Source organism: Flavicella sediminum (assembly GCF_006381105.1).
GTDB lineage: Bacteria > Bacteroidota > Bacteroidia > Flavobacteriales > Flavobacteriaceae > Flavicella > Flavicella sediminum.
Map to the genome: position 1 here is coordinate 1 of NZ_VDET01000016.1, position 115,343 is coordinate 115,343.

Genomic DNA, 115,343 nt, shown 5'->3' on the forward strand with positions numbered 1-115,343 from the left:
AATCTGGAACTCCTGCTCAATTGATGGAAAAATACGGATTAAACGATAAAGCAATTGTTGCTGCTGTTCAAAAAGTAATTGCAAGAAAATAATTTTTATATTTACCGAAACTAAAATTAATTTATTATGAAAAAAATAATTTTTTCGATTGCACTAGCTGTTGCAGCAATCCAATTTACCAACGCACAAATTAGCTTTGGTGTTAAAGGAGGTATGAATATTGATTTAAACAGTGAAGCTTCTAAATATGTTGAAGTTCCTTCTGGTTTTTCTTTAAATACAGAAAAAAGTAGCGGTTACAATTTTGGAGCATGGTTACGCGTAAAAGTGCCTGTGGTTGGTTTGTATGTACGCCCTGAAATAAACTATACAAGTTTATCTACAGATTACAGCATTGGATACCCAGAATTCACCTACCAAGGAAATACAATTCCTGAAGGAGTTGCGAACTCTTCGTATGAAATCAATAAAATTGATGTGCCAGTTTTATTAGGACTTAAATTTTTAAAATTCGGAAATATATTTCTTGGACCTAACTTCCAATATTTATTAAAGTCGAAAGCAACAAATTCTATTGCTGCTATTAGCTACAGTGAAACTGACGATACAATCGATCAAGAAATTTCTGTAGGTGCCGTTATCGGTGTTGGTGTTGAAGTATGGAAATTAGGACTTGATGTTCGTTTTGAAACAGGCTTTAACTATCCGAAAGAAAACTTAAGTGGTTTGTCTGACGAAGAAGCTATCCTTGCTATTGGTGAAGCTTTGGGAAGTCAAAAACCAAATCAAATTATTATTGGACTTTCTTATAAGTTCTAAGAATAAATAATCTCAAAAAAAAGCTATCAATTTAAATTGATAGCTTTTTTTTTGCTTTTAACTAAGCTTAAAATCGCCAATAAGTATACAGTGAAACTCCTTGTTGAAAATGAACTTCCTTCTCTATCAAATTCTGTTTTAAAGGAAGCTGAGAATTGATACCTATAATCATTTTTTCAGTTTGAAATTGCAAACCGATAGTTGCATTGCTCATAAATCCTGAGGTACGCTCATCTTTTATATTGTATTGTTCTGTAGCCGCAAAAGAATCATAATTAATGCCTGCCAAAGGCGCCAAAATAAAGCGGTCATTCAAAGAAAAGGCATAAGAAACTCCCAAATTTAATTGGGTTTGATTTCCGAATTTAAAAGTTGCTTCATTTTTATTCTTTACAAAATAAACAGCACCAAAATTCAAAGAAAAATCTTTGATAGTATATTCATATTGTACCGGAAATATAACATCCCAACTTCCTGTTCCCAATTGTGTAGCCGAAGTATTATTAGCCGAAGTGCTATTTTCATTAAACCTACCTGTAGGCATTTTTAAGCCTGCTCCTATTCTTAATTTATGTGCACTTTCATTTGCTAAAACACTGTACAAGCCATATACACTCATATCTCCCAAACCACTATTGTCAATCGCTTCATGACTAGAATTTCTTCTATAATTAAATCGATACGGCACCATGGCATTTATCCGTATGCGTTCTGAAATTTGGTATTGTCCGGTTATAGCGATTGAATTGATATAATCATTCCCTTCAGGACTATTGGTACTAATTCCTTCCTTAAACACAAAATGCATATAATTGTAAGATAGTCCGAGAAAACTACCACTAATTCCATTGGCAAAACTACTACTGCTTGAAGAGCCACAACTGCATACATCGCAGGCAAATATTTGGTTACTTGTAAATAACACAAGTAAAAGTAGTGCGCACTTATTCTGAAAAACGGCTGTCGTTGATAAACGTTTCATCTGTTAATGATTTTAAAAAATATTTTAATTCTGTTTTATCTGTTTCCGACAATGGTATTCCTAAGACTTCGCCATTTTTTAAAGTAGGGTCCAAGGTTGCCATTTCTACAACTCCCGAATTGTAGTGCTCAAAAACCGCATCTAAATCAGCCAATCTACCATCATGCATATAAGGATAAGTAATCCATACATTTCGCAAACTAGGCACTTTAAACTTGTAATAATCGCTGCTGTTTACACCATTATCTTCATCATTCACTCTACCTCTTCCCAATTCATCGGGAAACTTAGAATTGACCCCCAAACCATTATTCCTAAAACTTTGATCGGTAAACAATTCTCCGGCATGACAACTGGCACATTTTTCGTTAAACACTGCCAATCCTTTTTTTTCTTCTTCGGAATAGGGAACTTCCATTGCTTCTCCTCGTACATATTGATCGTAACGAGAATTTGAAGAAACCAGCGCATTCATAAATTGTGACAAAGCTTGCGTTAAGGTTCTTAAGTTTACAATATGACTTTCCGAATCTGTTTTTACAAAACTTTTCTTGAAATCAGAAACATAACTGGCATCTGCTTGTAATTTTCCCAAAACATTGCTCACTGTTTCTTTCATTTCCAAAGGAGACTCTATAGGAACTAAAGGCTGTAAGTCTAAATGACGAATTGCACCATCCCAGGTAAAATCATTCATAAAAGCCAAATTCTGAATAGGCTGTGTATTCCTTGTTCCTTCGGTACCACCAACACCCGCACTTAAATCGTGACCGTGATGTGTAAATGCTTGTGCTTGGTTGTGACAAAAACCGCAAGAAATGCTATTATCCGCAGATAGTCGTCCTTCATAAAATAATCGTTTGCCTAATTCAAATTTTTCTTGGGTAAATTCATTCACAGAAAAATCGTAGGTAGGTTCAGGAAAATTTATGGGTTTTTCAAATTTAATATAGGAGCCTTCTATACCTTCATTCACACAGGAAGAAACTATAGAAAGGCCTATACTAAGCATTATAAGTTGCTTGAACATAATTTAATGATCGTGTTCTGTAGTTTCCTCATTCGGATTTGCTGAACCGCATCCCTCATTTTCAGGTATATCAAAAACTGCTGTAGTACCGTGTATATGATCTACAGAAAACATCGTAGCTACATTCGTTGCTACTTTTGGAGATTTATGTGCATCTATAATGATATTACCTTCCGAAATATCAATCAGGTTTGTACTGTTAAAAATATTGGCAACGTCTATCTTTAAATGTACTTTCGGAGACGTATTGTCACTTACCAAAATGTCAGCATCGTTGCTAAAAGCCAAAGTTATTAATTTGCTATTGTCTATTCTGCTTGGTGCATCCGTAACCGATTTATTCGCCGTTCCATGGCCTGTAGAACTACTCCCATGACTTCCATTATGCACTTTAAAAGTATTGGCTGCATTACCAGCATAAGAGCCTTCATACTTTAAAAATTGATAGCCAGATGTCCAACCCCAATTCATTCCAAATTCATTGGCTGCAACCAACATATCTCCTTGTGCTTCTGTCCCTAATTCAAAAACTTCTTCGCTAACTCCGTATCTAAACGAAATTTTGTTGTACGTTCCATCAGGTATTCCTGTTAAATATTTATAGTCTGTCGCTTCACAAGAGGCATCTATTATATGAAAACTTTCCTGAGTTGGCACTGTATAGTCAGCAGTTCCATTACTTCCGTAAAAAGTAATATCTGTAATCATGTATTTTAAAGCGGTAATATTTAATACACCGTTGTTTGCGCTTGTATAATCGTGATTTAAATTAAAGTCATGATCGCTGAAAACATTTTCAAACTGAATATAAGCATCCACTTTGTTTTCAGACACCTGCTCATCTGCATCATCATTATCGTTACAAGAAATTAAGTTTAGGGCAGCAAAAGCTGCTAAAAGGTAAAATTTAAAATTTTTCATTTTTATGTTGTGTAATTTTTAATATAAAATAGAGGGTTATGCATAGCCATTACTTAAAATGAATATGTATAAAACAGGCGTTTTTATTGCCTTTTCAATTAAAAATTAAACAATAGGAGGTTTGTCAACCCTAGCACTAACTAAGTAATTATAAGTGCCTGCATACTCCTTATAAGAATCGAGAACCTCTATAAAGTTCAATGGCTTATAAGTATCTGTAATTTCATAATAATACACCGGAAAGAAAGCAATGACACTGACCGAAGTTGCATCTTGATTATCTGTATTTTCAGATAAAACACTTAGTTCTTTTGCTAAATGGCATTTACCATTACATTGCAATTCGGGTTTGTCTTTATTAACACAATACTTCTCTATAATTTCACTTAAATGAGTTTCATAGTACATCAAATAGCCCGCAAAATATGCCGGCCTAACAGAAAGAACTGTCAATAAAATTATGACTATAAATTTTTTAAACATGAAATTTTTAAACTAACGAAGTATCGCTTTTATTTATGTCTTCCTTTCAATTCGTTTTCAATATCTTTTAAAGTAAAGCCTTTTGCTTGTAATAACATCAAGTAATGAAATAACAAATCTGCAGATTCATACAAGAACAATTCGTCGTTATTATCCATCGCTTCAATCACTGTTTCTACAGCTTCTTCCCCTACTTTTTGTGCTACCTTATTGATTCCTTTAGCAAATAAACTCGCCACATACGACTTCTTTGTATCCTTGTTGGCAACCCTTTCCGTAATTACATCTTCCAAGGTAGAAAAGAAACCATAAGAAGAAACATTTTCCTCTTTCCAACAAGTATCTGCACCAGTATGACACGTTGGTCCCGCTGGGTTTACTTTGATCAATAAAGAATCATCATCACAATCATTTGCAATGCTTACCAATTCCAAAAAGTTTCCACTTTCTTCACCTTTCGTCCACAAACGGTTTTTACTTCGACTAAAAAAAGTGACTTTACCTGTCTCCATTGTTTTGTCATAAGCATCTTGGTTCATATAGCCCAACATCAAAACATTTTTTGTTGTTGCATCTTGAATAATTGCAGGAACCAATCCGTTGTCTTTAGAAAAATCTATCTTCATTGTGTTTATTTTTGAAAGTGCAAATATAGGATTATCTTATATTTATTAGCACAATTGACCTTATATTCTTATTGTAATTCCTTGCTTTTTCAATTCCTTTTTTAAATCTTGTATGTCAATTTCTTTGAAATGAAATACACTAGCTGCTAATGCTGCATCTGCTTTCCCTTTGATAAAAGTATCTGCAAAATGTTGCATATTTCCAGCACCACCAGAAGCAATGATCGGAATATTTACCAATTCCGATAAAATTTCCAAAGCTTCATTGGCAAAACCATCTTTGGTACCGTCGTGGTCCATAGACGTAAACAAGATTTCTCCTGCACCTCTTTCTTCAACTTCTTGCGCCCATTCAAATAAATTCAGTTCAGTTGGAACTTTTCCTCCTACCAAATGTACAATCCAATCTCCATCAATTTGTTTGGCATCTATAGCCACTGTAATACATTGTGCGCCAAATTTAGCAGAAGCATCATTGATCAATTGTGGATTTTTAACTGCTGAAGAATTGATAGAAATTTTATCAGCCCCCGCATGTAGCAAGTCGTCAATATCTTCAATAGAAGAAATTCCACCCCCAACGGTAAACGGAATATCAATAGCCGCAGCCACACGCATCACCATATCATGTAAGGTTCTCCGTTTTTCTTCTGTTGCCGAAATATCTAAAAACACCAATTCATCGGCACCCGTATCAGCGTAAATTTTTGCCAATTCCACAGGATCACCAGCATCTCTTAAATCGACGAAATTTACACCTTTAACGGTTCTTCCGTCTTTTATATCCAAACAAGGAACTATTCTTTTTGTTAACATTATTTTTGGCTTTTGGCCATTGGCTATAGGCTTTTAGCAAAGAGCTAACTGCAAATAGCTAAAAGCTAATTTTTAATTATATAGTTTTCTAATTGTTTCAAACTGATTTTATTTTCATAAATCGCTTTTCCCACAATAGTACCTTCACAGCCTAAAGCAGCTAATTTTGGTAGCTCATCAAAAGTTGAAATACCACCACTGGCAATTAATTTAACGCCTGGTAGTTGCTTCAACATTTTTTCATACAAGTCGAAAGAAGGACCTTCTAGCATTCCATCTTTGGCAATATCTGTACAAATAACATAAGAAACACCATCCTTCATATAGGCTTGTACAAAAGGAATCAAATCTTCATCCGATTCTTCTAACCAACCACTAATCGCAATTTTTTCGTTGTTTGCATCAGCACCCAAAATAATTTTATCCGCACCAAATTTTGTCAGCCAACTTTTAAAAACTTCAGGATTTTTAACCGCTATACTTCCACCTGTAATTTGTCCTGCTCCAGATTCAAAAGCAATACGTAAATCTTCATCTGTTTTCAATCCACCCCCAAAATCAATTTTTAAACTTGTTTTTGTGGCAATTTCTTCCAGTACTTTATGATTGACAATATGACTTGCTTTAGCACCGTCTAAATCTACTAAATGTAAATGTTCTATTCCGTGTGCTTCATATTGCTTCGCCATTTCTAGAGGATGTTCTCCATAAATTTTTTTCGTGTTGTAATCTCCTTTTGAAAGACGTACACATTTTCCGTCTATGATATCTATTGCTGGTATTATTCTCATTTTTTTAGCTATTCGCGATTGGCCTTTAAGCAATTAGCAAACAGCTAAAAGAAAATAACCAAAGGCTTATTTATAATTCTAGAAAATTCTTTAAAATATGTGTTCCTGTTTTACTGCTTTTTTCAGGGTGAAACTGGGTTCCATAAAAATTATCTTTTTGCAAAGCTGTAGCGTATTTTAAACCATAGGTTGTTGTAGCGATTGCTTCTTTACAAAGCGGTGCATAAAAACTATGAACCAAATACACAAATTCGTTTTCATTCACTCCAGAAAACAAAGCCGATTTCAAATCAGCAATTTGATTCCATCCTATTTGAGGAACTTTTACCTCATTGTCGAAACGAAGGACATCAACATCAAAAATACTCAGACCTGTTGTATTTCCTTCGGCACTAGAATGACACATTAACTGCATGCCCAAACAAATTCCTAAAACGGGTTGTTTCAAAGAAGGTATTAGTGTATCTAACCCAGATTCCTTCAACATTTTCATGGCACTACTTGCCTCTCCAACACCAGGGAAAATTACTTTATCGGCTGCTTTTATTTCTTCAATATCATTACTTAAAACAGCTTCATGTCCTAACCTTTGCACTGCAAATTTTATAGATTGAATATTTCCTGCTCCGTAATTTATTATAACTATTTTCATTTTTTACTAGTTATTAGCTTTTTGCCTTTTGCTACTAGCTAACAGCTAACATCCAAAAGCCATAAGCTAGTTTTATAACACTCCCTTTGTACTTGGTAAAAACATTTTATTAGCATCGCGTTTTACAGCCATTTTCATTGCTTTTGCAAATGCTTTAAAAATTCCTTCAATTTTATGATGTTCATTGACGCCTTCCGCCTTAATATTTAAATTACACTTGGCACCATCGGTAAAAGATTTGAATAAGTGGAAAAACATTTCAGTTGGCATATCACCAATCATTTCACGTTTGAATTCCGCATCCCATTCTATCCAAGGTCTCCCTCCAAAATCTACCGCTGCTTGCGCCAAACAATCATCCATTGGCAAACAGAAGCCGTAACGTTCAATTCCCAATTTATTCCCAAGAGTTTTGCTAAATAATTCCCCTAAGGCAATCATGGTATCTTCAATTGTATGGTGTTCATCAACCTCTAAATCTCCGTCCACTTTTACCGTTAAATCCATAGAACCATGACGTCCTATCTGATCCAACATATGATCAAAAAATTTCACTCCTGTAGAAATATCATTTTGACCCGAACCATCTAAATTTAATTTGATATAAATTTTAGTTTCATTGGTATTACGAGTAATTTCAGCTGTACGAGATTCTAGTTTTAAAAACTCATAAATAGCTTTCCATTCTGTAGTTTCGATAGCAATTACGTCGTCCAATTCGGCTCTTTTCACAGACAATTCCTCATCTGCCAAACCATCCACATTGTTAATGTAAATACCTTTTGCACCAAGATTTTTTGCCAATTCAATATCCGTCAAACGATCTCCAATCACAAAAGAATTTTCTAAATCGTAAGCTTCAGAATTGATGTATTTTGTTAGCAAACCTGTTCTAGGTTTACGTGTAGGTGCATTTTCGTGAGGAAAGGTTTTATCAATTGCTATATCAGAAAACACAACACCTTCATTTTTAAAAGCTTCAATCACCTTATTTTGAGCAGGCCAAAAAGTTTCTTCAGGAAAAGAATCCGTACCCAAACCATCTTGGTTGGTAACCATCACCAATTCATAGTCCAATTCAGCAGCAATTTTACCCATGTATTGAAATACTTTTGGATAAAATTCTAATTTCTCAAGACTATCCAATTGATAATCTATAGGAGGTTCAATGGCTAATGTTCCATCTCTATCTATAAAAAGTACTTTCTTCATTTTTTTATGCTTTTGGCTACTAGCTTTTGGCTACTAGCATAATTCTAAATCGTCTTTAACGCTTCTATCAATTTTTCATTCTCTATGGAAGTCCCTACCGTTAATCTTAGGGTATTTTCACACAAAGCTTGTGTCGTTCTGTTTCTAATTACGATTCCTTTTTCTAATAACTGATTGTAGCGTTTATTGGCATCATCAACTTTTACCAAAACAAAGTTTGAATCAGATGGGTAAATTTTAGAAATATAATTTACCGTTTGCAAGGCTGCGATCAATTTGGTTCTTTCTGCTAAAATATTTTCAATTTCAACTTGAACTTCATCAAATGCTAACAAACGCTGTTTTGCTCTTTGTTGTGTTAATTCATTGACATTGTAAGGAGGCTTAATTCTGTTTAAAACTTCTATAATTTCAACAGATGCATAACAAATCCCCAAACGAATACCTGCCATACCAAATGCTTTTGACAAGGTTTGCGTAATGATTAAATTTGGGTATTTCACTAAATTTCTCAACCAACTTTCTTTTGCAGAAAAATCAACATAGGCTTCATCAATAACAACAATTCCGTGAAAGCCTTCTACAATTGCTTTTATTTTTTCTTCTGAAAAAGCATTTCCTGAAGGGTTGTTTGGAGAACACAAAAATAAAATTTTTGAATGTGCATCTGCAACGGCTAATGTTTCTTCTACTCGAATATCAAAATCTTCAGATAATAATACTTCTTTGGTCGCTATGTTATTTAAGCCTGACAAGACATTGTACATTCCGTAGGTAGGTGGCAAAAAGATAACATTGTCTTCTTTAGGCTCACAAAAAGCTCTAAAAATTAAATCTAAAACTTCATCGCTACCATTTCCTAATAAAATTTGGTTGGTCGGAATACCTTTTAAATTGCTCAACAAATCTTTGACACTTTGTTGTCTTGGATCTGGGTAACGATTGACGCCATTTTGAAATGGATTTTCATTAGCATCTAAGAAAACCATATCTGCCGTAGCCTCTTCAAACTCATCACGAGCAGAAGAATACGCTTTCAACTTGGCGATATTTTCTCTTACTATTTTTTGTATATCAAATGACATTTTTGTCTTGATTTTAATTTTCTAAATTTTTCAAACGTAAAGTCACTGCATTTTTATGAGCTTCTAAACCTTCCGCTTCCGCCATCAATTCAATGGCAGGTCCAATAAATTGAATTCCTTCTTCTGATATTTTTTGAAAGGTAATCTTCTTTGTAAAGGCATCCATATTTACACCGCTATACATACGTGCATAGGCGTTTGTAGGTAAAGTATGGTTGGTTCCTGACGCATAATCACCAGCGCTTTCTGGCGTATACGGTCCTATAAAAACAGACCCCGCACTCATAATTCTATCCAAGTACAAGTCTTCATTGACAACATTTAAAATTAAATGCTCAGGAGCATAGTCATTGATAAAGTCAATTTGATCTTTTAAGTTTTCAATTAAAATAAACTGAGAATTTTCTATAGCGCTTGTCGCCATTTCCTTCCTTGGCAATACTTCCAACTGAGCAGCTACTTCTTTCTGAATAGCTTCTAAAGATTCCACCGTATTTGCCAAACAAATTACCTGACTATCATGACCGTGTTCTGCTTGCGATAACAAATCAGAAGCGACAAATTCTGGCAAAGCCAATTGATCTGCAACTACCATTAATTCTGAAGGACCTGCAGGCATATCAATAGCCACCCCCTGTGTTAAAGCAAACTGTTTTGCCCCTGTTACAAACTGGTTACCAGGTCCAAATATTTTATAAACACTAGGTACAGATTCCGTTCCATATGTCATGGCCGCAATGGCCTGCACCCCACCTAATTTAAAAATAGTGGTAACACCGACCAATTGAGCAGCATACAAAATTGCTGGGTTTATTGTACCGTCAGCACTTGGAGGTGTGCACAAAATAATTTCTTTACACCCTGCTAGTTTCGCCGGAATTCCCAACATTAATATGGTTGAAAACAAAGGAGCTGTCCCCCCCGGAATATACAAACCTACTTTTTCAATAGGCCGCATTTCCTGCCAACATTCTACTCCCGGACTTGTTTTTACAACTTTTTTAGAAATAAATTGAGAAGCATGAAAAATTTTGATATTCTCTTTGGCCAAATCCATGGCAGCTTTCAAATCTTCAGAAACCTGAGCCACCCCTTTTAGGGTTTCTTCTTCAGTTACTTGCAAATTTTGAAGCTTGACTTTATCAAATTTCAAGGTATACTCTTTCAAAGCTTGATCTCCGTTCATTTGAACGTTTTCAAAAACTTCTGAAATAATTTTCCCTAAATCAGCTGCTTTTTTTGCGGGTCTTTGTGTTAAAGATGCCCAATTTTCTCTTGCAGGATTTTTTACTATTTCCATTTCAAATCAGTATTAAGTAGTAAGCCTTAAGTATTGAGTACTTTATACTCTATACTAATTACTTGTTACTCATTTATTATAAAACCATTTTTTCAATAGGCACAACTAAAATTCCTTCTGCTCCTCTAGCCTTCAATTCTTCAATAATGTCCCAAAACTTACTTTTTCCTAAAACAACCGTATGAATTGAGCTCCATCCTTTTTCTGCCAATGGCAAAACGGTAGGACTTCTCATTCCTGGTAATATATCGATAATTGATTCAACCTTGTCGTTTGGTGCGTTTAACAAAATATATTTAGAATTTTGTCCTCTTAAAACGGATTGAATTCTAAATTGAATGGTATCTAAAATAGCTTTTTTGTCAGCAGACAAATTAGGACCCGCCGTTAAAACAGCTTCACTAACCGACATTTGAACAGCTTCTTTTAAACCATTTTTAAACAAGGTACTTCCACTAGAAACGATGTCACAAATAGCATCTGCCAAACCAATATTCGGAGCAATTTCTACAGAACCATTGATAATGTGAAGCTCTGCGGTAATTCCTTGTTCTTTTAAATATTTTTCTACCGTATTTGGGTACGACGTTGCAATACGTTTTCCGTTAAGATCTTGAATACCTGTGTACTCAAATTCTTTTGGTACGGCTAAAGAAACGCGACATTTAGAAAATCCTAAACGCTCAATAATTTCTAATTCTTCTCCTTTTTCAACCAAAGTATTTTCTCCAAGAATGGCAACATCTACAACTCCATCTCTTAAATATTGAGGAATGTCTCCGTTTCTTAAATACAATACTTCCACTGGAAAGTTACGAGCTGAAGCCTTTAATTGGTCTTTACCATTGTCGATTGATATTCCACAATCTTTTAATAATTTCAAGGAATCTTCGTTTAATCTTCCTGATTTCTGAATGGCGATTTTTAATTTTGTCATTTTGTTTTTAATTGTGTTTAAGCAATTGTAAATGATTTGATTTATACGAAAAAAACCCATTTGAATTGCTCAAACGGGTTTTTGAAAATATGTTTATAAATTACATAACATTCCTAGCTCGATTGATCACAAGTTTGAGAATGATGATGATGTAATTTATTTGTATACATGTCTATTTATTTAACGTCGCAAATATAGTAATTTTATTAAAAATAGTGCAAGTCCTTTTTTGTTTTTTTAAGGATTTTTTTTCTTCCTTAAAATACCTATTTCTAAAAAAAGCGGTTTCTTTCAAAACCGCTTTTTTATTTTAATTCTGGAATAAATTATTTAACAATTAATTTAGCTCTCATACTTGCATGCCCTGGAAAAGAACACAATACCCAATAGGTTCCCGGTTTTTCAGGAGCTTTAAAGAAAATTCTTTCTGAAGTTTCTGGTCCAACAATTCCTGTATGATACAAAACCAAATCTGTATCTGGCACATAATTCAAGTCGGCACCATCCAATCCTAACTCCAGCGCCATATTTCCTACTTTATCTGCTGTAGATTTTCCGGGTTTTGTAATAACTAAATTATGCAACATATCGTCATTATTATTCAAGGTTAACTGAATTTTTTCTCCTTTATTCACCACCAATTCTTTAAAATCAAATTTCAAACCTGGAACCGTTCCTACAGAAATTTCTCTGTCGTATTTCCCGTTCCAATCGGTAGGCATTTTAGTAACACGTTTTGGTTGCACTATTTTTTTGTTCGACTTTTTCATTTTCATCGACATTGATTTCAATTTCCCTCCCGGTACTTCATTCAAAGTATAATAACCGGTATCATGCAACAAGGATTCTCCTGACTTAGCTTTGACACCCGCAGCAGTCAACTGATGAATAAACCCTAATTTCATTCCGTGCACAGTTAATTTAGCAGAAAGCCCGTCTTTAGCAACTTCTACTTTATGAATCATGGCTTTTTCTTGATCTACAATTGGACTGCCATAAGTAACATGGTAGGTATAATTGAAAGTTGCCATTTTATAGGACGCTGGATCCGAAGCTGTTTTTTGATCTACAGGTTTTGTAAACTCAACTATAAATCCATCATTTTGCGCCTTAATTGCTTTAAGTTCAAAAGGTGTTTTTCCGGTCCAAACCAAACGCTGTAAACCAAAATCTTTACCTCCCGAAGATCTCCATCCTCTTGCGGTCATACCAACAAACATACTATGATCACTACCCCAAATCATTCTTAATATTCCTGAAGAAAAACCTTCTCTAAAAGGAAAGGAAGCTCCTTGATACACACCATTAATTTTCTCCATAAAAACACGCATAATTTTGCTATGTCCTTGATCACCAACAAAAATTTGGTTTTCAAAAGGTCCGAATTTAGCACCTGTTGTGTCGTACAACATATCAGAAGTAGAAATTCCCAAAATAGTATGAGGAAACCAGATAGCGGGTGCCTTTAATTCAGGAATTTTTTTCGCGTACTCATATAAACTCAGCCCAGAAAATTCTTCAATATCTGAAGGTTTTAATTTTAAAGGTGACTTCAGATCATCCGTCCATTTTAAACCCGATGGATGTCCTGCAAAATCTCCTTCTTCTAAATGAGTCATTCTACCAGAACCAACCCAGTCTCCTTGGTTTTCCGTATAAAAAATAGCTCCTTCCGGACTCACAGCATAACCGGCTGGAGAACGCAAACCTGTTGCAATTGGAAACATTTCGCCTTGAGGTGTAATTTTCAACAACCAACCTCTCCATTTTGCCAAACTTTTACCCCCACCTTTCCAAGATAGATTTAAGTTTACATACATATCACCATTTTTGTCCAGCTTAGGTCCGTAAGAATATTCATGGTAATTTCCCGACAAAGGCCAAGAATAAATTGTTTTGTACAAATCTGCTTCCCCATCATTATTCGTATCTTCAAGTCTTGTCAGCTCCCCTCGTTGCGACAAATAGAATCCATTGTCCTTATAAGCCAAACCTAACGCCTCATGCATTCCATATGCAAATCTATTATAAACAGGTTTTTGACTGTACGGTTTGTCAATCAGCCAAACTTCACCTCTTCTTGTAGAAACCCCTAATTTATCTTTATCTGTTAGCGCCAATCCACCGACTTCCAAAACCACTCCTTTAGGAATAGGCACATCAATAATTTTATAAAATTCTGATTCTTTTTTTGAAATAGCGGTATTTTTCTGTGCAAATCCCATTTGATTTATCAATAAAATACACAGTACTGCAATTGTTCTATTTATACTTTTCATGTCTTTCTTTTTAGTTTACCAAATGATGCTATACGTGATTTTTTGAATTCCCGCTGGTATGTTAACGATCAACTCTTGCAAACCACCTTGTGTACGAATGATTGGTTTTAAATTTTCATTCCCTGAAAAATCAATAAAAAAGCTCTCGTTATTGATCAAATAACTTCCATCAGGCAGTAGCGTTATTTTTTCTCCAGCGCCTAATTTATGCCACACATCTTCCGTTGAGTTTATGCCAACAGTACGCACAAATCCTCTAGACTCCGTTGGGCAAGAAAAACGATTTGTAAAAGTAGCACCGTTCAATTCATTGGTGAATTCAGGATTTCCATTTGCATCTAAAGCATATCCTTTTTGAACAAAATTCATTGCATCAGTCACTTTAGAAGGCCAAGCAGCTTTTTCATTTTCTAAATATGCGAAATCTAAAGTACCATGCATCAATACCAAAGCACCTTCTGGAACGCCTAATTGATGCTCTCCTCTCGAATGCCACATATGTGTTGCATTTAAGAAACCTCCACTCCAAACTTGCAATAAAGAACCCGTTTCCAAATCATAAGAATAATTTAATTTATTTGGCAATCCCACAGAAATACAATGGGTTCTTTTAGTTTCTTTATGATTTAAAAAACTACGTTGAACCACTGTTTTATTTGTAGGTTCAACCACTAAAAAACGCATTGTTTTTTTCTTTTTAGCTTTTGTTTCTTCTTTGTATTGAACAGAAAAACGTTGCATCTTAGGCCCTTCAACAAACAATTCAAAACCTCTTTTCCAAGAAACATTCTTATTATAAATTAAAGTATAAGGCAAAGTTCCAGCTGTTAAATTAGCCTTTGAATAAACAACATTGTCCATTTTAGAATTTCCGTTCACATTTAAAATAGTATCTTTTCCGATGACCAAAGTAGTACCGCCATTCACTGCCAAATCAAACAAATAATTACCCGATGTTGGAATCACTAAATTTCCAGAATACTTGATTATTTTTTGATCGTTGTGAGCGACAATCTCCGTTGGTAAAATATAATCCACTTCTTTTTCTTCAATAGCTGGCTTTTTAAGCAAGGCAGTTACTTTGTTATCCCTTTTAGGATTGTCATATACCTTGGCTGTACTTTTAGAAACCTGAATTCTTTGCGTGTCGTATACTTTATACTTGATATTTTTTAAAGCCACAGGTCCATGATCTCCTTGAATCATTAAAGGCCCTAAAGCTTTTTCGTCTGCAAATTTAGCCGCTCGTGTTGGTCCAGTAACTTCTACCCATTGATGAATCAATACCCCATTCAATCGGACTTCTTCAAACCATGCATTTTCAGTTTTATTTCCTTCGGCATCAAACTTTGGTGCATGAAAAATAATTTTAAAATGCTGCCATAAACCTGGCGCTTTCGCTGCATTTTCGTCTGCCGCATGACCTTCATAGCCTTGTTTTCCTTTTTCTTTGGTTTTATCCCAGCGCTGGTATATTCCACCCATATCACTGTACTTTATTTTCTTTGCCGCCCAACTATCAAATAACTGTACTTCATAGCGACCTTGAAAGTAAATACCTGAATTCGATTTTACAGGCATCATCACATCCAATTCAATTTCAATATCACCATGCTGAAATTTAGACACTAAATGCCCTCTTTTTTTTGCACCGGGTATATTGACCAAAACTCCTGTTCCTTTTTCACCTACAATTGTTTTTTCTTTAGACCTGTCTACATACGCGTCTCCGCAAATAGTCCAATTTCCTGTCACTGGAGCAAAAGCCCTCATATCTTTCAAATCGATATGGGTAAACGGTAATGTAGTTTGTTTTTTACTTTTCGCTTTTTTTTCTTGACTTGGCTTTGTTTCACCACCACAAGAAAATAGCACTGTGCTTATTAAAAACACAAAGAACTTATTTTTCATATACTTATAGATTTAGTTTTAATTTTTAGTTCAAGACAAATGTATGCGCAATTAACAAGAGTAAATAACTCATATGTTTCTTTTTATCAAACAACTGGCTTATTTTACAAATATTCATGGATTAAAACTAGTCAATTAAAAAAAACGCAGCATTTAATAAAATTCTATTAAATACTGCGTTTTTTACAACTATTTTATAACTTGTAGTTGCGATACAATTTCAATAAATTTTTCAACCTACAAAAACCAACATGCCAACTATACAATTCTTAAAACATGTTAATCTTTGGTGACCATACTTCCCCACCAATTATTTTTAGGATCAAAATCATCTTCTAAGAAACGCATTCTTTGTTTCTCCAAAGATTTTATCAATCTTTTATTTTTAGCCGTTCTAATTTTCACTGCTACTTTTTCATCATACAATTCATCTTTCTTTGGAAAATTAGCTCCTACACTTTTTAACCAATTCATTAAATTTGCATGAAGCTCTTTTGTTTTTTCAGGACGCGCAGCTGCTATATTATTTTGTTCTGATTCATCCTCTTTTAAATTGTACAATTCATTGGAATCACTTTCGTAATAATGAATCAACTTCCAATCACCTAAACGAACAATAGAAGAAGGCTCTCCTCCTTGATTTCCATAATGAGGATAATGCCAATACAACGGACGCTCTTCTAAAGTCTTTCCTTCTAAAATAGGTTTTAAACTAACACCATCTATATGTGCTTCAGGTTTTAAATCCGCCCCTACCAAATCTAAAATAGTCGGATAAAAGTCGGTACCCATTACAGGGAAATTATTTTTAGTTGCCTTATGCTGCAACCAAGGAACATTGATAAAAAAAGGCTCTCTAATTCCGCCTTCCCATTGATATCCTTTCCCGCCTCTTAAGGGTAGATTTGACGTAGAAAAAGCATCTCCGGAAGCAACTCCTCCATTATCTGAAGTAAACACAACAATGGTGTTTTTATCCAAACCTAATTCTTTTAATGAATTTAAAACACGACCCACAGCTGCATCCATATCATCAACTAAACCAGCATAAATAGGATTGTCTTGCACCTCTCTAATAGGTAAAACACGTTCTTGACGGTACCCTTTTTCTGCCACACCATTTGCCTTTGCTTTTTGTTGGTATTTACTCCACTTATCTTTTGACGTTTGAATAGGTCCGTGAACCGCGTAAAAAGAAAGATAGGCAAAAAACGGTTTGTCTAAATTTGCTTTCATAAAATCAACCGTTTCATTAGCCAATCTCATAGAAAGATTTTCTCCGTCTACTTTGTTTTTTAATTTAGGATTTCCAAAAGGTGAAAAATAGCCACCTGGAGGACTTCCACGATGATGACCTCCTTTGTTTACATCGAACCCATGATCTTCTGGATACGAACCTTCATCACCTAAATGCCATTTACCTGCAAAAAAAGTAGCATAGCCTTGTTCTTTCATTGCTTCCGGCAAGGTTACATCTTCCAATGCTAAATTACGTTTGTACTCTGCTGGCAACAATTTATCATAACGTTTGCGTTCTCTCCATTCTTCACCTGCTTTTGCCCCAATCCAATCGGTAATACCATGTCGGGCCGTAAACTGACCATTCATAATACTAGCTCTTGATGGACTACACACGCGACAAGCAGCATAACCTTGAGTAAACACCATACTTTGATTTGCCAAAGCATCAATATTTGGAGTTTCGTAAAACTTACTACCTGAAAAGCTCGTGTCATTTGCCCCGTAGTCATCTACCAAAATAAAAACTACATTGGGCTTTTTCGCTGTTTCTTTTTTTTCTGTTGTACATGATAACGCACAAAAAAACAAACCTAAAATCGATATAAATATCCTCATAATTCGATGGAAATAAATTAATTAAATTACTAGAAGATGATTCCTTTTTTCTAAAAAAACAATCCATTTTCTAAGGGACTGCAAAATAGAAATAAAAGCTTAAAATAAATGTATTTAGAACACTTTAAATTCTGTAACTTCTTCCACAGCTCCAATTTCCATATTTTCTAGCTGTACATTTCCAACTCTAACTCTTACCAACCTAAGAGTAGGGAAACCAACTGCAGCAGTCATTTTTCGGACTTGCCGAAATTTCCCTTCATTTATTGTTATAGACACCCAGCTCGTTTTTCCATGCCGGTCGTCTCTAATTTTTTTTGAACGTTCTGAAAATTCAGGTGCTTCTAATAATATTTTAGCTGAACATGGTTTGGTAACATAGCGTTTTCCTTCAAAACCAATTTCTACACCGCTTTCTAATTCCGCAACTGCTTCAGTAGTAATTTCACCATTTAATTGTACATAATATTCTTTAGACACTTTGCTGCTACAAATAGTATCGCTCAATTTCCCATCAGTTGTCAAAAATAAAAGCCCTTCCGATTTGGCGTCTAATCTACCCACAGCCATTGTTCCCTCAGGAAATTGATGCAGTTCGCCCAACAAACGTTTTTTGCGTGTTTTGTTATTTACAAATTGAGAAATAAAACCAAAAGGTTTATGTATGATAAAATGGCGGTGTTTTTCCATAAAAAAAGCATCCATAAAATATGGATGCTGTGTATTTAAAAGTTGAAACGCTTAAACAGCTAAGCTTCTAATATAGGTCAATTTACTTTTCCAAAGATTCAATTCTTTAGATTGCTCTTTGATGGAATTTCTAACATTGATTACCAAAGGATTCGTTTCGTCTGCATTGGCAATAAAACTAATATTATTGTCTAATTGCTGAATACCTTTAGAGACTTCGTCAATTTTTTTACGCAGAAAAGTGACTTCGCTATCCAATTTTCTTGTGTTATTGGCTGCTACCAAAGCATCAATAGATAATTTATATTTCAACAAAGCCAACTCATCTCCTTCAATGGATAATTGCTTAAACAGTTTTTCTATAACTGCATTGAACTCATTGTCAATTCCTTTTTCTTTTCTAGGAACTCTTCCTATATTTTTCCAAGTTTCAATATAAGCTTTCACTTCTTCAAGCTTGATATTTTCATTTCCAATTACCGCATTTAACTGAGACAAAAATTCTTTTTTTGTTGCCAAAGCTTCAATTTCTTCATTCGATCCAGTGTCTTGAATTTTATGAATTCTGTCAAAATAATGATTACAAGCGTCTTTAAACTGTTTCCAAATTTTATCAGAAAATTTTCTAGGCACATGACCAATTTTTCTCCATTCTGCCTGAATACGTTTCATTTCTTGGGTAGCTGTTGCATACTCTTCACTATCTTTTAAAGATTCTGCCAACTCCACCAAAGCTAATTTTTTCTCTAAATTCGTTTGCTGTTCTTTATTCAACTCTTTGTAAAAAACATTCTTATTATGGTTGAATTTTTTTGTAGCAGCTTTTAATTGATCCCAAATAATTTGACTTTTATTTCTAGGGACTTTTCCTATTTTGAAGAATTCCTCTCTTTTGGCTTCAAAAATCTTAATACTTTTTTGCCAATCAGAATGTGTTTTATTTGCTGAAACGTCAAAAGCTTCTAAACTTTGAATAACCGCTAATTTTAATTGAATATTCTCATCATATTTTGCTTTTTGTCCTTCGTAAAAAGCATCTCTTTTATCATGAATAATTTTTGTTGCGGCACTAAATTTTTGCCAAACCTCTTCTCTAAATTCTCTTGAAACAGGTCCAATATCCTCTTTCCATAATTTATGAAGTTCTTGCAACTCTTTAAAAGCTTTCCCCACATCATCAAGCTTTGTTAAGGCTTCAGCTTTTTCAACAATTTTTATTTTTTCTTCAAGATTGTGTTTAAAATCTAATTCTCTCAAATCGTTATTCAAATGCAATAAATCGTAAAAACGCTCTACATGGTGGTGGTAATTACGCCAGGTATTGTTGTATTTAGTTCTAGGAACAGGGCCAATTGCTTTCCAACGATCTTGCAAGGTCTTAAACTCCTTATACATTGTCGTAGAATCAGCCTTTTCAATCAAGTCTTTCAACTCATCAATGACTTCAATTCTTTTGTTTAAATTTTCTTTTAAACGTGAATCTAAATCGGAATAATGCTTTTTCCTTTTATTTTTATATTCCGCAATCAAGTCGTTAAACGAAGTTTTTATAGGACTTGCATAATGAAAATCGATAGACTCTCCACCTTCCGCAAGAAAAGCTGCCTTTTTTTCGGCTAATAAAACGCCAAATTTTGCATCAAAGACTTTCTTTAAAGACTCCACATTGCTTTTTATGGCTTGTACTTTTTGGTCTTTTAACAAAGCACCTAATTCGGCAACAAGTTCTTCAAGACTCATAGATTGAAAATCCTTTTCTGGCACTGTTTCTTTATCTTCAGAGTCTTCTGAATCTGCAGCCACCTTATCTTCAATGGCTTCCACTACTTTTGCTGTAGCTTCTTTTTCTATTGCTTCTGAAACTTCAGCCGCATTTTCAACTTTATTTTCGCTAGTGCTATCAGCGGTATTTTCAATTGGTGTTACTTCTTTGGGTTCTTGAGAATTTTCATTCGAATTGTCTAACATCTTGCTGTGTTTAAAGTTCCTTTATTATGAGATTCTAAATATACTGATAGCTAGTGAAACAGCAAAATTTATAAGAACAAATAGCAAGTTCCTTCCTTTTATATTTTTAAGTGTCTCTACACACCTTAAAACAAAAAAAATCCATCAATCATTTACGATTGTGGATTTTTAGTCGTGTTCAAATTTAGCTTATTCTTCTGAGTTCCAAATTTCCCAAGATTTTTCCGCTTGCAATTCAAGCATTTCGTATCCGTTTTTTATAGCAGCTCCTTTTTCTTTTCCTTTTCGTAAAAAAGTAGTTTCATCTGGATTGTAAATCAAATCGAATAGCAAATGATTTTCTGACAAAAACTCGTAAGGTATGCTTGGACATAAATGAATATCAGGAGAGGTTCCAATAGGAGAACAGTTTACAATGATATGTGTTTCAGAAATAATTTTTTCATTCAAGCTTTCATAAGAAATTTGCTGCGCATCTTTAGGAACTCTTGAAACAAAAACATACTCTATATTCATTTTTTTAAAAGCATAGGCCACGGCCTTAGAAGCTCCACCCGTTCCTAAAATCAAGGCTTTTTTATGTATGGGTTTGATAAAAGGTTTTATAGAATTAGAAAAACCATAAACATCGGTATTGAAACCTTTGCGTTTGCCATCTTTATCTATTTTAATGGTATTAATGGCTCCTATATTTGCGGCATCTTCGTCAATTTCATCCAAATAAGCAGCTACCATTTCTTTGTAAGGAATGGTAACATTTAACCCCACTAAATTTTCTTTATGTTCTTTAAAAATCGGTGCAAATTCTTGAATTTCTTGTAAATCAAAATTGCGATAATTGCAATCTGTTAATTGTAATTGATCAAATTTTTCTGCAAAATAATTTCTTGAAAATGAATAGGCTATATTTTTCCCTACCAATCCAAACACTCTTTTGTAACTCATGTTAACTAATTTCTTTTTTGTTCGTAATAATCTAAACTTAAAACTATGGCTATTCCTAACAACACAAAAGCAAGAGCACTCCATGTTGCTGTGTCTTGCAAATTAGGCAAAAACCGTTCGTAATTTTCTAAAATCGGATTTTGCTGCTGATCCAGTACCTGTATGCCATTTATCGTTTTGTATATTTTTTCCTTCCATGGCCAAACCACGCCTAATGAACCCGCTATAAAACCAATAATTAAGGCGTTGATAATGGCATTCCATCTTTTTAAAACATAACCCAAAATATGTGAAATGGTGACCAAACCTACAAAAGACCCCATGAAAAAAGTGATCGCTATTTTCAGATATTTTCGATGAAAGCTATCCGATAAAATTTCAAAGTTCCCCATGATCACGTTTCTGGTCACATCAAAAACTACATTGACAGAGTCTACTAGCAGCAAAACATAATTTCCTAAAAGCATTAATAAGAAAGACCCCGATAATCCAGGTAAAGTCATGCCACTTACCCCTATAATTCCGCATAAAAACACAAACCAAAGATTGCTATTTTCTTGAGCGGGAGGCATAAAACTTAGCGCACACCCAATCAAGGCTCCTATTAATACAACAAAGCTATTATTCAAACTCCACGATTCGTACTTTTTACCGATGTAATACACAGAACCTATAATCATTCCAAAAAAGGTACTCCACACATACATTTCGTAATTGGTCAATAAAAAATCTAATAGAATAGAAATACTGAAATAACTAAACAGACTTCCTCCCATTACCAAAAACAAAAAAGATAGGTTTAAATATTCATAGAGGCTTTTATACCTTCTACCTAAAATTAATTTAAACGCTTTGCTATTTATTTTTTGAAAAGTATAAATTAATTCTTCATAAAACCCTAACACAAATGCCACCGCTCCACCAGAAACCCCAGGAACTTTATTTGCAGTTCCCATAGCTAAGCCTTTTAAAAAAAGTAACAGCTTGTCACTGTAAGTTCTTTCTGATGCCATTTGTTGTTATTTAGAAATTCATGCGAACTATTTACTGCTGAGCTTTAAGAGTTTGAATTTTCTCTAGTCCTAAAATAATTAAGTACCCCAAAATTGCAAAAACTATAGCGTATATCAATTGCGGATCTTCATTAAAACTAGAAGGACTGATACTTTTTTGCAACAATGGAACCTCTTCTCCATGAGAATTTGTTCGCCAAGATAATGTTTCTTTCCAAGGCCAAATTTTATTTAAAGAACCAATAATAAAACCTGTTAAACCCGCCAAGGTTAAATTTTTATAATTAGAAAACAACCACTTCAATACTTTTGAAAAACTTAACAAACCAACAACAATTCCGGCTCCGATGATGGCTATTTTTTGTAAATCTCTATTGTGAATGGCATCTAAAATAATTTTATAAGAACCCAATAAAACTAAAATAAAGGAACCCGATATACCCGGTAAAATCATGGCACAGATTGCCAAAGCACCTGAAATAAATAAAAATAAAGGAGAAGCTTCATCCGATACCAAAGGTTCAATAATCGTAATATAATAAGCAATTACAGCACCAATTAACATGATTGTAACGGTTAGCACATTCCATTTGCTAATTTGTTTTCCTATAAAAATAACACTGGCCAAAACCAATCCAAAAAAGAAAGACCACAATAAAATAGGTTGATTTTCTAATAAGAAAGAAATTCCTTTGGCTAAGGAAACCACACTAACCGCAATTCCTGCTAATAAGGTTGCTAAAAAATTACCGTTTACCGATTCCCAAACCGCCTTAATACCTTTTTCTTTTAACAGTTTTAAGGTGCCAAAATTAATGCTACTGATACTTCCAAGTAATTCTTCATAAATACCTGATATAAAAGCAATGGTACCTCCAGAAACACCTGGAACTACATCTGCAGCACCCATGGCCATTCCTTTAAAAAAAATAAAAATATAGTCTTTGATAGATCTGTTCATTTGTCAAGAAGATTTTGACAAATATACTTTTTATTTGGAGATATTACTTCGCAAATTACCGTCAAGAAATAAATTAACAAACAACTATTTTACTTGGCAAACAATATGCTGTTTCAACTTACTTAACACTGGGAAAGTTTTCAATAATTTCTATTACTTCGTCCATTTTAAACAAACCAGCATACAGCTCTTTTATAACTGTATGAAATTCAAAATCCAAAGCCAAAGCATTTTTTAAATGCAACAAACCTTCCTCCTGCTTATCCATATGCAACAACAATCCAAAAAATCTATATTCAATTTCTGCGGTTTCTTTGTAAAAGTTTTTTGCTTGTACCAAAGAAGCTAGCGCTTCTTCAAAATGACCAATAAAATATTGAATATCTACCAAGGCTACCCAAATTTCTAAAGACTTATCGTCCAAACTCAAACATTTTTTAAACGCATTTATGGCCTCTTCAAAAAAGCTTAATTTCAAATTAATTTCACCGTACTTCCTCCAGTACATTGGGTTAAATTCATCTATAGAAAGTACCTTCTTCATATAATATAAGGACTTTGAAAAATCTTCTTTTTGAAAATAAACTTCTGTCAGTGCCAACCAAGCCTTGTCTAACAAAGGGTCTTCATTTGTTGCTTTTTTATAAAACTCAACTGCTTTAGAAAACATATTTAAGTTCAAATAGCACTCGCCAACTCGCAAATAAACATACGCCGTAGGATCATCCAATTCTACCGTTACCATATAGTTTTCTATCGCCTCACCATAACGTTCTAATTCCTCTAAAGTTTTTGCTTTTTCAATATAACCTCCAATAAAACTTTCATCAATAATTACGGCATAATCAAAAGCTGTCAATGCTTCTTCATAATTTTTTAACACCATATATTGACGGCCTAGCTGGTGCCAAGCTATTTCGCAATAAGGGTTTTTATCGATATACGATTTTAAGAAAACAATGGCTTCGGCGTGTTTTTCATCCATATCAAAACAATACACCACATTGTATAAAGAAGAATAATCTTCAAAATCGACTTCCAAACATTTGGCAAAATTCAACCGAGCATCTTCAAAGTTATCTAAAAACAAATATTCCATCGCTAACAATGAAGTCACATCTGCAATATCATCTGTATAATCAAGCGCAATTTTTAAGGATTCAATCGCCTCCTTGTGCTTGTCTTCCTTTGAAAAAACAGCTGCTTTTTGAATATAAACTTCTTCATTTGTAGGCTCAAGAGCTTGCAATTCATTCAGAAGTTTTTTTGCTTCCACAATTTTATCTTCAAAAATATACAATTCTGCCTTCAACAATCTAAGAAGTACAGAACTAGGATGTTGTTCTAAACCTAATTTCACTGCTTTTTTAGCCAACGAATGTCGACCATTATCAATGTAATGATGTATAATTTCCTCAAATTCAGATGAGTCGAAAAAATACACCTTATCGGTCTTCAACATTGATTCAAATTTCGACAAAGACATACCCATAAAATTTACATTTTAGTGAAAAAACTAACAAAATAAAAATACAACAAGCCTAGCTAATATAAAGAAAATATAGAATTTCTTTTTAACAATTTAATTAACAGAAATACCTATATTTGTTATCCAAAAAACAAGCTTTGGCAATTATTATGAGTAACAAAATTTTACTAAACTCTAAAGAAATTGAAATCATCTTACACCGATTGGCTTGCCAGCTAATTGAAAATCATGGCGATTTTTCGAACACCGTACTTATTGGAATTCAACCAAGAGGAACCTATTTAGCAAAAAGACTTGCCGGCCTATTAAAAGAAGAATATCAAGTTGACAATGTGCCTTTAGGCTTGTTAGATATTACCTTTTTTAGAGATGATTTTAGAAGAAGAGACGCTCCTTTAGAAGCAAACACGTCGCATATTGATTTTCTAATTGAAGATAAAAAAGTGGTCATTATAGATGACGTTTTATATTCAGGCAGAAGTATCAATGCTGCCTTAACGGCAATGCAATCCTATGGTAGACCTAGGCATATAGAACTTCTTGTATTGATTGACAGAAGATTTAGCAGACATTTACCGATACAACCCGATTATAGAGGAAGACAAGTAGATGTAATTAACAATGAACGAGTAGCCGTTTTATGGAAAGAAAACGATGGAAAGGATACGGTTTATTTAACAACGAATAAGTAAAAAAATGAAGTCATTAAGTGTCAACAACCTACTAGGAATAAAGCATTTAAATCAAGATGATTTATCGCTAATTTTTGAGACAGCAGATCATTTTAAAGAGATTATAAATCGACCAATAAAAAAGGTACCTTCTTTAAGAGATATTACCATCGCTAATTTATTTTTTGAAAATAGCACCCGGACAAAATTATCTTTTGAATTGGCTGAAAAACGATTGTCGGCAGATATTATTAATTTTTCTGCAGCACAATCTTCAGTAAAAAAAGGAGAAACTTTAATTGACACCGTAAACAACATTTTATCTATGAAAGTAGATATTGTTGTAATGCGCCATCCCAATGTAGGGGCAGCTGTTTTTTTATCGAAACATGTCAATGCTAAAATTATCAATGCGGGCGATGGCACACACGAACACCCTACACAAGCCCTGTTAGATTCTTATTCTATTAGAGAAAAATTAGGAGATGTTGGCGGCAAAAAAGTGGTAATTATAGGAGATATTTTACATTCTAGAGTTGCCTTATCCAATATATTCGCTTTAAAAACGCAAGGTGCTGAAGTAAAAGTTTGTGGACCTACGACTTTAATTCCCAAACATATTGAAAGCTTAGGGGTTACTGTAGAAACCGATCTAAGAAAAGCCTTAGAATGGTGTGATGTTGCCAATGTATTAAGAGTGCAGCACGAACGAATGGATATTAAATATTTCCCTTCTACTAGAGAATACACCCAGCTTTTTGGAATAAACAAAGAAATTTTAAATTCCTTGAATAAAGAAATTATTGTGATGCACCCGGGTCCTATTAACCGTGGAGTTGAAATAACAAGTGATGTAGCCGATTCTGATCAATCCATCATTTTAAATCAGGTAGAAAACGGTGTGGCTGTGCGAATGGCTTGTATTTATTTATTAGCACAACAAATAAAACGATAAACCTTTTTTACTTTTATATACCAATCTTCAATTTTTAATACCCATTTATGAAATACGCTAAAAAAGAAACCTATACTATTGTTACACCCACTGAAACTTCTTTTTCAGCATTCTTTGAAGCCCTTACAAAAGAACTTGAAACATTAAAAAAAGACCATCTTTTTATTGATTTTTTAAATTCATTTTCAGTTTCTATTGAAGAGTTGGAAGGTTTTTCAGAAATATCTGCCACGCATAAAGAGCAAGGTTTTTCATTTGTAATTGTAGCTGAAGGAATTGATATAGATGCACTAGAAGATGAAACTTTAAGTATTGTCCCTACTTTAGGTGAAGCTGAAGACACTTTAGAAATGGACAATATAGAAAGAGATTTATTAGGTTTGTAATTGCAATTCTGATTTCTTAGTTTCGCTTTATAATCATTTAACAAAAAATACTATGAGCATCAAATTAACCATATTGGGTTGTCATTCTGCAACCCCAAGAATAGATGCTCACCCAACCTCACAGTATTTAGAAATAAACGAACGTCATTTTTTAATTGATTGCGGAGAAGGTACACAAACCTTACTTCGCAAACATAAAATTCAATTCGCTAAAATCCGACATATTTTTATTTCGCATTTACATGGCGATCATTTTTATGGACTGATTGGCTTGATTTCTACTTTTGGTTTGCTGAATAGAGAACACGACTTGCATGTTTACGGACCAAAAGGCATTAAAGAAATTATTGTATTGCAATTAAAAATTGCCAAATCATGGACCAATTTTAAATTGATTTTTCATGAGTTAGAAGGCACTGAAAGTCAGTTAATTTTTGAAGACAAAAAGGTAGAGGTACATACCATCCCACTAAATCATCGAATTTACACAAACGGTTATTTATTTAAGGAAAAAGTTGGCGAGCGAAAATTAAATATGGATGCCATTCAACAAAATTCAGCCATTGAAATTTGCGATTACCACAATTTAAAAAAGGGAAAAGATTTCACTGATGAAAATGGAACTATCATTCCTAACAAACGACTGACTTTTGATCCGACTAAAAATTATTCCTATGCTTTTTGTAGCGATACGGCTTACAAGCCAGATATTGTGCCTATCATTAAAAATGTAGACCTATTATACCACGAAGCTACTTTTTTAGAAGATCGCAAAGATTTAACGGAACGAACCAAACACAGTACTGCAAAGGAAGCTGCAGCCATTGCCAAAGAAGCTGCAGTTAAACACCTAATCATCGGTCACTATTCATCGAGGTACAAAGATTTAAATAAATTTAAAGAAGAAGCAAGCACAGTATTCACACCCGTTTCCTTGGCAGCATCAGGAAAAATATTTGAGCTAAAATAAACAACTCGTTTACCTCATGAACTTACAGCGCTTCTAAAGTTTAAACAACAAATTAAAGCTATGTCAAATCTTATCATTTTGTTTATTTCTGCCCTTATAAGTTTAGCACTTGGATTCGTTTTGGGTAAAAAAATAGCCAAATTAACCGCTGAAAAAGACCAAGCTTCTCTTCAAGAAAAACACAATTTATTACTTCAACAAATCAACGACTATAAAACTACTGTTGAAAAAGAAAAAGAACATACAGATCAAATTATTTCCAAACTCCAAGAAGAAATTCAATTAGCGGCACTTAACGAAAAAGAAAGCTTAGAACACCTAAGACAAGCTAAAGAACTGGATTTAGATGCGCTTCGAAAAAAGAATACTGAGCTTACAGTTAGAACGACAACACTGCAAGCCCAATTAAAAAACACCGAAGAAAAGTTAGCAGACAACAAACAAGAAATTGAAAAAATTCAAGAAACATTCACCAAAGAATTTGAAATTTTAGCCAACAAAATACTGGACGAGAAGTCGAGAAAATTTAAAGAGCAAAATAGAGAAAGCATTGGAGATATTTTAAATCCATTAAAGGAAAAAATAAAAGATTTCGAGAAAAAAGTAGAAGACACCAACAAAGAAAGTATTGTACGAAATTCCGCATTAAAACAGCAAATTGAAGGCTTAGAGAAATTAAATTTAAAAATGAGTCAAGAAGCAATAAACTTGACTAAAGCCTTAAAAGGTGATAGCAAAACCCAAGGAAACTGGGGAGAATTAATTTTAGAACGTGTGCTAGAAAAGTCTGGATTAGAAAAAGGAAGAGAATACGATTTAGAAAAAAGCTTCGCTACAGAAGAAGAAGGAAAAACAAGATTGCGTCCAGATGTCATTATCAATTTACCAGACAATAGAAAAATGGTTGTGGATTCAAAAGTATCTTTAACAGCCTACGAACAGTATGTAAACACCGATGACGAAACTGAAAAAGCCAACTTTTTAAAGGAACATACCAATTCCTTAAAAAGGCATGTAGACCAATTAAGCGCAAAAAAATACGAAGATTTACACCAAATAGCATCCCCAGATTTTGTTCTGTTATTTATTCCGATAGAACCCGCATTTGCAGTAGCCTTAGAAAACGACAATGAATTGTACAACAAAGCCTTTGCTAAAAACATTGTGATTGTTACACCAACTACCCTATTAGCTACCTTACGTACTATTGACAGTATGTGGCAAAATGAAAAACAACAAAAAAATGCCATTGAAATTTCTCGTCAGGCCGGTGCCTTGTATGATAAATTTGAAGGTTTGTTAAAAGATTTGATCAAAGTCGGTAACCGACTTAAAGACACAAAAACTGAATACGACGGCGCTATGAACAAATTAACAACTGGTAGAGGGAATTTGATTACCAGTGTAGAAAAAATAAAAAAACTAGGAGCCAAAGCAAAAAAAACATTGCCTTCTGCTTTGATAGAAAGGGCTGAAGAAGAATAATCAACATTAAAAAATTAAAATTTGTCAGTAAACATTAAATTCACCGTACTCAACCTCCTCTTGTTAGGCAGCATTGCATTAAAAGCTCAAAACAAAGAAATAAGTTATACCAACCAACAGTGGTCACAATATTACAGCAGTATAAAAGTATCTGAAAAATGGTCTGTTATTAGTGATTTGGCTTTCCGTTGGCGAGCTAATTTTGCCAACAAAAATCAATTTGTTCTTCGTAGTGGAATGGGCTATCAAATAAACCCTAATGTATTAATTTCTCCAGGAATTGCTTATGTAGGTTATTATAGCAATGACCAGTTAAATCGTTTAGAAATTAGACCTCATCAAGATGTAATTATAAAACACAAATACAATTTCTTAAAAACGGCACATAGATTTCGATTTGAAGAACGTTTTGTTCATAACAAAGACAACAATTCAGATAGTTTTGTTTTTCGCTTACGCTACCGAATCATGCTCAACTTCCCCCTAATAAAAAACAAATTGAGTTTGAACCTAGGAGATGAAATTTTTGCAAACATTGGAAATGACATCGTATACAATGTTTTTAGCAAAAATAGATTGATCACTGGTTTCAGCTATACCGCTAATGAACATATATCTGTAACAATGAATTACAACAATCAGTTTGGTGCTAAAAACGCACCAGGTATTTACCAACAAGATCAAATTGTTTGGCTAGGCATAAAACACAAAATAGACTTGACAAAATAAGCCTTATATAAAAGCATAAAAAAACCGTTCCAAAATTGGAACGGTTTTTTTATTCAATATATTCTAAGAAAATTAGGCCTTGAAAGTAATCTTACGCATACGTAAGCTTTCTGGAGTAACCTCTAAATATTCATCATTTCTAATGTATTCCATGTTTTCTTCTAAAGAGAAGTCTACTTTTGGAGCAATTTTCATAGCGTCATCTGTACCAGATTTACGCATGTTTGTCAATTGCTTTCCTTTGATCAAGTTTACTGACATTTCATCAGACTTATTGTTTTCACCAATTACTTGACCTACATAGATTTCTTGATTTACATCGATAAAGAATTTACCTCTATCTTGTAAACGGTTCAATGCATAAGCCGTTGCTTTACCAGCAGCAGCAGAAACAATTGCTCCTTTTTCCTCTTCATTGAAATCACCTTTGTAAGGTCCGTATTCACTGAATCTATGGTTTACAATTGCTTGACCAGCAGTTGCTGTTAAAATTTTATTACGCAATCCAATCAATCCACGAGATGGGATAGAGAATTCTAAATGTTGTAAATCTCCTTTAGGTTCCATAATCATTAAGTCTCCTTTACGCAAAGAAACCAAGTTTACAGCTTTAGAAGCAACATCTTCAGGTACATCAATAGACAATGTTTCCATTGGTTCATGTTTCTTACCATCAATCATTTTAATGATTACTTGAGGACGACCTACTTGTAATTCATATCCTTCACGACGCATTGTTTCAATCAATACAGATAAATGCAACACACCACGTCCGAATACATTAAATTTGTCTTCAGAATCCGTAGTTTCAACTCTTAAAGCCAAATTCTTTTCTAATTCTTTGAACAAACGATCACGTAAATGACGAGAAGTTACAAATTTACCTTCTTTACCAAAGAAAGGAGAATTGTTAATTGTAAACAACATACTCATGGTAGGTTGGTCAATTTCAGTTCTTGGTAATGCTTCAGGGTTTTCTAAATCTGCAATGGTATCACCAATTTCAAATCCTTCAATACCTGTAATTGCACAAATATCACCACAACGTACTTTTTCTACTTGGACTTTACCCATCCCTTCAAATACGTGTAATTCTTTAATTCTAACTTTTTTAGTTGAGCCATCAGCTTTACATAGCATGTAATCTTTAGCTACTTCTAAATCTCCACGGAAAATACGTCCAATAGCAATTCTTCCTGTAAAGGCAGAAAAATCTAATGAAGTAATTTGCATTTGAGGAGTTCCTTCATTGTAAGGAGATTCTGGAATAGATTCCAAAACAGCATCTAATAAAGGTACAATATTGTCAGTTTGATTTTTCCAATCTGTACTCATCCAGTTATTTTTAGCTGAACCGTAAACAGTTGTAAAATCCAATTGCTCTTCAGTCGCTTCTAAAGCAAACATCAAGTCAAATACTTTTTCGTGAACGATATCTGGAGTACAGTTTTCTTTATCTACTTTGTTAACAACAACAATGGGTGTTAAACCAAGCTCTAAAGCTTTTCCTAATACAAAACGAGTTTGTGGCATAGGTCCTTCAAAGGCATCTACCAACAATAAAACTCCATCTGCCATTTTCAATACACGCTCAACCTCACCACCAAAATCGGCATGGCCAGGAGTATCAATCACATTGATTTTTGTTCCTTTGTATTGAACAGAAACGTTTTTAGAAAGAATCGTAATTCCTCTTTCACGTTCCAAGTCATTGTTATCTAACAAAAGATCTGTTCTTTCTTTTCTTTCGTCCAATACTTTTGCTTGGTCGATTATTTTATCAACCAAAGTAGTTTTACCGTGATCGACATGGGCTATAATAGCGATATTTCTAATTTGCATACAAGAATTTTAAGATTGCAAAAGTACTATTTATAATTGATAATAAAACAGTACTAGGAGTTAATTTATTGTGATATCTTTATTTAGCTATTAACTGAGTTTATAATTAAGAAGTTTTTCACCTTAATTTAAGGTCAACTTTCTATTATTTTCCCGTCATTACTGAGAGTAAAATTTATTTGTTAATATAAAAAATTATATATTTACTGTTAAAAATCGCCCCAATGACCAATGTTTCAAAGTTTTCTCCTAGAAGAATTAAAATTGTTTATACCCTTTCTATACTAACTGCAATCATTTCAGCTATCTGGGCTGCTTTAGCGTATTTTTTAGAAATTCACAAATTGGGTATTTTTATTGCCGTTATCGCTGTCGTTTTTCTGGTAACGGCTATTATTTCTAAAAAGGGACATATTACCTTAGCCCGTTTTTTATACATGATTGCCTTTATTGTTAGTGTTTCGCTAACCTCCTCTTTTATTGGTAAAGCGGGTAGTGTGGAGTTTATTTTAATGTTTGCATTGGGTTTGCCTTTTTTAATGTTTTCTTATAGAACAGAAAAAGCTATGATTTTTTCATTTTCTGCAATTACGGCATTTTTTTGGTTTCTACTTTACCTAACCGATTTCAATTTATACACCAACACACAAATGGATCCTGCTTTGGCAGGAGGGATTGTTTATCCTGTTTCTATTGGAACCACTATCCTTTTAGTTACTGGCCAATTGATCATATTTTCTAATTTAAATATGAGCTATTACAAAAAAATTCATGACCGTAAAGACGAAGCTATTGAAGCTTCTAATGCCAAATCACAGTTTTTAAGCACCATGAGCCATGAAATTAGAACCCCTTTAAATGCCATTATTGGTTTGTCTCATATTTTAGGAGATAGCCACCCAAAACCGGAACAGGTTGAAAATATTGAAGCGTTGAATTATTCAGGTAAAATACTTTTAAATCTATTGAACAATGTTTTGGATTACAGTAAAATGGAGTCCAACGAAATTGTGCTTGACCCCATACCCACCGATATATACTTAGCTGTTAAACAATTAAAAAAAATATACGAAGCTAGCTGCTTACGAAAAGGTATTCATATGATTGTTGACATTGAGGAAAACTTACCAATCGTATCTTTAGACATTGTTCGTTTCAATCAGGTCATTAATAATTTAATTTCTAATGCCATCAAATTTACAGACAATGGAAGTGTAACCTTAAAAATTAGAAAAGAAAATGAAAGCGAAGATCATTTTGAACTGGTTACTGAAATTATAGATACGGGAATTGGACTTACAGAGGAACAACAAATCAAAATTTTTGATGCATTTACACAAGCTACAAACTCTACTACGCGCCTATATGGAGGGACTGGTTTAGGACTTTCCATTGTTAAGAAAATAATTGAAGCAATGGACTCTGAAATTAAAATTGAAAGTAAAGTTACTGTTGGTAGTACTTTTTATTTTAAAGTAAAACTATACAAAGCTAAAAAAGAAGAACTGATACAAACAGAAGAAAAAAAGGTTCATAATTTAAAAAATAAAAAATTATTATTGGTGGAAGACAACCAGATTAATGTCATGGTTGGAAAGCAAATACTAGAAAAACATGGTTTGCAAGTAGACGTTGCGGAACATGGCCAAGAAGCCGTTGACAAAGTAAAAGCCAACACCTACGACCTTGTATTAATGGACATACAAATGCCAATTATGGATGGCTATACTGCTACAAAGGAAATCAGAAAATTTAATACCACAGTCCCTATTTTAGCTTTATCTGCTTCTGTATTTATGGAAGTAAAAAATAAAATTTTAGATAGCGGAATGAATGGCTTTATATTTAAACCATTTAATCCTGATGATTTATTAAATAAAATTGAAGAACAAATAAATGGGTCTAACTAATCGTTATTTCGGTATTGACAATTAATTGGGAAGTGCTTTTAAAAAAAAGCTCAAAGTAGCTTCAATAAATTAATTCATGCCGAAATACTGCAAAGGATCTACTATTTCAATAGGTAATTTTCTTGCGAATTCTACACCTAATTCATCATTGCCTTCTTCTGTCCAAATTCCTGAAACAATAGCATTGGTTAAAAATTCGTAACTAACGAGCCCAGTATATTCCTTCCCTTCTAATTCGTAACAAAAATTAAAACTGAGGGTATTATTAAACAAAACGCCAAAACCTATTTGCACATCACCTCCTTCCAAAAACCAACTGGCTTGGAATTTATTTTCACTATAGGCAATAGATAAAATTCCGGCATAGCCACTTGTTGAATTTTCACTATTTGCACCTACAATTTGATAATGACCTACAATTTCAGAAATACGTATGCTAGGAAATAGTGCAGTGCTAGTATCTACAACTTCTCTTCGTAAATTTATTTCTTCAATAAATTGAACTGCATTTTTATCTTTCTTAGAGATTCTATTGCGAAGAATGGCAACCGATTTTTCTAACCAACGACTTAGCTTAGCATTCATATTAAGTGTTCTGTAATTCAATTACCGTAATCTCAGGCCACATCCCTACTCTACCCGGAAAACCAAGGAAACCAAATCCTTTATTTACATATAAATATTGTTTGGCTTCTTTGTACAAACCAGACCATCTGGCATATCTAAATTTTGCAGGACTCCATTTAAAACCAGGTATGTCTATTCCAAATTGCATACCGTGTGTATGCCCCGCCAATGTTAAGTCGATATGGGTTTTATGTGGAATTGTTTTTAAATCCCAATGTGTTGGGTCATGCGATAATAATATTTTAAAAGCATCATTCTCTACACCTTGCAGTGCTTTGTCCAAATCTCCTTTTTGCTTAAATCCTTTCCCCCAATTTTCTACACCTAAAACAGTAATTTCATCGGTGCCTTTTTTTATTTTTATATGCTCATTTTTAAGCAATTCAAAATTCATTTCTTTATGATACACATCCATCAAATCTGCATTTTCTTTTTTTGCTTCATCTGAGTCCCATCTATTATAATCGCTATAATCATGGTTTCCTAAAATAGAATATACTTTGGGCTGAATGGATTTAAAAGTATCAATAAAGGGAAGTACTTCACGAGAATCTCCATTAACCAAGTCGCCTGTAAAAAAAACCACATCGGCATTTTGCTCATTGATCAAATCGACCCCTTTTTGCACATCAGAAACACTATCAAAACTTCCGGAATGAATATCTGAAATTTGCACCAATTTAAAACCATGAAACGCTTTTGGCAAATTTGGAAAATTCAGTACCAGCTTTTTTACTTTATAATTGTATTTCCCTTTGGTAATTCCATACAACATAGATGCAAACGGAATACTAGCCACTCCCAAACCTAATTTTATGATAAATTTTCTACGTTCGTTAAAATCGGTTGCCGGTGTATAGCCCATCATTTTAGAAACCAACTGAAATAGATAATTTACAACTCTAATTACATCATCAAAAACTAAAAAAACAAAAAACAGCAGTTTAAAAATAATAAAGGAAAAAGCCACTCCTATCCATAAATTTCGAGAAAGTGTTGCATTTAAAGCGCGTTCTTGAAAATATTGAATCATAATATAAAAGCCAATATAGGATACTACGGCTAAAATTGCATAACCAACCAATACGGATACTTGAAATTTATTTTTTGCAAATACAGATCGTAAACCAAAAAACAGGTACGTATCTAACACTACTAAAACACCAATAATAACTAAAAGTCTTGTCAACATAATTTCTAATTCGGGAAAACAAATTAACGCTAAAAAATAGACAGATTTTAAATTCCCTTCATAAATAAATACTAATTTTCTTTTTTTTACACAACAAGCGTCATAGCAAAATTATTGTTGCTGTTGTTGCTGTTGCTGACTTACATCTGGGCGGATATCAACAGATACTTTTAAAGTACTTAAACCACTACTATAAAGCACTCCTTTTAAAGGAGCCACATCGTAATAGTCTCGTCCCCAAGCCACAATAATATGTTGATCTTTTGGAATTTGATTGTTTGTCGGATCAAAATCTACCCAGCCAAACGTTGGAATATATACGGAAAACCATGCGTGTGAAGCATCTGTTCCTATTAATTTTTCTTTCCCCGGAGGAGGCAAAGTTTCTATATAGCCACTAATATAACGAGCCGGCAAATTTACAGATCTTAAACAAGCAATTGCAATTTGGGCAAAATCTTGACAAACACCTTTCTTTTCTTTCATAACTTCAGAAATAGGAGTGGCTACATTTGTCACATTTGGGTTAAATTCAAAATCTTCAAAAATTCGTTGCATCAATTCAAAACTAGCTTCAAAAACCGATCTATTTGGTTGAAATGATTTTTCTGCATAGGCTTTCACCTCTGCATCAATATTCTTAATCAAAACAGATTCTAGCTGATATTGACGCGCATCTAAAACAGCATCTTCCACCCCTTTTAACAAATCTAACGTTTCCGTTAATGTTATTTTTTTAGCCGCTAAATCTGCATCAATATTTGGCACCTTACTAAAATCTCTATGTACTTTACTAAGCGCAACAACTTTTAATTCTTTGTGGTGTTTTTGAATTGAAAAGCGCGTAATTGTATTGCCAAAAAAATCAGTTCTTTCTGAAAATTCAGCCGGAGTAGGTTGAATTTCTAAATCATAAGTTACCAATTCTTGACCTAAAATATTTTTGGGTTTTAAAATGGCGATATTATGACAAAATGTAACCCCTTCCTCATACTTATAAGTAGTATCGTGTATAATTCTGTATAACATTAACTTCGAATTTTTTGTTTTACCATTTGTGTTTGTTGGTAGGTATGATCGAAATATGTATTGGAAATTGCCAAACCTGTTTCGTGCAATAAATCACTTAATTTTGATAAAGTAGCATCAAAATTTTCTCTAAAAATATTTTCTTCATTCGTTTTTAACAACAAATCAGGATTTATAGCTTCCATAATTCCACAAACTTCAGCAATTTTTGATTGGCATTCTTCAAAACCATCAGCAGTTTGAGGAACCGGTAATTGAGACATATCTTTCTGAATTCTATTTAGTTGATAATACAAAGATTTTGCATAAGTTTTATCCAAAATTAATAAATCTACTACATTGTCAATACTTAAATAAGACCGATAACTGTATCTATATATATTGAGACTTTCATTGCTATTTAACAAAGCCTCTAAAATTTCATAATTTAATTCATCTTCATAATTGAAAACAATCATAGAGCGAGCTTTGGCTATATTCATACTAGCCTGTTCCATTTGCAAACCAATAAAATAAAGCAACAAACCTTGGTTTACCAAAATACTTTCTTCTATCAATCCCATAAAAGCAATCAACCTAGTTATGGTTTTATCCAAAAGCTTAATTAAGTCAATTAATGTGTGGTTTTTATCGCAGTCGTAGGGTGCCCATAGTTTTTTTATGCTATCAAAAACACGCCACATATCTTTGGACCATAAATTTCTTAAGGTATAATATGAATTATTAAAACTATCCAAAGTTTGTGCTAGCGACCCAACTCTATTCACATCTAAAACTAAAGATCTTAATTCTTTTAATGGGTTTTTAAGAACTTCCTCACTTCCTTTACCTACAAAACCAGGAAATGTAGACGTTAAATTTGTTAGTGCTTTGAATAAATAAACCAGTGTTTCTGATTCTGTTTTTCTAGAATTATAACTTTCGTTATTCATGCTGTTCAACACAGTTCTTAAATACCTAGAAGTAACCACTGCCCTACCCAAATACCTACCAGACCAAAATAAATTTTCTGCCGTATTACTAGGCAAATCATTCATATCAGAAATTCTTATGTTTTTAGAAACACTCCAAGTATTTTGTTGAATACTATTTTGTTTTTCATCACTAACAATCCAAAAATCTTTACTAATACCTCCACGTTGATTAGAAACACGCAGCTCTTTTCTTTCAGAAGCAACACGAACCAATCCACCAGGCATTACGGAATACCCGTCGCCTTTAGCTACGCAAAATGTTCTACAAACAACTTTCCGAGGCTCTAATTTTCCTTTAATATAATTGGGTGCTGAAGAAAAAGAAATTTTCTCTTGAGCTACAAAACGATAGGGATTTCTTAAAATCTCTTCTTTTAATTTTTCTATTTCAGTATCATTCAAAAATTCACAAAAATAAAGGCTTTCACGATTCGATTTGTCAATTCTTTTGATCACATATTTTTTTATATTTTTTAAAACAAAACTTCTTTCTTTATCTTGTCCACACCACCAAGAAGCTATTTGAGGAAGTAGTAATTCTTCATTCAAATAATATTTACAGATAGCACTCATAAACGGAATCAAACCTGAGTTTTCAATAATTCCACTACCAACAGGATTAATGACCGTAACATTACTATTTCTAACCACTTCTAACAAACCTGCTACTCCTAAATAAGAATCTTCTCTTAACTCTAAAGGGTCTACAAACTCGTCATCAACTCGTCTTAAAATAACATCTACTTTTTTTAGTCCATTTAAAGATTTCATCCAAACACAACCACTCCGAACAATTAAATCGTTTCCTTTTACAAGCGGATAGCCTAATAAAGTAGATAAATAAGCATGCTCAAAATAGGTCTCATTATGAGGTCCTGGAGTTAAAATGACAATGGTAGGATCTTCAACTCCTTTTGGAGCTGCATCTATTAACATTTGACTAAAGTCGTTAAAAAACTTAGACGGCTGTTTAACGTTGATATTTTTAAATAGTTCAGAAGCAATTCTACTTGTTGTAAATCTGTTTTCTAAGGCATAGCCCATTCCTGAAGGTGCCTGAGTTCTATCATTGACCACCCACATTCTTCCATCTGGACCTCTTGATAATTCCGCAGAATAGATCATCAAGTTCTTAGGTGTGCTGTAAGCTATTTGATCACATTGTCTTAAAAAACCTCTGTGCTCATAAAATACTTCAGGGGGAACAATTTTATCCTTAATTAATTTTCGTTCTCCATAAACATCCTTCAAAATTAAATCTAAAAGCTTGGCTCTTTGTTGAATTCCTTTTTCAATAGTATCCCATTCCTTTTCATGTAAAATGAACGGAATGGCATTTAATTGCCAGGGTCTATGCAAACCATTAGGGTCATTATATACATTATAAGTAACCCCGTTTTCAACCATCAACCAGTCAATTTCACTTTGAAGCTCTTGAAATACTTCTAATCCTATGGTTTGGACATTTTCTAATAACTGTCCCCAGTTGCTATTTATTGCTTTATTCGATTTTAAAAGTTCATCATATCCTTTTAAATCTTCGGAATATTGTTTAAAAATTTTGTTGGAATCAACACTCATTTTTGCCTTTCTATTTTTTACGCAAATCTAAGGTATTTGGAAACTCCGAATCTACTGGAATCGTTTTATATCTAAATTTTCTTTGACTTTTTTGTTCTTCAATAGTTCTTGTTGGTGCTGCCACCTCACTCGCTGTGATTTCTTCAATAAAATCGACATCTGTTTGCGTTTGTCCAACATCCCAAAAACGATTGATTCTTCTTGATTCTGCTTCAAAACTATTTACAGGGAAGGTTTCATAAGATCGTCCACCTGGATGTGCCACAAAATATTTACAACCACCAATAGATTTCCGATTCCAAGTATCTACAATATCAAAAGCTAAAGGTGTATCTACCCCAATTGTTGGATGCAGTGCCGAATGTGGATCCCAAGCTTTGTAACGAACTCCTGCTACAAATTCACCTTTTACACGAGTAGGCTGCAATTGTACTTTTACACCGTTACAAGTAAGTACATATCTTTCGCTCACAAAATTAGAAACTTTTACTTGCAAACGCTCCAAAGAAGAATCTACATAACGAGCAGTTCCACCCCCTGTCATTTCTTCACCCAAAACATTCCAAGGCTCAATACCGGCTCTTAATTCCATATGAATATCACCAATATCTAACATTCCATGCAACGGAAATCTAAATTCAAAGAAAGGATCAAACCAATCTTCTTGAAATTTATAACCTGCTTTATTTAATTGTTGAACTATATCTCTAACATCTTCTCTTACAAAATGTTCTATTAAAAATTTATCATGCAGCTCTGTTCCCCATCTTACCAAGTTGTGTTCGTAAGGTTTTTTCCAAAACCATGCGACCAATGCTCTTACCAATAACATTTGAACCAAACTCATTTGTGGATGCGGAGGCATGTCAAAACCACGTAATTCTAATATTCCCAATCTACCTGTTGAGGAGTCTGGAGAATATAATTTATCGATACAAAATTCTGCTCTGTGTGTATTTCCTGTTAAATCCGTTAATAGATGTCTAAACAATCGGTCTGTTAACCAAAAAGGAACCTCGCCGTCTTTTGGTATTTGACTAAAGGCTATTTCCAACTCGTATAAGTTTTCCATACGGGCTTCATCAATTCTTGGTGCCTGACTTGTAGCTCCGACAAAAGAACCAGAGAATAAATAAGTCAAACCAGGATGATGCTGCCAAAAAGTTAATAAACTACGTAGCAAACTTGGTTTACGCAACAAGGGACTATCAGAAGGTGAAATTCCACCCAGCGTTACATGGTTTCCACCACCAGTACCCGTGTGTTTCCCATCCAACATAAATTTTTCTGTTCCTAGTCTACATTTTTTTGCTTCTTCATAAAGGCTCAGCGTATTTTCAACCAATTCACCCCAATTTTTCATAGGATGAACATTTACTTCAATTACACCCGGATCTGGGGTGATTTTCATGGATTCTATTCTATTGTCGTGCGGAGGATTGTATCCTTCTAAAATAACTGGAATCTTTAATTCTTTAGCTGTCGCTTCAATAGAAGCAATCAAATCTAAAAATGCATCTACAGAATCTAAAGGCGGTAAAAACAAATAGAGTTTTCCGTCTCTAATTTCCGCAGAGATAGCCGTTTTTACAAAAAACTTGGGTTTATTGGTATCCAATCCGTTTGCGCAAAAATCTTTGTATCGAATATTCACCAATCGTTTAAAACTTGGCAAAGCTTTTCTTTTTTTGAATAAATCGGGTTCATATACTGGAAAAACCCCATATTCAGGTTTGGCTTGTAATGAACTCAATGGCAATCTTAATCCGACCGGAGAAGTACCAGGCATTAAAAACATGTGTTTTCTTCTAAACACCCATTCACTTGTAAACCATTGCTCACCTGATTTATTTAAAGGTAATACATAGCCTACGGTTTTATTCGTTCCTTGTTCTAGGATTTGAGCCAAGCGCTCTCTAACTAAATCTTCGCTATTTTCTTTTGTTATATCAATATCAACAGGAATATTCCCCTCTTCCCACAGCATATAAAATGCATCTTCATAGGTAGGAATAATATGTTCATTGGTCACATTTAAATACTTCGTCAAAGTTTCTAAAAACAACAAATCACTCCTCTCGGGAACAATTGGGTTTTCAGACAAGCAAGAAAGTAATTTCTCATTAAACCATATTTTTTTTCCGTCTTTTCTCCAGTACAACTGTATTTCCCAACGTGGTAGTGGCTCACCAGGATACCATTTTCCTTGCGCATGATGTAACATACCTCCTTTAGCAACTTTGTCCAAAAGGCGTTTTGTTAAATCGTCTGCTAATTTTCTTTTATGAGGTCCATCTGCATCGGTATTCCATTCAGGAGATTCCATATCGTCAATAGAGACAAAAGTAGGTTCTCCTCCCATGGTCAATCGTACATCTCCTTTTTCTAAATCACGTTCTACTTTGTGGCCTAATTTTTCGATGGCTTTCCACTGATCTTCGGTATATGGTTTGGTTACTCTCGGTGATTCTAAAATTCTTGTTACAGAATTTTCAAACTCAAATTCCGTTTCACATTTGTCTGTCATTCCTGTTACAGGAGCAGCACTATCATAATGTGGTGTACACGACAAAGGAATATGCCCCTCACCAGCTAACAAACCAGAGGTTGCATCAAAACCAATCCAACCTGCACCAGGCAAATAAATTTCAGCCCAAGCATGCAAATCTGTAAAATCTTCCGCAGGTCCAGAAGGCCCATCTAAGGACTCTTCATCGGCTTTTAACTGAACAATATATCCTGAAACAAAACGAGCTCCAAAACCTAAATGCCTTGCCGTTTGTACAAGTAGCCATGCATAATCTCTACAAGAACCTGTTTTACAAGCCAAACTTTCTTCTGGAGTTTGAACTCCAGGTTCCATTCGGATATTATAACTTAAATATTCATAAATTTTTTGATTCAGATCTATTAAAAAATAAATTGTTTTTCTTGGTGAATAATCAATCGTTTTAACAAACTCCTGAATAAGCGTACTTCTATCATTTATTTCTAAATAAGGATGTAGTTCTTTTTTTAATTCTTCAGAATATACAAAGGGATAGTCTTCAGCACTTTCTTCTACAAAAAAATCAAATGGATTGATTGTTTTTAAATCCGCTATTATTTCTATATCAATAGACAGTTCATTGGTTTTATCAGGAAAAACAACTCGTGCCTGATAATTTCCAAATGGATCTTGTTGCCAGTTGAAAAAATGATTTTCGGGTAGAATTTTTAAAGAATACGATTCTATTGGAGTTCTACTATGCGGAGCTGGTCTAAGTCTAAATATATGTGGTGATAAATTGACAGAACGATCAAATTTATATTTTGTCTTATGAGAAATAACTACTTTTAAAGCCATATGTATATTTTAATTTTCAAACCTTATTTATAAAAACCAATTTAGTTTAAATAATTTACTAAATTACTACAATTACTAGGACAAACCGGAAAAGTTTATTTTAAAAAAAATAGGAGATTTGTGAAACACTTTTTTATTTCCTAAAAAAATAAACAATACCGAAAAAACAATGCTATTTTTAGACTATTATTGTAATAGCTCTTTTGTGTTTTTTTTAATAAAAGCGCAATTTCTATAATTTTAACAATCTAAATATCACAAATAAAGCGTGTAAAAACCTGTTAAAAAACATACTTTAAACTGTAACAATATTCATGAAAATATTTACAATGTTCAATACCTTAGCCCTATCCTAAATGAAACAGATGAGTGATTACAAAAAATTGCCAATATTTTCATCATACGAAGTAAATCCAAAATTCTATGATGAAATATTTACCCAAAACAAAGAGGTTAGGTCTATTTATGAGACATTATTTAACTTATTTAATGAGTATCAAATTGATGATTTTCAGTTGTTGAATGAAAAAGCAAAAGCTTCCTTTTTAAATCAGGGAATAACTTTCCAGGTTTATGGACAAAAAGAAGTTAAAGAACAGGTATTTCCTTTCGATTTGTTTCCTAGAATTATATCTGCAAAAGAATGGAGTCATATTGAATCTGGTGCATTGCAAAGAAGTAAGGCTTTGAATTTATTCTTAAAAGATTTGTATTCAAAAAAACAAATTATAAAAGATGGTATTGTTCCATTGGACATGATTGTTTCTTCTGAAAATTACTTAGAACAAATGAATGGTTTGAAAGTTCCAGGTGGCATTTACAACCACATCTCGGGAACAGATTTAATCAAACATTCAGATGGAGAATATTATGTTTTAGAAGACAATATCAGATGTCCATCTGGGGTAAGTTATGTTGTCAGCAACAGAGCTTCCTTAAAACGAAATTTATTTGGTGCCTTCAACCATTACCCAGCTTATGCTGTAGACAATTATGCTGAGAATTTATTGGCCATGATGCAGTCTGTTAAACCTTTGGGAGTAGACAACCCTACTTGTGTTGTCATTACACCTGGAATTTACAATTCTGCTTATTATGAACATTCCTATTTGGCAAAAGCAATGGGAATTGAATTGGTAGAAGGAAGAGATCTTTTTATTGAGAAAGATTTTGTGTACATGAAAACTATTTACGGCCCACAAAAAGTAGACGTTATTTATAGAAGAATTGATGATGCTTTTATTGATCCATTGGTTTTTAATCCGGACAGTTTACTAGGGGTTCCTGGTTTATTTAAGGCGTATAAAAAAGGAAATGTTTGCTTGGTAAATGCACCAGGTACAGGTGTTGCAGATGACAAGGCGATATATACCTTCATGCCAAAAATCATAAAATACTATTTGGATGAAGATCCTATTTTAAACAATGTACATACTTATCACTGTAACAACCCTAAAGAGTTAGAGTATGTGCTAAATAATATAGATAAATTAGTGATTAAACCTGTTGATGAGTCTGGTGGTTACGGAATTTCAATTGGAAGTAAATTGACAAAAGAAGAAATAGAAGCCGTTAAAAAAGTCATTAAGGCAAGTCCTAGAAAATATATTGCACAGCCAATCATGTCCTTATCTACCCACGCAACTTATATAGATGAAGTGGAAGCTTTTGAACCTAGACATGTAGATTTAAGAACTTTTACTTTGTTAGGAAAAAACACTGAATTTGTATTAAAAGGAGGCTTGACAAGGGTAGCATTAAAAAGAGGAAATTTAATCGTGAATTCATCGCAAGGAGGTGGGTCAAAAGATACTTGGGTATTAAAAAAATAAAAAACTATGCTAGCAAGAGTTGCCAATAATTTATTCTGGATGGGAAGATACCTTGAAAGAACCGAACATATTGCACGTTTTATCAACGTGAATTATTTTTCATCTTTAGATGCCCCAAATGAAATATCTCAATCAAGACAATTCGTTTTAAAATCGATACTCTATATGGTCAACGATACCGTTATAGAAAATGACGAGGAAGTGGATGAGAAAAAAGTATTATTTGATGTTGCCTTAAACCCAGAAAATGAATTTTCAATTTTAAGTTGTTTTAAATACGCAAGAGAGAATGCAAGTAGTGCTCGGGATTTAATTTCTATTGAATTGTACGAATCCATCAACCAATTGTATTATTATATTAAAAATTACAATGTTGATTTATTTGTAAACAAAGGATTGGATGATTTTACAGCGACCATCACCAAAGAAACAGCTTCATTAAGAGGTAAAATCAACGAGACTTTAATTTTAGATGAAACCTATGCAATTTTGACCTTGGGAATACATTTAGAAAGAGCCAATCAAGTTATTAGAATAATCAACACAAAATATATCGATGCTAAATCATCTGAGTCAGAAATATCTGATAATTTTAACAACAGCTACGAATGGACTACTTTATTAAAGTGTATCCAATCATTTGACATGATGAAACGTTTTTACAAAAAAGCTCCTGTAAGTGCAGACACACTAGCTTTTTCAGTACTAAACCCTTCGTGTCCTAGATCGATCATGAATTGCTTAAACACAACTCAAAAAAACATAAAAATATTATCAGATAGAATTGATCCAAACTCTACTTCATACCTCATTAGTAAAACTACATGCGAATATAAGTACATGTCGATTAATGAAATTGAAGGAAATTTTTCTGATTTTATTGAAGATACAATTACGAAAGTTACGTCTATATGTGAAAGTATTGAAAAAGAGTTCTTCGATTATTAATGGACTCCTTTCTATTTTTCACAAACTAAATCTCACAAAAGGGATCGCTTTTAAAAGTGATCCTTTTTTTATGCACCATTTTCACTTCAAAAAAGCGCTTCTAAATTATTAGACAAATGAATTAGCTAGGCTATTTTAAATTAACGTATAAATATGTAATATTGCAGTTCAAAGAAAACCTCATGAAATCCATACAATCTACTAGCTGTCAAGTTCATTTTCAAGAAAATGCCTACCTTCAATTAAACAATTATTTAGCAAACACTTCACATTCATTGATTTTCATTTTAGTAGATGAAAATACAAACAGAGATTGTTTGCCAAAATTGATGGGTGAAATAGCGACCAAAGCAACTATTGAAATTATTGAAATTGAATCGGGAGAAATAAACAAAAATTTAGAAACTTGTACCGGTTTGTGGAATGCTTTGACTGAACTTGGTGCCGACAGAAAAAGTTTATTAATCAACCTTGGTGGTGGCGTAATTACGGATATGGGAGGTTTCGTAGCTTCAACCTTTAAAAGAGGGATTAGTTTTATCAATATTCCTACCACTTTATTAAGTATGGTAGATGCTTCTGTAGGAGGAAAAACGGGCGTAGATTTAGGTGTTCTTAAAAATCAAATCGGAATATTTTCTGATCCTGAAATGGTTTTAATCGATTTGGAATATTTAAATACCGTTTCTGAAGAAGAAATTATTTCAGGTACCGCTGAAATCATCAAACATGGATTGATTTACGACCTTGATTTATTCAATGAGGTAAGAAATAACAACCTTGAAAACGTTGCTTATTTAATTCATCGTTCTGTTGAAATAAAAAATGAAGTTGTTTTAGCCGATCAAAAAGAAAGCAGTTTACGTAAAATTTTAAATTATGGACATACCATTGGTCATGCTGTTGAATCTTATTTCTTAGAATCTGATCATAAAAAAACCTTAACACATGGGCAGGCTATTTCTTTAGGAATGGTGACAGAAGCTTATATTTCTAATAAGTTATTTGGTTTTCCAATGGCGCAAGTAGAGGACTTAAAATTGTATGTGATCAATTTATTTGGAAAAGTTCCTATTGTCACAAGTGATTATCCTGAAGTTTTTGAGTATTTAAAACATGACAAAAAAAATGTAAGCGGACAAGTTAATTTTGTATTGCTTGAAGCCATTGCAAAGTATAAAATAGACTGTAAAGTCGATTTAGATTTGGTAGAAGAGTCTATCAATTATTATTTGGCTTAACATAATTAAATAATAAGCACAAAAAAAGCCTTCAGAAGAAATTCTGAAGGCTTTTTTTATTTCTACTCTTATTTCTATTTAAAATACTCACGTATTCCGTAACTCGCCAAAACTCCTTCACCTGTAGCTGCTGCTACCTGTGCAATGGCTCCTTCTCTACAATCTCCAGCAGCAAATATTCCTTTTACAGATGTTTGCGCCAAGCCTTTACTTGTAATAAATCCTCTAGCATCCAAATCTACAATTCCTTTAAATGATTTTGTATTTGGAATCAATCCCACAAAAATAAAAGCTCCATCTGCCGTAATTAATTCTTCTTCGCCGGTAACATTGTCCTTTACCAAAACGCCTTTAAATAATTCTTTATCGTTCTCTGCAAATTCAACTGTTGTTTTATCCAAATAAGTCGTAATATTTTCAATACTTTCTAACTTTTGAATATAAGTCTCAGATGCTTTAAAATCTTTAGATCTGTGAATAATTTTTACAGATTTACAAAAACCTGCCAAAAAGATACCTTCTTCCAAGGCAGAATTCCCTCCCCCTACAACAATTACATCTTTATCTCTATAAAAAGCACCATCACAGGTTGCACAAAAGTGAATTCCTGAACCTATTAATTTTTCTTCATTAGGTACTCCTAATTTTCTATAAGTAGATCCTGTAGACAGTACCACTGTTTTTCCAAGGAATTCATTTCCCTTTGTTTTTATATGAAATATCTCTCCTTTTTTATCAATAGAAAGCACCTCTTCTCCTGTTTTTATAGTAGCTCCATAGGTTGTTGCTTGTTCTTCCATTCTTGCCATTAATTCAGGGCCCGAAATTGAAGTAAATCCAGGGTAATTTTCGATTTTCTCGGTCAAAAAGGCATTCCCACCAATATTCTTTTTTTCTAATATTAACGTGTCATATCTGTCTCTTTGCGCATAGATAGAAGTTGTTAATCCAGCAGCTCCTCCACCAATAATAATGGAATCATATACTTTATGTTCTTTCTTTACATCAATCTTCAAAACCTCTTTTAAGGTTTCGTTATCCGGATTTGTAAACGGTTTACCATCAATTAGTAGTGTTGGAATAATTCGCTTTCCATTATTTATTTCCTCAACTTTATCCGTTGCCCATTGGTGTTCATCTACATCAATGTATTGAAAATTAATATTGTTATCTGTTAAAAAACTTTTTGCTCTTCTACAATCCGGGCACCAATCAGCTCCAAATAAAGCAACCTTTGCAACCTCATTGATTCCTAAAACAGACGCCAAAACCGTATTATCGGGATTGGTATAGGATTTATCATTAAAAATAATTGTAGGAATAATTCGCTTCCCATTATTTATAGCCTCTACTCTAGCAGTTGCTTCTTTATCCAAATCGACATCCACAAATTCAAAGTCAATTTTATTTTCTTTTAAATAGGCTTTTGCTCTTAAACAATCCGGACACCAATCGGCTCCATATAATTTCAATGTGTTCATATAAGTAATTTTTAATGATGGTGTAGTAGCAACAAGTATCCATAACTTACAAAAACAAAAAAACATTGGTCTTTCCAACTACATTTTCACTCGCTTTAAAGTATCTTTGTTACCCTAGATTTATATTTTTCTTAATGGTTACAACAGCAAAACTACACAGTACTTTAAAAGAATATTTTGGATATGAAAAGTTCCGACCTCTTCAAGAAAAAATTGCAAGTTCCATTTTAAGTGGAAATGATAATTTGGTGATCATGCCTACCGGTGGAGGAAAATCTATCTGTTTTCAATTACCAGCGTTGTTATTTAAGGGAATTACTTTGGTTATTTCTCCTTTAATTGCTTTAATGAAGGATCAGGTTGATGGGTTGAACGCCAACGGAATTCCATCTGCCTATTTAAACAGCAGCCAGTCTGCTGAAGAAAATTTTGAAATTATAAATAAACTTAAAAAAGGAGAAATAAAACTCTTGTATTTGGCTCCTGAAAGTTTGGCTATACTTGAAACTCTTTTACAAGAAATAGAAATTAGCTGTATTGCCATTGATGAAGCACATTGTATTTCCTCTTGGGGTCACGATTTTAGACCTGCTTATACGCAATTAGGTTTTCTAAAGAAACGATTGCCCAATACACCTATCGTAGCGCTAACAGCAACGGCAGACAAGGCCACCAGAGAAGATATTGCCAGCCAATTAAATTTAGTAAACCCAAACAAACATATTGCTTCTTTTGACAGACCAAATATTTCTTTAGAGGTTCGAGCGGCACAGGACAGAGTCAAACAAATAATCGATTTTATTCAGCAAAAACCAAACGAATCTGGAATTGTGTATTGTTTAAGTCGAAAAGCTACAGAACAAGTAGCGAGTAGTTTGACAAAAAAAGGAATTCCTGCCAAAGCGTATCATGCTGGAATAAATCATGAAGAACGCTCTAAAATTCAAGAAGATTTTATTTACGATAAATCCCAAATAATTTGCGCCACCATTGCTTTTGGAATGGGAATTGACAAATCGAATATTCGTTGGGTGATACATTACAATTTGCCTAAAAATTTAGAAGGGTATTACCAAGAAATTGGACGTGCCGGAAGAGATGGTTTAAAAGCGAAAACCATTTTATTTTACAGTTATGCCGATGTCATCCAACTACAAAAATTTGCCGATAGCTCAGGAAATAAAGAAGTGCAACTTTCTAAATTAGAAAGAATGCAACAATATACCGAGGCCTTAAGTTGCCGAAGAAAAGTATTGTTAAGTTATTTTGGTGAATTGGTAGAAGAAGATTGCATGAACTGCGATGTATGTAAAAACCCACCTGCCTTTTTTGATGGAACCATCATTGCTCAAAAAATTCTTTCAGGCATCTTCCGATTGCAAGAAAAAGAACCTTTAGGAACCCTTGTTGATTTTTTACGAGGATCTCAAAATGCCAGTATTTACGACAAAGGTTTTCAACAGCTAAAAACCTATGGGGTGGCTCGAGATATTTCTTGGAGAGACTTGCAGCAATATGTCATCCAATTAATCAATTTGGGCTATTGTGAAATTGCTTTCCATGAAAACAATGCTTTAAAATTAACGGAGTTTTCAAAAAAAGTATTGTTCGACAAAGAAAAAGTGCGCTTAACAACCGTAGTAGACAAACCAAGTAAAAAAGCGAAAACAACAAAAAGTAGTACTAGCGTTGCCAATAACAGTCTGTTTGAAAGGTTGCGTTTGCTTCGCTTACAGCTAGCACAAGAAAAAGGAATTCCGGCTTATTTGGTTTTTGGAGATGCCGCCTTAAAACAAATGGAAAAAGAAAGACCGATGTCTGATGAAGATTTTCTTGCCATTGATGGTGTTGGGAAGAAAAAGTTTGAAGATTATGGTTATGTTTTTATCAAAGAAATCATTGCTTTTCAAAAAGAAAAAGTAGTCGTAAAAAAGAAGAAAAAAACCAACAAAGTAAATACAATTGAAGTCACCTACGATTTGTATAAAAAAGGATTTTCTGCAGAAGATATTGCGAATGAAAGAAAATTAAGTCTGGCAACCATTCAAAATCATTATACGAAATTGTACCAAGAAGGGTACGAAATTAACCTTCATGAATTTATTAGTAAAAAAGAGTTGGATTTAATTAAAGAAGCGAAAATAAAATTAGATAACAGCAACAGCCTAAAAGCCTATTATGACTATTTTGAAGAAGCTGTACCTTATGATATTTTAAAATTCGGACTTACCATGTTACACAAAAAAAAGTAACAAACTACTTATCGCGTTGGGCATCTAAATCTTCGTAAATTTTCTCATAGTCGGGTAAAATAGCATCTATAGAAAATTTACGAGAATGTTCCCAAGCGTTCTTTTTAAACTGTCGCAATCGTTCTTTATCTTCCAAAATATAAAGTGCGTTTTCTGCCATTTCTTTTACATTTCCAACATCACTTAAAAAACCGGTAACCCCCTGTACATTTACTTCTGGCAAACCACCAGAATTACTTGAAATAACAGGTGTTTTTGCGGCCATGGCCTCCAAAGCCGCCAATCCGAAACTTTCAGTTTCTGAAGGCAATAAGAACAAATCAGAATAACACAATATTTTTTCCAACTCTACACTATTTCCTAAAAACAGCACATTGTCAAATACCCCTAACTCTTTTGCTCTTGTTCTAGCCGCTATCAAATCTGGACCTTCACCTACTAGTAATAATTTAGAAGGTAATTTTTTCTGAACCTCATAAAATATTTCAATCACATCTTTGGTTCTTTTTACCGGTCTAAAATTACTGATATGCGTTAAAATACGTTCGTCTTCAGTGGCAATAGAAATACGCTGACACTCTTCATGTAAAATATCAGGATATTTTTCTAATTCAATAAAATTATAAATTACATGAATGTCTTTTTTGATTGAAAAGGAGGCCAAAGTCTGATTTTTCAAACTGTTGGAAACTGTCGTAACTGCATCCGATTGATTGATACTAAATTCCACCGCTTTTTTATAGCTTGGGTGACTTCCAACCAAAGTTATGTCCGTTCCATGTAATGTGGTAACTACTTTTACATCTATGCCTTGCTCCTTTAGCATTTGCTTGGCCATATAGGCTGCATACGCATGTGGAATGGCATAATGCACATGTAGAATTTCTAATTTGAATTTTGTAACAATATCTACCATTTTGGAAGACAAAGCCAACTCATATGGTTGGTATTGAAACAATGGGTATTCTTGTATTTGAACCTGATGAAAATGCAAACCTGAAGAAAGAAAATCCAATCGAACTGGCTGATTGTAGGTAATAAAATGTACTTCATGTCCTTTATGAGCCAAAGCCATTCCTAACTCCGTTGCCACTACACCACTACCTCCAAAAGTTGGGTAACAAACAATACCTATTTTCATATCTTAAATTCTATCAATTGTTGCAAATATCTTCTCTTTTTAACTCTAAAAACTTTTGAAATTCACTTCAAATGAATTCATAGTATCTTAGAACGAAACGCCTAAGAAATCTTACAAAGAAAAATTATTTTTTGTCTTTTAACATTTTTTTAATACCTGCTAATTCCTTTAGTTTTTCTCTAGATTCTGTTACAGGGGTTCCAAAATAAGATTTCCCTCCTTGTATGGATTTGGTTACGCCCGTTTGACCTAAGACAACGGCGCCTTTTCCAATGGTTATGCCACTTGTTGTACCTACTTGTCCCCAAATAGTTACCTCATCTTCAATAATAACACAGCCTGCAATTCCTGTTTGTGAGGCGATTAAACATTTTTCACCAATAACGGTGTCATGCCCAACATGGACTTGGTTGTCTATTTTTGTTCCTTTTTTGATCAAGGTATCCCCCGAAACCCCTTTATCAATAGTACACAAAGCACCTAAATCTACATGATCTTCTAAAACAACACGCCCACCAGAAATTAATTTATCGTAAGCCTCTGGTCTCTTTTTGTAATAAAAAGCATCCGCTCCAAGCACACAACCTGCGTGAATGGTTACATTGTTTCCAATGATACAGTTGTCATAAATAATTACATTTGGATGAATGACACAATTTGTACCAATAACCACATGATTTCCCACAAATACATTGGGCTGTAAAATAGTACCTGCACCAATTTTCGCAGTTGCGCTTATTGTTACAGAACTGGGTTGAAAAGGATTAAAATGTTGGGTTAGTTTGTTAAAATCTCGAAAAGGATCCTCTGAAATTAACAAGGCTTTTCCTTCAGGACAAGCAACTTCTTTGTTTATTAAAACAATCGTAGCAGCCGACTCTAAGGCTTTATCGTAATATTTGGGATGATCTACAAAAACAATATCACCTGGCTGTACCACATGAATTTCATTCATTCCTAAAACAGGAAAATTTTCATCACCTACAAATTGACATTCAATAATTGAAGCAATTTTCTTTAATGTTTGTGTCTTTTGAAACTTCATAAACCACTACTACATCGTTAAAAAAAGAAAGTCGAAGTATGTAAAAAAACTTCGACTTTCAATAATTTTATTAGAAAAACTATTCTTTGATACGTTCTTGGTACGTTCCTTTTGTAGTTTCTACTTTAATTTTATCTCCTTCATTAATAAACAAAGGTACATTTACCGTAGCACCTGTTTCAACAGTAGCAGGTTTGGTTGCATTGGTTGCTGTATTTCCTTTTACTCCAGGTTCCGTATACGTTACTTCTAAAATAACAGAAGCAGGCATATCAACCGCTAATGGCATTTCATCTTCAGATCTTACAACAACGGTTACAATTTCTCCTTCTTTCATCAAATCTGGAGCATCTAAAATTACTTTTTCCAAAGTAATTTGATTGTAATCATCAGTATTCATAAAGTTATACATATCACCTTCTGCATACAAATATTGATATTTTCTAGTCTCAACACGAACTTCCTCAATTTTATGACCGGCAGAAAAAGTGTTATCAATTACTTTTCCACTAGTCAAACTTTTTAATTTAGTTCTAACAAAAGCAGGACCTTTTCCTGGTTTTACGTGTTGAAATTCTATTATTTTAAAAGTATCACTATTGTACTTGATACACAATCCGTTTCTAATATCTGATGTTGATGCCATAATATATTTTGTATTTTTTGTATTTGTAATTGAAGGATTTTATTGATTTCCAGAATATCCTTTCATAATTCCTCTTTGAGAATTTCTAATAAACATGATTACTTCATCACGTTCTGGAGTAGCCTCCATCTCTGCTTCTATTTTTTCTAAAGCTTGTGAATTGTTGTAATTTTTTTGATATAAAATTCTATAGATTTCTTGAATCTCTTTTATTTTTTCAGAGTCAAATCCTCTTCTTCTTAAACCAATAGAATTAATTCCTACATACGACAAAGGTTCTTTTGCTGCTTTTGTATACGGAGGCACGTCTTTTCTAACCAAAGAACCACCAGATACCATCGCATGTTCGCCAATATGTATAAATTGATGAATCGCTGCAAGTCCACCTAACACAGCATAATCACCTACAGTTACATGCCCACCTAGCAACACTCCATTTACAATAATTGCATTGTTACCAACAATACAATCATGCGCAATATGTGCAGCTGCCATGATCAAACAATTTTCTCCAACTACGGTTTTTCCTCTATCATTGGTTCCTCTATTAATGGTCACACATTCTCTAATGGTTGTGTTATTACCAATAACGGTCAATGAATCTTCTCCTTCAAATTTTAAATCTTGAGGAATAGCAGAAATGACTGCTCCAGGAAAAATTCGACAATTTTCACCAATTCTAGCGCCTTCCATAATGGAAACATTAGATCCAATCCATGTACCAGAACCAATTTCAACATTTTTATGAATGGTGGTAAAAGGTTCAATAACCACATTACGGGCTATTTTAGCTTGAGGATGTACGTATGCTAAGGGTTGATTCATCTTATTGCTTTTTTGCGATTTGTGCCATCAATGCTGCTTCTACTACTAATTTATTATTAGCGTAACCATAAGCTTGCATATGACAGATTCCCCTTCTAATTGGAGTGATTAATTCTGCTTTAAATATCAAAGTATCACCAGGTAATACTTTTTGTTTGAATTTCACATTGTCCATTTTCATGAAATATGTCAAATAATTTTCTGGATCTGGAACCGTACTTAACACCAAAACTCCTCCACATTGTGCCATGGCTTCAATTTGTAATACTCCTGGCATTACTGGAGCTTCTGGGAAATGGCCTACAAAAAAAGGCTCATTCATAGAAACATTTTTCATTCCAACCACATGACTGTCCGATAATTCTAAAATTCTATCAATTAACAGAAATGGAGGTCTGTGAGGTAAAATTTCCATAATTTTATGGATATCCATTAAAGGCGGCAAACTCAAATCGTATTGAGGTACATTGTTCCTTTTTTCTTGCTTGATAATATTTGCTAATTTCTTGGCAAATTTTGTATTGATAGAATGCCCTGGTTTGTTTGCTATTACTTTCCCTCGAATTCGAGTTCCTACCAAAGCCAAATCTCCAATCACATCCAACAATTTATGTCGTGCTGCTTCATTGGCCCAATGCAAAGTCAAATTATCTAAAATTCCGTTGGCTTTTACGCTAATTTCGTCTTTACCAAAGGCTGTTTTTAATTTTTCCATGGTTGATTCAGAAATCTCTTTATCAACATAAACGATGGCATTGTTTAAATCGCCACCTTTTATTAAATCATTGTCCAACAACATTTCTAACTCATGCAAAAAACTAAACGTTCTTGCATTTGAAATTTCTGCTTTAAATTCAGAAAGCGTATTCATATTGGCATTTTGTGTACCCAAAATTTGCGTACCAAAATCTACCATAGTTGTTACCTGATATTCATCAGAAGGCATGATCATAATTTCACTCCCTGTCGACTCTTCTTTGTAAGAAATTACTTCCTTTACGATATATTCATCAATAGGTGCATCTTGCTCAACAATACCTGCATTTTCCAAAGCTTCTACAAAATATCTTGAAGACCCATCCATAATAGGAGGTTCAGCAGCATCCATTTCTAGAATTAAATTGGTAACCCCTAGTCCAACAGCTGCGGCTAATACATGCTCAGAAGTATGAATAGAAACTCCATTTTTCTCTAAATTGGTACCGCGCTGCGTATCAACTACATATTCTGCTTTCGGCTCAATAGTAGGTTGACCTTCAAGATCAGTTCTTACAAAAGCATACCCGTAATTTACAGGCGCAGGCTTAAAAGTTAATGTTACTTCTTTACCAGTATGTAAACCGATACCAGAAAGTGTAATTTCATTTTTTATTGTCTGTTGATTCTTTTGCATCTTTATGATTCTTTTAATGCTTTAATTTCTTTTTCTAATTGTTCTAATTTTTGAATATGACTTGGCAATTTTTTAAAATGCACATAAGATCTGTTGTACTGAGTGGCATCATAAGCAGGTGTCCCTTTGATTACTGCATTGTCTTTGATGCTACTTGCTACTCCAGTATTCCCTTGGATTTTCACTCCATTTCCTATGCTAATATGTCCTGCAATGGCCACTTGACCACCAATCATACAATTTTCACCAATTTTTGTTGAACCTGCTACTGCGGTAATTGCCGCTATCACGGTATTGGCTCCAACTTCTACATTGTGTGCAATTTGAACAAAATTATCTAATTTAACTCCTTTCCCTATTTTTGTCGACCCTAAAGTAGCTCTATCAATGGCGGTATTAGCACCAATATCTACATGATCTCCAATTACGACATTTCCTATTTGAGGAATGGCTGAATATTCTCCATTTTCATCAGGTGCAAAACCAAATCCATCTGCGCCAATAACAGCACCAGAATGTATTTTACAATTTTTACCTATCTGAGTTTCCGAATATATTTTAACTCCCGCAAATAAGGTCGTTCCTTCTCCTATTTCAACATTGTCACCAATAAAACAATTGGGATAAATTTTCACATCATCTCCCAAAACAACATTCTGACCGATATGGGAAAAAGCGCCAAGATAAACATTTGCACCGAACTTCGCAGACTCACTTTTAAAATGAGGCTCTTCAAATCCTGATTTGTTATTTTTTATTTCATTATAAAACGACAATAAAGTAGAAAATGCCTTGTAAGCATCTGGTACTTTTATCAATGTTGTTGTAATTTCTTTATCTGGGGTAAAACTTTTATTTACAATGGCTACGGAAGCATGTGTTGTGTAAATATAAGGTGTGTATTTTTCATTCGATAAAAAAGTCAAAGAACCAGGTTCTCCTTCTTCAATCTTTGAAAGCTTTGAAACTTCTTCTTCGGGGTTTCCTACGACCTCCCCTTCCAAAATTTCTGCTATTTGTATTGCTGTAAATTTCATTATCTGCAAAAGTATAAAAATAATATGTATCCTGCTAAACCAATTTCTTTGGATAACAAACAAAATGTTTAACTACCGGATTGGTTAATGCTTGAATATTTAGTTGATCTGAAGCCTTTCCTAAATCCAAAATACTTCCGTTTTTAAACAAAATATTAATCTTACTTTTTGAAGAATTATACGCTTGATTTTCAACAGAATCTGTAAAAACAAAATACGGAAGCTCTTCTTCTGTATAGTTGTATAAGTTTTTATTTTCTATCTCAATCTCCTTAAACTCTTCAGAGCTAAGTTCATTTTTCAAAAATTCAATTCGCAGCAAATCTCTATTTATAATCATTTCCGACAAAGAAGAAAGTACCCGATCTGGATAACTGATCCATTCTTTTATTGCCGAAAGCACATCATAATCATCTAAACGCGCAAAACAAGCGACCGTTTCATTGCCAAAATTTTCTTTGTTAATTTGGTTTTGTAAAAAAAACTGAAAAGCTTTACTGGCAGGCAATTTTTCGCCTCTTTTTGATAAAACATTGGCACGCTTTAATAAGTTCACCAACATTTTTTCTGCCACCACTCCTGTTTTATGCAAATACACTTGCCAATACATCAACCTACGTCCAACAATAAATTTTTCGGCAGAATAAACACCTTTTTGCTCAAGAACCAATTCATCATTCACCACATTTAACATCACAATCAAACGTTCTGAATTTATATTTCCTTCCGCAACACCTGTGTAAAAACTATCGCGCTTTAAATAATCCAATCGATCCATGTCCATTTGACTTGAAACCAATTGCAGCATAAAATTACGTGGGTATTTTCCCTCAAAAATTTCAATAGCCAAACGCAACTTCCCATCAAATTGCTCATTTAATTCTCGCATATACAGTAATGAAATTTCTTCATGACTGATTCCGCTAACAATACTATGTTCCAAAGCATGAGAAAAAGGTCCGTGCCCAATATCGTGTAACAAAATGGCTATATTTAATGCTGTAGCCTCTTCATCAGAAATCTCAACTCCTTTTGCTTGCAGTGTTGCCACCGTTTTTTGCATTAAATGCATACAGCCAATGGCATGATGAAAACGCGTGTGGTGGGCACCTGGGTATACCAAATAAGACAATCCCATTTGAGAAATCCTTCTTAAACGTTGAAAATAAGGATGTTCAATTAAATCAAAAATTAATGCATTGGGTATTGTAATAAAACCGTAAATTGGGTCGTTTAAAATCTTTAATTTGTTCGTTTTTTTTGCGCTCAAAAGAATTATTTTTAAAAAAAGACAAAGATAACAATCTAAAGTAGTTAAAGGCCCATTCGGCTTATAATATTAACTACTCAAATTCATTGCTTTTTAGAGTAAAATCCTAAACAAAGCAATACAAAGAATTATAAAATATGAAAAGCATACACATACTATGGGTAGATGATGAGATTGAATTATTAAAACCTCATATTCTATTTTTAGAAGCAAAAAATTACACTATTTCCAAATGTACCAATGGCGCTGATGCCCTTGACTTGATCAAAGAGGAAAATTACGACGTTGTTTTTTTGGATGAAAACATGCCAGGTTTAACGGGTATTGAAACCTTAACGGAAATAAAAAACATAAAAACCAATCTTCCTGTTATCATGATTACCAAAAGTGAGGAAGAATATATTATGGAGGAAGCCATTGGTTCTAAAATTGCGGATTACCTTATCAAACCCGTAAATCCGAATCAAATTTTATTAAGTTTAAAGAAAAACTTAGACCATTCTAGATTAATTACAGAAAAAACAACCTCCAATTACCAACAGGAATTCAGAAAAATATCTATGGATTTGGCCATGGTAAATTCTTATGAGGAATGGATTGAAATTTACCACAAATTGATTCATTGGGAACTTGAACTTGAAAATATTGATGATACCGGTATGCTTGCCATACTTGAAAGTCAGAAACAAGAAGCCAACAGTTTGTTTTTTAAATTCATTAAAAGAAACTATGAAGATTTACTAATTGCCCATGACCGACCGGTATTTTCACACATGTTGTTTAAAGATGTGATTCTTCCTGAATTGGATACAGACAAAGGAACTTTGTTAATTGTTATTGACAACCTGCGTTACGATCAGTGGAAAGTTTTAGAACCACATCTACAACCTTTCTACAAAAAAACAAGTGAAACTCCTTTTTATAGCATACTACCTACAGCAACCCAATACGCAAGAAATGCGATATTCTCAGGATTGACGCCTTTAGAAATGGAAAAAAAACATCCTAACTATTGGAAAAACGACACCGATGAAGGTGGTAAAAACTTGTATGAAAATGAATTTTTAACTGCTCAAATTCAACGTTTAAAACCAGGCTTAAAACACGAATATTATAAAATAACCACCTCCAGAGCTGCCAAAGAATTGGATGATAATTTTAATGGTTTAAAAGGAAATGATTTAACCGCTGTTGTTTACAATTTTGTAGACATGCTTTCTCATTCAAAAACCGAACTAGATGTGATTAAAGAACTGGCTGGTGATGAAAAATCGTACCGATCGTTAACCTTGAGTTGGTTTAAAAATTCGCCAATATTTAGCACCATTCAAAAAGCACAAAAGGCCGGTATGAAATTAATTATCACCACCGATCACGGAACCATTAATAGTAAAAAGCCAACCAAAGTGATTGGTAACCGTGAAATTAGTGACAACCTGCGCTATAAAGTAGGTAGAAGTTTGACCTTTGAAGAAAAGGATGTGTACAGCGTTCGAAACCCAAAAGATATTTTCTTACCAACACAGCACATGAACAGTTCTTTTATTTTTGCTAAGGAAGATTTGTTTTTTGCCTATCCAAACAATTACAATCACTTTGTAAAATATTACAAAAACACCTATCAACACGGTGGAATTTCATTAGAAGAAATGATTATTCCTTGTGCTATTTTTGAACCTAAATAAAAAAGTTATTTCTTATTTTTGTGCCACTATTTAAAATAAAATGCAAAAAAAATATACTTTAGAACAGATCCCAGAAATTGCCAAAGAAATTATTGCAGCTTGCAATTCTAAATCGGTACTTTTTTATGCCGAAATGGGACTAGGAAAAACAACATTGATTAAGGAATTGGTCAAACAATTGGGCATTGATGATGTTGCCAGCTCTCCAACTTTTTCATTGGTCAATGAATACTTTTCAGAAAAGAACGGTACCATTTATCATTTCGATTTTTATAGAATTGAAAAAGAAGAAGAAGCCTATGATATTGGTATCGAAGATTATTTTTACAGCGACGCCTGGTGCTTTATAGAATGGCCATCTATAATTGAAAATTTACTACCTTTAGACTGTGTCAAAATTTATTTGAGTTTAAACGAGGACAACACAAGAACCATTCGCTTGGAAAAAGCATAACACTCCTTGTTTTTACTCACAATTATACAACAACCTATGAGTAAACATTTTTCTCCTTTTAGCTATGCGGAATTAATTCCACAAGAAGAAATGCTAGAAATAAAAAAACAAAAAGGGCAACTATTTATTGGACTTCCAAAAGAAACTTTTTTTGAAGAAAAGAGAATTTGTTTAACGCCTGATGCGGTGGCTGCCTTAACACAAAGCGGTCATAAAATAGTCATTGAAACAGGAGCTGGCGAATGCGCCAACTTTACAGACCATAATTACTCTGAAGCTGGAGCCAAAATTGCCTATCATGCCAAAGAAGTTTTTGACTGTCATATCATCTTAAAAATTGAACCCCCTACTTTTGAAGAAATTGCCTTAATCAAACCACAAAGTATTTTGGTTTCTGCATTGCAATTAAAAACTCAAACTAAAAAGTACTTTGAAGCTTTGGCGCAAAAAAGAATTACGGCCATTGCTTTTGATTTCATCAAAGACGATCAAGGAATTTATCCAATCGTTAAATCTTTAAGTGAAATTGCAGGTACAGCTTCCGTACTTATTGCTGCTGAATTGATGAGTACACAGAATAATGGAAATGGTGTTTTACTTGGAAATATTAGTGGTGTTCCTCCTTGTGAAGTTGTTATTTTAGGCGCAGGAACAGTGGGCGAATTTGCTGCAAAATCGGCCTTAGGAATTGGCGCGTCTGTAAAAGTATTCGACAATTCTATTTCTAAATTAAGAAACTTACAAAATAACACCAGTGCCACCGTTTATACATCTACTTTGCAACCAAGAACTTTACAAAAGGCTTTGATGCGTTGTGATGTGGTGATTGGTGCTTTGCGTGGAACTTCTAGATCACCTGTCGTAGTCACCGAAGAAATGATACAAAACATGAAACCCGGAGCCGTTATTGTGGATGTCAGTATCGATCGTGGTGGTTGTTTTGAAACTTCAGAAGTCACTACCCATAGCTGCCCCACCTTTGAAAAACATGGCATTACCCATTATTGTGTGCCAAATATTCCTTCAAGATATGCCCGAACAGCAACGGTATCTATCAGTAATATATTAACACCTTTTTTATTACATATTGCCGATCAAGGTGGCTTTGAACATGCCTTTAGGAGTGAACGTGTTTTGCAAAGCGGGATGTATTTTTACCATGGTATTTTAACGCACAAAGCCGTTGGAGAATGGTTTGACCTTCCGTATCGGGATATCAATTTATTGATTCTTTAAAAAGTTTATTGCCTTTTTAGAAGTAGCCAAAATCTTCCTGAAAAAAAATTATTGACCGATAAAAAATGAGTACTTTTACGGCTGAAATTTTATAAGTTATGAACTTAGCGAAACGAAGCTTTTACTTTTTTGGAGGTAGTATTATCGGAATTATTATTGTTCTTTTTATTGCCAAACAAAAAAACATCCAATTTCCTTACGGACCCGATTCACGTACTTTAAAAAGTATTCGTGTAAAACCACACTATTACTTTTCTGAACAAGCACAAAATGCCGTTGACACTTACGGATTGGATTCTATTAGAATTGCCTATTTATTAAGTGAAAGTGATGTGGACTTCTCTGAAAGCGATACAGACACAAGCAAACCTTGTCAAAAATATAAAATTAACGGTGAACTAAACGACTTAGAAGTTTCTCTTCTAGTGAAACGTTGTGACTCTTCCGCTACTTTTGAAAAAATTACTATCAACAAAAAATAATTCCCATGACCAAAGTTTTATTAGATGCTAAAAAATTTGAAAAAATAATTGATGGCAAACCTGTACAATTATTCACTTTAGAAAACAGTAACGGATTGGTTTCTGAAATCACCAATTTTGGTGGACGAATTGTAAGTTTATGGGCTCCTGATAAAAATGGTAATTTTGAAGATCTTGTATTGGGTTATGATCATATTGAACGCTATGAAAATCCGCCAAGCGAAGTTTATTTAGGCGCCTTGATTGGACGTTATGGAAATAGAATTGCCAAAGGAAGATTTGAACTGAACGGAAATATCTTTTCTGGCGCTATTAATAATGGACCCAATCATTTACATGGCGGACTCAAAGGTTTTTCTCATGTAGTTTGGGATGCCAAGCAAATTAACAAACAACAACTCGAACTTCGCTACCTATCAGTTGACGGAGAAGAAGGCTATCCTGGTAATTTACAAATTACAGTTAGCTATACCTTAACAGACGACAATGCTTTGGAATTGGAATACAAAGGCACCACAGATGCTGCAACACATGTCAATTTAACCAACCACTCTTATTTCAATTTGAAAGGAGCTGGAAATGGACCTGTAGCCGATCATTTGCTGCAATTAAATGCAGATCATTATATTCCTACCGATGAAACTGCAATTCCTTTAGGAAACTTAGAAAGTGTTGCCAATACTCCTTTTGACTTTAGAGAATTAAAATTAATAGGTGAAAATTTAAACGATGACAACAAACAATTAAAAATGGCTAGAGGTTACGACCATACAGTTGCTTTTAATTTGGCTGACAAAAATACAAGAGCTGTTTTAGCTATTGAACCTAAATCAGGTAGAACACTAGAAGTTTTTACCAACGAACCAGGTGCACAGTTTTATACAGGAAATTGGGTGACAGGTTGTGGAACTGGAAAACAGGGAAAAATCTACCTATCGCAAGAAAGTTTTTGCATAGAAACACAGCATTTCCCAAACAGTCCAAATCAAGAAAATTTTCCTTCTACCTTATTACAACCAGGTGAAGCATATTATTCTTTCTGTTCTTATAAATTTGGTGTGCAAGCCTAGACTTCTGCAAGTTTAGCCTACTCAAACCGACAAGCTAAGCCAACTGAAATATACAAGCTCATTCTATTAGAATGATAAAAAACCGTATCCTGACTATGTCGAGGATACGGTTTTTTGTTTAGTCACTTTCTTTCTAAAAGCTACAACTACTTTTCTTTCGCTTTAGAAATGACAAATACACCTATAATAACAATTAACGTCCCAATAACCTGATTTAGCGTTAGTGTTTCACCTAAAAAAATAGTAGCTAAAATAATCGTTGAAATAGGCCCTACACTTCCTATAATAGAAAAATTAGAACTTCCAATTACTTTTATAGACTGGGACACTAAAAAGGAAGGAATTACTGTCGATAAAAATGCCATTCCCATTCCCAAATAATAAACTTCATTTGGATAACTTTTCAATTCAAAATCATGCGTAAATAGATAATGAGCTACCACACAAACAGTAGAAACAATCATGGCATAAGACGTAAAACACAGAACGCCAAACTTAGGTATTAACCAGCCACTTCCTACTAAGTACATGGCATAGGTCAATGCACTTAAAAAGATCAAAGAAACTCCTTTATATATCAAATCACCGCTCAAATCTACTTCTCCAGAAAAAGCAATGAGTACACCTATATAGGTAATAACTATAGCCAGAATTTGTAGTTTGGTAATTTTTGTTTTTAAAAATATACGTGATAAAATAACCACCAAAGTAGGATAGATAAACAATACAATTCTTTCCAATCCTGCTTTGATATATTTAAGTCCTTCAAAATCGAAAAAACTTGCTAAATAATAGCCTACAAAACCAAAAAACACCAAGGCTAGGTAATCTGTCTTTTTAATTTCATTTGCTTTTTGTGGCTTTATTTTAAAGGCAATAACCAAATATACTGGCAAGGCAAAAAGCATGCGCATTAACAATAAGGTCACTGAATCTACCTCATAATTGTAGGCCAACTTTACCATGATGGCTTTGGCAGAAAAAAGCACTACACCCAAAACGGCAAACAATACACCAATACTCTTAGAATTTATTTTTGACATTCTACAAAGATTGGATTTCAGTAGAAACAATACCGAAACGATCAAGACTATATACGATGTTCAAACAAAAAACTAGCCGCCTAAACAAAACCTAAACAACTAAAAAACAAGCACTAATAGGCTATTTCGTTAAAAACACGCTACAATGAAAAGAAAATTATCTTTTAGTAACATCATACACAAATTCTTTATACCCCAATTCTCCACTTTTAGAAATCGCTTCCACAACAACTTTTACTTTCCCTACCAAATCACCATTGTAATAAGAAGTTGACGCCTTGCCCGTTTCAGGAATTTTCATGTTGGGTTCCCAATGAATTAACGATCTTTGATCTGGTTTTAGCCAATCTTCGGGCTCTAAATGAACATATTTTGGTTGGTAAAATTCTTTTTTTGAAGAAAATACAGGTAGCTCCATACTCGTAATTCCTGTAGGCTTTTTCGTTCCTCCCAAACCAACACCTGCTTTTGTGTAGATAGCCACAACACTAGAATTAAATTTAACACCTTCGTTAGACATCTCAGTTATAGTAGAATTACCATCGGACACCGTAAAACTACCAATATTTAAATCCGGAAATTTTTCTAAAAACAAATCTTCAAAAGAACTAATATCTTTGATCAACTCAACGCTACTAATTTGACTGGATGAAATAACAGCCACATGTGGGTAATCTTGACGTTCAACAACCTCTCCATCCAAGACTAAAAAAGTAGATTCTGAATCCGGAATATCAATGTACAAATCGCCTATAGAATCCATTTCTACATTTATTTCTGGAAAAGAATACATCAATACACTAAACAAACCCGTAGACCAACGTTCTTCCTTTTCTAAAATTTGTTTTCCCGAAATCACTGTATTTGGCAAGCCAAAACGCTCTGCCACCAATTTTCGGTTTTCTGTCATTAAATAACCTTTTACAATCACTTCTCCTAAATTTGTCACATCACTAGCTGTTTCAAAAGCTTTTACTTTTGTTTCTTTAACTAATAAATCTTCTTGAAATTTAGCAATCACCGTTTTATTTTTTTGTAGAAATTCTTTGGGTTCAAAACGGATTTCTGGAAGACTCCTTTCAGCTAGCACTACTTTGTAATAATTAGATTTTTCTGAATATTTTGATGTTTGAAACAACACCTCTAAATAATCCGTATATTCAGTGGGTAAATAAAATCGAAACTCGCCATTTTCCCCTGAGTTTTGCGTTTGAAAAGTTTTATGCTTTCCAAAAGTCATCATTCCTACACCAATGTTTTTTGATTTTTTATTGAATAGTTTTTTTCGAACTACACCATCAACAGATAGTTTTTTTTCTATTTCAAATTTCATTTTTTGATTGGTTAGTGGGTCTTCAAATTTATAGCGACTCCAACCTTGTGTCATCATTAACACATCCAAATGAAAATACTTTGCCTTACCATCACTAAAATAAAACCCCGAACTTTCAATAGTTCCTTTTAAATCAGAATTCAGTAAAAAGTAAGACAGTATATTTTGTCGTTCACTTTGAATACTTCCTTTTAATTCATCATCAATCACTAAAACCGAGACATCTGTTTCTACATCATCTCCTTTTGCATTTTTGGTAGAAATACTTAAATCAACCAATTCACGTTGTCTGTACTTTTCTTCATTAGTAGCTACATTTACAACCAATCTATCATCCAATCGCTCGTTAAAACATAAGCGCTCCGCAATCGGTCTATTCAAATCGTTTTTTAAAGTGAATTTCACCACCCCTTCTGGCAAACTCTTTTTAGAAATTCTTAAATTTATTTTGCCCTTTTTTAACGAGAAGTTTAAGTTGTGATAATTCACACCTCGACAAGTAGTTGTCAATTTCAAATCTTCACTAGTCAAATAGTTCGATTTTACAGAAATAACAATATCCTCTCTTGCTTTACTCACCGCCAATAAAGTTCCAATTTCCTTAATCGCTGGGAGTGCATATTTTTTCTGTTGAAGTTCTGAATTATTTGATTTTATCTTCGCAAAATATTTTTTCTTTGCAGATACGTTTCGCAATCCAAAAAGCCCCATCCCTAAATGATTGCTTCTAAATAAGGTAATCAAATTATCATTTTCATCTACAATGGTACCTTCAACCAATACACCTCTTCCAAAAACATCAACGGCTTTAAAACCAACCATGCTTGTCAGCCCATCTACTAAATCACCACTTTCTGGAAAAAACTGTAAATCGATGAAACGATTATTTACCGCTATTTTTTTTGAAAAAGTTTCTTTGTTTCTGGTCTCAAAACGCAAATTAATAAGATCGGTGTTTTTAGGAATTGAATCTTCTAAAAAATAGTTTTTCTCTTTTGTCGCTTTTACAGAAATATTTTTCGACGAACCTTTCCCGTAATCTAAAAAAACTTTCAATTTTCGTTTGTGCAGACTGTCAATCAAATAAGGATTCAACTTCAGTTTAAAATAATTATTTGCACTCTTTCCTTCTGCAACTTCCAAATTGGAAATTGAATTGTCGGTAATTAAACTTGTTACTACCTGAATATATTCCTCATACAAAAAATCGTTTTTAAAGTTTTGATTCCATTTGGTGTAGGCTCTAATTAAATAGCGTCCTTCGGAAATATCCTTCGTCAAATCAATATGTCCATATCCAAAACCATCTTCTAATTCTATAATTTTTGTGATTTTAATTTCTTTATTTTTATCAACCAAATCCACATACAACACCTTACTCAGTAAACTGGCTTCATGGTTAATGGCATTGGTTAACACTACCTTAAAAAATACGGTTTCGCTATTGGCGTACACTTTACTGTCTAATTGCAAATATATTTTTTCTGCCAAGGCACTTTGAGAATAAATGACAGGTTGGCTAAGCGCCTTTATAGAAACAAATAAAAGGAGGAATATTAATTTATATAGAGGATTGGTCTTTTGAATAGTTTGGCTTTTCATTTTTAGTTTTTTTCAAATATCCTACTTTTTTTTGAGTATCAGCCAACTACAAATGTAAAAAACACCTTTAATAGACTTTGCAATAGTATCACCAATTTATAAAGCCCTAACCAAATCAATTACTCCTCACAAAAAATCAAGACTCCATAGGAATTAAGTATCTTTGAAATTGAATTAGGATTTATGAAACTCAACATACAAAATACCTTTACCAAAGAATTACCTGCCGATCCTATTCTAGAGAATACTAGAAGACAGGTGGCCAATGCCTGTTATTCTTTTGTAAAACCTACTCCCACAGCAAAACCACAGTTGGTACATGCTTCAGAAGAAGTATCGGAATTACTTGGAATTACTAAAGATGATTTAGCTAGTTCAGAATTTTTAAAAGTATTTACGGGAAATTCAATTTTGGAGAACACCGAGCCTTATGCCATGTGTTATGGTGGACATCAATTTGGAAATTGGGCAGGTCAATTAGGTGATGGAAGAGCGATCAATCTTACCGAAATAAATTACAACAACCAGCAATGGGCCTTGCAATTAAAAGGTGCTGGAGCAACTCCTTATTCTAGAACAGCAGATGGTTTGGCCGTATTGCGATCTTCAATTAGAGAATATTTATGTAGTGAAGCCATGTTTCATTTGGGCGTTCCAACAACAAGAGCCCTTTCGCTATCACTTTCTGGTGATGACGTTTTAAGAGATATGTTGTACGATGGAAATGCCGCCTATGAAAAAGGAGCCATTGTTTGTAGAGTAGCCCCCAATTTTATTCGCTTTGGAAGTTTTGAAATATTGGCTGCCAGAGAAGATGTAAAAAACTTAAAAAAATTAGTCGATTATACCATCCAACATTTTTATACACATTTAGGAAAGCCTTCTAAAGAAACCTATTTGGCCTTTTTTAAGGAAGTCGCGACCAAAACTTTAGTCATGATTATTCATTGGCAACGAGTTGGTTTTGTGCATGGAGTAATGAACACCGACAACCTTTCAATACTTGGATTGACCATAGATTACGGTCCTTACGGCTGGCTAGAACCATACGATTACGACTGGACACCGAATACAACTGACAAACAAAACAAAAGGTACAGGTACGGAAATCAGCCCAATATTGGCCTTTGGAATTTGTTAAAGTTAGCCAACGCTTTGTTTCCTTTAATTGAAGAAGCGGCACCCTTAGAAGCAATTTTGGAATCTTATAAAACCGATTTTGAAACAAAACAATTGCAAATGATGAAAGCCAAAATTGGACTTTCAATTAGCGATAAAGAAGATCAAAATTTGATACAAGAACTGGAAAAAAACTTGCATGTATCAGAAACGGACATGACCTTGTTTTTTAGAAACCTTAGTACTGTAAATTCTAACGACACTTTTACAGAAGCACTTACTAAAATCACAGATGCTTTTTACAATCCACAAGAAATTGAAGGAGTGCTAAAAGAAAAATGGGAAGTTTGGTTTCAGAAATACACTACACGACTACAAAAAGAAAACCTGTTAGATGCTGATCGAAAAACAGCCATGAACCTTGTCAACCCCAAATATGTACTTAGAAACTATATGGCACAAATAGCCATTGATGCTGCCGATAAAGGAGATTATTCTGTCATTGAAGAATTATTTCAACTCTTGAAAAAACCTTATGATGAGCAAAAAAATTCGGAAAAGTGGTTTGTAAAAAGACCTGAATGGGCTAGACATAAAGTAGGTTGCTCAAAATTATCTTGTAGTTCTTAAGAAATTAATTTACACCTAACATTTACCATATCATGAATCAACTTGCCTTAGTTTCCGGAGCTATATTTGGAGCATTAGCCGTAGTCATTGGTGCTTTTGGAGCACATGCCTTAAAAAAAATTGCCACTTCAGAACAACTTAATAGTTTTGAAACAGGCGTAAAATATCAAATCTACCATGCCTTATTCCTTTTGTTTATGGGACAACAGTTTTCTTTTGAAAGCCCGATAGAAACATATGCCGTACTATGTATTCTTATGGGAACCCTTTTATTTTCATTTAGTATTTATGGTTTGGTCTTAAGTTCTATAAAAAACAAAAAGCTAAAATTTTTGGGTCCCATTACGCCATTAGGAGGTTTGTTATTAACCATCGGTTGGGTGCTTAGCTGTATCAGTTTCCTATAAAAACATAACAAAAACTAATTTAATGTTAATTTCCAAAGTGGCTCTTTTACAAAAGCCTATTAAAAAGTATCTTTGGCATTCACTAAATTAAAATTCATCCATGAACAAAATACTTTTATTTATAGTAGGAGCTACATTAATTGCTTGTAATACTACGCCAAAAAACTATGTTAGTATTTCAGGGAAACTTGAAAATGCAAGTTCAAAAACAATTACTGTTCAAAATAGAGACTATCAAAAAGAAATTGCCATTAAAGCTGATGGTACTTTTTCAGATACACTTCACTTAACAGAGGGAACTGAAAACTACGTTCAAAATTTCTATACCATTACTACTGAAAAAGGAAGAATGTATAGTTATTTAAAAAATGGTTTTGAACTGGCCATTGCTGCGGATGAAGCTGATTTTTCAAATACTTTAAAAGTTTCAGGGGAAGGCTCTGAAAATACCATGTACATTCTTGAAAGAATCAAAGCAAGTGAATCTTTAAACAAATTGGAAGAATTGTTTACTTTAGAAGAAGATGCTTTTATTGTACAAGTTGAAAAAATAAAAAACACCTTTGACGAAATTGTAAAAAAACACAGTTCTATTGCTAAAGATTTGTATGAGGGTGAGTTGAAAGGAAATGAAGAATTGTACACCAATTTATTAAAATCGTACGAACAACAAAATCACGTAGCAGCTAATACTGCAAAAGGGGCTCCATCACCTAAGTTTGTCAACTATGAGAATTACAAAGGTGGAACCACTTCTTTAGACGATTTAAAAGGAAAATATGTATACATTGATGTTTGGGCAACTTGGTGTGGTCCTTGTCGCCAACAAATTCCTTTTTTACAAGAATTAGAAAAAAAATACCACGGTAAAAATATTGAGTTTGTAAGTATCTCAACGGACAACCCTAATAAACATGAAGCATGGAAACAAATGATTGCCGAAAAACAAATGGGAGGTATTCAATTATTTGCAGGTAACGATCAAAGTTTTTCAATGGACTACCAAATTACAGGTATTCCAAGATTTATATTAGTAGATCCACAAGGAAATATTGTAGATGCAAATGCACCTAGACCTTCTGACCAGCGTTTGGTAGAGTTATTTAACTCTCTTAAAATTTAAGTCACAGGACAAGCTAAAAAAAGCCTCGCACGAAATTTCGTGCGAGGCTTTTTTTGTATTTAAATTTAAGTATTATTCAAACTTCACTGCTTTGGCCGGACTTATTTTTGTAATTATATAAGACGGAATAAGTAGCATGAGCAAACATAAAACCAACGTACCAACATTTAAAAGCAATACATAGCCCAAATGAATATAAACGGGTGCTTCAGACACATAATACGTTGCTGGATCTAAAGTAATGACTCCAAAATATTTTTGCACAAATAGCAAGGACAAACCAATCGTATTTCCCCAAAACAAACCACGAGCAATTAAATAAGAAGCATTGTACAAGAATATTTTTCGTACCGACCAATTATTAGCGCCCAATGCCTTTAATACACCAATAGCTTGTGTTCTTTCTAAAATTAATACAAGTAGTGCCGTAATCATGTTAATTCCGGCAACAAGAATCATAATGGCAATGATGATGTAAATATTGGTATCAAATAAACGCAACCACTCAAAAATTGAAGGATACATTTCTAAAATAGATTGGCTATTTAAGGTAGAAGAAATTTCGCTATAGATTAAATTTGATTTTTCTTCAAGTCGATCAAAATCGGCTAAAACAACTTCAAAACCTCCAACCTCATCATCTTTCCATTTGTTTAGTTTTCGAATGTGTTTGATGTCACCAATAACAATACTTTGATCAAATTCTTGAAAGCCCGAATTGTAAATTCCACACACGGTAAAAACACGTCTGTTAAATCTAGAAACACCACTATCTTTCATAAAATAGGTATCAAATTTATCACCCGTTACCAATCCTAAACGATCTGAAATAACTTCAGATATTAAAATTTCATTCGACAATTTATCGGTAAATACTGGTAATTTTCCTGCTACCAAATATTCTTGCAAGCTTTCCCAATTGTAATCTTCCCCCACACCTTTTAAAACAACACCTTCAAAATCTTTCTCTGTTCTAATAATTCCTGCTTTGGAAGCAAAGACTTGCACTTTTTTTACACCTTCAATATTTTTAAAATTGGGATAAAATTCTTGGTTTTTACTGATGGGAATTTGAGTCGTTTCTGAGTTGTTATTATCATAATTGATAATTTGAATATGCCCACGAAACACAGAGATTTTTTCTCGTATTTTATTTTGCAAGCCCAAACCTGTGGCAACGGTCACTAACATCATTACAATACCCAATGAAATAGCGGTAATTGCAATTTTTATTATTGGTGATGAAATACTACTTTTATGCTGTTTAGCAGCAGTAAACCGTTTGGCTAAAAATAATTCGTAATTCAATTTTTATGAGACTATTGATGAAAGTCAAAAATACATATAATTCTTTTGTATCGAGTACCAACAATCAAGTATTTAGTTTGAAAAAGTATAGCACAAATAAAACATGTTATGTGAATTGTTTTTCCATATGGACTCTTGTTTTTTCGTTTTGTTACCTGACTTCCTGCCAAGCGCAACCTATAGTAGTTGGAGCCAATGCCACAGAAAACTACCGCAAGCTTTTACAAAAAAAAAAAATAGGAATTGTTGCCAACCAAACATCTGTTATTTTTAAAGATAAAGCACAAACAAAATACACACATTTGGTAGATTCACTTTTGCAAATGGGGATTCACATTCAAAAAGTTTTTTCACCAGAACATGGTTTTAGAGGAAAAGCGGATGCGGCAGAACATGTAGCCAATGGCATAGACACGAAAACAGGATTGCCTATTATTTCTTTGTACGGAAAAAATAAAAAACCGAAGAAGGAGCAGCTTCAGAATTTAGACCTAATGGTTTTCGATATACAAGATGTTGGCGTTCGATTTTACACCTATATTTCTACCTTGCATTATATTTTAGAAGCCTGTGCTGAAAATAACATTCCCGTTTTGGTATTGGATCGTCCTAACCCAAATGGACATTATGTAGATGGGCCTAGCTTAGATTTAAAACACAAAAGTTTTGTAGGCATGCATGCCGTTCCTTTGGTTTATGGAATGACCATAGGAGAATATGCACAAATGATTAATGGTGAACAATGGCTAAAAAACAAAGTAAAATGCGACCTAACAGTTATCCCCTTAAAAAACTACACCCACCAAAGCAACTATCATTTACCCATTCGTCCTTCACCTAACTTGCCTAACGACAAATCAATCAACCTTTACCCTAGTTTGGGCTTTTTTGAAGGAACTTCTATCAATGCAGGTCGTGGAACAGAATTCCAATTCCAACGCTATGGAGCTCCCTGGTTTCCTAAAACAGAATTTACCTATACGCCTATTGCTAATTTTGGATCTAAATACCCGAAACATCAAAACAAATTGTGTTATGGTGTGAATTTAGAAAAAGAAAATCATCTTTCGAAGGTTTCTATACAGTGGCTAAAAGATGCCTATGAAAAAACACCCAAGGATTTTTTCGGGAAAACTTTTACCATTCACGCAGGAAATGAAAAACTTCAAAAACAACTTGAAGCGAATATTTCAGCACAAGAGATCGAAAATTCTTGGCAGGATGACATTACTGAGTTTAAAAAAATTAGAAAGAAATATCTTTTGTACGAATAACAAACTTAATCGTTCCAATTAATTAAAATTTGTTTTAAGGTTTCCGATTTCGAAATATAAAAAAACGACCAAAGCAATACCCAAACCATTAAAGCTATAAAAAATAGCACTCCTAAATTTGCGTTTTCCAATGAAATAAGCAGACTTAAAAAGAAGCCGATAACAATATTAAAGAGAATTGCTTTTTTTATACTCATTTTAAAAATTCCCGTCAAAAAATTATAGCCAATCAATTTATCTGTAATAATTACTTTTTGGGGATTGGAAAAATCGACTAAAATTTTATGTGACAATTCCATATCAATGATAATTTCGTCATTTTTTAAGTGATAACTATAATCAAATTTTTTCAATACTTCTTCTGTGCTTTCAATTTTCATTGGACAACGAATTTATTTTAAGAATAAGATGTTCCTTTTTCCACTCCTAAAAATATTCGTTTTTAATTAAACTAAGCCCTATTAGATGTTACCATTATGTAAACATTTATGCTTCAAACAACTATAAGAATTTATAAATTCAAAGATCAAGCCTTCAATTTCTTAATGTATGTATAAACACAAACGTTCCTTTTCCAATTTTATACGAGAAATTCGAAACTTAAAATTAGTATTAGCCTTTATTTGAAGAGAAAAAAAACACAAAGCGGGATGTGCTTTTAAAAATGAAGTTACTTGTTTGCTTAGATAGCTATCTTCAATTAAAAAGGTATCGAAATTTAATTTTTGTTTTTCAAAGAAACCGAAATCCAAAGCTTGTATAAGTTCTAAGGAAAATACGGCTTGTTTTTCTTCAAAACACACTTTAAAATTTTTGATGTAAAATTCTTTCTCTGAAACGGCATCGCCATAAAAACAGGCAAAACACTTTGTTTTTCTCAGCACTTGCTCCATCACAAATTTTGTTAAGAACCCGATCGAAATTTTGTTTGATTTTTTCCAGAAAGAGGCAAACGTTCTTTTAAATTTTCAACAATTCTAAAAGCTGCCGGACAAATACTGGTATTCTTCACCGTTAAATCTGTAATTTGAATAAATTTTCTACGGTTGGTATGTGGATATTCTGCACAGGCCTTTGGACGTACATCATAGATGGTACAAGTATTATCGTTTTCATCTAAAAAATGACATGGCACGGTTTGCAAAACATAAAAATCATCACCATCACGTTCCAAAAACTGATTCATAAAATCAATTTCTTTCATTTTAAAATGCTTAGAAATTCTTTCAATATCTTTTAAGGTAAAAATTGGACTACTTGTTTTGCAACAATTGGCACACTCCAAACAATCAGTCTTTTCAAATTCTTCATCATGCAATTCACGCATCGTCAAATCTAATGTCTTTGGCGTACGTCTTTTTAGGCGTTGAAAATATTTTAAAGAATCTTTTTCAACTTCTTTAGACAACCTTGGTAAATCAGCTAAACGTTTTTGCATGTCTTCCATGTGCTCTTATTGTAAAATTTAAATGTTTTTGCAAATATATGTTTTATTCAGTGCCTTGTTCCACAATTCTTTTTTTTGTGTAAAAACCAAGCTAATTATTTTGAAGCTTACGTTTATTTTCTACAGCAATTTCGGAACCTTCTGCTAGCATTACTGAAGTTGGTTTGGCAGTGTTTAAAACTCGAAATTCAGATCCGTAAACAGCTTCAAAATCGACATCAATTTCATACCTAAGTATTTTATAAGCTTCCCATTTTGTATGTTTTACTTCGTATTCATTCGTTAAAGAATCATTTACTTTGGCATAGCCCCAATAATGTTCGGTAATAAATTCTGTTTCACTATTTGGTGCAATTTCAAAAGCCTCCCTACTCGCCTCTATTTTTATTGCATTCCATTTATTTGCTTTTTTCCATTGATATGAAACCGTTCTTTTGTTATTTTCAGCACTCCAATCATGCTGCATGGCTAAGGTTTCATAATTTTCCTTATACACGGTATTGGCTACAAAAGTCAAGGCTTTTTTAGGAACAATTTCTTTGATAAAAACGACCCCTCTTTTCCATTCACCATTTTCAAATCGTTTTACGTAAAATCGCAAATTCACTTCTTCAAAATTGCTGTGAAAAGGAATTTTGAAACCCAATAATTTTGTGTTTTTAAACATAAAACCAACCAAGCTAATATACACCTTACCATTCCAAGTATCCAATTTTGTACCTGCAGGCACAAATTTTTTCAGCAATTCAGGTTCAATAGTATAATTGGCAAAGGCAAGTTTCCGCCATTCTGCTTTTAAAAAACTCATTGTAGCTTACCCATTTTTAAGTTCGTATTTTCAGATTTGTTAGAAATATTCTTCATCCTTTATTTTATTGCACCAAGGTTCCCCACTCGGTCCAAGAACCATCATAAACGGCTATTGAATTTTCAATAAGTTGTTCACTGGCTAAAAAAACAACACAAGCTGTAATTCCAGAACCACAACTAAAAATAACCGGTCTATCTTCTTGAATGCATTCTGAAAACAATTCTTTCAATTCCTCGGTACTTTTATATTTCCCGTCTTTTAAAACTTCGGTATAAGGCAGGTTTATTGAATTGGGAATGGTTCCACAGCGCAGTCCTTCTTTTGGTTCAGGTACCAAACTTTTAAAACGCTTTTCCGAACGCACATCCACTAGCAATTCTTTTTTAGAAATTACATTGGCCTCTACATCTTTAAATCTTCGAACAAATTCGGTGCTTAAATTCGCTTTAAAATTTCCTTTACCAACTTTTTTGACGACTCTTTTTTCTGTGGGAAATTTATGCAGCAACCATTCTGGGTAACCACCGTCTAAAACCGCAACATTCTTATGTCCCATACATTTAAACAACCACCAAACTCGTGGACTGGAATAAATGCCATCTATATCAAACACTACAATTATACTAGAAGAATTAATTCCCAAACGCTGACTGCTTTTTTCAAATTGTTCTGCCGAAGGAAAAGCACTGGGAAAGCAGTTCGATACATCACTAAAATCCTTTTTTATATCAAAATAACGTGCATTTTTAATGGTATCTTCTGTTAACTCTGTTGTTAAATTGGGCCTTTTTTTCTTGAAACTTGCATCTAAAATAATCAAATCAGGCTTGTCCAAATTTTCATGCAACCAATTTACGGAGACTATAGAATTTATCATGTTGTTTGTGTTTTTTAAGGGTGACTAAACTACAAATTTTCCTTATCAATAGCTTGTTGATTCTTTAAATAATAAGGATACAATTTATGAAAAGCATGCGCATATCTCGATGTACAATCCTGAATATCCCCTTCAAATCGCAACTTCTTTTTCACCCCAAAACTATAAATCCCTTTGCCTTTTGCAATACGAATTAACTTTTTAATAGCTTTTGGAGAAAGATGTTCATACAATGGTTCTATTATTTGGCATTGTTCTTTGGTTATATACTTTTGATCCCAATTTCTTGCTTCTTGACCAATTAGTTTTTGTTTCGACAAATAGACCTTATAAAACAAGGGAAACACATGCGCCAATACTTTTTGAGAACCTTCACTTGCAAACCATTCCAATTCTTTATTTCTAACAATACAGCTGCTAATAAAACGATTTTCAAAGTTGGCTAGCTGTCCAGCGACAATAGCAGTAACACCGGCGGTAATTATTTCATGTCCCCTATTTTTTCGCTCTTGGTCGAACCAAAAATAAAAATCACGAATTTGACAAATAGTTGTGTATTTTATATTTCCTTGGACTTGGCTTAAATTATAGCGATTTGCTTGCTGCCAAATTGCCGTATTACGGGTTCTATCTTTTTTTAACCAACAGCCTTCCTGCAAATTTATTTCACCTGTGCTATTTGTATAGGCTTTTAAACTTTTCCATTCTTGTGAAAAGCTTATGTGCGTCCCTAGAAAACACAAAACAAATAATAGTCCGTGTATTTTTTTAAATTTAAATTCCAATCTTCCTGTTTTCAATTCGGTAACACGAAGTTCAGCTTTTTATTTTTAGATAATCGGCATACGGTAATTTTTCTTCAAAGCGATTTAAAATATTTTTCTCAATTCTTGTCTCTCCTAACTCTTTTGCTTTGTCAATATGCTTCCAAGCATTTTTATAATTCCCTAATTGAAAACTTGTCAATGCTTTTTGATAATGTGCATAACTAAAATCGGGGGTTAATTTTATGGACAGGTTGTACAAAGAATCTGCTTTTTTCAGGAGTTTTGTATCGTTTGGAAAACCTTTATCGTAGTAATAATAACCATACATGGCATAATTCCGACCGTCCTTAGGGTCTATGGCAATTAGAGTGTTTAAACAGCTTATTCCGTTAGCCGCATCTTTAGCTTCAAAACTTTCCAAAGCCACCTCCCACAAGCCATCGTAATAATTAGCGTTAAATGAATTGATGGTGAATAGCCATTTGTTATCCGAAGTATTTTCCCAAGAGCCATAAGTTCTTATAAAAATTAAAACCGGATCCTCTTTTTTCAATTCATCGATCCAATAATTGTATAGTGTTTTTTGAATGGGCAGCCAAACGGTTCCGGTTTTTGTTTGAAGCAAGACTTCTTTTTCAAAAATATCAGACACAACAAAATCAGGTTGTATGCTTTTTATAACCATGCTAAGCCTTTTCATTTTATCTACAGAAATAGTCCGAAACTGCCCTGTATTTTTGACCAACAACATATACCCAAAAGTACCGCTATAGAAATTTATTTTATTCACTTTATCACCAAACTCGGTTTCATAAGAATTAAAATGAGCAGCAATGTCAGAAAATTCAGCAAAAGTATTTTTTGCTCTATTATGTACTACATTTGATTGAGAAAATGTTGGGTGTATCAGTAGAAAAAAAATGGCAAAACTTGTAATCTGTTTCATAGGAATTGTGTTTTCAGTTCTTAGCAATTGTTTTTAGTGTGGATTGCAACCAAATTTCAGCCAACTTAGGCCAAGTTTCTGCTGCTATATTTCCTTTGCGCATTCCATATCCATGTCCGCCTTTTGCCAACACATGCAACTCTACAGGAATTTTATGATTTCTTAATTCTTGAGCAAATACAAAGGAACTATTTCCATATTTATCATCAGCTGTTCCGAAAATAAAAAAAGGAGGAACCTCTTTACTCATGGTCAATTCAGGCGTAATACTTTTATTTTTTCCCTTGTCTAAATAAGCCGGATACAAGAGCATTGAAAAATTCGGTTTGCTAGACATTTCGTCAATAGCATCTATTTTTGTGTAAGAATCTACCGCAAATTGTGTGGAAGCTCTAGCGCACAAACTTCCGCCTGCGGAAAAACCTAAAGTACCAATTTTTTCAGGATGCAATCCATAACTAGCGGCCTTATAACGCACCATTTTAAGGGCTCTTTGTAAATCATTTAAAGCACCTAGCTGATTTTTAGGCACACGGTATTGAAGTACAAAAGCGGTATAGCCTAATTCTGAAAGCCATTCTGCAATTTCTGTACCTTCTTTATTTATGGCTAAAATACTGTAACCTCCACCTGGACAAACAATAATTCCTACGCCTAATTTTTTCGATTTCTTAGGTTCAAATACAAGCAATGCAGGATTTGTAATATCCGTAATTCTGGTCACATTTCCACGGGTGTTTTCCGTTTGAATAGGTGCGTGTTTTTGTTGTGACTCATTCGGAACTTTATTGGGCCACAAATAAAGTGTTTTGCTAGTTTGTGCTTGAAGAATATTGATAAAAAGGAAAAAGACAATTCCTTGAAAAATTAATCGCATGTATTTTAGTTTTATGCAGTTTGTAAACTAGCATTAAAAAATGATACGATTAAAATACAAAAAAATGTCTTTTGTTTTTGAGCTATTTTTTAGAAGTCACAAATCAAGTATCTTCTATTTTTATTTGGTATTTTTTTAAAAGTCCGGCAACCGACTGCAAAGAAAATTTTGCGCCTTTTATTTGATTGTCTTCAGGGTCAATGGTGTAATCGTATGAATTTCTAAAATCTGTTTTTTGCAAATTGCTCCTATCAAATGTAGCATTTCTCAAATCGCATTCGTCAAAAACAGCACCACTTATATCGCTATTGGTAAAATCTACTTCTTGCAACTTGCATTTTCTAAAAATACTTTTCGCCATTTTTTTACCATAAAATGAAGCATGATTTAATTGGCTGTTCTCTACTTGAATGGAAAAACCAAAATTACTTGATTTTTCAAAATGCAAGCCCAACATTTTACAGTCTTTAAAAATAACATCATTAAAAACGGTTTGATTTAAATTGGCCATACTAAAATTGCAGTCGTAAAATTCACATTCTATAAACTGCACTTCAGATAAATTGCTGTTTGAAAAGTTACAGTTAGAAAACACACAAATTTCATAATGCCCTTTTTCAAGTCTTGTTTCCGAAAAATCTTTTTTTTCAAATGTTTCTTCTTCTATAAATGCCTGTCCCATCAATTAGTTTCTTGGTGTATATTGGTAATTTTTATTTATGAATTTAATCATTACTAAAAGTAAAATCCTGACAAATCATAAGAAACATATAAGCTGTCAGAATTTTATTTATTGTAAAACGCCTATGGATTGGTAGACCATAAAGCGGCACTTTTCAGCATGGCTCTTCTTGGTAATTTTAAACCAGCCACAATCAACTCCGCAAAATCTGAAGGTTGCAATACACTGTCTTCAGAATCTTTGGAAGCAATTCCTAAATCAATAGTCATATCAGAAACAATGGTACTTGGCGTTAAGGTACACACACGGATATTGTTTTTACGAACTTCTTTCATCAATGATTCAGACATTCCAATTACGGCGAATTTAGAAGCAGAATAAGCAGAAGTCGTTGCGTTACCACTTAAACCAGCAGTAGAAGAAACATTGATAATATCTCCTTGATTTTTGTCTATTAAATAAGGGAGTACTTCTTTGGTTACATAATACATTCCCATTACATTGGTTTGAATAATTTGACTCCATTGACTTACATCCATGTCGTTAAACGTTCCAAAAGCAGCAATACCAGCATTGTTTACCAAAATATCAACACCTCCCAATTCAGTTACCAAATTTTTGATGGCTGTTTTAACTTCCTCATAATTTCCAACATCAAAAACAGCATAGCTTGCTTGCACACCAATAGTTTTTAATTCCGAAACAGTCGCTTTTAACACCGCTTCATTTCTTCCTGTAATAGCAACATCAATTCCTTCATTGGCAAAAGCAATGGCTGTCGCTTTTCCTAAACCTCTACCACCACCTGTAATGATTGCTTTTTTATTTTTTAAATTTTCCATGTGATTTTATTTTATCGATATGTATTTTATTTAACGAAAATTGGCTTCCTAATAAATTTATAAAAGTTCTATTTCACTAATCAAAGTTACAAAACTAAGATTTCGATTTGGTGTTTATACTGTTAATAAAAACTGTTTTTTTGCAGTTGAAATTAGAAGAGACTTCAACAGATTTAATCAACTAAATTTGATCTCCTTATTCTGTCTACTGAGCTTGTCGAAGCCCATTTTTCACTTTTCACTTTTCACTTTTCACTTTTCACTTTGCGGCGGCTGAGCTTGTCGAAGTCCAAACTTACAATATTCCATCCACGATTTTATTCTAGGGACATACACCATAGTAAGATAATTCTCAGATAAAAATATATTTGACCAGTCGTACCTTTGTGCTTGAACACCAAGATAAAATAAAAAAACAGCAACCCCCGCTTTGGGAATTAATTGCAACTCCTGTTCCGATAATTTTCTGTTTTTTTGATAGCCTTTTAAAAAATATTCTTTTTTTAATTCATAGACTTTCTTGTCACTTTCAATATGAAATAATTGCTTGCAAAAATAACCTACATCTAAAATTTGAGCTCCATTTCCACAAAAATCAAAATCGAAAATGGTAATTTCTTTTTCAGCAGTAATGGCCATATTATCATACCAAATATCTATATGAACAGCACCCTTTTGCGTATTTTCAAAATCAGACTTTTTAAAAAGCACTCCGGTTTCCTTGATGAATTTCATAGCTGCCAATTCCTCTGAAAAATATTTTTTCAAATATTCATAGGGCAATGTTATCAATGCTTTTTTATCATAGTTCACCCGATCCATGTTTTTATTTGCCGTGAGTTTATGAATTTTAGCCATCAATGTCCCTATTTCAAAACAAGTATCCTTATCTAAAAATCGAACTTTACCTCCCGCTGCAAAAGAAAAAAGGACAAGAAATCGAGTTCCTTCTGGAGCCTTTATTTCTTGAATAAATTCTCCTTTTGTATCTTTAATAGGATAAGAAACATTTAAATCCTGAGCCTTCAATTCTTGTAACAGTTCTAATTCTGCACTGACTTCCGTTTTCGACCTCCAATTATGACTATAAACACGTAGCACATATTTTGATTCTTGATTAGAAATAAAATATGTATGATTCATACCAGTCCTAAATATCTTACAATTGTAGTTTTTATGCAATCCGTATGTTTCTTTTACAAATTCACCTAATTCCTTTTCTGAAATTGTAGAAGTGACCACTGGTAGTACTTTCATGTTTTATTTAATTGAAGATAGCTTTTGGTAAAAGCATGGTTTCGTATTCTAGTTTTATTTTCAAAAAAACTTGGTAATAGAATTTAGAGCACTATTTTTTTGAAATGTAAATATAATCATCCTATGACACTTAGTATAGCATACGCATAGCTAATTAAAAACAACATTCAATATCTGAATTCCAAGACCACTTTTTATTAAATATTCACAAAAATCAGAACACCTACCCTTCAACAAGCTCAGGGTACCCGTTCTATTTTTCACTTTTCACCTTTCACTTCTAACTTTAAACTTTTCATTGATCGCTAGCTGAACTTGTCGAAGCCCAAGTTTCACCCCCTAAAATCTTCACTTTCATCCCTCTCAATAACTTTTCCAAATTATTCGCCATTCGCAAGCAATAATTCTTAAATTTGCACTTCAAATTTTAAGAACAAATGAGTATTCAAAACACCCTAACAACTGCGGTAAAGCAAGCAGTTTTAAGCATCTTTGATAAAGAAATTGAAACGGTAGAATTTCAAGCAACAAAAAAAGATTTTGACGGAGATATTACCGTCGTTGTTTTTGCTTTGCTACGCACAGTAAAAGGAAATCCGGTTGCTATTGGTACGCAAATAGGAGAATACTTAAAAGAGAATATTGCTGAAGTTTCGAATTTTAATGTGGTTAAAGGTTTCTTAAACCTTGAAATTTCCGACAGTTATTTTATCAACGATTTCAATGCCATTTACCCAATTGAAAATTTTGGAACGCCTGCTCCTAAAGAAGACGAAAAGGCCGTTATGGTAGAATATTCTTCGCCTAACACCAATAAGCCACTGCATTTAGGACATATTCGTAACAACTTATTGGGTTTCTCGGTTTCACAAATTATTGCAGGATCGGGTAAAAAAGTTTACAAAACACAAATTATCAACGACCGTGGTATTCATATTTGTAAAAGTATGTTGGCATGGCAGTTATTTGGAGAAGGAGAAACACCTGAATCGACAAATTTAAAAGGAGATAAACTGGTTGGAAATTACTATGTAAAGTTTGACCAAGAGTACAAAAAAGAAATTGCCGCTTTAATTTCTGAAGGAAAAACCGAAGAGGAAGCTAAAAAAGAAGCACCACTTTTAGTCGCAGCACAAGAAATGTTGCTAAAATGGGAAGCAGGTGATGAGGAAGTTATGTCACTTTGGAAAAAAATGAACCAGTGGGTATATGATGGTTTTGAACAGACCTATAAATCGTTGGGAGTTTCCTTTGATAAAAACTATTACGAAAGTGATACCTATATATTAGGAAAAGATGTCGTAGCAGAAGGATTGAAAAATGGTGTTTTTGAACAAGATGCCGACAATTCGGTTTGGATTGATTTAACAGACGAAGGTTTGGACCGTAAAATTGTACAACGTTCTGACGGAACTTCGGTATATATTACCCAAGACATTGGAACAGCTATTGAACGTTTTAAAGATTTTGATATCGACTCATTGACTTATACGGTAGGAAATGAACAAGATTACCACTTTAAAGTTTTGTTTTTAATTTTAAAGAAATTAGGTTTTGCTTGGGCAGATAATATGTACCACCTTTCTTATGGAATGGTAGATTTACCTTCTGGTAAAATGAAATCGAGAGAAGGAACTGTGGTAGATGCAGATGACTTGATCAAAGAAATGACCGACACCGCTCGTGAAATTTCACAAGAATTAGGAAAGCTAGACGGTTATTCAAATGAAGCCAAAGAAGAATTGTACACCACCATTGGTTTGGGTGCTTTAAAATACTACATCTTAAAAGTAGATCCTAAAAAACGTATTTTATTCGATCCTAAAGAATCAATCGATTTTAACGGAAATACAGGACCTTTTATACAGTATACCTATGCTAGAATTCAGTCTATTTTAAGAAAAGCTGATTTTGACTATACCACAAGTGCTACAGATATCGAAATTAGCGACAAGGAAAAAAATGTCATCAAGCAAGTACAATTGTATCCAGAAATTGTACAGTTAGCCGCTAAAAACCAAAGTCCGGCCTTGATTGCAAACTATACCTACGATTTGGTAAAGGAATACAATTCATTTTACCAGAGTTCTTATATTTTAGGATGTGAAAATGAAAAATTAAAGATTTTCAGAACACAGCTCTCAAATAAGGTAGGGCAAATTATCAAATCAGGATTTGACCTGCTAGGAATTAATGTACCTGAAAGAATGTAAGCATATTTTTTACTAAAAAGCTACAATTCATAGCTCTAAAATAAAAAATTCATAATAAATTGCAGTCGGCAACTTGGTAAACTTAGTTTTATTAAATTTGCATACTGTTTTAGAATTAAAAATAAAAAATCATATACAATGAAATACGATGTTATAGTTATAGGTAGTGGACCTGGAGGTTACGTTACAGCTATTAGAGCTTCTCAATTAGGTTTAAAAACTGCGGTTGTAGAAAGAGAAAACTTAGGAGGAATTTGTTTGAACTGGGGATGTATTCCTACAAAAGCTTTGTTAAAAAGTGCTCAAGTATATGACTATTTAAAACACGTAGATGAATACGGTTTAAAAGCTGAAGCTATTGATAAAGACTTTGGAGCTGTTATCAAACGTAGCCGTGGTGTTGCGGAAGGAATGAGCAAAGGAGTTAACTTCTTAATGAAGAAAAACAAAATCGATGTGATCAACGGTTTTGGAAAAATAAAAACAGGTAAAAAAGTAGATGTAACTGCTGAAGATGGTACTGTTACTGAATACAGCGCAGACCATATTATTATTGCTACAGGTGCACGTTCTAGAGAATTGCCAAACTTACCACAAGATGGTAAAAAAGTAATTGGCTACCGTCAGGCAATGACTTTACCTGAGCAACCTAAAAAAATGATTGTTGTAGGTTCTGGTGCTATTGGAGTTGAGTTTGCTCACTTCTATAACTCAATGGGAACGGATGTAACTATTGTAGAATTTATGCCAAATGTAGTTCCTGTTGAAGATTTAGATGTTTCTAAACAATTCGAGAAATCTTTGAAAAAATCTGGAATTAAAGTAATGACAAATTCTGCTGTTGAATCTGTTGATACTTCTGGAGCTGGGGTTGTTGCCACTGTAAAAACGAAAAAAGGAGAAGAAACTTTAGAAGCAGATGTTTTATTATCTGCTGTTGGAATCAAATCTAATATTGAAAACATAGGATTAGAAGAAGTTGGAATTGTTGTGGACAGAGATAAAATCTTGGTAAACGATTTTTACCAAACAAACATTCCTGGGTATTACGCTATTGGTGATATTGTTCCTGGACAAGCATTGGCACATGTTGCTTCTGCAGAAGGAATTACTTGTGTTGAAAAAATTGCAGGTTTACATACAGAAGCTATCGATTATGGAAACGTTCCTGGTTGTACATACGCCTCTCCTGAAATTGCCTCTGTTGGTTTAACAGAAGCAAAAGCTAGAGAAGCTGGTTACGAATTGAAAATCGGAAAATTCCCATTCTCTGCCTCTGGAAAAGCAACTGCTGCTGGACACAAAGACGGATTTGTAAAAGTAATTTTTGATGCTAAATACGGTGAGTGGTTAGGATGCCATATGATTGGTGCTGGAGTTACAGACATGATTGCAGAAGCTGTTTTAGGTCGTAAATTAGAAACTACAGGACACGAAGTATTGAAAACAATTCACCCACACCCTACTATGAGTGAGGCTGTGATGGAAGCTGTTGCTGATGCTTATGATGAAGTAATTCACTTGTAGGATTCTACCTGTTTATACTATAAGAAATCGTCTAAAAAGAAATTTTTAGACGATTTTTCTTTTTAAGTCGATGCATTTTTAATTTTAATTGTACTTCACAATCAGAGGGTCATTGTTTAAACAAATATAGCAGAGACTTAGATTACAACAGGCTAGAATTTAAAACTAAAAATCCAGAACAGTAAACTGCTCTGGATTTTTTATTTCTAAAAGTATACTATATGTTGTTGAATTATTCCCCTCTATAGGTTACATAATTTCTTGGTGTTTCATAGAGCGTTACAGACAATTCTAAAGCTGCATCAATAAAACCTCTTAACTTATTCCAAATTACTACTGAAATATTTTCGGCAGTCGGATTTAAGTTTTTAAAGTCGGCTACTTCTACATTTAAATTTTTATGATCAAATTTTTCCTCGATTTGCTCTTCAATAATTTTCTTCAAAATTTTCATATCCATCACAAAACCTGTTTCCGGATCTATTTTACCTGTAACTCCAATAATTAATTCGTAATTATGGCCGTGGTAATGAGGATTGCTACATTTCCCAAAAACATCTTTGTTTTTTTCATCACTCCACCCCGGATTGTACAAACGGTGTGCTGCGTTAAAATGTGCTTTTCTATGTACGGTTACTTTCATTAATTTCGTTTTTAGGACAAGCTACTTAAGAATTTATTTCCTTGTTTTTTTGAGATTGCATCCATAGAATATTTCCTAGGAGCACATAACCCAACAAAAAGAAAATCAAATAATTCACCCAAAAATCTTGTGAACTCAACAATTCTGAAAATGGCGTTTCATTTTGTGTAAATAACAATTTAGACAAAGAAGCCACCAGACTAAAAATAAATCCAACAAAAAACTTGTAAATTATTTTTTTCAGCATGCTTATTATTTTATGAATTCGTAAAATTTCTCAAAAATAATTTTAAACCAAGCGGTATAAATTTCTGGCTGTACTTCCATATCTTGCTTTACAGCTTCTGGTGTCATCCATTTATAACTTTCTACTTCTTCTTTATTAATTTTTGGAAAATCGTTATAGGTCCCCACCATTACATGATCCAATTCATGCTCAGTCAAACCATTGTCGAAAGGTGCTTTGTAAATAAAAGAAAATACTTCTTTTAATTCTGTTACAAATCCCATTTCTTCTTGCAATCTTCGTTTTCCGGCATCTAAATTAGATTCTCCATCTCTTTGGTGACTGCAGCAGGTATTTGCCCATAACAATGGCGAATGGTACTTTTCAGCAGCACGTTGTTGCAACATCATTTCTCCCTTATCATTCATTACAAAAACAGAAAAAGCTCTATGCAATAGTGCTTTTTCGTGTGCTTCCATTTTTGCCATTAAACCAATCTTCTGGTCTTGTTCATTTACCAGTATTACTTGTTCTTCTATCATGTATATTTTCTAAAAACAACAAAGATAGCTATCTCTTCAAAAAAAAATAACTTTTGCTTTGCTTTTAATTGGCAACCAATCGAAATCCTTCTCCATGTATATTGATAATTTCAACATCTGGATCTTCTTTTAAATATTTTCTCAATTTGGCAATGTAAACATCCATACTTCTAGATGTAAAATAATTATCGTCACGCCAAATTTTTGTCAACGCCAATTCTCTTGGCATCAGGTCGTTTTTATGAACAGCCAACATTTTTAATAATTTATTCTCTTTTGGAGACAATTTAATAGCTTCTGCCCCATTGTAACTTAAGTGTCTTAATTTAGAATTTAAATGAAACCCACCAATTTGAAATTCAAACACGTCATCTTCCGTTCCTTTTTCACCTTCTTTACGTTGTAAAATCGCGTTGATTTTGTACAACAATACTTCAGAATCGAAAGGTTTGTTCAAATAATCATCGGCACCTACCTGATATCCTTTTAAGATATCTTCTTTCATGGTTTTCGCCGTTAAAAAAATAATAGGCACTTCTTTGTTGGTTTTACGTATGTCTTGTGCCAAGGTAAATCCATCTTTACGAGGCATCATTACGTCTAAAATACACAAATCGTAATCTTGATTTTTAAACATAATTAACCCTTCCAAACCATCTTTGGCATGAACAACGTCAAAATTACTTAAGGTTAAATAATCTTTTAAAACAATTCCAAAATTTGGATCGTCCTCTACTAATAAAATTTTCTTGTTACTCATAGTGTTATTTTTTCATAATAGTTATACCAAAGGCAGTTTTACCGTAAAAGTACTTCCTTTTCCTTTTTCACTTTCAACAAAAACTGTTCCTTGATGGTGTTCAATAATTTCCTTCACATAAGCCAGTCCTAAACCATGTCCTTTTACATCATGAACATTTCCCTTCTGTTCTCTATAAAACTTGTCAAAAGCATGTTTTTGAGCTGCCTTGCTCATCCCAATTCCTTGGTCTTTAATTTTAATCGTCAAATACTTTACAGAGCTTTCCATAAAGATATCGATTTTCGGGTTTTCTAAAGAATACTTGATTGCATTCTCTAAAATATTCACAAACACATTGGTTAAATGAAAAGCATTCCCCAAACCTTCTGAAGCTAGTTGTTCGCAATGCAAATTAACAACTCCTCCTTTATTTTCCAATAGCAAATCTACATGTGTTAAAGCCTCTTCCAACACTTCATAAAAATCTAAAGCTTCCTTACTTACATCCAATTGATTTTTTTCAAGCTTTGAAATACGCAACACATTTTCAACTTGTGCATGCATTCTCTTATTCTCCTCTTTAATCATCCCAACATAACGCAACACTTTATCCTTGTCGTCAATTATTTTAGGATTTTTGATTGAGTCTAATGCCAAATTAATGGTTGCAATTGGCGTTTTAAACTCGTGTGTCATATTATTGATAAAATCTGTTTTGATAGCAGATATTTTCTTTTGTTTCACCAATTGATACAAAGAACTTGCGAAAGCCAGCATAATAATGATGGTAAAGAATACCGACAATAACAGCATTCCTCCAATATCTGATAAAATATAATGTTCCTTTTTAGGAAACGTTACATACAATTCATGATTTTTTTCACTTCTATCCTTTGGAAATAATTTTGCTTTGTAACTTTTATTTTCCTCAATTTTAAAATAATCCGATTTAATTTTTGTGGGAGAACCTTGGGTAAAAACTCCATATTTAAATCCGACATTGATACCTGCATTTTGCAACTCCTTGGTTAAAATATCCAAAACAATTTCTTTGGACAACCTTTTATAAATAGGCTCATCCTTACTCAAATAAATATTTTCAATATCTAACTTATCAATTTCGGTAAGACTGTTGTGAAATGTTATCTTTTCTACATCGCTTACTTTCGAAAGTTCTTTGTCGTTGGTAAAATTCTTTACTTTAAAAACATCAATTTTACTAGTTACCGAAGTCGTAAGTATTGAATCATTTTTATGAAAATCGTCCAAACCTTTGTAATACGAATTTTCGTTTAATACACTGGTGGATACTCGAAAAGTTTCATTGGTCGTAGTATTAATACGCTCGTACACAAATTTAGAAAAATCAGCTTTTTTAGCCGTTTCTTTGGTATCGAAATAATCCATGTACTGTGTGGTGAAATTGATCAAATCTTTTTTATAAATCAATTCACTGGTTTTAGACAATGCAAAATTTACATCGTTAGAAAATTGCTTTTCCCGAATTTCAATAGCATTACCAATCCAAAAAATTTGTACTGTAATAATTCCAATAAGAGAAATACTCATTAAGAATACAATGAGCGCGAACATTTTTTTTCCCATAAATCAAAAATAGTTTTTTCAAAAGATTGAAGCCCCTTATTTGAATGTTGATTTTAACATATTAAGGATATTTAACTAATTATTAAGACTTGAAAAAGCGCTAAAACGAACAAACAAGGAAGACTCCTTAACCTATGTTAATTTCAAGAATTGTTGATGCAGTTCCAAAACATCGGCTTGCAATTTATCAAGCGTTGTATTTTCCAATACAAAATCTGCCTTAGCAATTTTAACTTCATCTGGCAATTGATTCTTTATACGTGCTTCAATTTGTGCTTTGCTAGTTGTTTCTCTTTGCAAAACCCTTTCAATTCTTAAGTCTAATGGCGCCACTACAACGACTATTACATCGCAAAATTGAAAATTGTCCGATTCAAATAAAATAGCACTTTCATACACCACATAAGCACTTTTGCTATTTTCTACAAAAACGTTAAAATCTTTCCGAACTGCAGGATGCACTATGGCATTTAAGGCTTGTAATTTTTCTGGATTTTTAAAAACAATTTCAGCAATATAGGCTCTGTTTAGGGTTCCATCCAAATAAGATTTTACTCCAAATAATTTTGCTATCTGCTGTTTTACTTCGGCAGAAGTATTCATTATTTTTTTGGCTTCTACATCGGCAATATATGTTTCTGCACCTAATGCATGAAACATTTTTAAAACCGTCGTTTTTCCACTACCAATACCGCCTGTTAATCCTACAACCATTATTTCTGAATTAAATATTCAATGTGATTGGGCACCAATTTTACAGAAGAAACCCATTCTGGCTCTTCAACAATGATAGGAACCAAATAATTGAGTCCTGCTTTTTCCGAAGCTTTATAATCGCACACTACTTTAAAACTATTGGCGCTAATTTTACTGTAATTGGACAAGCCTATTTTAAAAACCACTTTCACTTCTTTAGGATAAGTCGTGATTTTTGCGTTTTCAGGAACATTTTCTATATAAAAAGGAATGGAAAAACTGTCTTCTGTAAATTTATCAATTTTGGCAATAACCTTAACGGCTTCAAAATCAAAATTGACCTTTCCTGTGTTTGCAGGTTTTATATATTGAACTTCGTGATACACATCTTCAAAAACATCTGTTAACTTTAGTGTTTTTAATTTCAGCTCATGAATTTTATCTACCTGTATTTCGGGACCTCTAACTTCTATAGAATCGGGTTGGATCAATATTTTGTCAGAAAGGCTATAGCCCAAACGGTAACTAATATCAATATCAGAAACCACCGGTACTTTTTTAAATTTATTGACGCCCAAATCGAAAAACAAAGAATCTTGTCCGATATTTTCCAAACGGATACTTTTTCCAAGTTGCGCTTGAATTTCAGAAGTTTTAGATTTTGTTAGTATATAATAGTGGTATTTTTCTTTAAACCTAACTTGATGCAAATCCAGCTCCAAGGTTTTTCTATTAAAATTTTCTTTCAACAACTTAAAGCCCGTCGCTTTTAATTCCAAAGCAATTGTTTGTGGAGGATTGTTCTGAAATAATTTTGCTTCTGGTAAATTTTTATAGCTCAAATTATACACCACACTACTCGTATATTCTTTCGATAATTTTGTTAAAAACCAAAAAAAAGTAGAAATGGTTAGAAATACCAAGAGCACGTGTTGTTTCTTGCTTTTTCTTGGACTTGCGGAATTGGTATTTAAAGAAGTTTTCATGCGTAAGTTAAGCCGTTTATAATGTTATAAACCCAAAAATAAAGGTACAAAAAAAGTGAGCATGAGCTCACTTTCTTAGATATTTAGAACAGGACTAATTATTTAGCCGCTGGAGCGTATTTTTTACTCAATTCCATAGACAATGAAGATTTTTCAAACTTCATTTTTCCAGCCATAGTTTCAATAACCACTGTATTGTCTTTATCGTTGATTTCCACTATTTTCCCGTGAATTCCACTAGTTGTAATTACCTTACTCCCTTTTCCTATTTCTGCTTGAAATTTCTTTTCATTCTTCGCCTTTTTCATTTGTGGACGAATCATAAACAGGTACAAAACAATAAACATCAATGCGAATGGCATTAAACTTTTAATATCGAATCCTCCTGCTGCTTGTAATGATAACATAGTATACTTATTTTATTTGTTAATTATTTTTTTTCTTTCGGAGTAACTTCTCCTTTTATTGTCAAAACCTCTTTACCATTTATAGTATTGGTGGTTAAGGTTACTGTTTTAGATTGTTTGTTTTTCTTTCCTCTAGAATTAAATTTCACTCCAATTTCTACAGAAGCCCCTGGTTTTACCGGTTCGTCTTTAGGCCAAGTTGGCACTGTACAACCGCAAGAACCTTTTGCATTGCTAATAATCAAATCCGATTTTCCGGTATTTGTCAATACAAAAGTGGTTTCAATTTCATCACCTTCATTGATGACCCCAAAATTATGCACGGTTTTGTCAAATTGAGCTACAGGAAGTAAAGTACTTTGATGATCTCTTTCTTTGGCTTGTTCTACATTTTCTGTTTTTACTTTAGATACAGCTTTGTCTTTACAAGAAAGAACCACTATACTTAAAACGAGAAGTGTTATAATTTTTTTCACTTTAGTTACTTTTTAAATTGTACAAAAAATTTGATTGTAAATGTATAAAATTTTAGACGAATGCCGCTTACAATCTTCCTCTTCCTACTTTATTTAATCGATCTGATTTTTCTAAATCTTTACAAATTTTATCCAAAACCCCATTGATAAAAAAACTACTTTTTTGTGTAGAATAATCTTTAGCTACCTCAATGTATTCGTTAATGGTTGCTTTGGTTGGAATAGACGGAAAATGCATAAACTCACAAATCCCCATTTTTATCAAAATCATATCCAAATCGGCAATACGATCTGTTTCCCAGTTAGGCGTTTTGTCTTCTATTTCTTTTTCAAACTTGGTATGATTTAATACAACTTTTCGAAACAAGTCTACAACAAACTGTTTGTCATCATCGTCTTTGTACATTCTATTCAATACCAAAGATTTGTTTTTCTTTAAAGATTCTAAAGTTCTCACAACCCAAGTATTCACAAAAGGAATATCATCTACCCAGCTAATATTAATATCTTCATAATAGGCTGCTAAAGTTTCGTTAGGTGCAATAAACTCAGAAAAAAACTTCACCATAAACTTTACATCTTTCTTAAAAGAAGTTTCTGGGTCTTTCATATACTCTGCATACAATTGGCTTTTCTCCAATCTTTCAAAAATAGTACGCATGTACGATTCTTCAATATGCCAGTTATCTAAATAATGTTCTTCTTTATAGGTTTGAAAAGAAACACTTCCACTAATCAAATCAAATACTTTGTTTTCTACAAACTTCGTATTCGGATTTAAATCGGCTTCAGTTACAAAATGTTTGTTTTTTGAAATTTCAATTTTTTCTTGTGCTATCGCTTGCACTCTCGGAAGTACATCTAACATTAAAACATACAAATCGTACATTTTATCAATACTATTTCTTAAAAAGTTTTCTTCTTTTTTAAGATTGTCACTATTCGAAGTAAGCATGGCATATACAGACTGCATTACCTTTACACGGATATGTCTTCTATTGATCATTTTTTAAAGAACTTTATTGTTATTGTTAGACCGGGCAAAAATACTATTTATTTTAATGGTATTTCTTATTATTCTTTTCTTTTTTATTTCACAAATCAAAGCTTGAAACACCTGCTATTTCATAGAAAACTTTATCTTCGTGCTTCCGTACAAAGACATTTTTAAGCACTAGGAAATGAAAGCATTACAATATTTAAATAAATATTTTCACAAATACCGTTATCGTTTAATCGCTGGTATCTTTATCTGTATCCTGTCCAGGTATTTGGCAGTGAAGGTTCCAGAAATTGTAAAAAATTCAATTAATATAGCCGATGACTACGTAAGTGGACTTGTTACGGAAGAAGTTTTGCGTAGTGAATTGTTAGCCAATATTGGAATTATTTTAGGTTTGGCAATTCTTTCTGGCTTCTTTACTTTTTTAATGAGGCAAACAATTATCGTGACCTCTCGTTTGATTGAGTTTGATTTAAAAAATGAAATTTTTTTACAATACGAACGCCTTTCTCTTAATTTTTATAAAAAAAATAGAACAGGTGATTTGATGAATCGAATTAGCGAGGATGTTGGAAAAGTGAGAATGTATTTTGGTCCGGCCGTTATGTATACCGTAAACATGTTGGTTTTGTTTACCGTCGCTATTTTTAAAATGATTAAAATTGATGTGACCTTAACCTTGTATACTTTAATTCCTTTTCCTTTATTGTCTATTGCTGTTTTTGTTTTAAGTAAGTTTATTCATAAAAGAAGTACTATTGTTCAGGAATATTTATCGAAACTTACCACTTTTGGCCAAGAGGTATTTTCAGGAATCAATGTCATAAAATCGTACACCACAGAAGCCCAAACCATTGCCGATTTTAATGAACTTTCTGAAATCAGCAAAGAAAAAAACATTGAGCTTTACAAAGTACAGGCCTTCTTTTTTCCTATGATGATTCTATTAATAGGAATCAGTAATTTAATTGTGCTTTATGTAGGAGGTATGCAATACATTAATGGTATTATAAGTATTGGTACCATTGCAGAATTTATTATGTATGTAAATATGCTGACTTGGCCTGTTGCTATTGTTGGTTGGGTAACTTCCACTATTCAACAAGCAGAAGCTTCACAGAAAAGAATCAATGAATTTTTAGAACATACACCCGAAATTGTTTCAGGAACAAACTTGGTAGAAAACATACAAGGAAATATTGAATTTAAAAATGTGAGCCTTACTTATGACGACACCAATATAACCGCTCTTAAAAACATAAATTTCTCTATCAAAAAAGGAGAAACGGTAGCTTTCCTCGGAAAAACAGGAAGTGGAAAATCGACCATTTTAAGTTTGATATCTCGTTTGTACGACACTAGCAGTGGCTCTGTGATTATTGATGGTGTAGATACAAAAGACCACGACTTGGCCAATTTAAGAGACAATATAGGTGTGGTGCCACAAGATCCATTTTTGTTTTCAGACAGCATTGCCAATAATATCCGATTTGGTGATGAAAATGCAGATCAAGAAAAAATTGAAGCCGCAGCAAAAGATGCTGTAATTCATGACAATATTGCCGGGTTTAAAAATGGCTATGAAACCGTTTTAGGTGAAAGAGGAATAACCGTTTCTGGCGGACAAAAACAACGGATCTCTATTGCAAGAGCCATTATCAAAAATCCTAGAATCTTAATTTTTGACGATTGTCTATCGGCTGTAGATACCGAAACAGAAGAGCAAATTTTAAAGAATTTGATACGAATTACCAAAGACAAAACAACCATTATTGTAAGCCATAGAGTCTCTTCAGCCAAAAACGCAGACAAAATAATTATACTTGACGAAGGAGAAATCTTACAACAAGGAACTCATAATCAACTAGTAAATAAAGAAGGCTATTACCAAGAACTTTACAAGCAGCAACTTTTAGAAAAAGAAAGTTAATTATTCTTTAAAAAGTAAATTATTTTTTTAGATTTGTGAAGCATAGCAAATAAAATAATTTACTAATAGTTAAAGATTATTATGAAAGACCACGTTGAACAAGAAGAAATATTTTCACAAATATTAAGAGCAGGAAGAAGAACTTATTTTTTTGATGTTAGAGCCACTAAGGCAGGAGATTATTACCTAACAGTAACAGAGAGCAAAAAGTTTACACATGATGACGGATCTTTCCACTATCAAAAACATAAAATTTATATTTACAAAGAAGATTTTGCTGAGTTTAACGAAATGCTAACCGCAGCAACCGATTTTATTTTAAATGAAAAGGGAGCTGAAGTAATTAGCGACCGTCACCAAAAAGACTTTAAAAAAGAAACAGAGATCGATGCAGAAGCTGTAACAGCAGATAGCTTTACCGATGTAAACTTCGAAGATATTTAAGAGCGTACCCAATAAATTTTAAATCACAAAAAAGCGTCAAGAACTTACTACAATTCTTGACGCTTTTTGTTTGTCTTAACTTTAGACCAAAAAAAATCTCGAAGCTGTTTCAGTTTCGAGATTTTTTTTGGATTTTTCTGTACTTAACTTTTACTCCAATTGTATTTAAAAGCACATTTTTGATTGTTCTCATTTATCTTCACATAGGTATCCAATACATGTTTTGCATACCACTTATTAATCACGTCTTCTTGTTTCTTTTGAAGTGTTAACTGTTGAATTTTTACATAATCCTTTACAAAATCAGCTTTATGACCTTCAACTTTATCTTTCATTAAGATAATTTTGTACATCTTCTCCCCTTCTCTTGTTTCTTCATAAAAAGGTTCTGAAACATCTTTTAAAGCCAAGTTACTTACTCTTCCATAAAAAGAAGGATCCATACGTGTCAATTCAAAACGAGAATCATTGGTTTGTGGATTGATAATGATTCCTTTGTTTTGTCTTGTATCCTTGTCTTCAGAATATTTTTTAACGGCCAATTCAAAACTCAATTCTTCTGCCAAAATACTATCTCTAATTTGAGAGATTTTCTCTTTTACCTTGTCCAATTTATCTTGCGAAACTTTTGGTTGCATTAAAATATGACGAACATCTCTTTGCTGTCCTTTTATTTTTTCAAGTTTGATGATATGAAAACCGAAATCCGTTTTAAAAGGTTCTGACACTTCTCCTTCATCCAAACTAAAAGCAACTTCTTTAAATTCCTTTACAAAACCACTTTCTCTGGTAATGGAATAAAAACCACCATTATTAGTTACTGCAGGATCTTCAGAATACAAAATTGCTTTCATACGAATACTAGAACCATTCACAATGTCCTGACGAATTTCTTTCAACTTATCTAAGGTTTCTTGTACCTCATCTTCAGATGGTTTTGCATGCATAACAATTTGTGCCATTTCAATTTCAGTACCAAATTCTGGTAAATTTTCTGAAGCTTCTAAACTTTTAAAATACACACGAACTTCTTCTGGAGTAACCTCTACATCTTTTAGAGTGTTTTCTTTTTCCCCTCTAACCAACGCCGATTCTTTTTCAATTTTACTAAGTTCCTTTCTCAAGTCATCCTCATCATCAAAACCGTACAGGTCTACTACTTTTTCAATAGAACCTAACTGTTGTGTAAAGTAGCCTATATTTCTTTCTACATTGCTTTCTATTTCCGCATCAGAAACCACAACACTATCTACCACAGCATGGTGCGCCAATAATTTAATCAGCATTATTTCTTCTAGCATTTCGCAATCAGACATATTCACCTTTCCTTCACTCTTCTGCTTCAATTCCTCAGCGTATTTTGTTACATCCGAGTCTAGCACTATATTTTCACCTACAACAACTGCCACCCCATCAATTTTAATTTTTGATTGCGCAAAAATATGTGTTGAAGCAAAAACAGCTAAGAAGAGAATTATTTTTTTCGTCATTTTAATATATTTCAAATTGTTTATTTTTTATGGCATCGTCAATCAAAACCTTTTCAACCGTGTTTACCAATTCTAATTTTCTTTGATGCAAAATCATTTTTCTTATAATACCCGCAATATAGCGAATTGGTGCTATTTCATTTTTTTGCATTACCTCCTTTATATACACATAATACAAACCTGTAGAATCTACTTTTTGAAGAAAGGCATTTTTCTTGATCAGCGTTTTTTTACTCGTACTTTTCAATACGGGTAATTTGTTTAGTACATCGGCATAGCGAATCCAAATAGAATCACTTAAAAAAGAAGACAGCATTTGGTCTTCTGCTTCATCCAACAACTGCAAATCATTGGCTCCTTTTGAAATCAATAAATTTCGAAGCTTGTATTTGTTTTTATTTTTGGGGTCTAAATGAATGTATTTAAACTTTAACAACTCTTCATTTATTCGAAAGCTTTCCTTATTTTTTTCATAATAAGCAGCTATTTGCTCATGATTGACAATGGTATCCAATTGTTGTTTTAGCAAAGCTTCTTTAAAGGAATTGATAAATAAATCCTTTTCATACTTTTTAACCAACGCCTCTAAGCGTTCATTTTGCGCTGGCATGTTCAATTTCGACTTGGCCAATAGCAATTCTTCTTTTGCCCAGGAATTGATAAACTCACGCACCACAACTACGCTATCTCCTTTTGAAATACCTTTTGGAATAATGGTTGCTAAATCTTCTTGATACAATACAGCATCATTTACCCTTGCTACTGCTTTTGTTGTTTTTTTATCAGAAGTATCTTCTGTTAAACCACACGCAGTTGCTAGTAGTACTACTAGTATTGTACAAAGATTTTTAACCATTATAATTTTCCATCAATTTTTTAGTACTTCTTAAACGGTGCTTGTATACTTTTATTTTGTGCTTTGCACGAAGCTCCTCCAACCAATTTTTCTGAATTTCATTCTGATAGTCGTTAATTACTTTTCCTTTAACGTCTTCAAATTCTTGTTGAACTTCTTCTTTAATTTCTAAAATCTTTACAACTACATGTTCCTTTTTATTGTTGTAGGTTTTTACTGTATTAGCCGTAAAAACAGTTCCTTTAGGAAAAATAGCATTGTCTCTTTCAAAATCGCCTACTTTGGTCAAAATATTTTTCTTAGCTGACAAATAATTGTTGATCGAGTCTAAATTATTTTCTTTGGCTAAATAAGCCGCCAATTCATTGCTATTATTTTCTTCTTTTGAAGTCACAATAACTGCGTGAATCAATTCTTTGCTAATATAATCATCCGTATGTTCGTTGTAGTATTCTTGCAGTCCGATAGAATCATTTTGAGCCGCATCCCAAATTTTTTCTTTCATTAAATCAAACAATAACAACCCGTTTTTATACTCTGCAAATAAATTACCAAATTCCTTATCTGTTTCTTCTAAGTGTTCTTTATAATACCCTAATATTTTTTCATCTTTAAATGCTTCAAAAACATCCAATGGTTTTTTATCTCTTCTGTTTCGAATATAGTTTTGGAAATCTTTCTTCGTAAAAACAGCATCTTGCACTTTTACAATCCAAGGATCCAAAGTGTCGGTATTTGCTTTCTGACTTTCAGCAAATGAATTTTTCACATCTTCATTCACCGCAATCGTATATTCTTTTTTCAAACGAACAACCACAGGGTTCGATATGTTTTTTGAACGAGAATCTCCTTTTACCTTTTTCTTTAAAGAGACTTTACTTTCCTCAAAATTCTTTGGTTTGTGCAATTCATGAAACTTTACAATATGCCATCCGTACGCTGTTGCAAAAGGTTTTGAGTATTTATTTTCTTCCGACAAAGAAAAACTTATTTCATCAAATGGTTTTGGCATAGCACCCATAGAAAATTTAGACATTTTACCTCCATTGGTTGCCGATCTTCTATCATCAGAATATTTTTTTGCCAATTCTTCAAAGTTACCACCTTTCACAACCTCGGCATATACTTTATCAATAGTTCCTTTGCTTGCCGCTTTGGACGTATCTCTAACCATAATATGCGCCACTTCAACCTCACCCATTGTTGGTCGTTCATCTTCTACCTTTAAAATATGGTAACCAAATTGCGACCTAAAGGCTTCAGAAACTTCACCAACCTTAGTCGTATAAGCAGCATCTTCAAATGATGAAACCATTCTAAATACAGAAAAGAAACCTAAAGAACCTTTGTTACTTTTTGCACTCGGGTCTTCCGATTGTTCTTGTGCTATTTTTGCGAAATCTGCTCCGTCAATAATTTGCTTTCTAAGAGCGTTTATTTTATTGAAAGCTTTTAGCGTGTCTTTGGAGTTAGCAGCAACTTTAATTAAAATATGACTTGCTTTTACTTCTTTTAAACTTCTTTCGTAGGCTTGTACAACCAAACTGTCTATATATTTATCATCGGATAAATAAGGCAACACCAATTGATTTCTGTAACGAGCTACTTCTTTGATATAACTTTGAGCAGTATCCAAAGAAAGTTCTTTGGCTTCAATTAATTTTAATTTATAATCGATAAACAATTCAATATCGTCTTTGATACTTTGCTTCGTGATTTCTGTATTTGTAATACTTTTGTTTTTTCCAAATAAATTAACAAACTCCGATTGGTACACCGGCTGATCGTCTATTTTCAATAAAACTTTTTCTTTTTTTACTTGTCCAATAAAGGTGGTACAAATGAAAAATGCTGAAACAACAGCACAAATATTCTTATTCATAATTTATTTATATAATTTCAAAAATACGCAAATGCGCTCAATTAATTTAAGGGTCGAAAGATATTGTACACAGCTTGGAATTGCTGTTAAAAAAATCACAAAGAAATAATACCTTCTATCCCTGTTACTTCCTTGTATTTTTCTATTACGGCATCAGAACTTTTCATCTTTATTGAAATAGAAATACTGACGTATTTATTGTTCTTTGAATTCTTCGTTTTTATTACAGCTCCTCCCATATCAAAAACTGCCTTTACTTCGCTTAATTGATTTTTGTCTGTTGGAACAATAAATTTATACAAATACGTTGTAGGAAAAGTCGTCGTAGTATCTAAACTCTCTTTTAATTTACTGTAAAACTCGTCTTGTTTGGTCATTTTTTACACTGTTTTCTTTTGCTAATATCTAAAAAATAAAGTCTTGCAAAACTAAGGTATTTTTCACAAAAACTACTCTTGCCAAACACAATTATTATCGGCTATAACAGAAGAACTTAGTAATTCCTATTTCTTTAAAAACAGACTTTCCAATTTTGTTATTGTCTTAGAGTATTGAATGTGTTATTTTTGCTAGATGCAGCAAAAAATTGTAATTACGGGAGGCCCAAGTACTGGCAAAACAACCTTGATAAATTCTTTAGAGAAGCAAGGCTTTTATTGCATTGCAGAAGCTTCAAGAGAAATTACTTTAGAAGCTCGAAAAACAGGAATTTCACAATTATTCCTTACCGACCCTTTACTGTTTAGCACCCTACTTTTAGAAAAGCGAATTTTGCAATACAACACAGCTCATAAAACCGACAAACAAATTGTTTTATTCGACAGAGGAATTCCTGATATTGCAGCTTACCTAAATTTCTTCAAGCAAAAGCACGACTTGGACTTCAGTAAAATAAATACAGAAAATAAGTACCAAAAAATATTTATTACTCCGCCTTGGAAAGTCATACACACAACAGACAATGAACGTTTTGAATCTTTTGAAGAAGCTGTTGAAATTCACAAGGAATTAGTAAGTACCTATACAACTTTAGGTTACACTCCTATTGAAATACCCTTTGGCACTCCGGAAGAAAGAGCGCTGTTTGTTGCAAAACAACTCAGCAACTCATGAAAAACCCTATCGATTTATTACAAAAATATTGGGGACACAGCGCTTTTAGGTCGCCACAAGAAGAAATAATAAGAACTGTTTTAAACAAACAAGATTGCATTGCGCTTTTGCCAACAGGCGGGGGAAAATCTATTTGCTTTCAAATACCTGCCCTAGCGCAAGATGGCGTGTGCATTGTCATCAGCCCACTGCTTGCTTTAATGCAAGACCAAGTAAGCAATCTAGAAGAAAAAGGAATCAAGGCTGTTGCTTTAAACAAAAACAGAAATCAGGACGACTTGATCGTATTGTTTGACAATATACAATTCAACGATATAAAATTTCTGTATTTATCGCCTGAAAAATTACAATCTCCCTTTATTCAAGATAAAATAAAACAACTGCAAGTGAACCTTGTTGCAATTGATGAAGCACATTGTATATCTGAATGGGGACATGATTTTAGACCTTCTTATTTAGAACTTGCTATTTTAAAAGAACTTTGTCCAGATGCAAATACAATAGCTCTTACCGCTTCTGCAACGCCAAAAGTTATAGACGATATTGCTGAATTTCTAGACATTCAAGACAGTCGTATTTATAAAAAATCATACAAAAGAGAAAATCTTGCCTATCAAATATTTGATGTCGAAGATAAATTTTTAAGGGTTCATCAAATATTGACAAAAATTAAGGCACCGGTCATTATTTACACCAATACCAGAAATGAAACAAAAAAAATTAGCGACGCGCTAAATCGTGATCATTTTAAAAGTGTGTATTACCATGGGGGCATGACTTCCAAAGAAAAAAACAAAATGTTTGAGACATGGTTTTCAGAAGAAGCCCGGATCATGGTGGCAACCAATGCCTTTGGAATGGGAATTGACAAAGCCAATATACGTTGTGTTATTCACTTACAACTTCCACAAAGTGTTGAAAATTATTTACAGGAAGCAGGAAGAGCCGGTAGAGATGGGCACAAAGCTTTTTCGGCAATACTCACTAACAAACATGATGTACAGCAATTCAAAAAAAGAAACCAAGAACAACAATTAAGCATTGATTTTATAAAACAAGTCTATTTTAAACTCAATCAATTTTTTGTGATTGGCGTTGGTGAACTTCCTTTAAAAAGTTACGAATTTAATTTGTCGGAATTTTGTCATAAATATAAATTCCCATTAGTTAATACCTACACCACCATAAAAACATTGGCACTTGAAAACATCTTAGATTTTCAAGAAGGCTTTCAAAAAAAGACAATTCTAAAATTTATAAGCAGCAGTGCGCATGTATTGGAGTATTCAGAACAATTTCCAAAGCGTGGAAAATTGATCAAAACCATATTAAGAAGCCATGGTGGACTTTTTGAAAATTTCGTAAGTATCGATATTTACAGTCTTTCAAAAAAAATAAGCAGCACAAAAGTGGAAGTCCAACAAATTTTAGAAAAACTACAAACAGATGGTATTGTATTGTACAAACCCGCAAGTACCAGTGCAAGTATTCAATTTTTAGTACCTCGTGAAGACAATAGAACTATTAATAAAGTTTCAAAAAACATAGAAACACGTCAGCTGAACAAACTAAAAAAAGCTGAAAGATTTGTTGAATTTATAGAAAATAATGACACTTGCAGATCTGTACAGCTGCTAACTTACTTTGAAGAAAGTAAACTTAGCAATTGCGGAATATGTGACGTTTGTTTGGCTGGTAAAAAAGAAAAACCACAAATAGCGATTGCTACAAAAAAACAATTACTAGCATTACTCAGTCAAGAAGAATTAAGCTCCAAAGAAATTAGCCTCAGAATAGATAGCAAGGAATCTATAATTTTAAGAACTTTGCAAGAGCTATTAGAAGAGAATATCATTCAATTAACAAAAAGAAATACCTATACCTTAAATTAACACCTATATATGAAAGATTTAAAAATTGTTTTTATGGGAACGCCAGACTTTGCCGTTGCTATTTTAAAAGAGCTCTTAGAAAAGAAACACAATATTGTAGGTGTTATTACGGCTCCCGACAAACCTGCAGGTAGAGGACGTAAATTAAATGAATCGGCTGTAAAAAAATTCGCTGTCGCCAACAACCTAACCTTATTGCAACCTACCAACTTAAAAGACGAAGGATTTTTAAAAGAATTAAAAGCCCTAGAAGCCAACTTACAAATTATTGTTGCTTTTAGAATGCTACCGCAACAAGTTTGGGCTATGCCAGAATTGGGTACCTTTAATTTACACGCTTCCTTATTACCAGATTACCGAGGAGCTGCACCAATTAACTGGGCCATTATAAACGGTGAAACCGAAACAGGTGTCAGTACCTTTTATTTAGATGATAAAATTGATACGGGTGAAATCATCTTGCAAGAAAAAACGAGCATTGGCGAAAACGAAACGGTAGGCGAGCTACACGACAAACTAATGCTATTAGGTAGCGATTTGGTGAGCAAAACAGTTACGCTAATTCAAGAAGGAAAAGTAAGCACCACTAAGCAACCTGATAAAGTCGCTAAATCAGCTTATAAAATACATACCGATACCTGTAAAATAGATTGGACCAAAAGTACTGATGAAATCGGAAACCTAATAAGAGGTCTAAATCCTTATCCAGCGGCTTGGTGTTTTCTACACAATGCAGAGAAAGAAACAAAAGTGAAAATTTTTGATATCGAAAAAATTATGGAAGTCCATACTTACAGACCTGGAGCTATCATAAGCACAAAGAAAACAATGAAAGTTGCCACGGTAGACGGATTCATACAGGTAAATTCCCTACAAATATCAGGTAAAAAACGAATGGATACGGCCAGTTTACTAAATGGATTTTCCATAAATGAAACTGTTTTTTTTCGTTAAAACCGTAAAAACCACCTTTATTGAGCATTCTTATTAACAATTCGAGTATTTTTATTAACAAATCGTCACTTTTTTCCAAAAATACTTGCGTGAGCCCTTATTCCTATTATATTTGTTAAACAATTTAAGGGAATTTAATAACCATTTTTAATTTTAAACTATAAATTATGAACAAATCAGATTTAATCAACGCAATGGCTGCTGACGCAGGAATCTCTAAAGCAGCAGCAAAAGCAGCATTAGAATCTTTAACAGATAACGTAACTAGCACTTTAAAAAGTGGTGGTAAAGTAGCATTAGTTGGTTGGGGAACTTGGTCAGTATCGCAAAGAGCTGCAAGAGAAGGAAGAAATCCTCAAACAGGAGCTACTATCCAAATAGCAGCTAAAAATATTGTAAAGTTTAAAGCAGGAGCTGGATTAAGCGACTCTGTAAACTAGTATTAGAATTTATTCTAACATAAAAACTTCTTAGGAAAACCTAAGAAGTTTTTTTTTCGCCTTTATTTTACTACCTTACCTCAACTAAATAGCTATAATGACCTCATTAACACCAAACAAAGGAAGATTACTAATTGCTGAACCTTCTATTTTAAATGACTCATCTTTCAACAGGTCGGTTATTTTATTAACGGAACATACAAATGATAGCTCCATTGGCTTTATTATGAACAAACCCTTGAATTATACAGTCAACGATTTGTTACCCAATATTCAATGTAATTTTAAAGTACACCAAGGAGGCCCTGTAGAACAAGATAATTTATACTTTATCCATAAGCTTCCCGAATTAATTCCGAAAAGCACAGAAGTCGGCAATGGTATTTATTGGGGAGGTAATTTTGATTCTTTAGTCGATCTATTAAACGACGGTAAAATTCCCGAGAATAAAATTCGTTTCTTTTTAGGTTATTCAGGCTGGTCATCTGAACAATTGCTTGATGAGATGAAAACAAAATCTTGGTTTTGTATTGAGAATAAGTATCCTAATATTTTAAACGAAGAAAATACTTCCTTCTGGAAAAAACATTTATTAGAAATTGGTGGTAGCTACAAGCTTTGGGCAAACGCTCCTTCAGATCCGAAATTAAACTAAATCCTCTAACTGCTCAGAAAGTAAAGTGCCAACTTCCGTTGAAAATGTTTTTTTTCTGTAATTCGTTATTGACTGTATCCCCATTATAGCATTACTCACAAATAATTCATCTGCTTTTTGCAAATCAAAAGGAGAAATAGACACTTCTTCTAATGTATAGGCGTCATTTTTAGCAAGCAACTCAATAATTTTCTTTCTTGCAATACCTTTGATACAACCATCAGCTAATTTTGGTGTGCGAATTACCGTACCTTTTACTAAAAATATATTGGCGTTAGTAGCTTCTACCACACTTTTATTTTCATTGATCAAAATACAATTGTCTAATTCGTTTTCATCAGCGTAAATCCCTGCCAAAACATTCAACAATCTATTTGATGACTTTACAGTAGATAACAAGCCAGAAGTCACGTAATGGTCTTTATACAAATCAACTCTATAGCTTTCTTTTTTTATGGAAACAACTTCAAATGCTTCCACTAAAAAATTGATATCATTATTAGTAGGTGTATACAGTCCTCCTTCTTTACGATCCACAGTAAATCGGACTTTACCAATGGTTTTGTCTGAAAGAATTTGCACTAAATTTAAAATTTGCGCTTCAAAATACTCTAAGGTAAAATTCATTGGAATGTCCATTCTTAACATTCTCATAGAAGCCATCAATCTAAAATAATGATCTTCAGAAAAACGAATTTCCCCATTTTTTATACGAATTGTTTCAAACAAAGAGTCACCATATCGATATCCTCTATTTCCAATTGACAAAGCGCAAGATTCTTTTTCTAGCAGCTCACCATTATAATTTACCATAGATCTTAATTTTGAGACTGCAAATTTAAGCAAAAAAAAAGCCTTGAACGGAAGTTCAAGGCTCAAATTCAATATTATTAATTAGGCTCCAATCGTATGTTTCAGCTCACTAATTTGATTTTCCCACAACATTTTTGCTTCTTCAACATCGTCTTCGTCATCTGCAAAATCCGTCACTATTAAGGAAACATCCTTTGTAATAGCATCTATTTGAATTCGGAATTCAAAATAGCCTTCACTGCTATCATCCTCTTCCCACTTGAATCTAGATCGCTCATCATTTTTATTCTGTATCAATTTGGCTACCTCTTCTGCTCCATCCCAAATAAAGGTAAACATAACTCCTCTCGAATTTACGTTATCTGCAAACCATTCTGCCAACCCTGATGGGGTTGAAAAATATTGGTATAACATTGTAGGAGAAGCATGTATGGGAAACTCTAATTCAAATTTTATTTTGCTCATTTTCTATCTATCTTAAGTTTACAATGTATGTAATATTTCCAATAAAAAAAAATATATTTAAAAGTTGAAATTTTTTATTTTTTTTCTTGGTGTATCTATTATTTATTCTATATTTGCACCCGCAAAAGGCGTGGTAGCTCAGTTGGTTAGAGCGTCGGATTCATAACCCGGAGGTCTGCAGTTCAATTCTGCATCACGCTACAAATTAAATAGTCAATAAAAATGCACTTTACAGTGCATTTTTTTATGGAATCAATTCTGACTAAATTACGTACCGAATATAAAGCGAATAGTTTGAATAAGTACACAAAGCCTAAAATCTACCACGGTGGTAAGAGCTTCGACCTTACCAAACGATGGTATGTGTACTATTCTTTCGAACATCCTACAAAAGTTACAGAAAACGGTCATAGATTAATGATCCAACAGCCTCCAATATATTATAATATAAATAGGAATTACAAAACAAAAACAGAGCGGTTAAAAGCCATCAAACAGCTTAGAAACAATATTGAATCTTTGCTTAAGGACGGATGGACTCCTTACGCACTAGAATCAGAGGCTAGGTACACCGCTAAAGCTGCTTTGAACTTTGCCTTAAAACTTAAAAAATCAACTCTTAAAAAGACTTCCTATGACGATTATTCCAACAGACTGTCTCATTTCCTTGAGTATTTAAGAAAAAAAGGATTATCGAGTGCTGATATTAATTCAGTTAACAAAAAAACTGTAAATGACTTCCTTAATTCTTTACTGACTAAATCTAGTGCGAGAAACAGAAACAACACTAGAAGTGTATTAAGTGCTCTGTTTACAATTCTTGAAGACAATGAGCTAATTGATAATAATTTTATTAAGAATATAAAACCTCTAAAAACTACATCGACCAGGAATAAAACTTACACTGGAAAAGGTGTTGACGATATTTATAAATATTTAGAAAAGGAGGATCCTATAATGTTGCTTTTTATCAAATTCGTTTCTTATAACTTTCTTAGACCAATTGAAGTATGTCGACTAAAATCAAAAGACATTAATTTAAAAGAAAGCATATTACATATTGATACTAAAACATCCGCAGCCAAAACAAAAAGAATCCCTAGTATTCTACTTAAGGAATTAATAGATTTAGATTTATCTAGTGAAGATGATTTTTTATTCACACCTACTGGTGTTGGCCGATGGGAAGCTGAAGAAAGAAATAGAAGAGATCACTTTTCAAAACGCTACAAAAAAATTAAAACTATACTTGGTTATGGTCCTGATCACACAATCTATAGTTTCCGGCACACTTTCATAACAAAGTTATATAGAGATTTTAGAAAAACACAATCTCCATTTGAAGCAAAAAGCAACTTAATGTTGATTACAGGGCATTCAACAATGACAGCCCTTGAAAAATATTTAAGAGACATAGATGCTGAACTTCCAAGTGACTACTCTGACCGGCTTAAATAAAAAAACCACCTAATGAGAATTAGGTGGCTGCTATTGTGCTATGAAAAAGAGCCTTTGCGGCTATGATATAAATATAAGAAAAATTTATTAAATTGTATAACTAGAATTATAATGATCTGGAAACACTATTTCCGCCGAACTTAGATTTAACCCATTTGGTTTAAAAACACATATTTGAATTGGAGGTCTATAATCTAAATATTGACCTCGTCCAGATTCAAAATTAATCCTTTTAATGTATTCAGAATACTCTATATTTGATTTACTAATTGAATTAACTCCCGAAACACGTATAGCCTCATATTCAAACCCTGTCTTTTTGAGCATAGCCAAAACTCGAGGTAATGTAGTATTTTCTTTAATCATATTCTTTGATCGTAAAAAAGCTACCGATTCTGAAAATAAAGTAAGATGATCTGTGTTTCCTACTAAGTCAAAACAATTTTTGTCATCGACTTCACAAGTATGCTTGCAAATAACATGATTCTTATTATATCTTTGATGCCCCCACCAATGGGCGTTTTCAACAAAAGTATCCCAAAAATAATACCCAGGACCCAACCAAGTGTTCTCCCAAGTACATTTAAATGGACCATTATCCTCGATGTATTGGGGGTCTTCTCGATCTTCTAAAGTTTGATATAGCGTCTTTTTTGTCAAAATAATTATTCTTCCTTAGTGTTTCTTTTCAGCGGCTCTTCAAGAGAAGACAAGTTTAAGGTAGGTAATACCAAAGGAGGCCTATTTGCTTGCAATGTTAATGTACTGATAAAAGACCTCAAGTAAGGGAAAATAATAGCAATACTGTTTCTATAAAAATATGTAGGTATTTCTTCAAAAGTAATTTTACCTTCAAAATCAAAGTAAGACAAGCATAATACCTTAACGAAGCCGTTTTCCTTATCACCGTTGTGTACAATAATTTCAAAACTCAATTCAAACTTTGAATTTTCTTGACCTTTTATAAATTTCCCCATGGGATTAAAAGATATATCTATTTCTTCCGACGTGTTTTTTGTAAAATCTATTTGTGCTTTTTCGAACACATACCTGTCTAAAGAGAATGCTGCTTTATTCATAATTAATGATATTTATTGGGAACTAATTTAAAAAGAAAAATCCGAAGCGAACTTCGGATTTTCAATTATTTCTTGTGAAAATAAAATATCTAAACTACAATACTTTATCTTTTCTATGTCTTCAAACAGCTTTGATTGAATGATGAAATCAGAAACATTAGGCCCTACTTCATCATACTTCTCTGTTTTTTCCCAATCACTATCAATTTTCTCCTGAGGTGTATTTCTAAAATACAGCTCTAGGTTCTCTAAAAGAGTGCTCATAATAATGTGTTTTTTTTAATTACCCCAACGGTTTTGTATAAAATTAGTGTGGGAGTTGATAATCGTAAGATTCTCAGCCCAGGACTAAACTTTTATTTATTTTGTGTTTTTATCTTAGTCGATTTAAAAATACTTAAATAAATAGAAGTGGCACAATAAAAACTTAAGGAAAATTATTTTTATATTTTACGCAAAGTTATTTTAGTTTTACTGAATTTTACCTAAAATTATCCAATTTTATATAACATATACACAAGCTTACTCATTAAAACAGTACTTAAAAACACAGAATAAAGTAGTTAACATGAGTTTCATGTCTTAAAACTGTTCCTTTTTTCACCTAAAAACGCATAAAATTGTACAAAAAAAACAAACTTTAACAAAATACTACTAACTGTTAACTATAAAAAGACATATAATTTCTACTATATAATTCAGATAGAAAGTTGTCTTAAAAATGATACATAATTGTAATAGAACTCAAGTATTTCGGTTCAAATGCATTTAGCTTCATCATATTCCTTCCATAACCGCCTATAAACTGCCAATTATTTTTTGACAGATAACTAGCCCTGATTGATACAAAATTCATTGTATTTACATCAATCCCTAATCCTAAAAGAGCTCTTTTATTACTTTGGACTATGTTGTTCGTTTTATAAACTTTCAAAGTATCAGTTTGTTTAATAATCCTTGGATATATCGGTTTGTAATTAAATTCACTATTTATAACATTACCTTTAAAATCATTGAATACTGTAAACACGCCATCAATTATTGAATCTTTGACAGTGATAGAATTTTGTTTTAAACTATCCTGGATCACTTCCTTTTTAACCTCCTTTTTAAGGTAGACGATTTTCGGAACTGTATTCAAATTAATTCCATGAGTTGAAACATAATGATTGAATATTTCTAAGGTGTCTATTTTTCCTTTTACAAAAGTAGAATCGATAACAGTTGTTGTTGTTTGGTGCGTGTAACCACCAAGACTAACTATTATTTTATCTTTTAAATATTCAATAGCTAAGTAAATTACAAACAGGGCTATTATTGAAATTATAATTTTGTAAATGTTTTTCATCTTCAATTATTTAATAGTCAATTTCACTTTGCGATCTGGTAACATTTCGAGCAAAGCATCTAAAGTATCTCTCGATTTTTTTACATCAATTCTATCGTCAGTATTTAAATAATCTATTTTTCCAGGAGCAATACAACCTCTTAATTCTTCCACAAAATTTGCAGGGTGTATTAAAATCCATGTCCTACCGGTTACATCTAAAATATGAATATGCCATTTATGCGCTTCTGACCATCTTTTTTCTACCCAATACACTTTAGGCTCAATACAGCTTACATTCTGTCTATTATCCTTCCAAGGAAGCTCCAACGTATCACATTCAAAAATTATTTGCTTAGCTGTTCCTAAACCAAACAGTTTTCCAATAGTTTGTACTTCTCCTTTAGAGTATCGATCTAGTAAAAGTTCTTCAATGAGTTTCATGATGGATTATTTTCAGAATTATCAGTATTTATGTTTGCCTTATTCTTAATGAAAACAGATATGTAAGAAATAACCTGTTGAATTTCATCAAGTATATCTTTTGAAAACACACCAGAGATAGAACACACAACAAAAACAACTTCATCCGGAGCATTCAAATAATTTTTCAATAATATTCCAACACACAACCCGACAAAAGCAGAAACAAACAACACCCCTAAAAATGCTCTAAAACTCATTGTATTTCTTACTCTATGAACAATAGCCCCTATCAAACCACCTACAATAAATCCACCATATTTATCTGCTAATGTTAGTAATACTGTTTTCATAGATGTTTTTTATAGAAGTGGATTGAATTATTAATGACTACGCTTTCATTTAAGATTATTTATTCAAAAATGAATAAATCGTGAAACAATGAAAAAAGTTCTAGTATCCTATTTCCGTAGTGTCATTTATTATTCTCTAGCTTGATTTATAATTTGCATTCCAATAAGTTCCATCATAAACAAACTCCCATAAATCACCATCATTTATAGCTACAGAACTTACCGCTGAACCTTTCATTAAAGAATGACCATTTCCATCAACAGTAACACTTGAATTAGTTCTCTTTACACAAAAAAACATTCCCTCAAATCCCCCTGATGGCAGACTAACAACAATAGGTGAAGAATTATTACATACTATATAATAATCATCACTTAAAATAGTGTAACTCGATGTCACTGTTTTAATACCCACCCTTAAACTTCCGGCAATTACTTTAGAGGTATCTACATATAAATTATTTATATATGTATCCTTGCCTTCTTCGCTCCCACTACCTCTAATGGATATTCTAGAGCCATTATTTAAATTTAGAAAACACTGCTCTAATATAAATTCTGACCATCCATACAACACGTTGGTCTCCATTGATATTTTTTTCTCTCCATCTTCTCCATAATATTCTAATCCTCCTCCTGTCGCTTCCAATCTCTCACCACTATCAGCAGTTTTAAGTAATCTTACCCCTAGATTTTCAATATAGGCTTGTTGAGCAAATAATAAACCTGTCGCAACATTTTCAAATTGAGATCCAAAATCATCCCAATAAGAAGGATTCCAAACAGAAATGGTAGCATCTATTCCTTTATAAATCTTATAATCTGAACCGTATTTAACAACATCTCTACGGTTATTGTTATTGTAATATGTGTTTGTAGCTAAAAAATCTCCTCTAAAAACAACACCTGCTCCAGCTATTCCTTCATCTCCTTTTATCTTAGTCCAAGTATAATCTGTAGCTATTTCACTTGCTAAACTACCTGAAGGTTTATTGAATGCTAACCCCAAATAAGGCTTTGTATTATCATCTGAAATACCGGATCCATTTAAATCATCAGCATATTTCCTCCAAACAATCAAGCTTTCTCCATCTACTCCAGTATTTCCTGTTTGACCTTTTTCTGCAGATATTTTCCAATATGTAGTATTGGTCGGAAGTTGACTTGTAGAAATATCATTTACATAAGTATATGTTGATCCTTGATAAGTCACCTGTTCACCTTTGTAATAAACATCCTCACTAGAATAATCGCCACGAAAAACCACAATTGGAAAAACATCACCCGATTCTGATTTTAGCTTAACATTTTTTAATGTCAATTGGTTAGGTGCAGTTACATTCCAATCCATGCTGCTAGTGGAGTTTCCAATTTTAAATTGATTTCCAGTTAAATCAAAAAAATTAAAACCATCTATAGATTGAATCCTCCCTGTCTTAATTGTATCACCAACTATATAAGTAATACCTTTAGTAAAATCAAAATCTCTTCTATCATCAATCACGTTAAAAAGGACACCCAATTGAAACAAGAAATACCCAGCTTCATCTTCTACTTTTTTTTGTTCAGTCGATATATACCAGGTACCAACAAGCGAAGTTTTACTACATTTTGCAAAAACATAATATGTACTGGTTGGAACAAGTGTATTAAAAGAAGCAGCTGGAACATTCCAAATATAACCTAAACCTTCAATTGAAATTTGGTTATGCACTAATTGACCGGCTGAAATGCTTAATGAATTTTCATTTCCTCCTGCATTTGTTTCTATTCTTACGTCTAACAATCCGAAATCACCCGATTTAAAACCATTGGTAATCATTGAAGTTTCAATCGATAAAGGTTTAATATTACCCATATCAAAATAACCATCAGGATCATAAACAAGACTCTGTAATTGCCTTGTTCTATTTACTGCTATTCGATTTCTTTCAATTGAGGACCTGTCTATACTCCTAGTCCTAATATTTGTATCAACTGCATTTTTTATAAGTCTTTCTTGCTCCGTATATGGAATAAAATTAGCTATAGTCGCTTTAATATCGTTTGGATTTACGAGAGGATAAGAGATTTGAGAAACGTGAATATCTTTATCAATTCCTAAATTAGGATCCAACAAATTAACTGTATCAGCCACATTTAGAGAAATAGCATTATCCCGAATATACTTTTCGTCTAAATCCAAAGAATACGTAACTCTAGGCACGCTATTTTCATCTAAATATTCTTGTGTTTTAGCCTCTAAATCTGTTTCAGCAGCATCAATATATGATTGCGGCATATTTATATCAACCAAAATATATTCATCGCCTATTTCTGGTTTATTCAAATCATTAGGCAACTTATAATCATTGGCTTCTTCCAATTCTATTAATGTGTATTCTTTTACTGAATTGTCATATTTAAATTCAAACTCATAACCAGCTAAAGAACCTGACTTAAAAACTATCTTTTGAGGAACACCCTCTAAAAGATGATCATTAATATTAAAATCTAAACTTGAATCAAATACTTTAAAAATATTTCCAGGATCAATTGCCGAAACTGTTCCAGTTCTTTGAGGAAAAATAGAATCATCAGTAAAGACACCCTCCCGAATACCATATAATTCAACATTAGATTCTAGCTTCAAATCATTAAAGACTAATCTTTTTTTCCCTCCACGATAATCAAATTTTAAATTCTTAGCAGCTCCAAAACCAAAAACTCTTGTAACGATATTTGCATCACTCATAGCGTTTCTAGTTAAAGAATACAGGCCTTTTCCTCTACCGTACTCAAAACTTAAAGTAGTGTTTACACCAACAGTTTTAGCCAATGTAAATGCTTTTCCATCCAACCTCCATTCTAATTCAAATTCCTTAACAATTGTATTTAAAGCATTTCTACAATTCTGTGATGAAAAGACTATTGTTTTGCTTTCAGTCGACTCGATAGTTGCTATGGACCAACCTGTATCAACAGCATTCAAATTAATAAGCAGTAAATTTACTAGGTCTTCAGCGGTACCATGATATGAAAAATCAGCAGCCCCTTCATCCATGAATATTTTATTGTAAAGATTGTAAATCACATCTTCAAAATGAATAATGTACTCATATTGAAAATTGGAAATCTTTTTACAAGATGGAGCTTGATTTATATAATACTTCTCTCCTTTCCACTCAATGTAATCTCCAATTTGAATAGGTAAAACATTAGTAACAAAAAAGGTTGATGTTATTCTTTTTTCTCCCATAAATCTATGGAAGAATTTAGTTTTATCATCAATTGAAACTGATGCTACTTCAACAGAATTCCTAAGGATTGATAAATTCATTAATTTAAAACTTCTATATATTCAAAAATTTATGATGTACCTCGTTCACTGGATCTACTTTGTATTGCCCCCAATCATTTGGGAAATAATCCAAGTATCTATCATCATAAAGTAAATCTATTTCTGTATTGCCGTTTTTTTCTTCTACTACAGTAACAGTATATTTATGAGTTGGTACTTTTACTTCTTCAATTGTTTCTGATCCTAAGCCATCAATCAATCCATTAACTAAATTTTCAGGAATTAAATATTTTGCTATATGTTTATTTATTGCCGCCATTTTTATCTACTAGTTATGGTTATAAATTCTTCGTCTGTTTTGTAAATGCTATCTACTGCCATCAGTGCAATTTCTCCGTTACCTCTAGGATCAGCTTCACTGGAATAGTGATAAGGCATAAAATCAGCATCTAATGCTATACTTCCAGCTTCTGCAACATCTGCAGTTAGAGCTTTTTTGATTCCTCCAATAAACACCCTGTTTTCTATCTCTGAAAAATTAATAGCCACATTGTAAATACCGCCATCCGCAAATGTTTGCAAACATTTAACGTGTCTCATTAATACATTTCCTTTATATAAATAAGCTTCAAATTCAGTATCGTTGTAATTTATAGTTATGTAGTTACCGGCAGATTCATAGGCCGCATGTCTTGTAGTTACACCACTTTCAAATAAAAATTTGATAATAAAATTAAACTCTCCTTTATCTAAAAATCCTGTAACTGTTGGAAATTTGCATTTATCGCCTAGTCTAGTAACTATAGCACCAGTAGTTTTAGCATAGCTTTTAAGACTAGTACCCGCCACTAAATTTAAACCAGTCATGAACACCTTTTTATTAGATTGGCTATCATCCTTCACAATTCCGTTTGCAGAGAGATTAGCCGTTCCTGTTGTACCCTTTCCATATATCCGGTATAGGCCACCTCCTACATATTGAGTAAGACAATTTGCACTCGGTACTCTAGTACCTCCAATCACTATTGAGAAATCATTGGTAATAGCCCCTGAACTCCCAATTACAGGCTCCGAGAAGTCATCCAACATAGCAAATGCTGAGAATACGTGGTCTGTTTCTGATACAGCAATACCACAATATCTATAGTTTGTATGCCCATCACCGTCTAACACAATTCCATTTGTAACTGCATCTGCATTTAAAAAAGGAATTGCTCTACTTTCATAAATAATATTTGACTCAGAACCTTCCGCAACCGTCGGCTCTGAGTTTTTAACTCTCTGAATAAATGAATCTGATTCAAACTTATAAAAGGGAACTCTTTCACCATTTACTTCTCGGTAGTTAATTCGTAATTTATCTACAACTTCCTGCTTCTGATTTCCGAATTTATCTATAAACGCTCCTCCTCCACCTGTAAAAAATGCGTTAGCTGAACCGTCTATTGGAAGAGCAGCAGGAACAAAACTATCTGCTTGTAAAAATGGCGCAATCAATATTCCTGCAGAATTATTTTCACCTAATATTTTTTCTAAAGCTATTAAGTCGATTGTTGTTCCTCCTTCTAATTGACTAACCGTATCAGCTATAGTATAAGCAGTAGAACCTGTTAGCAATGTCTGGTGCCTTCTGTCTACCTCCGTTTTATTTTCATTTATAAATTCTAAGTTTTCCACTGCTTTTTCGTCAACAGCTTCAATAGCTTCGGTCAATATCAACTCTCTAGCATCAGCACTTTCAATAGTTTCTCTTAAACCAATAGCAGTTAGCAGTGAAGTTAAAGTCGAATCATCCTCAGAATCTTCATTGGCTATCCAAGCGGCAATTTCCTGCAACGTATCAAAGGCTTCTGGTGCCGATCCTTTCAATGCTGAAATTTGTTCATCCGTATAAATCTTGGTGTCAAATGTTACTAGTGTTCCAGATTCATTTGTAAAACTAATTACATGATTGTTTACGGTTAAACTTGTAACTGTTTCAGCAGCTTTTGCTGCAGCAGTAAAATCACTAATGGTAGCTGCTAACTGTGTACCTGTATGATTTGCTCTTGGCACGGATGCAGCTATAGCTTCAGCTTTAGCCGCTGAAATTCCTCCAGCAGTATCACTTGGCACATTACCCATTTTTGCCTTTTCAGCTGCGGTGTACCGTTTCGTATCTACTCCATCAGCTAAATCATCAGTTGTAAATGCTTCCAATAACTGACTAGAATCTAATGCTTCTACTTCGCCATTGTCAGTGTTACCAACCATTATTTTGTAGCCTTTTTTAAATAAGACCATTGGATTCATCGGATTATCTCCTTCCCAAAAATTTAATACTCCCATAATTCTAGTTTATAATTATTGCATTGTTATTATTATCTGCAATAGCATCCCCATTGTTATCTACCAATTGCATTTCATTTTCATATATATATCCTCTATCATTTACTAAAAGCTCACATCTCATTTCTGCAACTGCCTTATTTGAAAAAACTTTGATATTTTTTACATTAAATCCATTTATAGCCCAAACTTGCCTACTGGTCATATCCATATTTAAGTGATGTAAACCTTCTGAAGCTAAAATTGTA

General features: G+C 33.2%; 105 protein-coding genes and 1 tRNA gene (1 of these 106 running past the window's edge). 32 read left to right on the forward strand and 74 right to left on the reverse strand.

The window, feature by feature from the left end; genetic code table 11:
- Positions 1–126 precede the first annotated feature (126 nt).
- The gene (locus FGM02_RS13730) at positions 127–819 is read left to right on the forward strand and encodes a porin family protein (protein ID WP_139959040.1); all 693 of its coding nucleotides are present in this window, start codon (positions 127–129) and stop codon (positions 817–819) included.
- A gap of 67 nt (positions 820–886) precedes the next feature.
- Here FGM02_RS13730 and FGM02_RS13735 read toward each other — a convergent pair whose 3' ends face one another.
- From FGM02_RS13735 to FGM02_RS13835, 21 genes are all read right to left on the reverse strand, one after another.
- Positions 887–1,801, reverse strand: a complete 915-nt coding sequence (locus FGM02_RS13735; RefSeq protein ID WP_139959042.1) for a transporter — start codon at positions 1,799–1,801, stop codon at positions 887–889.
- The gene (locus FGM02_RS13740; RefSeq protein ID WP_166461186.1) at positions 1,764–2,831 is read right to left on the reverse strand and encodes a cytochrome-c peroxidase; all 1,068 of its coding nucleotides are present in this window, start codon (positions 2,829–2,831) and stop codon (positions 1,764–1,766) included. Before FGM02_RS13740 ends, FGM02_RS13735 begins: the two co-directional genes overlap by 38 nt.
- A gap of 3 nt (positions 2,832–2,834) precedes the next feature.
- Positions 2,835–3,752 carry an MbnP family protein gene (locus FGM02_RS13745; RefSeq protein ID WP_139959044.1) on the reverse strand — a complete coding sequence of 306 codons (918 nt, stop codon included), beginning with the start codon at positions 3,750–3,752 and terminating at the stop codon, positions 2,835–2,837.
- A 105-nt stretch (positions 3,753–3,857) separates the two neighbouring features.
- A complete protein-coding gene (locus FGM02_RS13750; protein ID WP_139959046.1) occupies positions 3,858–4,235 on the reverse strand; it encodes a hypothetical protein in 378 nt (125 codons plus the stop codon).
- 29 nt (positions 4,236–4,264) lie between these two features.
- Positions 4,265–4,861: a bifunctional phosphoribosyl-AMP cyclohydrolase/phosphoribosyl-ATP diphosphatase HisIE gene (gene hisIE / locus FGM02_RS13755; RefSeq protein WP_139959048.1), complete on the reverse strand. Its 597-nt coding sequence runs from the start codon at positions 4,859–4,861 to the stop codon at positions 4,265–4,267.
- A 60-nt stretch (positions 4,862–4,921) separates the two neighbouring features.
- Positions 4,922–5,677, reverse strand: coding sequence for an imidazole glycerol phosphate synthase subunit HisF (hisF, locus tag FGM02_RS13760; RefSeq protein WP_139959050.1), 756 nt, complete (start codon positions 5,675–5,677; stop codon positions 4,922–4,924).
- 65 nt (positions 5,678–5,742) lie between these two features.
- Entirely contained in the window at positions 5,743–6,468 is a 726-nt protein-coding gene (hisA, locus tag FGM02_RS13765) for a 1-(5-phosphoribosyl)-5-[(5-phosphoribosylamino)methylideneamino]imidazole-4-carboxamide isomerase (protein ID WP_139959052.1), read from the reverse strand.
- Positions 6,469–6,538: 70 nt separating this feature from the next.
- A complete protein-coding gene (hisH, locus tag FGM02_RS13770) occupies positions 6,539–7,120 on the reverse strand; it encodes an imidazole glycerol phosphate synthase subunit HisH (RefSeq protein ID WP_139959054.1) in 582 nt (193 codons plus the stop codon).
- A 72-nt stretch (positions 7,121–7,192) separates the two neighbouring features.
- Positions 7,193–8,332: a bifunctional histidinol-phosphatase/imidazoleglycerol-phosphate dehydratase HisB gene (gene hisB / locus FGM02_RS13775; protein WP_139959055.1), complete on the reverse strand. Its 1,140-nt coding sequence runs from the start codon at positions 8,330–8,332 to the stop codon at positions 7,193–7,195.
- Positions 8,333–8,376: 44 nt separating this feature from the next.
- Positions 8,377–9,417: a histidinol-phosphate transaminase gene (gene hisC / locus FGM02_RS13780; protein ID WP_139959057.1), complete on the reverse strand. Its 1,041-nt coding sequence runs from the start codon at positions 9,415–9,417 to the stop codon at positions 8,377–8,379.
- 13 nt (positions 9,418–9,430) lie between these two features.
- A complete protein-coding gene (hisD, locus tag FGM02_RS13785; RefSeq protein WP_139959059.1) occupies positions 9,431–10,717 on the reverse strand; it encodes a histidinol dehydrogenase in 1,287 nt (428 codons plus the stop codon).
- A gap of 76 nt (positions 10,718–10,793) precedes the next feature.
- Positions 10,794–11,654, reverse strand: coding sequence for an ATP phosphoribosyltransferase (hisG, locus tag FGM02_RS13790; RefSeq protein ID WP_139959061.1), 861 nt, complete (start codon positions 11,652–11,654; stop codon positions 10,794–10,796).
- Between the two features lie 326 nt (positions 11,655–11,980).
- On the reverse strand, positions 11,981–13,933 hold the full coding sequence (locus tag FGM02_RS13795) for a plastocyanin/azurin family copper-binding protein (protein ID WP_139959063.1): 1,953 nt from the start codon (positions 13,931–13,933) through the stop codon (positions 11,981–11,983).
- Between the two features lie 15 nt (positions 13,934–13,948).
- Positions 13,949–15,844, reverse strand: a complete 1,896-nt coding sequence (locus FGM02_RS13800; protein ID WP_139959065.1) for a 3-keto-disaccharide hydrolase — start codon at positions 15,842–15,844, stop codon at positions 13,949–13,951.
- A 279-nt stretch (positions 15,845–16,123) separates the two neighbouring features.
- On the reverse strand, positions 16,124–17,701 hold the full coding sequence (locus tag FGM02_RS13805; RefSeq protein ID WP_139959067.1) for a sulfatase: 1,578 nt from the start codon (positions 17,699–17,701) through the stop codon (positions 16,124–16,126).
- Between the two features lie 114 nt (positions 17,702–17,815).
- Positions 17,816–18,391 (reverse strand): pseudouridine synthase, encoded by a 576-nt coding sequence (locus tag FGM02_RS13810; protein WP_166461187.1) that lies wholly within the window; start codon positions 18,389–18,391, stop codon positions 17,816–17,818.
- 51 nt (positions 18,392–18,442) lie between these two features.
- Positions 18,443–20,359, reverse strand: coding sequence for a DUF349 domain-containing protein (locus tag FGM02_RS13815; RefSeq protein ID WP_139959071.1), 1,917 nt, complete (start codon positions 20,357–20,359; stop codon positions 18,443–18,445).
- 189 nt (positions 20,360–20,548) lie between these two features.
- The gene (locus tag FGM02_RS13820) at positions 20,549–21,304 is read right to left on the reverse strand and encodes a shikimate dehydrogenase family protein (protein WP_139959073.1); all 756 of its coding nucleotides are present in this window, start codon (positions 21,302–21,304) and stop codon (positions 20,549–20,551) included.
- A gap of 5 nt (positions 21,305–21,309) precedes the next feature.
- On the reverse strand, positions 21,310–22,317 hold the full coding sequence (locus FGM02_RS13825) for a DUF368 domain-containing protein (protein ID WP_139959075.1): 1,008 nt from the start codon (positions 22,315–22,317) through the stop codon (positions 21,310–21,312).
- A gap of 31 nt (positions 22,318–22,348) precedes the next feature.
- Positions 22,349–23,278 carry a DUF368 domain-containing protein gene (locus FGM02_RS13830; RefSeq protein ID WP_139959077.1) on the reverse strand — a complete coding sequence of 310 codons (930 nt, stop codon included), beginning with the start codon at positions 23,276–23,278 and terminating at the stop codon, positions 22,349–22,351.
- 118 nt (positions 23,279–23,396) lie between these two features.
- Positions 23,397–24,764 carry a tetratricopeptide repeat protein gene (locus FGM02_RS13835; protein ID WP_139959079.1) on the reverse strand — a complete coding sequence of 456 codons (1,368 nt, stop codon included), beginning with the start codon at positions 24,762–24,764 and terminating at the stop codon, positions 23,397–23,399.
- Positions 24,765–24,916: 152 nt separating this feature from the next.
- Here FGM02_RS13835 and pyrR point away from each other — a divergent pair, with 152 nt between their 5' ends.
- From pyrR to FGM02_RS13865, 6 genes are read left to right on the forward strand one after another with little or no spacing between them, the layout of a single operon-like run.
- The gene (gene pyrR, locus FGM02_RS13840; RefSeq protein ID WP_139959081.1) at positions 24,917–25,459 is read left to right on the forward strand and encodes a bifunctional pyr operon transcriptional regulator/uracil phosphoribosyltransferase PyrR; all 543 of its coding nucleotides are present in this window, start codon (positions 24,917–24,919) and stop codon (positions 25,457–25,459) included.
- Positions 25,460–25,463: 4 nt separating this feature from the next.
- Positions 25,464–26,393: an aspartate carbamoyltransferase catalytic subunit gene (locus FGM02_RS13845; RefSeq protein ID WP_139959083.1), complete on the forward strand. Its 930-nt coding sequence runs from the start codon at positions 25,464–25,466 to the stop codon at positions 26,391–26,393.
- A gap of 47 nt (positions 26,394–26,440) precedes the next feature.
- Positions 26,441–26,779, forward strand: coding sequence for a ribonuclease Z (locus FGM02_RS13850; protein WP_139959084.1), 339 nt, complete (start codon positions 26,441–26,443; stop codon positions 26,777–26,779).
- Between the two features lie 52 nt (positions 26,780–26,831).
- Positions 26,832–27,749, forward strand: coding sequence for a ribonuclease Z (locus FGM02_RS13855; RefSeq protein ID WP_208021519.1), 918 nt, complete (start codon positions 26,832–26,834; stop codon positions 27,747–27,749).
- A gap of 60 nt (positions 27,750–27,809) precedes the next feature.
- A complete protein-coding gene (gene rmuC / locus FGM02_RS13860; protein WP_139959086.1) occupies positions 27,810–29,234 on the forward strand; it encodes a DNA recombination protein RmuC in 1,425 nt (474 codons plus the stop codon).
- A 21-nt stretch (positions 29,235–29,255) separates the two neighbouring features.
- On the forward strand, positions 29,256–29,963 hold the full coding sequence (locus FGM02_RS13865; protein WP_139959088.1) for a DUF2490 domain-containing protein: 708 nt from the start codon (positions 29,256–29,258) through the stop codon (positions 29,961–29,963).
- Between the two features lie 72 nt (positions 29,964–30,035).
- On the opposite strand, the gene typA is transcribed toward FGM02_RS13865, so the two are convergent.
- A complete protein-coding gene (gene typA / locus FGM02_RS13870) occupies positions 30,036–31,805 on the reverse strand; it encodes a translational GTPase TypA (RefSeq protein ID WP_139959090.1) in 1,770 nt (589 codons plus the stop codon).
- A gap of 224 nt (positions 31,806–32,029) precedes the next feature.
- Between typA and FGM02_RS13875 the strand changes: the two genes are divergently transcribed.
- The gene (locus tag FGM02_RS13875; protein WP_243739414.1) at positions 32,030–33,715 is read left to right on the forward strand and encodes a response regulator; all 1,686 of its coding nucleotides are present in this window, start codon (positions 32,030–32,032) and stop codon (positions 33,713–33,715) included.
- Positions 33,716–33,784: 69 nt separating this feature from the next.
- On the opposite strand, the gene FGM02_RS13880 is transcribed toward FGM02_RS13875, so the two are convergent.
- The 5 genes from FGM02_RS13880 to FGM02_RS13900 all read right to left on the reverse strand — a co-directional run bounded on the left by FGM02_RS13880 (position 33,785) and on the right by FGM02_RS13900 (position 42,464).
- On the reverse strand, positions 33,785–34,300 hold the full coding sequence (locus FGM02_RS13880; protein ID WP_139959092.1) for a hypothetical protein: 516 nt from the start codon (positions 34,298–34,300) through the stop codon (positions 33,785–33,787).
- A gap of 1 nt (position 34,301) precedes the next feature.
- Positions 34,302–35,534, reverse strand: a complete 1,233-nt coding sequence (locus FGM02_RS13885) for a metallophosphoesterase (protein WP_139959094.1) — start codon at positions 35,532–35,534, stop codon at positions 34,302–34,304.
- 111 nt (positions 35,535–35,645) lie between these two features.
- Positions 35,646–36,563 carry a transglutaminase family protein gene (locus FGM02_RS13890; protein WP_139959095.1) on the reverse strand — a complete coding sequence of 306 codons (918 nt, stop codon included), beginning with the start codon at positions 36,561–36,563 and terminating at the stop codon, positions 35,646–35,648.
- The gene (locus tag FGM02_RS13895) at positions 36,563–39,118 is read right to left on the reverse strand and encodes a circularly permuted type 2 ATP-grasp protein (protein ID WP_139959096.1); all 2,556 of its coding nucleotides are present in this window, start codon (positions 39,116–39,118) and stop codon (positions 36,563–36,565) included. The genes FGM02_RS13890 and FGM02_RS13895 overlap by 1 nt, the downstream gene beginning before the upstream one ends.
- 10 nt (positions 39,119–39,128) lie before the next feature.
- The gene (locus tag FGM02_RS13900; protein ID WP_139959097.1) at positions 39,129–42,464 is read right to left on the reverse strand and encodes a transglutaminase family protein; all 3,336 of its coding nucleotides are present in this window, start codon (positions 42,462–42,464) and stop codon (positions 39,129–39,131) included.
- Between the two features lie 365 nt (positions 42,465–42,829).
- On the opposite strand from FGM02_RS13900, the gene FGM02_RS13905 reads away from it, so the two are divergent.
- The 3 genes from FGM02_RS13905 to aroB all read left to right on the forward strand — a co-directional run bounded on the left by FGM02_RS13905 (position 42,830) and on the right by aroB (position 46,485).
- The gene (locus FGM02_RS13905) at positions 42,830–44,296 is read left to right on the forward strand and encodes a circularly permuted type 2 ATP-grasp protein (protein WP_139959098.1); all 1,467 of its coding nucleotides are present in this window, start codon (positions 42,830–42,832) and stop codon (positions 44,294–44,296) included.
- A gap of 6 nt (positions 44,297–44,302) precedes the next feature.
- Positions 44,303–45,244: an alpha-E domain-containing protein gene (locus FGM02_RS13910; protein WP_139959099.1), complete on the forward strand. Its 942-nt coding sequence runs from the start codon at positions 44,303–44,305 to the stop codon at positions 45,242–45,244.
- Between the two features lie 182 nt (positions 45,245–45,426).
- Positions 45,427–46,485, forward strand: coding sequence for a 3-dehydroquinate synthase (aroB, locus tag FGM02_RS13915; RefSeq protein ID WP_139959100.1), 1,059 nt, complete (start codon positions 45,427–45,429; stop codon positions 46,483–46,485).
- A 74-nt stretch (positions 46,486–46,559) separates the two neighbouring features.
- On the opposite strand, the gene FGM02_RS13920 is transcribed toward aroB, so the two are convergent.
- Positions 46,560–47,966 (reverse strand): FAD-dependent oxidoreductase, encoded by a 1,407-nt coding sequence (locus tag FGM02_RS13920; RefSeq protein ID WP_139959101.1) that lies wholly within the window; start codon positions 47,964–47,966, stop codon positions 46,560–46,562.
- 134 nt (positions 47,967–48,100) lie between these two features.
- Between FGM02_RS13920 and recQ the strand changes: the two genes are divergently transcribed.
- Complete coding sequence (gene recQ / locus FGM02_RS13925; RefSeq protein WP_139959102.1) at positions 48,101–50,218, forward strand: DNA helicase RecQ; 2,118 nt, start codon at positions 48,101–48,103, stop codon at positions 50,216–50,218.
- 4 nt (positions 50,219–50,222) lie between these two features.
- Here recQ and bshA read toward each other — a convergent pair whose 3' ends face one another.
- The 7 genes from bshA to FGM02_RS13960 all read right to left on the reverse strand — a co-directional run bounded on the left by bshA (position 50,223) and on the right by FGM02_RS13960 (position 57,575).
- A complete protein-coding gene (gene bshA, locus FGM02_RS13930) occupies positions 50,223–51,359 on the reverse strand; it encodes an N-acetyl-alpha-D-glucosaminyl L-malate synthase BshA (RefSeq protein WP_139959103.1) in 1,137 nt (378 codons plus the stop codon).
- Positions 51,360–51,483: 124 nt separating this feature from the next.
- Positions 51,484–52,404 (reverse strand): UDP-3-O-(3-hydroxymyristoyl)glucosamine N-acyltransferase, encoded by a 921-nt coding sequence (locus tag FGM02_RS13935; protein WP_139959104.1) that lies wholly within the window; start codon positions 52,402–52,404, stop codon positions 51,484–51,486.
- A 79-nt stretch (positions 52,405–52,483) separates the two neighbouring features.
- On the reverse strand, positions 52,484–53,050 hold the full coding sequence (gene efp, locus FGM02_RS13940; RefSeq protein ID WP_139959105.1) for an elongation factor P: 567 nt from the start codon (positions 53,048–53,050) through the stop codon (positions 52,484–52,486).
- Between the two features lie 39 nt (positions 53,051–53,089).
- Positions 53,090–53,875, reverse strand: a complete 786-nt coding sequence (lpxA, locus tag FGM02_RS13945) for an acyl-ACP--UDP-N-acetylglucosamine O-acyltransferase (protein ID WP_139959106.1) — start codon at positions 53,873–53,875, stop codon at positions 53,090–53,092.
- A gap of 1 nt (position 53,876) precedes the next feature.
- Positions 53,877–55,268, reverse strand: a complete 1,392-nt coding sequence (locus tag FGM02_RS13950) for a bifunctional UDP-3-O-[3-hydroxymyristoyl] N-acetylglucosamine deacetylase/3-hydroxyacyl-ACP dehydratase (RefSeq protein WP_139959107.1) — start codon at positions 55,266–55,268, stop codon at positions 53,877–53,879.
- Positions 55,269–55,270: 2 nt separating this feature from the next.
- On the reverse strand, positions 55,271–56,305 hold the full coding sequence (gene lpxD / locus FGM02_RS13955) for a UDP-3-O-(3-hydroxymyristoyl)glucosamine N-acyltransferase (protein WP_139959108.1): 1,035 nt from the start codon (positions 56,303–56,305) through the stop codon (positions 55,271–55,273).
- A 34-nt stretch (positions 56,306–56,339) separates the two neighbouring features.
- Entirely contained in the window at positions 56,340–57,575 is a 1,236-nt protein-coding gene (locus FGM02_RS13960; RefSeq protein ID WP_139959109.1) for an HD domain-containing protein, read from the reverse strand.
- 137 nt (positions 57,576–57,712) lie between these two features.
- Between FGM02_RS13960 and porX the strand changes: the two genes are divergently transcribed.
- The 5 genes from porX (at position 57,713) to FGM02_RS13985 (ending at position 62,502) form a co-directional block, all read left to right on the forward strand.
- Positions 57,713–59,260 (forward strand): T9SS response regulator signal transducer PorX, encoded by a 1,548-nt coding sequence (gene porX, locus FGM02_RS13965; RefSeq protein WP_139959110.1) that lies wholly within the window; start codon positions 57,713–57,715, stop codon positions 59,258–59,260.
- A 40-nt stretch (positions 59,261–59,300) separates the two neighbouring features.
- Entirely contained in the window at positions 59,301–59,714 is a 414-nt protein-coding gene (gene tsaE / locus FGM02_RS13970; RefSeq protein ID WP_139959111.1) for a tRNA (adenosine(37)-N6)-threonylcarbamoyltransferase complex ATPase subunit type 1 TsaE, read from the forward strand.
- 36 nt (positions 59,715–59,750) lie between these two features.
- Entirely contained in the window at positions 59,751–60,950 is a 1,200-nt protein-coding gene (locus FGM02_RS13975) for an alanine dehydrogenase (protein ID WP_139959112.1), read from the forward strand.
- Positions 60,951–61,048: 98 nt separating this feature from the next.
- Positions 61,049–61,432 carry a DUF4258 domain-containing protein gene (locus tag FGM02_RS13980; protein ID WP_139959113.1) on the forward strand — a complete coding sequence of 128 codons (384 nt, stop codon included), beginning with the start codon at positions 61,049–61,051 and terminating at the stop codon, positions 61,430–61,432.
- Between the two features lie 5 nt (positions 61,433–61,437).
- Positions 61,438–62,502 (forward strand): aldose epimerase family protein, encoded by a 1,065-nt coding sequence (locus tag FGM02_RS13985; RefSeq protein WP_139959114.1) that lies wholly within the window; start codon positions 61,438–61,440, stop codon positions 62,500–62,502.
- A 146-nt stretch (positions 62,503–62,648) separates the two neighbouring features.
- Here FGM02_RS13985 and FGM02_RS13990 read toward each other — a convergent pair whose 3' ends face one another.
- On the reverse strand, positions 62,649–63,545 hold the full coding sequence (locus FGM02_RS13990; protein ID WP_139959115.1) for a DMT family transporter: 897 nt from the start codon (positions 63,543–63,545) through the stop codon (positions 62,649–62,651).
- A gap of 157 nt (positions 63,546–63,702) precedes the next feature.
- Positions 63,703–66,480 carry a hypothetical protein gene (locus FGM02_RS13995; protein WP_139959116.1) on the reverse strand — a complete coding sequence of 926 codons (2,778 nt, stop codon included), beginning with the start codon at positions 66,478–66,480 and terminating at the stop codon, positions 63,703–63,705.
- Between the two features lie 183 nt (positions 66,481–66,663).
- Between FGM02_RS13995 and FGM02_RS14000 the strand changes: the two genes are divergently transcribed.
- From FGM02_RS14000 to FGM02_RS14010, 3 genes are all read left to right on the forward strand, one after another.
- Positions 66,664–68,229, forward strand: a complete 1,566-nt coding sequence (locus FGM02_RS14000; protein WP_139959117.1) for a protein adenylyltransferase SelO — start codon at positions 66,664–66,666, stop codon at positions 68,227–68,229.
- A 32-nt stretch (positions 68,230–68,261) separates the two neighbouring features.
- Positions 68,262–68,636, forward strand: a complete 375-nt coding sequence (locus FGM02_RS14005) for a DUF423 domain-containing protein (RefSeq protein WP_139959118.1) — start codon at positions 68,262–68,264, stop codon at positions 68,634–68,636.
- A gap of 100 nt (positions 68,637–68,736) precedes the next feature.
- Complete coding sequence (locus FGM02_RS14010) at positions 68,737–69,759, forward strand: TlpA family protein disulfide reductase (protein ID WP_139959119.1); 1,023 nt, start codon at positions 68,737–68,739, stop codon at positions 69,757–69,759.
- A 72-nt stretch (positions 69,760–69,831) separates the two neighbouring features.
- On the opposite strand, the gene FGM02_RS14015 is transcribed toward FGM02_RS14010, so the two are convergent.
- Complete coding sequence (locus FGM02_RS14015) at positions 69,832–71,067, reverse strand: ABC transporter permease (protein WP_139959120.1); 1,236 nt, start codon at positions 71,065–71,067, stop codon at positions 69,832–69,834.
- 110 nt (positions 71,068–71,177) lie between these two features.
- Between FGM02_RS14015 and FGM02_RS14020 the strand changes: the two genes are divergently transcribed.
- Positions 71,178–72,341 (forward strand): exo-beta-N-acetylmuramidase NamZ family protein, encoded by a 1,164-nt coding sequence (locus FGM02_RS14020; RefSeq protein ID WP_243739415.1) that lies wholly within the window; start codon positions 71,178–71,180, stop codon positions 72,339–72,341.
- Positions 72,342–72,346: 5 nt separating this feature from the next.
- Here FGM02_RS14020 and FGM02_RS14025 read toward each other — a convergent pair whose 3' ends face one another.
- The 10 genes from FGM02_RS14025 to FGM02_RS14075 all read right to left on the reverse strand — a co-directional run bounded on the left by FGM02_RS14025 (position 72,347) and on the right by FGM02_RS14075 (position 80,847).
- Complete coding sequence (locus FGM02_RS14025) at positions 72,347–72,721, reverse strand: hypothetical protein (RefSeq protein ID WP_139959122.1); 375 nt, start codon at positions 72,719–72,721, stop codon at positions 72,347–72,349.
- 524 nt (positions 72,722–73,245) lie between these two features.
- Positions 73,246–73,779, reverse strand: coding sequence for a YkgJ family cysteine cluster protein (locus tag FGM02_RS14035; RefSeq protein WP_139959254.1), 534 nt, complete (start codon positions 73,777–73,779; stop codon positions 73,246–73,248).
- A gap of 100 nt (positions 73,780–73,879) precedes the next feature.
- On the reverse strand, positions 73,880–74,596 hold the full coding sequence (locus FGM02_RS14040) for a YqjF family protein (RefSeq protein ID WP_139959124.1): 717 nt from the start codon (positions 74,594–74,596) through the stop codon (positions 73,880–73,882).
- A 64-nt stretch (positions 74,597–74,660) separates the two neighbouring features.
- Complete coding sequence (locus tag FGM02_RS14045; RefSeq protein WP_139959125.1) at positions 74,661–75,476, reverse strand: sulfurtransferase; 816 nt, start codon at positions 75,474–75,476, stop codon at positions 74,661–74,663.
- Between the two features lie 29 nt (positions 75,477–75,505).
- A complete protein-coding gene (locus tag FGM02_RS14050) occupies positions 75,506–76,276 on the reverse strand; it encodes a hypothetical protein (protein WP_139959126.1) in 771 nt (256 codons plus the stop codon).
- A gap of 16 nt (positions 76,277–76,292) precedes the next feature.
- On the reverse strand, positions 76,293–77,189 hold the full coding sequence (locus FGM02_RS14055; protein WP_139959127.1) for a hypothetical protein: 897 nt from the start codon (positions 77,187–77,189) through the stop codon (positions 76,293–76,295).
- A 13-nt stretch (positions 77,190–77,202) separates the two neighbouring features.
- The gene (locus FGM02_RS14060) at positions 77,203–78,066 is read right to left on the reverse strand and encodes an alpha/beta hydrolase (RefSeq protein ID WP_139959128.1); all 864 of its coding nucleotides are present in this window, start codon (positions 78,064–78,066) and stop codon (positions 77,203–77,205) included.
- Between the two features lie 103 nt (positions 78,067–78,169).
- Positions 78,170–78,748, reverse strand: coding sequence for a pentapeptide repeat-containing protein (locus tag FGM02_RS14065; protein ID WP_139959129.1), 579 nt, complete (start codon positions 78,746–78,748; stop codon positions 78,170–78,172).
- Positions 78,749–78,870: 122 nt separating this feature from the next.
- Positions 78,871–79,590, reverse strand: coding sequence for a 3-ketoacyl-ACP reductase (locus tag FGM02_RS14070; RefSeq protein ID WP_139959130.1), 720 nt, complete (start codon positions 79,588–79,590; stop codon positions 78,871–78,873).
- A 252-nt stretch (positions 79,591–79,842) separates the two neighbouring features.
- The gene (locus tag FGM02_RS14075) at positions 79,843–80,847 is read right to left on the reverse strand and encodes a phosphotransferase (protein ID WP_139959131.1); all 1,005 of its coding nucleotides are present in this window, start codon (positions 80,845–80,847) and stop codon (positions 79,843–79,845) included.
- A 437-nt stretch (positions 80,848–81,284) separates the two neighbouring features.
- Here FGM02_RS14075 and argS point away from each other — a divergent pair, with 437 nt between their 5' ends.
- Positions 81,285–83,060: an arginine--tRNA ligase gene (gene argS, locus FGM02_RS14080; RefSeq protein WP_139959132.1), complete on the forward strand. Its 1,776-nt coding sequence runs from the start codon at positions 81,285–81,287 to the stop codon at positions 83,058–83,060.
- 138 nt (positions 83,061–83,198) lie between these two features.
- Positions 83,199–84,587 carry a dihydrolipoyl dehydrogenase gene (gene lpdA / locus FGM02_RS14085; protein ID WP_139959133.1) on the forward strand — a complete coding sequence of 463 codons (1,389 nt, stop codon included), beginning with the start codon at positions 83,199–83,201 and terminating at the stop codon, positions 84,585–84,587.
- A gap of 232 nt (positions 84,588–84,819) precedes the next feature.
- Here the strand turns inward: lpdA and FGM02_RS14090 are convergent, their stop codons facing one another.
- From FGM02_RS14090 to nusB, 10 genes are all read right to left on the reverse strand, one after another.
- Positions 84,820–85,230 carry a 6-pyruvoyl trahydropterin synthase family protein gene (locus tag FGM02_RS14090; RefSeq protein WP_139959134.1) on the reverse strand — a complete coding sequence of 137 codons (411 nt, stop codon included), beginning with the start codon at positions 85,228–85,230 and terminating at the stop codon, positions 84,820–84,822.
- A gap of 25 nt (positions 85,231–85,255) precedes the next feature.
- Positions 85,256–85,477 carry a hypothetical protein gene (locus FGM02_RS14095; protein ID WP_139959135.1) on the reverse strand — a complete coding sequence of 74 codons (222 nt, stop codon included), beginning with the start codon at positions 85,475–85,477 and terminating at the stop codon, positions 85,256–85,258.
- A gap of 5 nt (positions 85,478–85,482) precedes the next feature.
- Positions 85,483–85,998 carry an isopentenyl-diphosphate Delta-isomerase gene (gene idi, locus FGM02_RS14100; protein WP_139959136.1) on the reverse strand — a complete coding sequence of 172 codons (516 nt, stop codon included), beginning with the start codon at positions 85,996–85,998 and terminating at the stop codon, positions 85,483–85,485.
- Positions 85,999–86,062: 64 nt separating this feature from the next.
- Positions 86,063–86,758 (reverse strand): response regulator transcription factor, encoded by a 696-nt coding sequence (locus tag FGM02_RS14105; RefSeq protein ID WP_139959137.1) that lies wholly within the window; start codon positions 86,756–86,758, stop codon positions 86,063–86,065.
- A gap of 21 nt (positions 86,759–86,779) precedes the next feature.
- Positions 86,780–88,345 (reverse strand): sensor histidine kinase, encoded by a 1,566-nt coding sequence (locus FGM02_RS14110; RefSeq protein WP_139959138.1) that lies wholly within the window; start codon positions 88,343–88,345, stop codon positions 86,780–86,782.
- A gap of 132 nt (positions 88,346–88,477) precedes the next feature.
- Entirely contained in the window at positions 88,478–89,059 is a 582-nt protein-coding gene (gene coaE / locus FGM02_RS14115; RefSeq protein WP_139959139.1) for a dephospho-CoA kinase, read from the reverse strand.
- A complete protein-coding gene (locus FGM02_RS14120) occupies positions 89,059–90,027 on the reverse strand; it encodes a YbbR-like domain-containing protein (RefSeq protein ID WP_139959140.1) in 969 nt (322 codons plus the stop codon). The genes coaE and FGM02_RS14120 overlap by 1 nt, the downstream gene beginning before the upstream one ends.
- Positions 90,028–90,125: 98 nt before the next feature.
- On the reverse strand, positions 90,126–90,434 hold the full coding sequence (yajC, locus tag FGM02_RS14125) for a preprotein translocase subunit YajC (RefSeq protein ID WP_139959141.1): 309 nt from the start codon (positions 90,432–90,434) through the stop codon (positions 90,126–90,128).
- Between the two features lie 23 nt (positions 90,435–90,457).
- Entirely contained in the window at positions 90,458–90,910 is a 453-nt protein-coding gene (locus tag FGM02_RS14130; RefSeq protein ID WP_139959142.1) for a DUF1573 domain-containing protein, read from the reverse strand.
- A gap of 67 nt (positions 90,911–90,977) precedes the next feature.
- Positions 90,978–91,916, reverse strand: coding sequence for a transcription antitermination factor NusB (gene nusB / locus FGM02_RS14135; protein ID WP_139959143.1), 939 nt, complete (start codon positions 91,914–91,916; stop codon positions 90,978–90,980).
- 175 nt (positions 91,917–92,091) lie between these two features.
- Here nusB and FGM02_RS14140 point away from each other — a divergent pair, with 175 nt between their 5' ends.
- Positions 92,092–93,843: an ABC transporter ATP-binding protein gene (locus FGM02_RS14140; protein ID WP_139959144.1), complete on the forward strand. Its 1,752-nt coding sequence runs from the start codon at positions 92,092–92,094 to the stop codon at positions 93,841–93,843.
- A gap of 81 nt (positions 93,844–93,924) precedes the next feature.
- Positions 93,925–94,287: a PUR family DNA/RNA-binding protein gene (locus tag FGM02_RS14145; RefSeq protein WP_139959145.1), complete on the forward strand. Its 363-nt coding sequence runs from the start codon at positions 93,925–93,927 to the stop codon at positions 94,285–94,287.
- 143 nt (positions 94,288–94,430) lie between these two features.
- Here the strand turns inward: FGM02_RS14145 and FGM02_RS14150 are convergent, their stop codons facing one another.
- The 4 genes from FGM02_RS14150 to FGM02_RS14165 form a co-directional block, all read right to left on the reverse strand.
- Complete coding sequence (locus FGM02_RS14150) at positions 94,431–95,777, reverse strand: peptidylprolyl isomerase (protein WP_139959146.1); 1,347 nt, start codon at positions 95,775–95,777, stop codon at positions 94,431–94,433.
- A 1-nt stretch (position 95,778) separates the two neighbouring features.
- Entirely contained in the window at positions 95,779–96,633 is an 855-nt protein-coding gene (locus FGM02_RS14155) for a hypothetical protein (protein WP_139959147.1), read from the reverse strand.
- Positions 96,626–98,515, reverse strand: a complete 1,890-nt coding sequence (locus FGM02_RS14160; RefSeq protein ID WP_139959148.1) for a peptidylprolyl isomerase — start codon at positions 98,513–98,515, stop codon at positions 96,626–96,628. The genes FGM02_RS14155 and FGM02_RS14160 overlap by 8 nt, the downstream gene beginning before the upstream one ends.
- A gap of 95 nt (positions 98,516–98,610) precedes the next feature.
- Positions 98,611–98,892, reverse strand: a complete 282-nt coding sequence (locus tag FGM02_RS14165; RefSeq protein WP_139959149.1) for a DUF493 family protein — start codon at positions 98,890–98,892, stop codon at positions 98,611–98,613.
- Between the two features lie 196 nt (positions 98,893–99,088).
- On the opposite strand from FGM02_RS14165, the gene FGM02_RS14170 reads away from it, so the two are divergent.
- The 5 genes from FGM02_RS14170 (at position 99,089) to FGM02_RS14190 (ending at position 103,569) form a co-directional block, all read left to right on the forward strand.
- Complete coding sequence (locus FGM02_RS14170) at positions 99,089–99,628, forward strand: AAA family ATPase (RefSeq protein ID WP_139959150.1); 540 nt, start codon at positions 99,089–99,091, stop codon at positions 99,626–99,628.
- Positions 99,625–101,520: a RecQ family ATP-dependent DNA helicase gene (locus FGM02_RS14175; RefSeq protein ID WP_139959151.1), complete on the forward strand. Its 1,896-nt coding sequence runs from the start codon at positions 99,625–99,627 to the stop codon at positions 101,518–101,520. The genes FGM02_RS14170 and FGM02_RS14175 overlap by 4 nt, the downstream gene beginning before the upstream one ends.
- Positions 101,521–101,529: 9 nt before the next feature.
- On the forward strand, positions 101,530–102,474 hold the full coding sequence (fmt, locus tag FGM02_RS14180; protein WP_139959152.1) for a methionyl-tRNA formyltransferase: 945 nt from the start codon (positions 101,530–101,532) through the stop codon (positions 102,472–102,474).
- 167 nt (positions 102,475–102,641) lie between these two features.
- Positions 102,642–102,914: an HU family DNA-binding protein gene (locus FGM02_RS14185; protein ID WP_139959153.1), complete on the forward strand. Its 273-nt coding sequence runs from the start codon at positions 102,642–102,644 to the stop codon at positions 102,912–102,914.
- Positions 102,915–103,011: 97 nt separating this feature from the next.
- Complete coding sequence (locus FGM02_RS14190; RefSeq protein ID WP_139959154.1) at positions 103,012–103,569, forward strand: YqgE/AlgH family protein; 558 nt, start codon at positions 103,012–103,014, stop codon at positions 103,567–103,569.
- Here the strand turns inward: FGM02_RS14190 and FGM02_RS14195 are convergent.
- Positions 103,561–104,382, reverse strand: coding sequence for an aminotransferase class IV (locus FGM02_RS14195; RefSeq protein WP_139959155.1), 822 nt, complete (start codon positions 104,380–104,382; stop codon positions 103,561–103,563). The genes FGM02_RS14190 and FGM02_RS14195 overlap by 9 nt on opposite strands.
- 81 nt (positions 104,383–104,463) lie before the next feature.
- The gene (locus FGM02_RS14200) at positions 104,464–104,847 is read right to left on the reverse strand and encodes an START-like domain-containing protein (RefSeq protein WP_139959156.1); all 384 of its coding nucleotides are present in this window, start codon (positions 104,845–104,847) and stop codon (positions 104,464–104,466) included.
- A 127-nt stretch (positions 104,848–104,974) separates the two neighbouring features.
- Here FGM02_RS14200 and FGM02_RS14205 point away from each other — a divergent pair.
- Both FGM02_RS14205 and FGM02_RS14210 read left to right on the forward strand, forming a co-directional pair.
- Positions 104,975–105,048 (forward strand) — tRNA-Met (locus FGM02_RS14205).
- Positions 105,049–105,069: 21 nt separating this feature from the next.
- Positions 105,070–106,305: a tyrosine-type recombinase/integrase gene (locus FGM02_RS14210; RefSeq protein WP_243739416.1), complete on the forward strand. Its 1,236-nt coding sequence runs from the start codon at positions 105,070–105,072 to the stop codon at positions 106,303–106,305.
- An 87-nt stretch (positions 106,306–106,392) separates the two neighbouring features.
- Here the strand turns inward: FGM02_RS14210 and FGM02_RS14215 are convergent, their stop codons facing one another.
- From FGM02_RS14215 to FGM02_RS14260, 10 genes are all read right to left on the reverse strand, one after another.
- Complete coding sequence (locus tag FGM02_RS14215) at positions 106,393–106,965, reverse strand: hypothetical protein (RefSeq protein ID WP_139959157.1); 573 nt, start codon at positions 106,963–106,965, stop codon at positions 106,393–106,395.
- A 5-nt stretch (positions 106,966–106,970) separates the two neighbouring features.
- Positions 106,971–107,384 carry a protein-export chaperone SecB gene (locus tag FGM02_RS14220; RefSeq protein WP_139959158.1) on the reverse strand — a complete coding sequence of 138 codons (414 nt, stop codon included), beginning with the start codon at positions 107,382–107,384 and terminating at the stop codon, positions 106,971–106,973.
- A 27-nt stretch (positions 107,385–107,411) separates the two neighbouring features.
- Complete coding sequence (locus FGM02_RS14225; RefSeq protein ID WP_139959159.1) at positions 107,412–107,648, reverse strand: hypothetical protein; 237 nt, start codon at positions 107,646–107,648, stop codon at positions 107,412–107,414.
- A gap of 451 nt (positions 107,649–108,099) precedes the next feature.
- Positions 108,100–108,732, reverse strand: coding sequence for a hypothetical protein (locus FGM02_RS14230; protein WP_139959160.1), 633 nt, complete (start codon positions 108,730–108,732; stop codon positions 108,100–108,102).
- Between the two features lie 6 nt (positions 108,733–108,738).
- Positions 108,739–109,155, reverse strand: a complete 417-nt coding sequence (locus FGM02_RS14235) for a DUF5675 family protein (protein ID WP_139959161.1) — start codon at positions 109,153–109,155, stop codon at positions 108,739–108,741.
- Complete coding sequence (locus tag FGM02_RS14240) at positions 109,152–109,487, reverse strand: phage holin family protein (protein ID WP_139959162.1); 336 nt, start codon at positions 109,485–109,487, stop codon at positions 109,152–109,154. Before FGM02_RS14240 ends, FGM02_RS14235 begins: the two co-directional genes overlap by 4 nt.
- A 136-nt stretch (positions 109,488–109,623) precedes the next feature.
- On the reverse strand, positions 109,624–112,806 hold the full coding sequence (locus tag FGM02_RS14245) for a phage tail protein (protein WP_139959163.1): 3,183 nt from the start codon (positions 112,804–112,806) through the stop codon (positions 109,624–109,626).
- Positions 112,807–112,819: 13 nt separating this feature from the next.
- Positions 112,820–113,086, reverse strand: a complete 267-nt coding sequence (locus FGM02_RS14250; RefSeq protein ID WP_139959164.1) for a hypothetical protein — start codon at positions 113,084–113,086, stop codon at positions 112,820–112,822.
- 2 nt (positions 113,087–113,088) lie between these two features.
- Complete coding sequence (locus tag FGM02_RS14255) at positions 113,089–115,095, reverse strand: hypothetical protein (RefSeq protein WP_139959165.1); 2,007 nt, start codon at positions 115,093–115,095, stop codon at positions 113,089–113,091.
- A 4-nt stretch (positions 115,096–115,099) separates the two neighbouring features.
- On the reverse strand, positions 115,100–115,343 hold the end of the coding sequence (locus FGM02_RS14260; RefSeq protein WP_139959166.1) for a hypothetical protein. Its footprint extends 665 nt past the window's final position; 244 of the gene's 909 nt are visible here — the last part of the coding sequence; the start codon falls outside the window, past its right edge; the stop codon is at positions 115,100–115,102.

What these genes read in the sequence shown, in the direction of transcription:
- FGM02_RS13730 (WP_139959040.1), top strand. Translation starts at nt 127, where the DNA reads ATGAAAAAAATAATTTTTTCGATTGCACTAGCTGTTGCAGCAATCCAA.
- FGM02_RS13735 (WP_139959042.1), bottom strand. Translation starts at nt 1,801, where the DNA reads ATGAAACGTTTATCAACGACAGCCGTTTTTCAGAATAAGTGCGCACTA.
- FGM02_RS13740 (WP_166461186.1), bottom strand. Translation starts at nt 2,831, where the DNA reads ATGTTCAAGCAACTTATAATGCTTAGTATAGGCCTTTCTATAGTTTCT.
- FGM02_RS13745 (WP_139959044.1), bottom strand. Translation starts at nt 3,752, where the DNA reads ATGAAAAATTTTAAATTTTACCTTTTAGCAGCTTTTGCTGCCCTAAAC.
- FGM02_RS13750 (WP_139959046.1), bottom strand. Translation starts at nt 4,235, where the DNA reads ATGTTTAAAAAATTTATAGTCATAATTTTATTGACAGTTCTTTCTGTT.
- hisIE (WP_139959048.1), bottom strand. Translation starts at nt 4,861, where the DNA reads ATGAAGATAGATTTTTCTAAAGACAACGGATTGGTTCCTGCAATTATT.
- hisF (WP_139959050.1), bottom strand. Translation starts at nt 5,677, where the DNA reads ATGTTAACAAAAAGAATAGTTCCTTGTTTGGATATAAAAGACGGAAGA.
- hisA (WP_139959052.1), bottom strand. Translation starts at nt 6,468, where the DNA reads ATGAGAATAATACCAGCAATAGATATCATAGACGGAAAATGTGTACGT.
- hisH (WP_139959054.1), bottom strand. Translation starts at nt 7,120, where the DNA reads ATGAAAATAGTTATAATAAATTACGGAGCAGGAAATATTCAATCTATA.
- hisB (WP_139959055.1), bottom strand. Translation starts at nt 8,332, where the DNA reads ATGAAGAAAGTACTTTTTATAGATAGAGATGGAACATTAGCCATTGAA.
- hisC (WP_139959057.1), bottom strand. Translation starts at nt 9,417, where the DNA reads ATGTCATTTGATATACAAAAAATAGTAAGAGAAAATATCGCCAAGTTG.
- hisD (WP_139959059.1), bottom strand. Translation starts at nt 10,717, where the DNA reads ATGGAAATAGTAAAAAATCCTGCAAGAGAAAATTGGGCATCTTTAACA.
- hisG (WP_139959061.1), bottom strand. Translation starts at nt 11,654, where the DNA reads ATGACAAAATTAAAAATCGCCATTCAGAAATCAGGAAGATTAAACGAA.
- FGM02_RS13795 (WP_139959063.1), bottom strand. Translation starts at nt 13,933, where the DNA reads ATGAAAAGTATAAATAGAACAATTGCAGTACTGTGTATTTTATTGATA.
- FGM02_RS13800 (WP_139959065.1), bottom strand. Translation starts at nt 15,844, where the DNA reads ATGAAAAATAAGTTCTTTGTGTTTTTAATAAGCACAGTGCTATTTTCT.
- FGM02_RS13805 (WP_139959067.1), bottom strand. Translation starts at nt 17,701, where the DNA reads ATGAGGATATTTATATCGATTTTAGGTTTGTTTTTTTGTGCGTTATCA.
- FGM02_RS13810 (WP_166461187.1), bottom strand. Translation starts at nt 18,391, where the DNA reads ATGGAAAAACACCGCCATTTTATCATACATAAACCTTTTGGTTTTATT.
- FGM02_RS13815 (WP_139959071.1), bottom strand. Translation starts at nt 20,359, where the DNA reads ATGTTAGACAATTCGAATGAAAATTCTCAAGAACCCAAAGAAGTAACA.
- FGM02_RS13820 (WP_139959073.1), bottom strand. Translation starts at nt 21,304, where the DNA reads ATGAGTTACAAAAGAGTGTTTGGATTGGTAGGGAAAAATATAGCCTAT.
- FGM02_RS13825 (WP_139959075.1), bottom strand. Translation starts at nt 22,317, where the DNA reads ATGGCATCAGAAAGAACTTACAGTGACAAGCTGTTACTTTTTTTAAAA.
- FGM02_RS13830 (WP_139959077.1), bottom strand. Translation starts at nt 23,278, where the DNA reads ATGAACAGATCTATCAAAGACTATATTTTTATTTTTTTTAAAGGAATG.
- FGM02_RS13835 (WP_139959079.1), bottom strand. Translation starts at nt 24,764, where the DNA reads ATGTCTTTGTCGAAATTTGAATCAATGTTGAAGACCGATAAGGTGTAT.
- pyrR (WP_139959081.1), top strand. Translation starts at nt 24,917, where the DNA reads ATGAGTAACAAAATTTTACTAAACTCTAAAGAAATTGAAATCATCTTA.
- FGM02_RS13845 (WP_139959083.1), top strand. Translation starts at nt 25,464, where the DNA reads ATGAAGTCATTAAGTGTCAACAACCTACTAGGAATAAAGCATTTAAAT.
- FGM02_RS13850 (WP_139959084.1), top strand. Translation starts at nt 26,441, where the DNA reads ATGAAATACGCTAAAAAAGAAACCTATACTATTGTTACACCCACTGAA.
- FGM02_RS13855 (WP_208021519.1), top strand. Translation starts at nt 26,832, where the DNA reads ATGAGCATCAAATTAACCATATTGGGTTGTCATTCTGCAACCCCAAGA.
- rmuC (WP_139959086.1), top strand. Translation starts at nt 27,810, where the DNA reads ATGTCAAATCTTATCATTTTGTTTATTTCTGCCCTTATAAGTTTAGCA.
- typA (WP_139959090.1), bottom strand. Translation starts at nt 31,805, where the DNA reads ATGCAAATTAGAAATATCGCTATTATAGCCCATGTCGATCACGGTAAA.
- FGM02_RS13875 (WP_243739414.1), top strand. Translation starts at nt 32,030, where the DNA reads ATGACCAATGTTTCAAAGTTTTCTCCTAGAAGAATTAAAATTGTTTAT.
- FGM02_RS13880 (WP_139959092.1), bottom strand. Translation starts at nt 34,300, where the DNA reads ATGAATGCTAAGCTAAGTCGTTGGTTAGAAAAATCGGTTGCCATTCTT.
- FGM02_RS13885 (WP_139959094.1), bottom strand. Translation starts at nt 35,534, where the DNA reads ATGTTGACAAGACTTTTAGTTATTATTGGTGTTTTAGTAGTGTTAGAT.
- FGM02_RS13890 (WP_139959095.1), bottom strand. Translation starts at nt 36,563, where the DNA reads ATGTTATACAGAATTATACACGATACTACTTATAAGTATGAGGAAGGG.
- FGM02_RS13895 (WP_139959096.1), bottom strand. Translation starts at nt 39,118, where the DNA reads ATGAGTGTTGATTCCAACAAAATTTTTAAACAATATTCCGAAGATTTA.
- FGM02_RS13900 (WP_139959097.1), bottom strand. Translation starts at nt 42,464, where the DNA reads ATGGCTTTAAAAGTAGTTATTTCTCATAAGACAAAATATAAATTTGAT.
- FGM02_RS13905 (WP_139959098.1), top strand. Translation starts at nt 42,830, where the DNA reads ATGAGTGATTACAAAAAATTGCCAATATTTTCATCATACGAAGTAAAT.
- FGM02_RS13910 (WP_139959099.1), top strand. Translation starts at nt 44,303, where the DNA reads ATGCTAGCAAGAGTTGCCAATAATTTATTCTGGATGGGAAGATACCTT.
- aroB (WP_139959100.1), top strand. Translation starts at nt 45,427, where the DNA reads ATGAAATCCATACAATCTACTAGCTGTCAAGTTCATTTTCAAGAAAAT.
- FGM02_RS13920 (WP_139959101.1), bottom strand. Translation starts at nt 47,966, where the DNA reads ATGAACACATTGAAATTATATGGAGCCGATTGGTGTCCGGATTGTTTA.
- recQ (WP_139959102.1), top strand. Translation starts at nt 48,101, where the DNA reads ATGGTTACAACAGCAAAACTACACAGTACTTTAAAAGAATATTTTGGA.
- bshA (WP_139959103.1), bottom strand. Translation starts at nt 51,359, where the DNA reads ATGAAAATAGGTATTGTTTGTTACCCAACTTTTGGAGGTAGTGGTGTA.
- FGM02_RS13935 (WP_139959104.1), bottom strand. Translation starts at nt 52,404, where the DNA reads ATGAAGTTTCAAAAGACACAAACATTAAAGAAAATTGCTTCAATTATT.
- efp (WP_139959105.1), bottom strand. Translation starts at nt 53,050, where the DNA reads ATGGCATCAACATCAGATATTAGAAACGGATTGTGTATCAAGTACAAT.
- lpxA (WP_139959106.1), bottom strand. Translation starts at nt 53,875, where the DNA reads ATGAATCAACCCTTAGCATACGTACATCCTCAAGCTAAAATAGCCCGT.
- FGM02_RS13950 (WP_139959107.1), bottom strand. Translation starts at nt 55,268, where the DNA reads ATGCAAAAGAATCAACAGACAATAAAAAATGAAATTACACTTTCTGGT.
- lpxD (WP_139959108.1), bottom strand. Translation starts at nt 56,305, where the DNA reads ATGAAATTTACAGCAATACAAATAGCAGAAATTTTGGAAGGGGAGGTC.
- porX (WP_139959110.1), top strand. Translation starts at nt 57,713, where the DNA reads ATGAAAAGCATACACATACTATGGGTAGATGATGAGATTGAATTATTA.
- tsaE (WP_139959111.1), top strand. Translation starts at nt 59,301, where the DNA reads ATGCAAAAAAAATATACTTTAGAACAGATCCCAGAAATTGCCAAAGAA.
- FGM02_RS13975 (WP_139959112.1), top strand. Translation starts at nt 59,751, where the DNA reads ATGAGTAAACATTTTTCTCCTTTTAGCTATGCGGAATTAATTCCACAA.
- FGM02_RS13980 (WP_139959113.1), top strand. Translation starts at nt 61,049, where the DNA reads ATGAACTTAGCGAAACGAAGCTTTTACTTTTTTGGAGGTAGTATTATC.
- FGM02_RS13985 (WP_139959114.1), top strand. Translation starts at nt 61,438, where the DNA reads ATGACCAAAGTTTTATTAGATGCTAAAAAATTTGAAAAAATAATTGAT.
- FGM02_RS13990 (WP_139959115.1), bottom strand. Translation starts at nt 63,545, where the DNA reads ATGTCAAAAATAAATTCTAAGAGTATTGGTGTATTGTTTGCCGTTTTG.
- FGM02_RS13995 (WP_139959116.1), bottom strand. Translation starts at nt 66,480, where the DNA reads ATGAAAAGCCAAACTATTCAAAAGACCAATCCTCTATATAAATTAATA.
- FGM02_RS14000 (WP_139959117.1), top strand. Translation starts at nt 66,664, where the DNA reads ATGAAACTCAACATACAAAATACCTTTACCAAAGAATTACCTGCCGAT.
- FGM02_RS14005 (WP_139959118.1), top strand. Translation starts at nt 68,262, where the DNA reads ATGAATCAACTTGCCTTAGTTTCCGGAGCTATATTTGGAGCATTAGCC.
- FGM02_RS14010 (WP_139959119.1), top strand. Translation starts at nt 68,737, where the DNA reads ATGAACAAAATACTTTTATTTATAGTAGGAGCTACATTAATTGCTTGT.
- FGM02_RS14025 (WP_139959122.1), bottom strand. Translation starts at nt 72,721, where the DNA reads ATGAAAATTGAAAGCACAGAAGAAGTATTGAAAAAATTTGATTATAGT.
- FGM02_RS14035 (WP_139959254.1), bottom strand. Translation starts at nt 73,779, where the DNA reads ATGCAAAAACGTTTAGCTGATTTACCAAGGTTGTCTAAAGAAGTTGAA.
- FGM02_RS14040 (WP_139959124.1), bottom strand. Translation starts at nt 74,596, where the DNA reads ATGAGTTTTTTAAAAGCAGAATGGCGGAAACTTGCCTTTGCCAATTAT.
- FGM02_RS14045 (WP_139959125.1), bottom strand. Translation starts at nt 75,476, where the DNA reads ATGATAAATTCTATAGTCTCCGTAAATTGGTTGCATGAAAATTTGGAC.
- FGM02_RS14055 (WP_139959127.1), bottom strand. Translation starts at nt 77,189, where the DNA reads ATGAAACAGATTACAAGTTTTGCCATTTTTTTTCTACTGATACACCCA.
- FGM02_RS14060 (WP_139959128.1), bottom strand. Translation starts at nt 78,066, where the DNA reads ATGCGATTAATTTTTCAAGGAATTGTCTTTTTCCTTTTTATCAATATT.
- FGM02_RS14065 (WP_139959129.1), bottom strand. Translation starts at nt 78,748, where the DNA reads ATGGGACAGGCATTTATAGAAGAAGAAACATTTGAAAAAAAAGATTTT.
- FGM02_RS14070 (WP_139959130.1), bottom strand. Translation starts at nt 79,590, where the DNA reads ATGGAAAATTTAAAAAATAAAAAAGCAATCATTACAGGTGGTGGTAGA.
- FGM02_RS14075 (WP_139959131.1), bottom strand. Translation starts at nt 80,847, where the DNA reads ATGAAAGTACTACCAGTGGTCACTTCTACAATTTCAGAAAAGGAATTA.
- argS (WP_139959132.1), top strand. Translation starts at nt 81,285, where the DNA reads ATGAGTATTCAAAACACCCTAACAACTGCGGTAAAGCAAGCAGTTTTA.
- lpdA (WP_139959133.1), top strand. Translation starts at nt 83,199, where the DNA reads ATGAAATACGATGTTATAGTTATAGGTAGTGGACCTGGAGGTTACGTT.
- FGM02_RS14090 (WP_139959134.1), bottom strand. Translation starts at nt 85,230, where the DNA reads ATGAAAGTAACCGTACATAGAAAAGCACATTTTAACGCAGCACACCGT.
- FGM02_RS14095 (WP_139959135.1), bottom strand. Translation starts at nt 85,477, where the DNA reads ATGCTGAAAAAAATAATTTACAAGTTTTTTGTTGGATTTATTTTTAGT.
- idi (WP_139959136.1), bottom strand. Translation starts at nt 85,998, where the DNA reads ATGATAGAAGAACAAGTAATACTGGTAAATGAACAAGACCAGAAGATT.
- FGM02_RS14105 (WP_139959137.1), bottom strand. Translation starts at nt 86,758, where the DNA reads ATGAGTAACAAGAAAATTTTATTAGTAGAGGACGATCCAAATTTTGGA.
- FGM02_RS14110 (WP_139959138.1), bottom strand. Translation starts at nt 88,345, where the DNA reads ATGGGAAAAAAAATGTTCGCGCTCATTGTATTCTTAATGAGTATTTCT.
- coaE (WP_139959139.1), bottom strand. Translation starts at nt 89,059, where the DNA reads ATGGTTGTAGGATTAACAGGCGGTATTGGTAGTGGAAAAACGACGGTT.
- FGM02_RS14120 (WP_139959140.1), bottom strand. Translation starts at nt 90,027, where the DNA reads ATGAAAACTTCTTTAAATACCAATTCCGCAAGTCCAAGAAAAAGCAAG.
- yajC (WP_139959141.1), bottom strand. Translation starts at nt 90,434, where the DNA reads ATGTTATCATTACAAGCAGCAGGAGGATTCGATATTAAAAGTTTAATG.
- nusB (WP_139959143.1), bottom strand. Translation starts at nt 91,916, where the DNA reads ATGATCAATAGAAGACATATCCGTGTAAAGGTAATGCAGTCTGTATAT.
- FGM02_RS14140 (WP_139959144.1), top strand. Translation starts at nt 92,092, where the DNA reads ATGAAAGCATTACAATATTTAAATAAATATTTTCACAAATACCGTTAT.
- FGM02_RS14145 (WP_139959145.1), top strand. Translation starts at nt 93,925, where the DNA reads ATGAAAGACCACGTTGAACAAGAAGAAATATTTTCACAAATATTAAGA.
- FGM02_RS14150 (WP_139959146.1), bottom strand. Translation starts at nt 95,777, where the DNA reads ATGACGAAAAAAATAATTCTCTTCTTAGCTGTTTTTGCTTCAACACAT.
- FGM02_RS14155 (WP_139959147.1), bottom strand. Translation starts at nt 96,633, where the DNA reads ATGGTTAAAAATCTTTGTACAATACTAGTAGTACTACTAGCAACTGCG.
- FGM02_RS14160 (WP_139959148.1), bottom strand. Translation starts at nt 98,515, where the DNA reads ATGAATAAGAATATTTGTGCTGTTGTTTCAGCATTTTTCATTTGTACC.
- FGM02_RS14165 (WP_139959149.1), bottom strand. Translation starts at nt 98,892, where the DNA reads ATGACCAAACAAGACGAGTTTTACAGTAAATTAAAAGAGAGTTTAGAT.
- FGM02_RS14170 (WP_139959150.1), top strand. Translation starts at nt 99,089, where the DNA reads ATGCAGCAAAAAATTGTAATTACGGGAGGCCCAAGTACTGGCAAAACA.
- FGM02_RS14175 (WP_139959151.1), top strand. Translation starts at nt 99,625, where the DNA reads ATGAAAAACCCTATCGATTTATTACAAAAATATTGGGGACACAGCGCT.
- fmt (WP_139959152.1), top strand. Translation starts at nt 101,530, where the DNA reads ATGAAAGATTTAAAAATTGTTTTTATGGGAACGCCAGACTTTGCCGTT.
- FGM02_RS14185 (WP_139959153.1), top strand. Translation starts at nt 102,642, where the DNA reads ATGAACAAATCAGATTTAATCAACGCAATGGCTGCTGACGCAGGAATC.
- FGM02_RS14190 (WP_139959154.1), top strand. Translation starts at nt 103,012, where the DNA reads ATGACCTCATTAACACCAAACAAAGGAAGATTACTAATTGCTGAACCT.
- FGM02_RS14195 (WP_139959155.1), bottom strand. Translation starts at nt 104,382, where the DNA reads ATGGTAAATTATAATGGTGAGCTGCTAGAAAAAGAATCTTGCGCTTTG.
- FGM02_RS14200 (WP_139959156.1), bottom strand. Translation starts at nt 104,847, where the DNA reads ATGAGCAAAATAAAATTTGAATTAGAGTTTCCCATACATGCTTCTCCT.
- FGM02_RS14210 (WP_243739416.1), top strand. Translation starts at nt 105,070, where the DNA reads ATGCACTTTACAGTGCATTTTTTTATGGAATCAATTCTGACTAAATTA.
- FGM02_RS14220 (WP_139959158.1), bottom strand. Translation starts at nt 107,384, where the DNA reads ATGAATAAAGCAGCATTCTCTTTAGACAGGTATGTGTTCGAAAAAGCA.
- FGM02_RS14225 (WP_139959159.1), bottom strand. Translation starts at nt 107,648, where the DNA reads ATGAGCACTCTTTTAGAGAACCTAGAGCTGTATTTTAGAAATACACCT.
- FGM02_RS14230 (WP_139959160.1), bottom strand. Translation starts at nt 108,732, where the DNA reads ATGAAAAACATTTACAAAATTATAATTTCAATAATAGCCCTGTTTGTA.
- FGM02_RS14235 (WP_139959161.1), bottom strand. Translation starts at nt 109,155, where the DNA reads ATGAAACTCATTGAAGAACTTTTACTAGATCGATACTCTAAAGGAGAA.
- FGM02_RS14240 (WP_139959162.1), bottom strand. Translation starts at nt 109,487, where the DNA reads ATGAAAACAGTATTACTAACATTAGCAGATAAATATGGTGGATTTATT.
- FGM02_RS14245 (WP_139959163.1), bottom strand. Translation starts at nt 112,806, where the DNA reads ATGAATTTATCAATCCTTAGGAATTCTGTTGAAGTAGCATCAGTTTCA.
- FGM02_RS14250 (WP_139959164.1), bottom strand. Translation starts at nt 113,086, where the DNA reads ATGGCGGCAATAAATAAACATATAGCAAAATATTTAATTCCTGAAAAT.
- FGM02_RS14255 (WP_139959165.1), bottom strand. Translation starts at nt 115,095, where the DNA reads ATGGGAGTATTAAATTTTTGGGAAGGAGATAATCCGATGAATCCAATG.